Genomic DNA, 115,343 nt, shown 5'->3' on the forward strand with positions numbered 1-115,343 from the left:
GTTGTTATGATTTATCCTTCCATCATACAGCAGCAAGTCTCCTTTCTCACTTTCAATCGTAATCTTTGCCAAATCATCCTGAGGATTGAGTACAAACTTTTTCCCCTCGGCAAAAGGAGCAGAGACGATATCATCGGCAATCATCGGGTTATAAGTCTTTCTATCCAACAGCAACTGGTCCAAATCAGCTTTCCCGCCAGGGTTGAAATCTCCGATATGCTCCATGTTGGAAGACTGTTTCATGGTGGGCCCCATCGCCTGGTGGGGAAAGACTCCCGTCCGGTTGTCCATAATCCACGGCTTGCCCAGCAAAGTGGAAGGTACCAATTCCAGATTAAAGCCCAACTTGCCGGCAAACCGCTCGGGCACCGGTTGGTCCAAATCAACGGTCAATACCAGATAATCCTTCTCGCCTTTGACCTTAATGGTATAGCCAAAAACAAAATCCGGATAAAGCATCGGATTAAAGCCTGCCATATGTTTGGCCGAATCCGGATAACTCAATGTGACACGGATTTCATTGTCAGCCTCATCCACCACCCGGCTTCTCATCTTGGGCAATCCCTGCCACTGCCCTTGCGAGATTTCAAAGCGCACATCTCCATTGGCAGCCCTGCGGTCTCCATTCAAAACAAGGGTCAGTCCTCCCTGGTGTCCTTCAGGGTAGACGTCACTGAACACCATCACATTGGCCCCGCCATTCTCAAAATATCCCGATGGATTGATTTTGAAATCCTGGGCGTGTAGCCCCATACAAAGCATCAGTGATGCTGCACCTGCTATAAATTTCTTCATAAATACTATTTTAAACGATTATGTATTTCCACTCCCAAGCGTACCGTATGATACGGGCAACGCCACATACTCACTTTGGGAGTATCCTTCTTGGGTTCTCCATCAAAACAATCACTGTACCATTCACCATATTCCCGGTCTATCATACAGTCCTTTACGAAAGTCCAAACCGTATCGGCCGATTGCAGATAAACGTCATTCCCGCTGATTTGCCAGGCATTGACACAAGCTATCATCGTTTCAATCTGGCCCCACCATGAGGCATGGCCGGTTGTTCTTCCGCCCTTCTTTTCATACATCATATACCCTTTGTCACTCAGTCCTTCCGCCAAGCAAGCATCCGTCACATCCAGCGCAAGCCGATTCGCCCTATCCATCAGTTGCCGGTCTTCTAATACACGGGCAGCCTCACAAAGCAGCCATCCCGCCTCCACATCATGTCCATAAGAGTCCATCTCAACCAGACTGTTCCATGCATTATCAAAGAACAAATTAAAATGCCTCCTTGAAGAGTCATAAATACGGTCCATAAACAACCCGGTGCAGAACTTGAGTCGTTTCCTCAGTCCGTCGTCTTTCCAGCATTGATATAAAAGGGTATAAGCCTCCAGCACGTGCAAATGCGCATTCATAGTCTTAGGGGCATTGTTATCATAATTATCCAGTTGTTTCCAATCTTCAGTAAAAGATTCCACATAACCGTCATATTGCGGTTCGCGGCCTTTCTCCTCCAAGGTATGATATAAACCGACAGCCATATCCAGACTCTCGCTGTTACCTGTTGCCAGATAGTGTTCAGCCAGCCCATAGATGGCGTAGGTCATGGCATACGTATATTTGGAAGCATTCAGCACCTCACCGTCAGGATTGACCAGCCAATATACCCCACCATGTTCCTTGTCTATAAATGTATCAATGAAGTAGCGTTGCGATTTATCCGCAAGCTTCAGATAAGCCTCATCCTTAAACGTACGGTATGCGGCAGAAAAACTCCACAGAATCCGGGCATTCAGAACCCCTCCTCTCGGAGCATCCACTACCGGAGTACCATTCCGCAATACAGTTCCATAAAAACCGCCGTCGGGAGCCACTGCATAATCCATCCAAAACGGCAACACGCTGTCTCTGACATTCGTGACAATCTCTGTACGCATGCGTGTCTGCATATCTGTCTCCCCTGAATGCGACCGGCAGCCTGCCAGACAATATGCAACCAGCAGTGCTATCCAATAAAACATCTTCCTTTCCATAATTATTCTCTAAAACCATCAAACTTTTCCTTGTATAATTCCCCGTTTATCAGAGACTGGTGTTCGTCGTCTCAAGTACTGGTGTTTGTCATGTCAGACACCGGCTTTCATCACGACAGACGCTGACGTCTATCACAACAACTACTGGTGCCTGACATTTCACTCACAAATATTTTATTATTAAGTGTTTATCTATAATTTATCAATATCCCGGATTCTGGTCAGCCTGATTGATGAGCGGGTTGGTCAGAATCTCATTCGTCGGAATCGGGAAGATTTCCTGATAAGCCTCGTGCTCAAAGAAACGGAATGAGTCACCAGTCTGCAGACAAGCCTCTTGTGAAGAGTTGGCTGCTGTCTTCGGATATTCGGCGGCAAACCATTCTTTGCACATACCCATACGGCACAAATCATGGTAAAGCGAGAACTCGGCATTGAATTCATGGCGACGCTCTATAATCAGCGCCACCTTCCATACCGGAGAAGTATAGCCTTTGGCTGCTTTATAGCTTGTATAATAGGTCTCTGCATCCGGCACTTCCACCGTCTGGGTATTCAACATGTCGGCGGGTAGGTCAATCATCGTCGCTCCCATCTCCAAATTACCCCAAGCACGGTTACGTATCTGACGTATCATGTTCCATCCGGTAGCGTTGTCACCTGTCTCGAAACAACATTCTGCATAGTCGAGCATGATGCCTGCATAACGCTTCAGAGTCAATGAAATAGGATTGAATACTTTGTTGTTCTCACCTGGCTTGCATCTCCAGTATTTCAAGGAATAAACAGTAGGCATATTTTCGGAGCCTTGGAAAAGACCGTCAAAACCACTTGTCACCCCTACAGTCTGCCCGGTAATGGGATGCGTATCCCCTTTGGCAACAGCAGAGTACTGGCGGCGTTTGTCACCCGGTTCAAAGGAACGTACAAACTCCCAAGAAAGACAGAGAGAACCCCAGCCTCCCCATTCGGGTGCCGCGCACATATATCCGTACCACATCATGGCATCTGAAGACGAATCGGCTCCCCAACCCATATATCCTTGTTCATGATACATCACCTCAAATACGGACTCTTTGGTCCAATGTGTATCCCAGGCATGAAGATTACCGAAGCAGGGCTCCAATGAATAGGTTCCACTGTCCACTATATCCTTCAGTTCCGTCTTGGCTTTCGTAAAGTCTTTCTTCAACATATACAGCTCGGCCAAATAAGCTTTGCAGAACCCCTTGGTTATACGTCCGTATTCACCATTCATGGGTAACCAGTCCAGATGGTCGCGTCCAAAAGACAAATCTTCCTCGATAGCCGCATAAGTCTCATCCACGGATTCCGGACGTGCCTTTCCTACCGAAGTAGTATAGGTTTCACCGGTAAGCAACATCGGTACCCTTCCGAAAAGTTTCGTCAAGTAAAGGTAGTTATAACCGCGGATGGCACGTGCTTGCGCTTCATAAACGGTCTTGGAATTGCTGTCCGCAAATATAGAGGCATCCGCCGTCTCCAGGCCAGCTAGGAAACGGTTTGCACGGTCCACTGCACGATAACTCATCCGCCATGCAGTCTCCAGGGAACCCTTATCGGGTTTCCAGGCATGACGCTGCCATTCCGCATCCCAACCGGAAGCCTGACAGTCCATCGTAGAATGGTTGGCAGCAAATACCTGAGGCTTGAATCCCCATGTTTCGTCATCACCGGAACCGTGCTGGTCCGTATAAAAGGTATCATAAAGTCCGTTCAATCCGGAAAGGACATTCTCCTCCGTTTTAAACATGAAATCTGCCGGAAGAATATCGTAATGATCCACTTCCAAATAATCGTCACAAGACGTTACGGTGCTTAAGGCCAGCACACCGATCAACAGTTTATATAAGTTTTTCATAATCATATTTTTTATCCGTTAGTATTAGAACTGTACACTCAGACCGAAAGTAACCGACATCGGGAACGGATAACGTCCTCCGTCAAATCCCGAATACAATACATTGGAGTCACCGACTTCCGGATCGCCGAACTTATTGTACGAAGAGATGGTACATACATTGTCGACACTGGCAAATACGCGTGCATTTTCCATTTTCACCGGTTTCAGCACATTCTTCGGGAATGTATATCCTATCTGAATATTTGAAATCTTCAGATAATCCCCCTTCTGGATGTAGGCGTCGGACACACGCATGTTCTTATTATAGTCTGTCTTGGTGATACGCGGATATTTGGCGCCGGTATTCGAAGATGACCATGCATTATTGATATATTCCTTCAGTACATTCTGATAACCGCCGTCGGGTGCATAGACTGAGGTCAAGCGGGCCGAAGAATAAGAAAGGATATCCATACCGGCTACACCGTACAAGTTCATCGAGAAATCAAAGTTTTTCCAGGAAGCGGTAAGGTTCATTCCGTAAGTGAACTTGGGATATCCATTGCCTATAACAGTACGGTCGGCATCGGTAATCTGCCCGTCACCATTCAAATCAACAAACTTATAGTCGCCGGGCTGGGTAGTCTTGTCCTGATATACACCACTTTCAACTCCCTTTTCAACCGCCAGCCTATTCATTTCATCAATTTCGGCCTGGGTTCTGAAAATGCCTTCTACCTTCCAGCCATAGTAGGAACCTACAGGATAGCCGTTCTGTGTAATGGAGTGGTTGTCCCAGTTGTCGCCATCTTGTGCTGACCCTGACTTGCTGAATATCGGATCGCCGACTTCAATAGCCTCGTTCTTCAGGGTAGACCCATTCAGTCTTATGCCGATATTCCAATCGCTGAAGCTCTTGTTCCACGCAGCAGTAAACTCGAAACCTGAGTTACGGATATGTCCCGCATTAGTATAGACATTGGAGAAACCGGTGGAAGGACGAATCTGGCGATACAGAAGCAGATCCTTTGCGTCACGGATAAAGTAATCGGCAGAGAAAGAAAGCTCATTGTTCATAAAGGCAAAGTCAATACCGATATTTGTCTGCTCATTGGTTTCCCATTTCAGGTTGGTATCAATTTCTTTCTGCTGGGCAATACCGGCACCGTTAATCACACTCGAACCATTAAAGAACCAGTACATTGCATTTGCCGAAGACAACTGTGCTATGGACAAGTTGGTACCATTGCCCGCATTACCGGTCTGTCCCCATCCGGCACGCAACTTCAAGTTACTGAACAGTTCTAAATCCTTAATGAACTTTTCCTCGGAAAGACGCCAAGCTACAGAAGCGGAAGGGAATGTACCATAACGATTGCCGGCACCAAAGTTCGAAGAACCGTCGCGGCGTACCGTTGCAGTCACAATATAGCGGTCGTTCAAAGTATAAGTCAGACGGCCGAAGTAAGAAAGGAATCTTGTCTTCAAATCCAGCCCACCATCCGTTTGCTTAGACGATGGGTCATTGGTCAATGAAATTTTGCGGATGTTGTCTGCCGGAAAATCGTTGGCACTGGAATTCAGCCAGGCACCGTTCGTATCGCTGGTAGAGAAACCGGCCATTGCACTTACGCGGTGATGCTCATTGGACCAGTCATAGTTCAAGAACGCTTCCAGACCGAGTGAAGTGGACTGGCTCTGGTTCAGCGAGAACGAGTCCTTACGGTCTTGAGTTCCAAAGGTTCTATCATTATAGGCTGTATAGCCATTATAACCTTTTGTATAATAATTATAACTGGCAATAGTCTTGAAAGTCAACCCTTTGTACAAATCGAGTTGTAGGAAAGCACTAGCAAGCATACGGTCCCATTTATTAATACTGTCGGCAGTCTTGGCAGCAGCAACCAGATTGTCAGCTCCCTTGTTCACGTCTCCATTGCCTTCTTTCTTGTAATGTCCCCAAGTACCGTCGGGCAACACAATAGGCATGGAATAGAAAACACCGTCCTCTACATAATCCATGGTTGGAATGGCTTGTGCATAGTTTCTCAGGTTGCCTCCTCCCATCTTTTCCGAATGTGCATAGTTCAAGTTCAAGCCTACATGCAGGAAGTCTTTCACTTTGTGAGTGATATTAGCGCGTGCCGTCAAGCGTTTAAAATTCGACTCAATCACGATACCCTGGTTGTTCAAATAACCCAGAGATAAATTGGCTTGGGTATTTTCGCTGCCTCCCGAAGCAGAAAGATTATAGTTCTGCTGTAATGCCGTGCGTGACATTTCGTCCTGCCAGTCAATGCTATTCAGTCTGCCTATGTAATCCTCGCCATACGCCAGATTGGTCATGGCAATACCGTCATTCTTGACAGCGGAACGTACAGCACTTGCAAACAAGTCCGCATCAGCCACATCAATCTTATTCGAATTGAACTGAAGGGCATAGTTGGCCGAGAAGTTTACCTTTGCCTTACCCTTACCGCCGTTCTTGGTAGTAATCATAATGACGCCATTGGCACCGCGAGTACCATAGATTGCCGTAGCCGAAGCATCCTTCAGAATTTCGATGGACTCTACATCATTAGGATTCAAGAAATCGATAGAAGTTCCTACCTGCACACCGTCCACTACATAGAGTGGGTCGGCAGAACCATTCACGGTTGCCACACCGCGGATACGGATGGAGAAACCTCCTTCCGGGTCACCGGAAGAACGGATGACAGATACACCTGCCGCAGCTCCCTGCAAACCTTGTCCCAAGTTCACCGGATTCCGCTTCATCATTTCCTCCGCATTCACGGAAGCCACAGAACCGGTGAGGTCGGATTTCTTCATCGTACCGTAGCCCACAACAACTACCTCATCCAAGGTTTCGGTATCCTCCTTTAAAATAATTTTCAGAGCATTCATATTCCCGGTTACTTTGACCGTTCGCGCCAGATAACCGATGTAACTGGTCTTCAGCGTAGAACCCACGGGACACTGCAAGGAGAAGTTACCGTCCAAATCGGTAATCATACCGTTTGTCGTACCTTCCACAATGACATTAGCACCGATGATGGGCTCGCCTTTCTCATCCACCACTTGGCCCTTCACAGTAACTACACTCTGCTGTACGACAGTGACACCTGCAAACGGCTGTACGCTTGTTGCAAAGAGAGGTCCGGCACATGCCAGCGATACTGACATGATACCCAAATACTTCATCACATTTCTCATAAATACTAAATACTTAGGTTTAACAAATACCCCGGTCATAAGCACATCGGGAAAAAGATATGCGACACAATTTTGTGCTACTATAGAGGCACTGCCGTGCCATTGGGAAGGCACATCTGTGCCACCATAGTGGCACAGATTTCGGTAACTATATCCCTTTCTCTTCCATACCGGCAGGGGTGAATTCAATATAGATTTTCAAAGATTAAGTTCAGAAACTCAGGGAAGTGCCTTCAACCTGGTTCAACAGTTGCGGTTTGGCCTTTCCACAATCCACTTTCACAACCTGAATACGGTTGTCGGCAGGTAGACAAACCAATCCTTCCGCCTGCTTCTTGTCAGCACTGTATACCTTCAGGTTCATTTTGCTCCAATCCATCTCAACAGTGGACTGCGCCAACTTCAGATGAGGAAGTACCGAACCGTCACGTACCAGCATGATTATCGGCAGACTGCCTGCTTCAATTTGGTGCCATCCACCTTCGTAGACTTTCTCTGTCTGGTAGTCTATCCATTTTCCTTCGGGAAGGTAAACTGTGCGGCCCGTCATACCGGATTCAAGCAAGGGGGCAACCAGAATCTGCGAACCGAAGAGATACTCGTCATCCACTTTCCATGCTCCCGGATCATCGGAAAATTCTACAAACAAGGCTCTTAGCATCGGTAAGCCCTTTTCTGTACATTCCTTAGCCTGAGCATACACATAAGGCATCAGACGGTACTTCATCTCTGCACTCTTGCGGAAGACATCCTGCACACGCTTGCTGTCGTACAACCACGGCTCTGTCGGAGGTGCCCCATGCGCGCGGGTATGGGAAGTAAGAAAACCGAACGGTATCCAGCGGCAATACAAGTCCTCCGGAGTGGCTTTTACAAAGCCACCCATATCATGGCTCCAAAAGGAGAAACCGGACAAGCCGAAGGACAAGCCTGCACGAAGCGTACCTAGCAGTCCCGTGTTCGTAGTTGCAGCATCACCGCCCCAATGCAATGGATAACGCTGGGAACCGGCCCATGCGGCACGTGCCCACATTATATTCTCGTTGTGCAACTTCTTGGTTATCTCGGACACTGCCATATCATAACGCACCGGATAGAGGTTATGCTCATACCATCCGCTCTTGCCGGAAGCGTAAATACCGTTCAGTGGAGCAGCCTCGCCGAAGTCTACTTTAATGGCACTGACACCGATATTCAGCAATCCCGCCAGTTTGTTCTGATACCACTTTACGGTTTCCGGATTGGAAAAATCGAGCACCACATCTTCGTAGGGAAGTTCACCATTTCCATTTTTCACATACATGTCTTTCTCTATCAGTTCAGAGAAATAACGATTTTTAGGAGTGAAATAAGGCAACTGCCACAAACATACATGGAAACCTTGTGACCTCAAATCCTTCAACATCTGCTGTGGATTCTGGAAACGGTTCTCGGAGAATTTATAGTCACACTGCCAGTCCACATCAAACCAGCCGGTATCGAAATGGATAACATCGCACGGATACTTGTTCTTACGGATATTGGCCGCTACATCATAACCTTCCTTTTCACTGAAATAGGTAATACGGCTCATCCACGTACCGAAAGACCACAAGGGGGGCATGCCCGGCTTTCCTACCAAATCGGTGTACTCGTCCAGAATATCTTTCGGCTCGCCGAAGAAAACGAACAAATCCAGGTTCTCGTCACCCATGAACATTTTGTTCAGCCCAATATAGGTAGCACCAAAATCACAAGTCACGGGAGCGGATGTATGCATAAACATGCCATATCCCCGGTTACTCATAAAGAAAGGAATCGGTTTGTACATCTGGTCCGTCTCAGGCCCTTGTGGGTCTGTAACAAACAAGTTCACCTTCTGTCCGGCCTTGTTCAGCCCAGTGGCAGACTCTCCGCAACCAAAAATCATTTCATCCGCAGTCAAGGTAAATACCGGATTGATGCGGCGGGCATTGTCACTTCCCCGCTTCACAAAACAGAACGGTGTATATTTTACCTGCGTAGAGTCCGCATCACTCAAAGCGGCAGTCTGGCTCAAGATACGTCCGGCTTTATCCTTCAAGACGATTCTCCAGGGATTCTTGTTAATCTGAATGGTTCCATAGTCACTGGAATAGACAATCTTGTCATTCGTCTCGGTAACTTTCCAGCTTCCATCCCTGCCCGGTTCCTTTGCCAACATAATGGAAGCGGCAGGTTTAGGTTCCACCGGGGTCGTTAGCATACGGATACGTACCGTACGCGGAGTTACAAAGTCAATCTTGAATTTGAGGTTAGGGTCATTTTCATAGGCAGTGAAAGGAAAATCGAGCATTCTCATTTTCCGGGGCTGTGCACCGTTGGTATTGAAGGCTTGACGGGGCATCAGATGCCCGCGTTTCCAGTTCACCAGCCCTTCACCCGACTTGGCATCGAATGACTCCAGGTGATCTGCAAAAAACAAAGTATTACTCAAGTCACGGAAATCGGTACTCATGTCCAGAGGTTGGTTCATCAGATACGAGGTACCGTCATTGACATGTGGCTGTGCCAACAGATTGCCGCCGGCAAACAACAGCATCGCCACTGCTAAAAGTTCTTTCTTCATACTATTAGGATTTAAATGATCTTGCCTGCAAATGTATTTTTCTTAAAGGAAACACAGATGCCTTAAAAATGTCTTTTAATATCCGGTTTTGTTTCATAGAACCCATATAGGATCATTGGAAACAAAATGCATACTATTTTTCACCAAACGGAGGATATCATCCCACGCGAATACGCAAATCTTCCCTTGCTCGTTCGGAGGATTATATTTAAGTTTGCAGTTACAATATTGTTAATCCTTCTAATAAAGAAAATACATGAAACAACTGCTCCTATTCCTTATATGCAACCTGACCTTTCTCCTTACTGTTCAAGGTAACTCAACGGAAATCCCGCCGGCTGTCATGTTCAAGCAGCTCTCTACAACAGAAGGACTCTCCAACAACAGTATCCGAAGCATCTACAGAGACAATAGGGGATTCCTCTGGGTGGGGACAGAATCAGGACTCAACAAATACGACGGCTACTCCTTCCAGCAGTATTACCAGAACAACTCCAACCTGCCGGACGATGCCATCAGCGAAATTTTCGAAGGACCGGACGACAATGTATGGATAAGGACTTCCAGCGGCTACAGTATCTATAATTATAAGACCGGTAAATTCGACAATGACTATAAACCCATACTCGATGGGCTGCAAATCCCCAGTAAAAACATTCTGAGGATGGGAAAAACCTCCAAGAATGAATTTTGGGCCTACGACTATTCCAAACTTTACATACGAAGCATGGACAACAGCTCCATCAAAGCCTATCCACTGGCAGTTGAAAAGATTTCAAGCCTCTATATAGGTGTCCAGTTCATTTATATAATGTACTCCAACGGTATCCTATACAGTATCAGCAAGCAGACTTCCGAAGTCAAGGAAATAGCCATTCCCGCCATCTATAGACCTTTGCTGGAGAATCATGAGCCACACATTTACATAGACCAAAACGAAAACCTATGGGTATACACCTTCCAAAACAGCCTGCTTTTGCACAAGAACAGTTTTACACAGCAATGGGAGAACATCAGCCTAAACAATAACACCCACATACAGTACAATCGCGTGCAACGCATCCTCGACCTGGGAGACGGCAACGTATGGATACTTACCAGCCATATGGGGTTGTTCGTTTACAACGCCCTGACCAAATCTCTTACCAACTTGGTGCACAATCCATTGAAACCGCACACCATTGCCAGCAACAATCTGAATACCATTTACCGGGACAAAGACGGAACCATATACATAGGGAATTTCAAACACGGTATTTCCTATTATAGCCCCATGTCTCAAATCATACTATGCAACAAATCCCTGGAATATGATGATATCCTAACCTTCTGCGAAGACACAAGCCAGGAATCCATTTACTACGGAACAGACGGTACGGGACTAATCCGACGTTCACTGGTGACCGATTCATACGAAAAGATAGCAACTCCCGCCAATATTGTAGTCGACTTATCCATCGACTCCAAAAACCGCCTATGGATAGGCACCTTCCAGAAAGGACTGCTATGCTACTCGAAAGGGCAAATCAAACAATACACGGTAAACAACAGCCAGCTTCTCGAAAACAATGTGTATACAGTAGAGGTGGACAAACACGGATACATCTGGATAGGTACCATGAAAGGATATATACAGAGGTTAAATCCGGAAACCGGGCAGTTTGACACCATCTTGTACCGTCCGGGAGAATTCTTTGTCCGTGATATGTACTATGACAAAGACAGCACCCTTTACGTAGCAACCAGAGGAGGACTCATTATTATCGATACGGAAACCCAAGCCTATAATATATACGCCGAAGCCAGCCGTTTCAAGGAGAACAATATGCTCACTGTCTATAAGGACAGCCGGGACCTTCTTTGGATAGGACATCCACACGGACTGAGCATATGGAACCAGAAGAACGACTCCATCTACTTCCTTGACCAGAAAAACGGGCTTGCCGCCAATCTCGTCAGAGCCATCACGGAAGACAACAACAACCAAATGTGGATTGGCACCGGCAACGGCATCTCACGAATCAAAATAACAAACGATACATACACCATCGTGAACTACTCCGTAAGCGACGGACTGATATGCAACGATACCAATGTCCACGCCATCCTCAAACTGCAGAACGGCAATATACTGATAGGTACTCCTCAAGGTTACCAGACTATCATTCCACAAGACATCCTGACCACAAGTTATGATGCCAACATTTACCTTACCGGTATTGAGTTCAAATCCGGAATGCCCCATCCGGACATCCTGAACGGCAGCTCACTTGAATGTGCACAACACCTTTCCTTCACTGAAAAGGAAAATTCATTCACTCTGTCCTTCTCCGCTCTCGACCTGGTGGAAACGGATAAGATAAAATATGCCTATAAGATTCATTCCAACTGGATTTATGCCGAAAACAACAAAGTAAACCTATCCATGCTGACTGCCGGAAACTATACTTTATCCGTCAAGGCATGCAACTCACAAGGCATATGGAGCCCCAACATCAAGGAACTGAAAATAAAGATACTCCCTCCTTGGTGGCGCACCTGGTGGGCCTATACCATATATACCGGTATCATTTTGTGTATCCTTCTGTCCATTATCCGCAATCTGCGCTTACGCCAAAAGCAGAAACAAATCATGCAGGCCATCGAGGTGGAAAATGAAAGGCAGCAGAAAATCAACAATATGAAACTGCAGTTCTTTGCCAACATAAGCCACGAACTGCGGACTCCCTTGTCACTTATCATCAATCCGCTTGAAGAGTTTTTCGTAGACCATCCCGAATATCGTAAAGGCATTCTGGATATAGTCAAACAAAATGCCGACTATCTGCTGGAATTGATTAACCAACTGCTGGATTTCAGAAAGCTGGATGCCAAGGCTGAAACCCTGAAATGCAAACATGACAACATCCTTATCATTCTGAGTGAAATATTCCACTCTTTCGATCCGATAGCACAGAAACGGAACATCAGCTATAGCCTTACCGCTCCACAACATTCTGTATTCATGGATTTTGACTATGGCAAGATACGCAAGATATGCACAAATATCCTGTCAAATGCATTCAAGTTCACTCCCAATAAAGGAAGCATCTCACTGGATATTGCCGTAAGAGACACAAATCTGGAACTGACCTTTACCGACACCGGTTGCGGCATAGAGGATGAAGCCAAGGAGAAAATATTCCAAAGATTCTATCAGTCGAGCAAAAACCAGTCGAGCAACGGAGGCAGCGGCATTGGACTGCACATTGTTTCCGAATACGTAAAGATGCATCAGGGTACTGTCTGTGTCAGGGATAACCAGCCTTGTGGTTCTGTATTCCTGATTACCCTACCCCTGCACCAGAACAGTAATGAAACCAAAAACGGAGAACCGGTCGAAGAACCGGAAATAAAGGAAGAATCCCATCCATTCACCATACTACTCGTAGATGACAACTACGACTTCTTGAAATTTCTCTCTGAAAGTCTTGCCAGGCAGTATCATGTATTAAAAGCCACAAACGGAAAACATGCACTAAATGTACTGGAAAAGGAAGATATTGATTTAGTGGTCAGTGACATCATGATGCCCGAGATGGATGGTCTGGAACTATGTTCAACCATCAAGAATGACATACGCTACTCCCATATCCCCATTATCCTCCTGACAGCTAAGGCAAGTGAAGAACACCAATTGGAAGGGCTTAGCGTTGGTGCAGACGACTATATCACCAAGCCTTTCAATATGGAAGTCCTCAAGCTGCGCATCAACAAGATTATCGAGATGAACGTCAAACGTCAGGAAATATTCAATCAGGACATTAAAATCGAGCCAAGCCGTATCACCATCACTCCCCTTGACCGGCAGCTGGTGGAAAAAGCCATCCAGATTGTAGAGGACAATATCAGCGAAACCGAGTTTTCCGTCGAGGAGCTGGCCAGCAGCCTGAATATATCACGCAGCTATTTCTACAAGAAAATGATTAAGATAACGGGAAAGAAACCCATCGAATTCATCAGGACCATCCGTATGAAACGTGCACAACAACTCTTGACAGAAAGCCAGATGCAAGTTTCGGAAATTGCATATACCTTGGGGTATAACTCCCCCAAGGTATTCTCCAAACATTTTAAAGAAGAGTTCAACATCAGCCCATCCGAATTTATAAGGCAGCAGGCTGAATAGCAACATTATTTTGACATCAAAGCATCCAACGAAGACACCAACGCCACCAAAGCGGCACTCCAATTAATGGCTATCTCATTGGAAGCATACGAACCCTCCACATCTGCATAAGACTCATCCGGCAGGTTGGAAGCATAAGCAATGCCATCCTGCTGCCCAGGATTGGGACCGCCAACCAGGAAACCGGGAAGAGGTGCCTCTATATCATCCGATGTAGAAAGACGATGGTGCGGATACAGAGGACTCTTCATCCCGAAACCGGTAACATAACAATATCCCGTAGCATTCTTTCCTAAAATGTAGTCCATATTGCGGTAGGCGTTCGTCAGGTACGACTTCTCGCCCGTAAGCAAATAGGCGCAAACCAGTGAAGTGGCTTGGTTAGCACACCCTTCGGCAAGGCATCCCCAGAAGAAATCTTTGGCATCGTTGCCGTAAGGAGCATGGAAAGGAGAGCGGTCAGCACCCCGCACAGCCTCGACAGCATAGTCCAGTAACAGGTCTTTCATGGCATTTGCCAATTCCACGTCTTCACCCTGATATTCCCTGCCCGGTTGCAGCCAGGCAAACACGCCCAACGCAGTGGTATTGCCCCAAGAAGGAGTCTTATATGCAGTCGGCAGATGCTTCTTCACTTGTTCCCGGTAAACGGGCTTTCCCGTAGCAAGATAGAGCTCGGAAGCCGCCCAGAAGAATTCGTCATCGGCACTACGATCACCGTAAGCTCCCGTAACCACGGCAGGTTGATATTGCTTGTTGAGGAGGTCCTGATGATAGAGCGCTTGCGGATGCGCTTCTGCCCAGGCGTAAGCACGTTCGGCAGCCTGTAAAGCCACTGTCGAAAAGCCCGGATAATCCTCTTCGTAAGGAGTAAACAAGGCAGAAGCCTGCGCCAAAGCCGCAGCATAGTCCAATGCCGCCGTTACTGATTTCTGAACCACATAACGAGGCTGCTTACACTCCGTAGGCTTGATGAATCCCTCGAACGAAGGGGTAGTCAGCTTGTGGTAGACTCCTCCGTCGGCAGGGTCTTGCATAGTCAGCATCCATCTCAGGTTATAGTACATCTCGTCCAGCAAATCGGGCGTGTGGTTTCCGCTTTCCGGGATGTTCACCTGTTGACGGATAAAATAATCAGGAAAGCGGGCATAAATCGCCTGCATCAGTCCAATGGAATAGGCGGAGTTCACAATATACTTGTTATAGTCTCCGGCATCATACCATCCTCCCGGAGAAGAAATCACCGTTCCCGCCTTACGTTCCGGCCCGGCAGCATTGGGATGTATCAGTACCTTGTCATCGGGATGGCCTGCCGGACGGCTCCACCGACCCGCATAAGTCGCTTCGATGGGCATGCCCGTACGTTGGTAATAGAAAGATTTCAAAGCTGCATCGGCCAAAGGGGACAGTACTCTTTCTTTTATTTCGAATGCCACTGAATCTCCGTTAACCATCAGAAAATAGTTTCCCGGTGCCGTGATGTCACTGAAATCCAATATCGTCCTGCTCTTATCCGACCAAGCAGATGAAGCAATATATCCGGGCTTACCGGAAAATACCCGATTACCCGTGGCTGCATCTACTATGGTAAATTCACGGACCTCACCGGTATTCACCACAGCTACTTTTTCCTGCTGGGGATAGTACCCTAACTGATTCAAACGTATAGTTTCTGAAGGATGCCCTAAAGTGGCCATCCCTCCCAGAACTGTAAACAGACATGTAGTTATATTCATATCACTATTCTTTAGTAATCATTTATATTATTCTATTTCAAAACTATTTATCAGACAATAAGGTAATGAAACTGATGGCCGGCAAGTGTACCCGTACCTGCCCATTCTCCACTTTCACTGCAGTTTCCTTCATGCAGTCTTTTGTATTGGTCACATAGACTTTCAGTTCCTTCACTTCTGCAGGGATACCGGAGATGACCGCCTCGCAATCCGCCCCATTATTGACCATATGGACGGCATATTCCCCACGCACCATATTTCCGAAAGCCGCACAGTTTACGTTTTTCTTGCTGCTACTGACCGGAATGGCCAAGGCATCGGCCGGAGTGGAGGCCAGCTGCTTAATGTTCCAGAAACGTTGTGTAGGACGCAAAGGACCTTTGGAGCCATAAATGCCGTCTCCCCACAACAACGAATAGTCTGAAGTGAGCTGCCACTGCAAGATGGACAGTGGTTGGCAAATAGCACAAATACGCGTATACAGATTGATTTCATAAAGTGCAAACGTCGACTCATTGAATATCTCGGCATAACCATGAGCAGCGGCATCCGTACTACCCTCACCAACCAAGAGTGGTACATTAATCGCTTTGGCAGCATCCGCCCACTTCCTTAACGTAACATCATCACAACCACGCCATGAATGGAAAGAAACTGCACCAATATACTTATGAGTCTCAGGATTGTTCAAAGCAGGAAGGATGAAATCAAAAGTCGTAGCATCCGAATTGTCGCCAAGCAGCATACGGGTAGGAAGATTCAACCCTGCCAGATAAGCACCGAATTCCTGAATGAAATCTGCATGCTCCTGCGGCGTGTGAAGGACATCAATACCCAAATCCGATTCGTTGAACGAGAACATGGAGAACTCAATACCATAATGCTGTTTAGCATACAACAGATAATCTGCCATGGATTTATAAATCTTCTCCTTTTTCCGGCTATCCAGACGATAAGCAATGACACCACCTTGACGGGCATAACTTGCAGGACCTCCGTCAATGGCCCATGCAGGCGGAAACCAACAGCTTAGTATTACCGGCATTCCCATTGCCTTCAAGCGCTTTGCCATGAGGAGACTTTCCTCCACCCGCTTGTTCAGTCCCCCATTCTGTGCCACGGCAATAGGATCGGATTCTTCTTCGGGTTGCCACAATCTCCACGGAAATTCCACACGGCCATAAGCTACGCGCAAATTTTCCAGACAGTAATCTATCACTTTAGGGTCGGCAGCAGGATTCTGCAGGCGGAAATTCCCTCCAAAGCCTGCAAACAAACTTCCCGGATTCTGCATATCCAATGTAATTTCCGCGTCACTGTGATCTATCACTCCGGAAGCACGCAGTTCCATAGACAATGCTGTTCTCCCAGCCTTTTTCAGAATCGACATCAGCGAGATATACACAACAGTACCGGTAGACTCTTTTTCAACCGTGGCCTTTACAGACTTATTGAACTTGAATTCCAACTTCCTATTGGCCGAAGTAACGGTCAGCTTCCTGCCACTTGTCCTTACTTTGGCATCAACGTAGTTTTCCGGACTTAAAGCAATACAGTAATAGGCTGTCTGGTTCAAAGTAGTGTCCGACAGCGCATCAATAGAAATCTCCACCAAGCCTTTTCCCTTATCAGTCACTTTCTGATGGAACTTTACACCTCGTAGAGTAGTCGTCACTTCCTGCATATCCCCCTCACGATGGAAAACGGGACGGACCTGCTTCTCCTTTCCAGTAATCTCCATATCTCCTTTCAAGGTTCCGACACGCAGGGATGACTCAAAGTCTATCAATTCACCGTCTACACGGACACCCGTGATATTGCTCCATGCCATCACTTCCGTCTGGGCAGAAAGCGGCAGAGATAATATACCACACAGCAATACAACTATTCCAAACTGGAAAATTCGTAAATTCTTCATAATATCAAATCTATAAAAGGTTGTCATTTCAGTCTGGTATCAATCTCAAACCCCATACGGCTGTTATGATAGGGACAATTCCACATACTTGCTTTAGGCTCCTTGTAGCGGGGAGTTCCATCTTCCAGCACCGTTCTGAACCATTCACCATACTCCTTGTCTATCATCCGTGATTTGATGAAGTTCCAAGTGCGGACGGCACTGTCCAAATAAGATTGTTCACCAGTCAGTTGCCAGGCATTGATACAACCGACCACAGTTTCCGCCTGGCACCACCAGGAAGCATCCTTCCTGATTTTGTCCTTATGCCGTTCGTACATCATGGCGCCCATCGGGTTGATGCCCTCTTTCAAGGAGGCGTCTGCAAGTTCCAATGCTACCTTCCTGCACCTCCCGATAACCTCCGGGTCACCCAGAGCCTCTGCAGCTTCCGTCAGCAACCAGGAAGTTTCGATGTCATGCCCGTAAGAGTCGATGTCATCCAGATTGTTCCAATTCGAATCACAGTACAATATCAGGTGATGTGTTTGTGGATTGTAGAGCTTGGTTATTATCAAATCTATTACTTTTGTAAGACGTTCGCGTAGGCCATTATCCTTCCATACTTTATATAAAGCTGTGTATGCCTCCAATACGTGGATATGGGTATTCATTGTTTTGGTGGCAACGCCATCTCCATCATATCCCAGCTTTTGGGGAACTCCCCATTCGCGGGTGAAAGATTCTATATAACCATCGTTTACGGGGTCTTTGATTCTGCTCTCCATGGTCCGGTAAAGTTCTATGGCTTTTTGCAGGCTTTCATTGTTGCCCGTTGCTCTAAAATGTTCGGACAAACCGTAGATAGCATAAGAGCAGCCGTAAGTCTGCTTGTTCGTATCCAATGGGGTACCGTCCGCTTTTATCAGCCAATATACGCCTCCATACTGCGAATCAATGAAGTGGTCTATGAAATACCGTTGCGCCCTGTCAGCCAATTTACGGTAGGCAGTATCGCCATACATCCGGTAGGCGGTTGAAAAAGTCCAAAGGATGCGGGCATTCAGTACACCACCTTTGGGAGCATCCGCTATCGGGGCACCGTCACGTCCCAATGAACCATAAAAGCCTCCGGAAGAATCTACGCTGTATCTTTCCCAAAAAGAGAGGATATTCTCTTTCAAGTCCGAGGTTATTTCATCTTTTAAAACCTTGTCTACGTGTGACTGTGCTTGCAGGAAAGGTGTAACCAGCAACCATACTGTAATCAGCAAAAAAACGGAAAACATACGTTTCATAATATAGCGATTTAAGGAATTAATCATAGTTACATTGCAAATGTACAAAAAAACAAGTTGCCACTACTCACTACCATCCTTTTTCAATGGATACAATTGGTTCCGATAAAGGCTGTTTTTGGGTACTGAGTCCTTGTTTTACCAGACATCAGCTTTTATTAGCTCAAACGTTGGTATCTGGCAGTTCAAACACCATTGTATGACAAATATAACAATGAATATCATAAAAATAGAGGAAAAAGACACATTTCATAACGTTATTGGCTACAAACAAAAGCCATCCGTTTCCTTTTTAGTCCGTATATTAGTAGAAAATTTCGTAACTCAAAAATAGATACTATGAGAAAGAAACATTTCCTATTTGCATCAGTCTTGGCACTGCTTTGCGGCAGCAGTACGCTGCATGCGCAAGACTTCAAGCTGACATCCTCCGGTTATTTCAAGAACCAGGGAGTCGACGTCATGGCTTTTGATGATATCTATCCCGAAGGACACCAAGGAGGGGTATGTATCATCATGAACGGACACCGTGTGGCGACGAATGGAGATATCCGTCTGGAAGCCACACCCGGACAATGGCAACCCGTACCGAAACAGCTCGACCGGAAGCTCGGTGACAACAGCATCACCGCCACGCTGTGCTATCCCGACTCCTCACGCCATCTCACCGGATTCAACCCGATGATTTACCCGGACCTCCACCTTATATATACGGTAAACGTGGAAAGCAAAGGTAAAAACATAGAGGTGACCGTAGATCTTGACCGCCCCATTCCCCAGGAATTCATCGGAAAAGTGGGCTTCAACCTTGAATTCTTCCCGGGTTCCCTCTTCGGCAAGCCCTGGATTATGGACGGTCAGAGCGGCATCTTCCCGCAACAGCCCAACTCCCCCCTGATGACAACCCAGCCCAACTATCTGCATACAGGAAACTACCATGACGGCAAAAAATCGCTGGCAGACATGGACAAACTGATAGGAAAAGGTTACAGCCCGATTGTGGCAGACGACATCATCAGCGAACCTTATGCCAAAGGAACCAAGTTCACCTCCCGGCCCGATGACCCTTACAACAAAGTTACCATCGAATCATTGAGCGGTGACCTGCAACTGTTTGACGGGCGTATGAACCACAACAACGGCTGGTTCGTACTGCGCAGCAACATAAAACCGGGTGTCACCAAAGGTGCCGTCAAATGGATTATCACTCCGAACGTAGTGGCCGACTGGATGTATCAGCCGGTTATCCAGACTTCACAGATAGGTTATCATCCCACTCAGGACAAGGAAGCCGTCATCGAAATGGATATACGTGACAACAGAAAGGAAACGGCACAAATCATCCGCATTGATGCCGACGGCGAAAAGGTTGTCAAGAACGTCACTCCTGCCAACTGGGGTAAATTCTTGAGGTATAACTATCTGAAAGTAAACTTCACAGATGTAAAGGAACCGGGGCTTTATAAGATTAAATACAATACCTCCGTGTCTCCCATCTTCCGCATCGACAATGACGTATATGCCCGTGGCGTATGGCAACCCGTACTGGAATACTTCCTTCCCGTACAGATGTGCCACATGCGCGTCAACGAGAAATATCGCGTATGGCACGACTGCTGCCACATGGACGATGCCCAGATGGCACCGGCACACAATCATATCGACGGCTACGACCAGAAAGAGGGCCTTTCCAAGTTCAAACCGGGTGAAGTGGTTCCCGGAGTGAACATAGGCGGCTGGCACGATGCCGGAGACTTTGACCTCCGCATCGAATCCCAAGCCGGAGAATCCTATATCCTGGCACTGGCCTACGAAGCTTTCCGTCCGAATCTCGACGTGACTTCCATCGACCAAATCAACCGCGTGACGGAAATTCACCAGCCCGACGGCAAGAATGACCTGCTGCAACAAGTAGAGAACGGCGCCCTTACGGTAGTCAATGGCTACTTGGCACTGGGACGTCTCTACCGAGGAATCATCTGCAACGACCTGCGCCAGTACGTACTTCTGGGTGATGCCGCCGCCATGACCGACGGGAAAATCGGTAATGAAGACGACCGCTGGATATTTACGGAGGATAACCCCGGACGGGAACTGTCGACAGCTGCCCAGCTGGCTGCCGTATCACGTGTATTGAAAGGTTTCAATGATACATTGAGTGTGCATTGCCTCGACATTGCCCGCAAAGTATATGCTTCTACCGGAAGCGGCAACAACAGAGCCTTGTTCCCCAAAGTGCAGGCAGCCGTAGAGCTGTACCTCACCACCGGCGAACAACCCTATATGGACTTCATTCTGGACAACCAGGAGCTCATCATCAAGCAGATAGGCGGCATCGGCTGGTACACGGCACGTGTGGAAAAACTGTTCGCACAGATGAAGAACAAGAAAGCCAAAGCCTTTTCAGCAGCTTTCCGCAAAGCTTTGACCGGATATGAACAAGAACTGAACAAACAAGTGCAGGAGACTCCCTATGGCGTTCCCTACCGTCCGAACATCTGGGGTGCAGGCTGGGATATACAGCGTTTCGGCTTCCAGCACTACTTCCTGACAACCGCCTATCCGGAAATATTCCCGAAAGCACCGGTATTCAATGCCCTCAACTTCATCCTCGGATGCCACCCGGGCTCCAACCAGGCTTCCTTCGCCTCGGGTGTCGGCGCACAATCGGCCACTGTGGGCTACGGACTGAACCGCGCAGACTGGTCGTACATTCCCGGTGGGGTCATTTCCGGCACGGCGCTTATCCGTCCCGACTTCCCGGAACTCCTCACGTTCCCGTTCCTCTGGCAGCAAACTGAGTATGTGCTGGGAGGAGGTTCATCCCACTATATGTTCCTGGTACTTGCAGCAGAACAGTTGCTGAAACAATAAGAAAGACAGAGGGGGGAACAAAACCCTCTGGATGTTTTCTTTTAGGCGCGGATTACACGGATTTCACGGATTTAGTTTACTGCATCCGTGTGATTCCGCGTAACCCGCGCCTAATATTATAGTATAATGAAAGTGTTTATACACTTTTCGTTCTTTCACCAATTATCCGTACGGAACGGAATAGTGGGTAGTTCGTTCCCGCCAATCATTGTACCGACCTGGAAATCACGGAAACAATAGCGCACGGCAACGGGATTGGGCACCTTTTCCGAAGAAATCACGACCTCATTCGTCTGCCAGTGCAGCCATACTTTGTCGGCAGGATGGAACACACGGTCCTCACCCGCCACTTCGAAACCGCGAAGGTCATAGTTGCGACAGATACCCATTTCCAAATGGTCGAAGGAAACCCATGCTTCACTGCCTTTAACAGTCCATGACTTATATTGTGGGCCGAAACAGTGTATCTGCTTCAATCCATAGGTAAGGTTCAATGCCAGATAGCTCAAGCGTTGACCTACCTTTGTCTTGTTGCGGGGATGGATATTGTATATCTCATAAGGCTCTACAAGGTCGTTTGTCGAAATCATACCACTGTTCGGAATCAGGCTTTGGGCACGGAATTGTGCTTCACGTAGGTAAGCAGCTTTCTCTTGCTGGGTACCTCCATAGGCGTACGGCGCTATTTCGGCAAAGTAGAAAGGCAATTCGCCCAGCCCCCATTCCTTGCGCCACAGCTGCACCATGTCGGCCAAGCGTTCGGCATATGTTTCATGGCGACCTACGTTCGACTCTCCCTGATACCAGATGAACCCTTTGATGGTATAGTTCTGAAGCGGCTTCAGCATGGCATTGTACATCAGCATGGGGCGGAGCATGGGATGCAGGCGTTCGATGGAATCGGGGTTGAGAGATATGTCTGGATAGTTTTCCAGCAGTTCACGGCTTATCCAACCTTCTACAGTGGATCCACCGTAAGCGCTACAGATGATGCCGACCGGAATCCGGAGGGCACGGCTCAACGAAGTGGCAAAATAGTAGGCCGTCGCACTGAAATCGGGTGCGGTTTCTATGGAAGATATGTTCCAGCTACCTTTGCAGTCGGTTTGCGGTTCATAAGTCTGGTGCTTGGGAACGGTGAACATACGCACCCCCTTATTCTCGGCAGAAGCTATGATGTCATCCGCTCCGTTCATGATGCAACAGCCAGCAAAACCTTTCAGGGGCATTTCCATATTGCTCTGGCCGGAAGCAAGCCATACTTCACCGATTAGGATATTCTTCAACGTAGTTTTTTCTCCGTCATCAAAAGTTATCTCATAAGGCGTGTATCCTGCTGCCGGAGTCTCCACGGCAAGCGTCCAACCGCCATCCTTATCGGCACGGCAAGTCATTGTCTGTCCGTTCCACGAAGGCGTAACGCGTACTTCGGCTTCCGGAGCAGCCGTTCCCCACAGTTTCACTTCAGTCTGCTGCTGGAGTATCATGTTGTCGCCCACCAGTGCAGGCAGTTTTACTTTGGCGCCCAACGAGGCGGCACCGCATAATAGAATCAATGCAAGAACCTTACTTTTCATAGTATATTTGTATTTAACATTATATTCGGAATCAATAACGCGAGCAAAAATAAGGCTTTTTTGCTCACGTTCTCCGTTTCATGTGCAAAAAGTGGGTGTTTTTGCACATGTGCTCAAACAAAATTATACATTGATGTATTATACATTGATGTATAATTTGTATATTTGTCATTAAATCAAGAACAGAAAGCTTATGAAATCACCTTTTCAATACGGCACACTGGTTGATAAAGAAAGTTTCGTCAATCGGGTAGAAGAACGAAAGCAACTGAAAGAATTACTTGGATCGGGCATCAACGTAATGCTTATTTCACCGCGCCGATGGGGAAAATCGTCGCTTGTAAAAGTAGCTATGGACGAACTGACACAAGAAGACAAGCATATCCGTGTCTGCTTCATTGATGCATTCAGCATCAAGACGGAAGCTGAATTCTACCGCATCTTTGCGCGAGAAGTCATTTCTTGCGCCGCCTCCACCCTTGAAAAGAGGCTTGAAGATGTGAAACAGTTTCTTAAAGCCGTTTCTCCCAGTATCACATTGAAGAGCGACCCAACCGATACCCTCTCCTTTGACCTGAAATTGGAACTGGAAGAAAAAAGTGTCATGGAGATACTGGAACTACCCGAAAAGATAGCAGCTGCCAAAGGCATACACCTGATTGTCTGCATCGACGAGTTCCAACAACTGGCACTACTACCCGGCTACAAAAGTATGGAGGGAAAAATGCGCTCTGCCTGGCAGAAGCAGCAACAAGTCTCCTATTGCTTTTACGGAAGCAAGCGGCATATGATGATGGACATCTTCAACAATTCTTCTAACCCCTTCTACCGCTTCGGACAAGTACTGTTCCTGCAAAAGATAAAGAAAGAGGAATGGGTGCCCTTCATCGTCAATGCCTTCCACCGGACGAACAAAGAAATCAGCGAACAGCAAGCAGAACAACTGTGCGACATCGTGAAATGCCATTCGTGGTATTTGCAACAGTTGTGCTATTTCATCTGGAGCGGTACGTCTGAAAAAGTGACAGATGAGATTATCGAAATCCGTACCCGCCAACTGATAGACACCAACATGCCTATGTTCATGAACGACACCGAGAACCTGACTGCTGCCCAAACTGCCATGCTTCGTGCTGTAGCCGACGGTGAATACCGCTTCAACTCCATCCCCGTAGTGCGGAAATATGAATTGGGCAGTGCACAGACCATCACACGCAACAAGCGTATGCTGACAGAACGTGATTTCATTGAGAAAGAGGGGAACAAGTATGTTTTCTCCGATCCGATATTCGAGCTTTGGTTCAGGAGGGAGTATTGCTGAATATAAAAAAAGAACGTGGAACTGCGTGCTATCCATCGTCTTTGAAGGCCCTGAGAAAACCCCACTATACAAATGAACAGACAGCAGACCCACGCCGAAACCAGCGCAGGAGCAGTCCATGCCATTCTTGTATAGTTTCGAAAATTTCTCAGGTTCTCAAAGACAAGAATGAAGCACAACGCTTCTTACAATATCATTTCACAAAACATTGAAGCTAAGGACACTTCCTTGCTTCGATGGCAAATTTAACGATAAAGAATGAAAACAAGAAAAAGATTGGAAAGTATTTTTAAGGCTGATACCTACAGAAGATAAATATGATTTTGTCATTCTGACACTTTGTATTTTCTATCGCACGAGAATCCCGTATTTCGGACCGATTATCCACACAGAAAGAAATACGAGAGCGAAAATCCATAAGTGTCAGGTTATAAGCATTATACCAAAACGAACGTCCTTCTAATAAATCGAAATCACACCTCCGAAAGCCCTGATACACCGAAAATGCAAAAGCAAAAGAACGTTTTACTAAAACAGAGTAACCGTTTTACTAAAACGCAACTCCCATTTTAGTAAAACGGTATACTCTTTTTAGCTTAAAAGTGTAGCCAATTTCTGTATAAAAGTCCCACAAAAGCGGAAGAATATGCAAAAAGAACGCATCTTTATGAGCTGAATATCCACAATATATCCTAAATCCGTTCTTCTATAAAACCAAGTGCGGCAGGAAAACCGGAAAAAACATTACTTTTTGTCAAGGTTATAGGGATATTTCCGTCTTTCAGCACCTTTTACAACAACCCATGCAGTTCCCACGCCCGCACATGCCTTATTCCTTCATGAGACGGCAGGCAGAAGTCGTCAAGCGAGACAACCAGCTTCTCATAATTATCTTGTATCGACTCCAGCGAAGCATACTCACGGCGCACCGCCTGTTCATATACCAGCATGTAGGTGGATTGCAGATATATCGTACGGTCGCCTTTCCGGGCGATGAAGTCCACCTCTTTTTCTTTGGCACATCCGGTATAGACATCATAGCCTGCCCTGAGCAACTCCAGATAGACAAGATTCTCCAGTTTATAACCCACCCCATAGGCCGTTCCGGGATAGAGAAAATTCTTAAAGACAAGGTCGTTGATGTAATATTTCGCCGTACCGGACAGTATTTCCTTTCCGCGCAAGTCGAAGCGTTCACAACGATACGCCAAGAACGAGTCTTCGATATAGCCTATGTAAGCAGCCACGGCATCATAGCCCGTCTTCCGGCCTTGGCTCTTGAAATAGTTCACGATGTTGCCGATGGACACTAAATTAGAGGCATTGCCTACAAGAAACGCAAAAAGGTCTTCAAGCAGTCGGGGGTCACGTATGCTGTAGCGTTGGCTGATGTCCTTCAGCAAGATGGTGTCCTTCAAGGCAGACAAGTAATTGCGCTACACCTCCTGCTTTTCGGGCAAGACAAAAAGTTCCGGGATTCCGCCCGTATTCATATAGCTCTCGCGGTTCTGTTCCAGATGCCTTATCTCTGTATACTCCTGATAGCTGAAGGGATATACCGGAAATTGGACGTATCGCCCCGAAAGCAGCGTGGCAAGCTCACCGGACAGCATCCGTGAGTTGGAGCCGCTGATAAAGAGCTCGTACTCCTCGGTATAGTCCTGCGAATAAGAATTGACCGACTTTTCCCATTCTTCGATGAGCTGCACTTCGTCGATGAAAATATAAATCTCCTCTTGTCCAGAGATTGTACTTCCTAAGTATATCCATTCTTTCGTTCATAACCTAAAAAGTTTGCGAAAAAGGCTAGATTTTCGGTTATAAACGAAAGATTCATTTAGACAAGCAAGGAGGATACTTCCTTTCCGCATCCCCTTTATCGGCCGGATATTCCCTCTATAGAATCATCATTGTTGCATCTATATATCCACCGCGTTGCATCTATACTTCCACCGTGCTGCATCTATAGATGCAGCAAATCCCTTAACCTATCCTAATAATGCTGCTTATTGTCACCTATTTAGAAGCGAAATCATTATATTTGCGCCCATATATGCCAATACGTTAACTAAGCGGATGGCAAAACAACTTGTAAAAAACAAAACTGAATTATAACGAATTTCATCTGAATGAAACAGTACAAAACCGTAAACAACCTTGTAGGCTGGATTACCTTCCTCATTGCAGCGACGGTCTACTGCATGACCATCGAACCTACTGCAAGCTTTTGGGACTGCCCGGAGTTCATCACCACCGGCTATAAGCTGGAAGTAGGACACCCGCCCGGCGCACCGTTCTTCATGCTGGTAGCCAACCTGTTCTCACAATTTGCTTCCGATGCCTCCACCGTGGCCAAGATGGTGAACTACATGAGCGCACTGATGAGCGGCGCATGTATCCTGTTCCTTTTCTGGAGCATCACGCACCTGGTACGCAAACTTGTGGTGACAGACGAAAACAATATCACACGCGGCCAGATGGTTACCATCATGGGTAGCGGTCTGGTGGGCGCACTTGCCTACACGTTCAGCGATACCTTTTGGTTCAGCGCTGTGGAAGGCGAGGTGTATGCCTTCTCCTCACTGTTCACTGCCGTCGTATTCTGGCTCATACTGAAATGGGAGGACGTTGCCAACGAGCCTCACAGTGACCGCTGGCTGATTCTCATTGCCTACCTGACCGGTCTGAGTATCGGCGTGCACTTGCTGAACCTGCTCTGCCTGCCCGCCATCGTACTGGTATACTACTACAAGAAAGTACCCAACGCCAATGCCCGAGGTTCCCTGCTGGCATTGCTCGCTTCGGGCATACTGGTAGCAGCCGTACTCTACGGCATCGTGCCGGGTATCGTGAAAGTGGGCGGCTGGTTCGAACTGCTCTTCGTCAACACGCTGGGCATGTCCTTCAACACGGGTGTCATCGTATATATCATCCTGTTGGCAGCCTGCCTCATCTGGGGTATCTACGAAAGCTATACCGAACGCAACAAGGCACGTATGGCACTCTCGTTCATACTCACTATCGCCATGCTGGGTATCCCGTTCTACGGACACGGTACCAGCTCGGTAGTTATCGGTGTCATTGTCATTGCCGCATTGTGGCTCTACCTCCGTCCGAAGACGCAGGCAGCCGTCAAAGAGAAATTCCGCGTATCGGCACGCACGCTGAACACCTCGCTGCTCTGCACCATGATGATTGTCATCGGATATTCCTCGTATGCACTTATCGTCATCCGCTCCACCGCCAACACGCCGATGGACCAGAACTCTCCGGAAGACATCTTCACACTGGGCGAATACCTGGGACGCGAGCAGTATGGCACACGCCCGTTGTTCTATGGCCCTGCCTTCTCCTCGCAAGTGGCGCTGGACGTGAAAGACGGTTACTGCGAACCGCGCATCAAGTACAACGGCACGAAGTTCATCCGCAAGGAGAAAGCTACACCCGATGAAAAGGATTCGTACATCGAAATCCCCGGACGCATTGAGTACGAATACGCCCAGAACATGCTGTTTCCGCGTATGTACAGCAGTGCCCACACACAACAATACCATGCCTGGCAGGACATCAAGGGTTACGATGTGCCCTATGACAAATGCGGCAACATGATTATGGTAAACATGCCCACACAGTGGGAAAACATCAAGTTCTTCTTCTCCTACCAGCTCAACTGGATGTACTGGCGCTACTTCATGTGGAACTTCGCCGGACGCCAGAACGACATACAAGGCAGCGGAGAAATTGAACACGGCAACTGGATTACCGGTATCCCGTTCATCGACAACTGGCTGGTGGGCGACCAGAGCCTCTTGCCTCAGGAACTGAAAGACAACAAGGGACACAACGTATTCTACTGCCTGCCCCTGCTGCTGGGTATCATCGGCCTGCTATGGCAAGCCTACCGTGGACAGAAAGGCATCCAGCAATTCTGGGTGGTCTTCTTCCTCTTCTTCATGACCGGTATTGCCATCGTGCTCTACCTGAACCAGACTCCGAGCCAACCGCGCGAACGTGACTATGCCTACGCCGGTTCGTTCTACGCCTTCGCCATCTGGATTGGTATGGGTGTGGCAGGACTCGTCCGTCTGCTTCAAGACTACGCCAAGATGAAGGAACTGCCTGCTGCCGCCATCGTTTCCGTAGCCTGCCTCTTTGTCCCCGTGCAGATGGCAAGCCAGACTTGGGACGACCACGACCGCAGCGACCGCTACATGGCACGCGACTTCGGCCAGAACTACCTGATGTCCCTGCAAGAAAGCGGCAACCCGATTATCTATACCAACGGTGACAACGATACCTTCCCCCTCTGGTACAACCAGGAGACCGAAGGTTTCCGTACCGACGCCCGTACCTGCAACCTCTCGTACCTGCAGACCGATTGGTACATCGACCAGATGAAGCGCCCCGCCTACGACAGTCCTTCTCTCCCCATCACGTGGGACCGAATGGAGTACGTAGAAGGCACCAACGAATACGTCCCCATCCAGCCTGAGTACAAGAAAAGCATCGACCAGCTCTATGCCGAAGCCGAGAAGCAGGCACTGGACGGTAATCCCGAAGCACTGGTCAATGTAAAGAAAGAATTCGGTGACAACCCGTATGAGCTAAAGAATATCCTCAAGAACTGGGTGCGCAACAAGAATCAGGACTTGAAGGTGATTCCTACCGACAGCATTGTCATCAAGGTAGACAAGGAAGCCGTGCGCCGCAGCGGCATGATGATACCGGGCGACTCAATCCCCGACTACATGCACATTTCGCTGAAAGGCAAACGCGCCCTCTACAAGAGCGAGTTGATGATGCTCGAAATGCTGAGCGAGGCCAACTGGGAACGCCCCATCTATATCGCTGTCAGCGTAGGCAGGGAGAACCAGCTGAACATGGAGAACCACTTCGTTCAGGAAGGTCTTGCCTATCGTTTCACTCCGTTCGACACCAGTAAGACGGGCGTGACAATAGACTCCGAAAAGATGTACGACAACCTGATGAACAAGTTCAAGTTCGGTGGCATCGACAAGCCGGGCATCTATATCGACGAGAACGCCATGCGCATGTGTCACTCTCACCGTCGCATCTTCTCCCAACTCGTGCAGCAGCTGATGCGTGAGGGCAAGAAAGACAAGGCAAAAGCCGCCCTGGACTATGCCGAAAAGATGATTCCCGCCTACAACGTGCCTTACGACTGGCAGAACGGTGCCGTACAGATGGCGGAAGCCTACTACCAACTGGGCGAAACCGCCAAGGCGGACGAGATGATGAAAGCCCTTGCTGACAAGGCTGTAGAGTACCTGACCTGGTATCTGAGCCTGGACGACAACCGCTTCATGATTTCTACCCGTGAATTTGAATACCACTGGGCTGTACTCGATGCCGAGGTGAAGGCCATGAAGAAGTACAACTCCAAGCTCGCCGAAATCTACGAGCCGAAGGTGGAAGAACTGTATAATATGTATGTGGACAGAATGAAGGAGTGAGAATAAGGATTAGGGATTAAAGGATTAGGGATTAGCCTGTGCAGTTCATCACTAATCATTAACCCCTAATCCTTAACCCCTAATCCTTAAAATCCCTAATCCTTAAAATCCCTAATCCCTTAATCCTTAATCACGTGTTTATAGAACAACCTCCTGAGTTTTTTCGCAAACTATATCCCGGTGCAGTCTGGAGGATGGACCCCAATGAAAAAGCCGTTTATCTGACTTTCGACGATGGCCCTATCCCCGAAGTAACTCCCTGGGTGCTCGACCTGCTGGATAAGCACAACATCAAAGCCACCTTCTTCATGGTAGGTGACAACATACGGAAGCATCCGGACGAATTCCGGATGGTCGTTGAGCGTGGGCACCGCATCGGTAACCACACCTTCAACCATATCCGTGGATTTGAATACACGGCCAAGAATTATCTGGGAAATACCGAACAGGCGAAGATTTTCATGGAAATGGGTGGGGACATCAATTGCAATGTGGAGAAGGTTCTCTACCCTCTCTTGTTCCGCCCTCCCCACGGCCATATGTTCGCCAACCAGTATCTCACGCTGAAACGAACCTACAAGATTGTGATGTGGGACCTCGTGACCCGCGACTACAGCAAGAAGCTGCGCGGTCCGCAAGTGCTAGCCAACGTGATGCGCTACGCCCGCAACGGCTCCATCATCACCTTCCACGATTCCTTGAAATCCTGGTGCAACGGAAACCTGCAGTACGCATTGCCGCGCGCCATTGACTTCCTGAAGGAAGAGGGATATGAATTCAAAGTATTATAAACTTGAAACAGCAGAAAGTTACCAACATCTGCTGTCACAATAAATTCCACATAAAATAAGAAGGGGTTGTCTCGGCAAAAGGCAACCCCTTACATTTTATAGGCTCATGTCCTGTTCCACAAGAATAAACAGATGTTTTATAATTACCAAGTAAATGTACATCTGTATTCATCCCACTGGTCTTTTACAACCAGTTCCGTAGGATAACTGTCGGAATTCAATGTCCATGTAAAATACATATCGGACACAGAGTCCTCGCCATTGTATGTATAATGCCCTACAAGCGGCAGATGTTTCGTAGCCTTACCAAGCATGCCTCCATAATAGGCATATATCATCTCGTCCATATCCACATCCAGTATTTCATCAAACAACATCAGGCAGCCCTTATTCTCGATAGGAGCTGTTATATTATCCGTCGTATAGTCTATGGCAGCACTATACTCCCACTCGTCATTGCTGTCGATAATTCCGTCACCATTGAGATCCCCACTAGCTACATAACGTGTGGAAGTCTTCACCACATCTCCATCCTTATAGGTGATGTTCGTTATTTCACCATCGCTTTCAGAGCGTTTCATTACAACCAGATGGCCTTCAGTGTCGTATTCCATCTCCCAAGTAAACTCATCGGCATCGGGAGTACCAGCGTGGTCTATTGAGTTGCAAAATTCCACATAACCATCGCTGTTGAGCTGCAAGTTCAGTTCTGTAACATCGCCCTCTTCATCCGTCACGGTGATTCTTGCTCGGTCCTTTGCAACATCTGCCTTTGTAGTAGCGGGAAAGTACTCAAAGACGGCTTTATCCCCATCCTCAGTTGTAATGTTCGTCACCAGCCCTTCTTCATTGTGAGAAATCGCCATGCCCGAAACCGACTTCGGAAGCCCTCCCGTAAACACTTGCGAAGGATTGACCACAGTGGCGGTGTTTTCGCCACCCTCACCATTCTCATTTTCGTCATCGTCACTGCAAGCAGTGAATCCCAAGCACAACGCCACACCCAACATGGAGGCAGCCATCATTTTAAACATTTTCATAAGTTACAAATCTTGTTTTATCCCCATCCCTCTAAGGAAAATCCATAATAACAAAAGTATAAGGAATGCCGTCCGTATCTCACGACAACAAGACTCTGCCATTCAAACCCGGACAGATACTTTTGGCCATTTATCATTCCCAGACAAAGCTTAATATTTTTTGCAAAGTAATAAACTTTTCCTTTCACTCCTTGTCACTGAAAAAGGTGATTTTTCAGCCACATACAGAAAAAATTCAGCATCTCCAATAAAAAGCAAAATGAATAAGACGTATATTTGCAACAACTAAGCACAGATTGAATTCCACTAAAATATACCGATATGAGGGTACGCCATACTAAGCTATTATCACTCCTCTTTTCTTTAACCACTATCCTGCTTCACGCCGGAGAAATACCAACAGACACTCTGTTGGCACACTTCTACAACCGGGCAGCCAATCTCATGGAAGAAGGACACTACGATGAAGCGCAACGTAGCTTCGACAGCGCCTTTGCCACCCGGAACGTAAAGCACTCCTTCATGTATCCCATCTTGCTGAACGAACAAGCCACACTGCTGGTCTATGTGGGAAAGACAGAAGAAGCCTTTGCCATGAAAAAAAATGTGCTCCCCTACCTGCCGCAGATAAATGATTTGGAAAAGCACATCAGCGTATACAACGATTTGGGACTCCTCTACCGTCAGCACCAAATGAATGACTCTACACTCTACTATTACAATAAAGCACTGGACAGTGCCTTGCAATATGGGGACGAAAGCTGGATAGCCCACATCTGCAACAATGTGTCCATCCTATACTTCAATATCAGGCAGCTGGACGAAGCTGAAAAGTATACCGACATGGCCACCGAACATGCCGCCAGAACCGAAGACCCATTCGTAGCTTTCACCACCTGGCAAATCAGGGCAACCATAAAGGCTGAGCTGAACAAGCTGGATGATGCTGAAAAATCCAACCGCAAAGCCTGGAACATTGCCTGCCACGGAGAGGGAAACGAAGACTTATGGAAGATACGCTGCCTGCCCGGCATGCTGAGACTCTTTGAACGAAAAGAACAACCCGATTCCATAGACCACTACTTGAAATTGGGGAACAAACTACTACAACGGGTACCATCCAACTCCATCGCTGCCATAGGATTCATACAATCGAGGGCAGCCACCGAAACAAACCGCAAAAACTATGCCCGCGCCTTGAAGGACTTCCACTGGCTGCGTAACCGGAAAACCGGTACCGAGCCCAAAACATTATTTACACAAATGGCACGATGCTACGATGCCTTGGGAAACCCCAAACTGGCCTACACCTATATGGATAGTGCCCGCATGTGGACTGATACGCTGGCACAGCACAATCTGACGCAACAAATGGCAGAATTCAACGTGAAATATCACACACAAGAAAAGGAATTGGAGATAGCCCACCTGCAACAAGAACAACTGGAACACCAAGCCTTCCTGCTAAAAGCCTCCATTGCTGTAGCCCTTCTGTCCGGTCTTGCTCTCATTACTTTGTTGACGCTCCGCCACAAGAAACGAATAGCCGAAAAGAAGATTGAACTGCTAAAGCAAGAAAACGAACTGAACTCGGCACGCCGTTACATTGAAGGGTTGGAAGAGGAATGCAAATATTTTGCCAAGGAACTGCATGACGGCATAGCCAACGACCTGCTGGGGCTGCAAATGAAGATAGAAACTTCTGCCGGCAAAGGGAATGAGCAGGAACTGGCCTCACTCGTCAGCAAACTGAGAAACAACGTGCGGAATATCTCACACGAACTGATGCCTCCCGAATTCGAGCATCTCAGTCTAGACCAGATACTCGACCGTTATGCTGCCAAACTGACCGAGAACACCGGCATAGAGGTCAGCTATCATCCAACGGAGAACAACGCATCACGCCATCTTCCCAATGAAACCGCTTATGAGCTGTACCGCATCGTACAAGAGCTCACCATGAACATCGTGAAACATGCCTCAGCCAGTCATATAGTCATCAGTCTCCGTGCCGACAATGAAAATAAATATACCCTGCAAATTACAGACAACGGTAAGAATGCAAACAAGCAACAAACAGCAACAAACAACAATGACGGCATAGGATTGCGCACCGTAAACGACCGTATCAGAGCCATCAACGCTACCGCCAATGTATGCTCGTCAACAGAAAACAACGTTTTCACCCTACTGCTTAACATAAACGAATGAAACCAAACAAAGAAACATACAGAATACTGGTAATAGATGACCACCCGATTGTTGCTGAAGGCATCATCGCATTGGCCTCGCAACTCGAAGGAGTGACGTGCAAAGGAGCCACTTGTGCAAAAGACGTGGAACAACTGACCCTCAAAGAGAGATTCGACCTTTGCATCATTGACCTTGAACTACCGGATATGAATGGATTCCAACTCATATCCCACCTTCACAGCCAGATACCCAAATGCGGCATTTTAATCTATACCATGCATGAAGAACCTTGGATCATAGCCAAATTATCCACCCTAAACATCAACGGAGCTGTTTCAAAAAATGCCAGCACCAGCGAATTGAGAGACGCCATCAGTACACTGAAAAACGGAACCAGATACTTCAGCAATGTTTTCAGCGAACTGGACAAGGAAAAACAAAACACCCTACCACATGCACTTCCCGAATTGTCGAGACGTGAAAAAGAAGTGCTCGCCTATCTCTCGCAAGGACTGAGCACTTCTGAAATATCCCAATTACTATTTCTCAGCATCAATACAATACAGACTTACCGGAAGCGCCTGATGGAAAAACTGGAGGCCAAAAACGTTGCAGAACTTGTCTACAAGGGGAAGAGCTTATTCTGAGAACACTTGTCATTCGCCCGGACAGTTACAAGCCTCCAGCTTCTCAAGCTTCTCCGTCTGAAAAGGAAGAAAATCAACTTAGCGGATACTCACCGTCATCGGATTGCGCACCTTCTGTGCAAAATCAGCCATGTATCGGTTCCAGGCTTCAGCAGTCTTGATGTCTGCGCGGTCCCAGGCAAAGCCCCAGTAATACACGTAGTCAGCGCCCGGCTCATAGTCGCTGACAACCAGTACATGACCGTCCGCATTGTTACGCATCTTCTTCTCCTCTATGGGGAAAAGCACGGTTTTGGCTTCCTTCACAACGGCAGGGAAAGCGGCCCCCATAAATATCTTGCCATTATCCGGTCCGGTAGTGGGGTCTACATACGTCATATAACCACCGGCGGCATCAGCCACCACAGCACCGTCCGGTTCGTGCAGCACAATACCGGTAACAATGGGCAAAGATTCCTTTAGATTGCTATACGAAACGGCAGTACGGTTCAGATGAGAACCGGCATCCAGCGTAATCAGACGCGTTTCCACCACCGCAGTATCCCCTTTCACAGCCAACGGATTGAACTCCAGCTTCACGGTGAAGCGCAACGGACCGTTGTCCAGCACCTCCTGCGTCTTGTAGCACCACGGATAGATAATGGTATCATTCACCATCAATGCAGACACTCCGGCTCCCAATGTTGGGCCTACTGCATAGCAGTCCATGCCATAACCGTGGTCTATATGATAGGAGAATGTGCGTACCAGCTCATCGGCTGCCTTCGGGTCTGTCTTGCGCAATTCATTAACCTGCTTCCAGGAGTCTGCATCCAGTTCCTTGGCATACATGTCTTCCAGTACCGGTGCAGCAGTGCCTCGCTTCGTGAACAAGTCGTAGCCGAAACCGCGTTCACCCCTTGCCTGCAATGCAGGACCGTAGGCACGGAAGCCTACCAAGTCGTTCTCCCAGGCCATGTCGTCCAGACGTTCGGGATACTGCCGCCCACAAGCCCTTACCTCCACATCGACGGGAGTACCGGCCTGGACGGTATATGCAGCCGATGCATTGGCGGCTACCGTAGCAGGGAAGATTAATTTGTCATCGTAGGTCACTTGGTAAGGCACCTGCTCCCCTTCGACATTCAGAACCACAATCTGTGCGGTGTCTGCCAGATTCAGAAGGTTTGAGATTTCGGTCATGGACACCTCTACCATCTCATCGGAACGGTCCATCGCTAACGGATTGGTTACCGTAACAGTCACTATCTTGCTATCGTTGCAAGCAAGACAGCAGAGGGCCGCCATACATAATAAAAGAAAGTTTCTCATATAATCATTGCTTTTTCCTAATCAGTTGTATAACTTTCTTTTAGGCGCGGATTTCGCGGATTATACGGATTTTCCTTATCCTTTCCGCGAAATCCGCGTAATCCGCGCCCAAAAGAAAAAGGTGACAAGTGACATTATCCTGCCACTTTATCACCTTCTCAATTATCCTTAAATTTATTTCGGTTGCTTTCCGATATAAGCCAAGATACCTCCGTCTACATAGAGGATGTGACCGTTTACCGCATTAGAGGCTTCCGATGCCAGGAACACTGCCGGACCGGTAAGTTCTTCCGGAGCCAGCCAGCGGCCTGCCGGAGTCTTGGCGCAGATGAACGAGTCGAACGGGTGACGGCTACCGTCGGCCTGCTTTTCACGCAGCGGAGCAGTCTGCGGGGTAGCGATGTAACCCGGACCGATACCGTTACATTGGATGTTATATTCACCATATTCAGAGCAGATGTTGCGAGTCAGCATCTTCAAGCCACCCTTGGCAGCGGCATAGGCCGACACAGTCTCACGACCCAGTTCGGACATCATAGAGCAGATATTGATAATTTTACCGTGGCCCTTCTTCATCATGGCAGGCAGAACAGCCTTTGATACGATGAACGGAGCATTGAGGTCGATATCGATTACACGACGGAAGTCAGCAGCCTCCATCTCGTGCATAGGAACACGGCGGATGATGCCGGCATTGTTTACGAGGATATCAACAGAGCCTACTTCCTTTTCAATCTGGGCTACCATGGCCTGAACAGCAGGTTCGTCTGTCACATCACATACATAACCGCGTGCCTTGATACCCTTTTCAGTATAGGCAGCCAAGCCTTTGTCTACCAACTCCTGGTTGATATCGTTGAAACAGATAGTTGCTCCTTGCTCTGCAAAAGCTGAAGCGATAGCAAAACCGATACCATAAGAAGCACCTGTAACAAGGGCTACTTTACCTTCCAAAGAAAAATTCAAATACGGATTCATAACGTTAAATTATTAAGTTTAAATAAGTGATATTCTATTTATGTACGATTTGCAAGTAGTTTATACTCAATGGAAACTTTATTTTGGGAGAATGCCTTCCCTATAAGGAAATCGCAGCGAATGCTTTTCGTATCGTAGCTTTTCACATCATCGGGATGCTCAGCATAGCGAATTTCATAGTTCGTTTTCATGATTGCACTACATTTAATAGGTTATAACTTCAGCCATCAAATACACATCGTTTGCGTACACGATGCAAATGTAACAAAAGAAAATGGAGAAACCGTATAAATTTGTGTCAATTATATAGCAATATCGTTCAAAGATTCGTAAAAAGAAAAAATCTATACCTATAGTGCCAACAAGAGGGGGAAAGAATAACAAAAAAACCCACTAAAACTTGCGATTTTAGTGGGTTTTTAGCTGCAATTAGCTGTATCGTAGTTGGACTACCAGAAAACAAACTTCTTTAATAATCCAATATGATATTCAATATCTTAGCAAACATGTTTATCATACATGGCACCGATTTTGGCACCTAATAGTACGCAAACATACCCATCCGCAATCTGGAAAGAACTCTAATTATAAGGACAAAGGTATGAGTTATTTCGGAATTAATAGACAAAAACGGATAAAAATCGTATTTAATAATAGTATATTTGCAAAGCCAATTGATACTAATTATTCAAAAACAATATGGAAAATGACCCCTATACACAAGGAATAATACGAAATGTAAAGCACAATCTCATCGCAGGTATCATACTCGCCGTCATAGCTACACTCGTAAGTCTCATTGCATGCTCTCCGGGAATGACTATCGAAGAGAACGAAAAGCCGCCGCATATCGTTGACGATTGGCCGGAAGCTACTGATACAATCAATATCATACCTGACAGTGTTCGTGACATGACTCATGCAGACAGTATCCGCTTTGGATTGCTTCCTCCGGATGATTGATAGCAAACCGAAGTCCTACAGCAACAGATGGACTCCGGAACCTGCCGATAGGTGATAGCAATCAATAGCAGCTCAAGAAGATTGGCCAATGAAAATTGATAGCAGATTTCCCTTCAGGAATGGCAGCCGGTTAAAAGATTTGCCACCAGTCCTATTGTGCGTTGTGCACGGAGCATCCGGCTCTTCGTCCGCCCCTGCCCCCAATGCACGCCGCCAGCCCGCAGGCGGGCACCCAGGCAGCACGCAAAGGGTGCAGCGGCTACGGCGGTACTCCGTCGCGGGCATAGGCAGGGGAGATGGTGTTGCCGCGCGGGCTTCCGGCTTCTGTGGCCGTGCCGCCTCCCCCTTTGGGATTGCTTGTACACGGCGGGGCAGGCCGCCCTGGGACAGTGTTGCCGCGCTCCCGGTATCGTCGGGTCCGTCGCCCGCCGATGTTGCGGTGGCCGTATGCTCCAGCGGTATTGCCTTTTTTCTCTGCCGAGGCAGAAAAAAGAGAGAGGTTCTTAGTATTCAACATAATAATCCATATCGAGGGGGCGTCGCAAGCGCCGGCTATTCCCCTCGATAAATATTATTATATTTAATACCGGTACCTACGTCAGCGCTCCCTCCGGTCGTCAGAGCTGCCGTAATATCGCAGTTCCTCGCCCCCACGCCTGGGGTGGAGGCATCTCCCTCCGGCTTCGCCGGGCTGTATGCTCCCTGCGGTGCGTGTCTCTGTGCGCCGCCTGCCGTCCGGCCAAGCCTTGGGGTGTGTCCGCGAAGCGGCCAATACCTTTCCCACCGGCTTCACCGGACGATGCCGGGAAGCCTCCCATACCCCTGCATATCCATCGGGCAGTTACTCCGTATATTTTCCTTTTTTTCTTCACAAAGATAGGCTCCGGCCGCCATGCAATCAAGAACCGGCTGCGCCTATCCGGAAGAAAAAAATCCTGAGCGCCGGGACGGCGTGCGGTTTTTTCCTCCCGGATTTCTTGCTTGCATGTCGTCCTCCACCTGGGTGGAAGTTTAGAAAAAAGGGAAAAAATGTGGTGGGCGTGCGCGGTGGAAAAGCTGTCAATCCGTCATTCGCGGCACAAGAGACGGGAAGTTTTCACACTAATTATTAGGAATTTACAAGAAAAAAGCCTATCTTTGTGTTACTGAAATAGGGAGACACCCTGCCATCAATAACTGTAATACGGAAACAAAAGCATGAAAAAGGAATTGGGAAAATGGCTGATGGATATAGCCAAGTACATCACCACCGCCGTGGTGCTGACCTCGATTTTCGGAGAAGTGGAACAACAGTGGATAATCTACGCGGGAGGTACGCTTGCCGTAGCCTTGTCACTGGGCTGGGGCTTGTACCTCGTACGCGACAAAAAGGAAGGAGTATAATATGGGAGCACTGATAATGTTTGCATTTATAATCGTGGTTGCCAACGCAGCCGGATTGTATTACTGGTACCAGGAACATAAGAGCAAGCCCAAGAACACGAGCTGCTAAACCTCTAAACGCTGCGCTATCGGCATGACGGGCTTCTTCATCCATGACCAACCCCAACAGTACCCGAATTCTGAAAACGTCCACCTACGGGCTGGAGACTTCGCCCGACGGGCAGGAACTCTTCTTGTGCCGTTACAAGAAACCGGGCTGGAGGCTTCGCCTCGATGATGCCGCCACCGACAAGACCAAGCTGGCCGCAACGTTGCGCAAAGCCGCCGAATGGCTCACCAAACGGCAGGGATAACCGCACACCGGCACCATCACAGCGCACGCCCACCACATTTTTTCCTTTTTTTTCTAAACCCCATTCAGGTGGAGGACGGCATGCAAGCAAGAAATCCGGGAGGAAAAAACCGCACGCCGCCCCGGCGCTCAGGATTTTTTTCTTCCGGATAGGCGCAGCCGGTTCTTGATTGCATGGCGGCCGGAGCCTACCTTTGTGAAGAAAAAGAAGGAAAATCCACAGAGTAACTCTCTTTGAACGCTATCTACATTTACATCGCATTAGCTTATGTTTTTCAACCCTACATCATCCTGCGGCAAGTACGGAAAAATGTCCGGAATGTCTCCATGGCAGCACATATCCATACGCCCGGCACCGCCCGGCCGTTTTTTGCTTTCGTTTTTTCAAATCCTGCCGGGACAAAAAAAAATCGCCCCGACGTTTTTTCATTTCGTCGGGACGATTTCAAGTGTTTCTTGCGTGGAAAACGAAGGATTAGCCCAACGGATTCTCGCCCTGGTCGCCATCACTTCCACCGCCTCCGGGATTCTCACTTCCACCGTCCTCGGAGCCGCCTTGGCCTTTGGTTGCAACAGTAGAGGTTTTCTTGTAGGACAATGTCTTGCAAATGTCCTTCAGTTCCTTGCAGGGAACAAACACGATACGCGCCTTCTTGATGTTGGCAGCGGTGAATTTATCGGCAGACTCTACGCCTTCGGTACTAATGGCCAGACGGAAGGAGCCGAGGTCGTTGATACGGACAATCTGACCGCTGGCCAGCTTTTCCTTGGCAATGTTCATCACGTTGTCCATCACGGCCTTGGCATCGGCACTGGTCACGGTGGAACGGTCGGCAGCGGCACGGGTAAGCACGTCAAAGGTACATTCGTCAGTAGCTTGCACCTGGGCGTAGAACTTGGGGGCTTCCTGCGGTTTCGCAGGATTCTTGCGGGCTGATACGGAATAGGATACAGACATGGTAAAATAGGGGTTAAAGGGTTGATGTATATGTTACGCCTCCCCATCGTGGAGAAGCAGAACAAATGTACGCATGTACGCGCGTAAAGTCGGGCGGTTCATGAGGATGCGTGCTGATTTGTGCAGATATATGCCGGATTGTTACCGGTTGTTACCCCGACTGTTACGGACTGTTACCATTGTTACCGGTTGTTACCTACTGTCCGGGCACGAAAAAGCCGCTCCGTGATGGGGCGGCTTCCTCCGGAACTCACGTCGGGCGGCTACTTGTTCCCAGCTTTTTTATCACCCGGTTTTCCCAGCAGGGAGGCGATGAAGTTGCGGAAACTCTCGTTTGTAAATACGAATTTCAGGACACTGAGTGTCCATTTCAAAGCGGTTTTCATAGCGGTATCACGTTTTAAATGTTCGCTGGCGAAGGTACGGAGCAGTGGAATAGCCACGGCCGCTATGTGTGGTTGTGTACGGATGAGTGTGTTTTTCGTGCGGTTCTGTCACCCGTTGCGGTGGAAGGCCTCGGCGCAAAGCGGAGCATATTCCGTGGAGGCGTCGAAGCAGGGACACTGCTTGAGCCACTCTTGCGGCTCAATGACGCCGTTACCGTTCAGGTCGGGACTGAGGTCGCGATGGCCGCAGACGGTGCTTTTGGGGTACAAAACGAGCAACTGCCGGATGAGGAAGCGCAGCGCTTCGCGTTGCTGCGGTGTACGTGTATCGGCGGCGGCCCCGTCGGGCTGCAGACCGCCTTCGTAGGCAATGCCGATGCTGTGGGCATTGAAGCCCCGCACATGGGCGCCGACAGTATCGAGAGGGCGCATCGGGAATACGGTGCCTTCCCGGGTGATGTAGAAGTGATAGCCGCAGGCGGTGAAACCCCGCTGCCGGTGGAGGCGGTCGAGGCTTTCCGGGGTAAGCTGGCGGTCGCACCGGGAAGCGGTGCAGTGCACTACGATAAGGTTGACGTTTCGGTTACAGTCCAGACGGAGCGTCGGCAGATTGGCGGTAGACATTGCGGCAGTGGCGGCTGCAATGGGTTGGGAAACGATAGCGGGTTGTGTCATGAGCGTGCTGAAGGTTGGGGTTACTGTATAAAGGTATAGGTGGCAAACGCAGTGGCAGAACGTCAGAATGGGGAGCCGAAGGCAACCGCTATCAGGTCTTTCTGCCGGGGTGTCAGTACGCGGGCCGTCAGGTGGTAGTGGGTTTCGTCGAGGGCTTGCAGCAGTTCGGGACTGTCTTTTATCCAGGCTTTCAGGCGGATGCTGGCGCTTGCCGGCGCGATGTTGGGGAAGTAGAGCACGGCCAGCTCCTTGAAACCGTAGGAACGGTTCTCCAGCTGGCGGGCGGCAGGGTGACGGGCAATGCCGGATGCAGGACGGCAGGTGTCGGTGTTGCGTAGGGATGTGCGGAAAACGTCGGAGGTCATAAGCATAAAGGTTTGATTTACATCAGTAAAGGTACGTCTTTTTGTACGGAATGCCACGGATTGCAGGCCAAGACTATATATAAGTATAGTTAGGGGTACCCGATAACTACCCGATGTGTGTGCAAAGATGTGTGCAGACTGCCCGGCATCGTCCGGCGAAGCCGGTGGGAAAGGTATTGGCCGCTTCGCGGACACACCCCAAGGCTTGGCCGGACGGCAGGCGGCGCACAGAGACACGCTCCGCAGGGAGCATGCAGCCCGGCGAAGCCGGAGGGAGATGCCTCCACCCCAGGCGTGGGGGCGAGGAACTGCGATATTACGGCAGCTCTGACGACCGGAGGGAGCGCTGACGTAGAAGCAAGGGCGTATTGTTAACATAATAGCGAATATTTTTAGCGTAGCGCAGCCGGGAATCAAGCGAAGCGCCCGGCTGAAAAATATTCTTATTATGTTATAAAAACTCGCCCTCCTCTCTCTTTTTTCTGCCCCGGCAGAGAAAAAAGGCAATACCACTGGAGCATACGGTCGCCGTAACATCGGCGGGCGACGGGCCCGACGATACCGAGAGCGCGGCAACACTGCCCCAGGGCGGCCTGCCCCGCCGTGTACAAGCAATCCCAAAGGGGGAGGCGGCACGGCCACAGAAGCCGGAAGCCCGCGCGGCAACACCATCTCCCCTGCCTATGCCCGCGACGGAGTACCGCCGTAGCCGCTGCACCCTTTGCGTGCTGCCTGGGTGCCCGCCTGCGGGCTGGCGGCGTGCATTGGGGGCAGGGGCGGACGAAGAGCCGGATGCTCCGTGCACGACGGGTGGCAGCACTACTCCCTCAACGCCACCGCCTGCAACCGTTGCAGTGCCTCGACATAACCGCACAACGCGCGGCGCATCTCGGTAAACTCCTGCTCCCTCTCCCGCCGCAGCTTCGCTTCCTCCCGATAATGGGCACAGAAACGGGGATACTCCTTCATCACGTATTTCAGCGCTTCGCTGCCGGTAGATTTACCCACCAGCGCCTTCAGCCGCTCCAACTGCTCCGCTTCCTCCGCTGTCAGCCGCAGGGTGAGTGTCGATACCTTCTCCGTGCTCATGGCCGTATCTCCTTCCCGTTTCCGGACGCTGCCCGAAGCGCTGCCGCCGCTTCCTCACGGTTCATCCACCCGGCACGCTCGAAAGCTTCCCGATAGGTCCGGTACTTCACGCCGAAGCGCTCAATCGTTACTCCGCATGCCGTGATGCGGTGTGCCACACACCACCCGTGCGCCATCTTGCGAGGGTAGTACTTGCCGCTAATCGGAGCGGCTGCCGTCTGTTGTCCATTCGTCATTTTCGATGTTTTTTTGCTCATGAGGCGTACCACATGAGCGTTTTTCCACTGTTTTCGCTCACGACACACACGCCGGGAGCGCACTTTGTCTCCGGCTTCCCCCCTCACGAAGCCTTGGCAGGCACCGCCTTCCGCAGCTTCGAGAGGATGTACCTTGCCGGCATGTTTATCTTGCCCTTCGACCTCCGCACTTCGTCGATTGCCTCGCGCAACGCCCTCTCCTGCCCTTGCGCCGCCTCGAGCACCCGTTCGAGGTCGTAGCTCGGCACCTTGACCTGCCGCAGCATCTGCCGCAATTCTTCGGACGTGTCGGCCGCCTGCCGCCTTACCGTGAGCCGCCCCGCCGCCACCAGCGAGCGAAGCGAAGGCAGCAGGTAGCTGCACACCGTGAGCCTGCCCCGGCTCTGCCGCACCTCGTCGGCCAGCGCCCACAGCGGCGAGCCGTCGGTATCGATGCCCTCTATCGTGCCTATCCAGCGGACATCATCCGGGGCAATGCTCATCGACCTGAACAGTAGCTGCAGTCTCTCCTTCCCCGAAGAATGCGAAGCTCTCTCCTCCTCCTCCCTTGAGGGGGAGTTTGAGGAGGAGTTTTTATTAGCATAACTCTTAATAGATTTGTCGCATTCTTCTGAGAAGTTTCCAGAAGTTTCCGGAAATTTCTGGAAATCTTCCGGAAACGCTTCCTCCTCCTTTGCTTCCAGCTCCAACAGAACCCGCTTCCCAACGCCCTCTGCCCCCGTTTCCGTCTGTGCGGTTACAGCCGGAACGGCAGGCACCGGCGCAGCGGTTCCCGGCACATCGGTAACGGCTTTCGGCACTGCACCTCCCTCGGCTTTCGGGATAATCCGCATCGGCGGCAACTCTTCCCTCGGGAAAAGCTGCGGCAACGGTTCCGGCGCCTGGGCGGCTTTCTCCGTTTCAACCAGCCGTAGGTCTTCCTCGATGGCGGGTGTCTTCTTGCACACCTTGCAGATGTCGATGTAGCGCGTCTGTATGCTCCTGGCCGTCAGCACCCCCTTCTCCTGCCACAGCCGGTTGTCGAAAAGCCCTATCTCGGCGCAGTAGCCGATGATGGCCGTCACCTCTTCCTCCTCAATGTCCCAGTATTCGGACACGTCGAAAAGATGGTCTTCGGTGAACGTCAGGCAGTAGCCCCTCACCCGGTAAATCTCGTTGAGCACGTACTGATAGACGGCATACCCTGCACAACGGTACTTCTTCTTCAGGCGCTTTATCTTGATGTCCTGAAAGCGGTCCGTCTCCGCCTTGTAGTAACTGAAACCCTGCTTAGCCATACTCACTCCTTTCCTGCTATGATTTTCACCAGACACGCCTCTATCTCCTCGCGCTTGTACAGATAGGTTTTCCCGAAGCGGTAACAAGGCAGCTCGCCCTTCGTCCGCAGCAGCTTCAGCGTGGAGTTGCTGATAGAGAATATACGTGTCACGTCCGCACTGCGCAGATACTCCTTATCTGTCATTTCCGTCAGGCATTCTGCCGCCTGCAGGGCATTCTGTTCAAAAAGTCTCTTCTTCATATTGATAATGTATGTTTATTGATTACTTGCATGATTGTCGCCCTCCTTGCCCTTGTTGGCATAAAGCTCTTTGAGTTGTGCCATGTCGTCCATCACCTTTTTGTCCACAATCTTGGCATACAGCTGCGTGATGGTGAGCGAGGCATGCCCCAGCATCTTGCTGACCGTCTCGATGGGGATGCCGTGCGATAGCGTGATAGTGGTGGCGAACGTGTGCCGGGCCATGTGGTAGGTGATGTCTTTCCGGATGCCTGCCGCTTTGGCGATGGTTTTCAGATAACGGTTGATTGCCTGGTTGCAAGGCACGGGGAAAATGGGCTGCTTCGCCTTCTCTCCGTGATAAGTGGCATACCTCGCTATCAGCTCCTCGGCAGGCTCCAGCAGCGGCACCGCCACACGCTGCGAAGTCTTCTGGCGGTGGTAGTTGAGCCAATGCGAGCCGTCTATCCCCAACGTGATGTTCTTATTCGTCAGCATCAGAATATCCACGTAAGCCATGCCCGTATAGACGGAGAACATGAATATGTCCCTCGCAATGCCCAAGTGGGGCGGCAGCGTGACTGCCTTGAGCCGCCTGATTTCTTCCTCCGTAAGATACCCTTTTTCCACATACTCCTTGTGCACCTTCAGCAGGCATACCGGATTGTTCGTTATCCACTCATTCTGTATGGCCAGATTCATAATCCGCTTGAACCGTGCGATATGCTTCAGCGCCCCGTTGACGGCACAGCGAACCGTACCTTCACGGCGGTAGCCCTGCAGGTAGGCGAAGAACTCATAGACAAAAGCCTTGTCTATGGCCTCTATGGAATAGTCTGAGAGATGGAACTTGATACGAACGAAATCGAGCAGGTGTTTTCTTGTGACGATATATCCGCGGTAGCTTCCCGGGCGCAGGTTCTTGCGCTCTACGGCCTCGTGATAGTCGAAAAGTTTGGTGATGGTGGAGTATTCGTTCTCCTTGGCCTTGAACTGCAGCTTGAAGTTTTCGATGCTCAGTTCATAATGTTTCTGCTGAATCCGTTCGACGGTTTCAGTGACGAGCAGCCCGGTTTCCTCGATAACCCGGTTTGCTTCCCGGTCAGCTTCCGTCTTTCCGGCAGCCCTCTGCGCCTTGGCAATCCACGATGCCGGACGTATTGATACATTCAGGGGAAAGTCGTATCTTTGTCCCCCGACAGTGACTCGGCAATACAGCGGGACTGTATTCGCCTCTTTTTTGGTTCTGCTCTTTCTTGCCCAGAACAGAACTGAGATTTTCTTCGTTACACTCATTTTTTAGTAGTTCATGAGTTCCTTCGAAGATTGCGGTAAAGGGAGGTTGCTGTGTCACCTAATTTGGCACCGAAATCGTGTCTGTTTTTTTCGATGCCTATTTAGAATAACAAAAAAACCCACTAAAACTTGCGATTTTAGTGGGTTTTTAGCTGCAATTAGCTGTATCGTAGTTGGACTACCAGGATTCGAACCTGGACAAACAGAACCAAAACCTGTTGTGCTACCATTACACCATAGTCCAAACATAGGGCTTTCTGTTAAAAAGCGGTGCAAAGATAAAAGGAAGCCCCGAAATATCCAAATATTTCGGGGCTATTTTTACTGCCGAAGCATTATTTCCTTAATTACTTCTCTTTAGGATACCGCTATTTGGCGATAATCAGATAGTAATTCTTCTTGCCGCGCTGTACCAGCAGGTATTTTTCGTCCAGCAGGTCGGCTGTCGTAATCACCTGGTCGAAAGCAGCCAGTTTCTCCTTATTCAGAGAAACGCCACCGCCTTGCACCAGCTTACGCATCTCGCCCTTGGAAGCGAATACAGCAGCATTATCCACGAACAAATCCACCGCCTTCACACCGGCAGCCAGTGCATCACGGGATATTTCGAACTGGGGAACACCCTCGAACACAGCCAGCAGCGTATCTTCGTCCAACTTCTTCAGTGCATCGGAAGTTGCATTGCCAAACAAGATGTTGGATGCATCCACAGCAGCGTTATAGTCCTCTTCGGAATGAACCATGATAGTCACTTCCTTGGCCAGGCACTTCTGAAGGACGCGCAAATGGGGAGCAGCCTCGTGCTCGGCCGTCAGAGCGTCAATCTCCTCCTTGGACAGTGCAGTGAATATCTTTATGTAGCGTTTGGCATCCTCGTCGCTCACGTTCAGCCAGAACTGGTAGAACTTATATGGAGAAGTGTAGCGCGGGTCGAGCCAGATGTTTCCGGACTCTGTCTTGCCGAACTTGCCACCGTCGGCCTTCGTAATCAGCGGGCTGGTCAGTGCAAATACCTCCCCACCGTTCGTACGGCGAATCAGTTCGGCACCGGTGGTGATGTTACCCCACTGGTCGCTGCCACCCATCTGGAGCTTGCAGCCTTTGGTTTCATACAGATGAAGGAAGTCGTACCCCTGCAACAGCTGGTAGGTGAATTCCGTGAAGGAAAGACCGTCACGTGCCTCACCGTTCAGACGCTTCTTTACAGAATCTTTCGCCATCATATAGTTCACGGTGATGTGCTTACCCACTTCACGGGCAAAATCGAGGAAAGTGAAGTTCTTCATCCAATCGTAGTTGTTCACCAACTCGGCACGGTTGGGGACATCCGAATCAAAATCCAGGAACTTGGAGAGCTGGGCCTTCATACCGGCCAGGTTGCGCTGCAACGTCTCTTCCGTAAGCAGATTGCGTTCGGCAGACTTTCCGGAAGGGTCACCAATCATACCCGTAGCACCGCCAATCAGTGCCAACGGCTTGTGTCCGCAACGCTGGAAGTGACGCAAAATCATCACACTGCAAAGGTGCCCGATGTGCAAAGAGTCCGCAGTAGGGTCGAAACCAATGTATGCAGTCACTTGTTCCTTAGCCAGAAGTTCTTCCGTACCCGGCATCATATCGTGGAGCATGCCACGCCATCTTAATTCTTCTACAAAATTCATCGAATGATTAAGTTATCTGATTAATTATTTAAGTGATTATCTATGAATTGTTTGATTCCTATTTTAATCTGCGCAAAAATACGACTCTTTATTCGAAGAAACAACTCTTAGGGTTTAAAAAAGACTTTGCAGACATTTCTCCGGAGTGTTTCTCCAAGCTCCTCGGGAGAGATGCCGCGCACTTCGGCAGCGCGTGCATACAATTCCCCGATGGAAACTTCGCTTTCATCCGTTTCGATGAACAGCCGGTCGGCAGGTACCCGGCACAAGGCTGCTTCCTGGTATTTCTCCCCGAATGAAAGGTAAAAGCCATGTTTCAGATATTCCTCCACCAGCGCCGCCTTGCCACGGAAACCATGTATTATCCACGGATTCGACGGGCGCAAGTCCCGCTTCACCTTCAGCAGTTCATCAACCGCCTTCACCAGATGAATCACCAGCGGCTTTCCCACTTCCTCTGCCAAACATGCCTGGCACCTGAACACTTCCACCTGCAAATCCATCGGAGCATCTGCCAGCTTGTCCAGCCCGGCTTCGCCCACGGCAAGTACTTGGGGATGGCGCACTAACTCCTCCAGGCCGCACACCCTGCTAGCCACAGCACCTTCGGCTCCGGAGTGTTCACCTCCACTCCGACCTATATGCCAGGGATGTATCCCCACCGAATACCATCCGCCGCTCTGTGGAGAGAACGTTTCGGGATAGCAATTTGCAATGGCAGTTCCGGGTACTTGCGGAAGCCGGTGTGTATGTATGTCTACTGGAATATTCATGGAACGGGATCATATCCGGAACCTCCCCAGGGATGGCAGCGCAGAATGCGCCTGACTGCCAGACAAAACCCCTTGAAAGGTCCGTGTTTCTTGATGGCCTCCACCGCATATTGCGAACAAGTGGGGGTAAAACGACATGAAGGCCCTATCATGGGCGATATGCACTTCTGATAGAAATAGATGGGAAGCAGCAGCAGATATGAAAGCAGACGCTTCATGACACCTGCGGAGTTTGCTCGGCTTCAGCATTTGCCGCTACCTTCTCGGCAATGCGTGCCAAAGCTGTCTTCATACGGTCCTCAATGACAGAAGAGTCTACCAACTGGTCCGAAAGATAGATGAAGGCCACGGCCAGACGGCACTTTTTTTCCGTCAGCACGGCCAGCAGTCCGTGTTTGTTCATGCGGTAGGCTTCACGTATCTGGCGTTTCACGCGGTTGCGCTTCACCGCCCGCTTGAAACGGCGTTTCGAAACACTTACAAGAATGGAAACGGGTGCCTCCAGCTCCTCCACCGGCAGATACACCACACGCAAAGGGAAAACCGAAAACGAGCGTGAGCCGCCCGCAAACATCTTCTCTATCACTTTCTTCTTGTCCAACCGTTCGGACTTACGCAAGGTATTTGGCATGAGAAACAAGGATTAGGGATTAGGGATTAGGGATTAGGGATAAAGGATTAGGGATAAAGAATAAAGGAGGTGGAGGTGAATAGGTTCTTTCATCCTTTATCCTTAATCCCTAATCCTTATTTCTCTCTTTATTTCTCTCTTTTTACTTTCCTTTATTATTCTCCTTGATAAACATGTCAAGCGCCGCCGTCATTGAGGGTGCCTGCACGCTGGGAGCTTCCAGGTCAAGACGAAGTCCGGCATCACGGACTGCCTGGGCAGTGGTAGAGCCGAATGTTCCGATCTTGATTTCCTTCTGGTCAAAATCAGGGAAATTCTTCTTCAAGGCACTGATGCCTGCCGGACTGAAGAACACCAGCATGTCATAATCAAAAGCCTCATCTGCAGCAAAGTCATTGCTGACAGTACGGTACATGACAGCTTCCGTGTGCTGAATCTTATTCTTATCCAGCAGATTCTTCACGTCATCATTGTGTACATCCGACATTGGTACCAAGTACTTTTCAGTCTTATGCTTAACAATGGAAGGTATCAAATCGTCAATCTTCCCGGTGTTTCCGAAGAAAATCTTACGCTTACGATACTGCACATACTTTTGGATATACAGAGCAACGGCCTCCGTCACGCAGAAATACTTCATTGTTTCGGGAATTGTCACACGCAATTCTGTACACAAGTGGAAGAAATGATCAATAGCATGACGCGAAGTAAAAATAACGGCAGTATGATCCAAGACCGAAATTTTCTGTTGTCTGAACTCTTTCGCTGAAAGGCTCTCCACTTTGATAAATGGGCGAAAATCTATTTTCACACCATACTTCTCGGCGATGTCGTAGTAAGGAGATTTCTCTGATGCCGGTTTCGGCTGCGACACAAGTACTTTCTTAATTTTCAACGTCCTAAAATTTTATTATCAAATAACTGTTTAGCTGCATCACACCTTGATATAACACAAAACAAGGCATGATTTCAAGGGCACAAAAGTACAAAATTAAAAGTAAACCGCCATATAAATTGTTACAAAAAAGCTTTAACCACTTGTATAACATCAATATTTTAGCAAAAAAGGCTAAAATCAATCCGATTATTATCGTCAGCTGCAAACTCAAATCAAAATAGACTATGAACAGAGCAAACGGGAAAAGGGCGAATCCCAAGTAATAAAGTAGCGTAGAATAGGACTCAAGCCATAGCGTTGTAACACTTTCGTCAAAAAAAATCCAACCCAGAAAAGAGTAAAGCATCCACTTCAAGCACAAATAGAGAAGACACATACCGATGTAAATCCCCAATAGAAGTCCCGGCGGCACATGGTGTACCAGTTCCGGCTGTATATCATTGAAGTAGTTGAAGATACAGACGCCTGCTAGGATGCAGGTCTGCAGGATGAGCAGCAGCAGATAGCGCATATCGGCGGCTGTGGAAGTGGCAAATATGCTGGTACGTTCGCGATGAAGCAGGAAATCCTTCACCAGTTGCAGCAGGAACTTGCGGCTGCGTGACAAGACATAGGCCGACAGAAAGAAACAGCACAAAAGGACCACGGTGATGCCATCGTCCATTCTCGGAGAATATGGAATAGGAATCCCCTCCGTCCCCACTACTGCCCAAGCCATCAACAGCCCTATCATATTGCAGCGAATTTACGGATGGAGGCGTCCCACAAGGGAGTGGTATATATCAGTTCCACGGCTTCCTGCGGTGTCTGCGCCACATGCCAGATGGCACCGTGCTGCACGCGCATGAAGTTTTCGTCCACCGCCTGCCGGAGCATATCGAGCAGAGGGTCGAAATAGTTCTTGACATTCAGTATCACAATCGGGTTCAGATACAGTCCGAGTTGCTTCCAAGTGATGATTTCCAGCAGTTCTTCCAGGGTGCCGCAACCACCGGGCAGGGCGATGACGGCATCGCTCAAGTCGGCCATTGTCTTTTTCCGTTCGTGCATGCTTTCCACTTCCACGAGTTGGGTAAGTCCGGTGTGATGCCATCCCTGCTCCACCATGAAGCGGGGAATGACGCCCGTCACCTCTCCCCCTGCCCGGAGTGCCGCATCGGACACAGCGGACATCAGTCCCATATTTCCCGCACCATTAATCAAGCGAATTTGCCGCTGCCCCAGCAGAGTGCCCAACTCACGGGCTGCATCGAAATAAACGGAATCTATCTTTGTGCTCGAAGCACAATATACGCATACGGAATTTATCTTGTTCATCATCTTGCCACACCCTTTTTTAGGTATCGCCACAAAGGTACATGATTTCGGGGAGATTTGAAACAAGAGAGTCTTATTTCCAAAGTTCTTCCGGATTTGTGGTGCGGACGCTGTTCTCGAACAGCCATTGGGTGCCACCGCTCCGAACGGTAAATCCGACGGGAATAGGTGCAAGTCTCCGGTCACCCGGCAAGGGGTCGCCTGTTTCATCGTCCATGCGGCTCAGTTCATGCATGCTGTACCAATAGTTATTTTTGGCCATATACGTGTCATAGTATTGCCCTTCATTTGCTTTTCTGTTTATAGCCTTACACAGACCGTTCGATAGGAAAAAATACGAAAAAGCTCTTCCTTCTCACTCATATCTGTCAATTTTCCATAAATTTGCAATGGACCTAAAACATCATGATGTGAAATACAAACGTTGGATTTACTTAACCGTCACTTTCGTCATCATATTGGCAGGACTTGCTTCCCGGAAATATGGCAATGCATTGCCTAAATTTATTGCAGAGTATATTGGCGATACACTTTGGGCAGCTATGGTCTATTGGGGATTACGCTTTCTCTTCCCTTCGGCATCCATACTCAAAGTGGCCGCAATCTCCTTACTGTTTTCTTATTGCATAGAAATCAGCCAATTATACCAGGTCGATTGGGCGAATGCCATACGAAACACCACGCTCGGAGCATTGGTCTTCGGGCATGGATTTTTATGGTCGGATATGATATGTTATACTGTCGGGGTAATGTTATCTGCCACCGTAGATTCTTGCGCTTCCTTTTCTTCTTCGGATGAAGCAGTATAAAAACAAGACGCGGACAAAGGAACACAGATTCTATGCAAGCCGCTATTATCCCCGCCAAAAGCATTCGTAGGACACATTTCACGAGGCTACACCTTTTACTCCGGATGGCTACACCCTTTCTATGCGATGGTATAGCCATCTGCAAAAAAGGGTGTAGCCCGGCACGGAGGATAGTTACAACATTAGAAATGGTATGACTGTTATATGACAAAAAAATATCCTAACATGCAAGATATGGGATATCTGATGTTAGGATAACGATAAAAATAGTCAATTCATATCAAGGCAAGACGGCCTAATTATCAATACAAAAGAGACTGCGTTTGTTTATGATAAACTGCATTTTTCTTTTGAAGATTTACGGCTATTGACAAGAGAAGCTACTAAATAAAAGATATTAATGATTACATAGCATAGAAAAAACTTCCACACTTTAATCGTTTCTTTTAGCCACTCCTCAACCCATAAGATATCAATCTTATCCCCACATCGATTTTCAATCTCATATTTATAACTAATTTCACAATTAATAATTGCGTATATAATTAATAATGAAAGAATTATTAATGTGGCAACAAACACAATTCTAAGCCATTTCATAATCTATCTTGTTTTATAAACTACACCTCCTGGTTTGGATATTCTCACTAAATGATTCTGCATTGATATTGGAAGAACAAATCTGTTGACAATAGGAATAGTAGTCCATGTTCCCAAATTACTTGTTTGTTGTAGCCTTGTCCCTTTCAGAGCATTTGACCCACTTTTATTCAACACGTCAGATACCATTGTTGTACAATTATTACTTGTCAGCTTATATTCATCAATAATACGAGCAGAAGAACTGTTATAATAATCACTTTTAGGATTATCTGGCATTGTAGTTGACATATTAATTAAACTTTTCGTCTAAAATATTAGCAACTTTTTCATCTGCCACATCTGTTACTACAAATACAGACATTCCACCAGCTGCTTTTTTTGTCATTGTAAGCTTTTGCTTCATCCCCCATTAACTTTAAAAGAACACCGGAACCATTTCCTAAAGAATTAGAGCTTCTATCTGGCCCTTTATTAGTTCCATTGTATCGTCCGTAGCTATAAACAGTCATATTAGATCCTTCACCAACACTAATCCATGTGTGACCAAAGGACTGAGTTTCAGTGCAAATTCTAATACTATCTCCATTCACATCAATATTAACAACCGGACTATTCGCCCCGTACTGATACGGAGACATCGAATAATACTTCTCGGCAAATCTGTCATTAGTCGTAAACCTTCCTAACGCCGTATCATAATGTCTCGCCCCATAATCATACCAATTCAAACCCTTCTTCGTATCAAACTCCTTACCGTTATACTTGTAAGGCTGGGTATTGCCTGCAGTGGCAAATACACCACCGAAAGGGTAGTAATGGTTAGTTTCCTCCACAGTGCCAGACTGGTTGATCACTACACGGTTGTTACCCTAATAGTCCTTCAGATAGTAATGATACTGCTGGGTACCGGCCAGGTTGATGTAACCCTCTTCTGTGAGTAACAACTTCTGAGTACCGTTTTCATAGATCACATTACCGCAATAGTCAGTCGTTGTGGTTGTACTGCCTATCTTATGGACTGTTCTCAGTTTCGTGCCGTCAGCACCATAAGTATAGGTAATCGTGCTACCATCACTGAACGATACCGTACTGGGCAAATTTAATACATTATATTGAATATCGGCAATTCCCTTATTCAAATCTTTCGTTAAATTACCATTGACATCGTAGGCATACTCCCCTGCGGCGCTTGCACCGTTCACAAAGGCAGTGTTTGTACCGTATGCAGCGGTACTCACCGCATCCTCCACACAGCTCAACTGATTACCGGTCAATGTGTAAGTCAGGTTATCAAGCAGGCCGTAGGCACTGGCACCAGTCTGGCCATAACGTTGCAAACTCTTGATGTTACCGTTCTTGTCATAACCCGTAACGTTCTCCGAGAAGCGGTTCGCATTCGTGCTGATACTTGCTGTCTCGCCATAGGTAGCGTTCAGCATCCGGTCAAGACCGTCATAAGTGAATTTGTAACCACGGACTGTACTTTCGTTCCCGGACTTCCAGGTCATGCTGCTGATGCTGCCGTTGTACTTCGCAGTACCCACACCCGTGTTGTAGTACAGGTTCTGCGTGAAGCGTGTGCCGCTGATTCCCGTCAGCCAGCTACGCAGGTTGTAGGTATAAGTCAGCTTGTTGGTGCTCGTACCGTGATACTGCTTGGTCAGTAAACGACCGAAGTTGTCATAAGTCGCATCGTACAGAGTAATCGCAGTGCTGCCAAGACTATGCTGCACTTTGCTTATTCTGTCCGCATGGTCGTAGGTATAGGTATATACTTCCGTGCGCGTGGTCTTTCCGCTGGCAGTATGTGTATGTGTCACACCAGACGGCTTGTTGGAGAAAGTATAAACCGTACTTGTGATGTCGTAGCCACTGAGCAAGTTGTTCTGCACAAGCACGGTAGGACTGGAAGAAGGATTCCCCCCTGCAGGGTCAGCCGTCCCAGACTGTCGTACAAATAATACATATAGGAAATGTTATCCAGATAGGAAGTGCCCGTGCTGTTAAGCATCCGGAGAGTACGGATGTAGTCCTGCATGACCTACATCATTTGATAGACCTAAAAAACTATCCTAACATACAAGATATAGCATATCTGATGTTAGGATAGTAATTAAATAAATCTCATTGAAAAAAGGCAACTTATATTAGAGTAATATTTTTTATTTAGTATGCAAAAGCTTTATAATCTCACCATTACTTTTTCTTATTTCCACATAAGATTGTCCACAGAAAGTCAGCGCACTATCATTTCCATTAGGAATATGCCCTTCTATTACCCATATTCCATTTACCAAGTTAACAGAAAAAGGTTTTTCTTTCTCTATACTTTCCTTTCCATAAATTTCCAATAGTACGCATTCCGCTATCTTTACTGCAATATCCGCTGTAGGTATAAATCCCTCTGCAGGAACATAGCTTTTCATATCAGTATAAAAATCTGTTGAGAGACTATCATTCATTACATACTCAATCTGTTGAGATGATTGTTGATCTTCTCCGACCTTCGATGTACTGTTTGTACATGACATCGCAAATAGCATTAAAGCAAAAAAATAAGTCCTATACATATTGCTATCTTTTTAAAATACCCAATGAATATGTTCTCTCTGGCTAACAGGAATGTTTAAATCTGGCTTTTGTAGCAATTCTTTCATTCTTTGTTTACCCTTTTCAGCAGGAATATCTTTCGGATTAATATTATTCTTTCGTTTAGGATCTTTGGGATCACTAGGAAGATCACTAGTCACTATTGATGTTTTCTTACTATAAGGATTATATTCTAACAAATCGCCACTCGGCGTAGCCAAATAACCATTTTCTTTTGTTTTCTCAATATATTTTATATCAGCTTTTGAGAATTTATTATTTATATGCTCTGCGTCCGCGTCTCCATGCGAATGAATCGATCCTACAAATCTCTCACCGTTAGGAGGTAAGCTTATAGATACGCTGTGCTCTCCTTCATTGGCTGCACTATAAGAATATCCCTTTAGCTTTCCCTTTTGCTTAACTTCATAAATAGAAGAGCCCATTTCACGTTTACGTATAATAGATGCACCATTATAATACATACCCCAATCTTTAGCTGCTGCTCTTTTAGTCTTAAACAGATCACCAGGAGCATATTCCATACCATTTGGGTCTATGAACTTTACCGGATTATCGGCACAATAAGTATACGGACTCATCGAATAATATTTCTCCGCCAACGGGTCATTCGTCGTAAACCTTCCCAACGCAGCATCATAATGTCTCGCCCCATAATCATACCAGTTCAAACCCTTCTTCGTATCAAGCTCCTTACCGTTATACTTGTAAGGCTGGGTATTGCCTGCAGTGCCAAACACACCACCGAAAGGGTAGTAATGGTTCGTTTCCTCCACAGTACCTGACTGGTTGATTACTACACGGTTGTTACCTTGATGGTCCTTCAGATAGTAATGATACTGCTGGGTACCGGTCAGGTTGATGTAACCCTCTTCGGTGAGCAACAACTTCTGAGTACCGTTTTCATAGATCACATTACCGCAGTAGTCAGTCGTTGTGGTTGTACTACCTATCTTATGGACTGTTCTCAGTTTCGTGCCGTCAGCACCATAAGTATAGGTGATTGTGCTACCATCACTGAACGATACCGTACTGGGCAAATTTAATACATTATATTGAATATCGGTAATTCCCTTATTCAAATCTTTTGTTAAATTACCATTGGCATCGTAGGCATACTCCCCTGCGACGCTTGCACCGTTCACAAAGGCAGTGTTTGTACCGTATGCAGCGGTACTCACCGCATCCTCCACACAGCTCAACTGATTGCCGTTCAGGGTGAGAGTCAGGTTGTCTATCAGGCCGTAGGAGGTTGAAGAGAGTTGCCCGTAACGCTGCAATCCCTTGATATTGCCGTTCTTGTCATACCCCGTAACGTTCTCCGAGAAGCGGTTCGCATTCGTGCTGATACTTGCTGTCTCGCCATAGGTAGCGTTCAGTACTCTGTCAAGACCGTCATAAGTGAATTTGTAACCGCGGACTGTACTTTCGTTCCCGGACTTCCAGGTCATGCTGCTGATGCTGCCGTTGTACTTCGCAGTACCCACACCCGTGTTGTAGTATAAGTTCTGTGTGAAGCGTGTGCCGCTGATTCCCGTCAGCCAGCTACAAACATTGTAAGTGTACGACTGCTTGTTGGTGGCGGAACCGTGCAGCAACTTGGTGTACAATCGCCTGAATTTGTCGTAATCGCAGTCGTAGAGGGTTATCTTGCTGCCTCCCAATGTATGCTCCACCTTGCTCACCCTGTCAGCATAGTCGTAGCTGTAAGTGTATACTTCCTCTCTTGTAGTCTTTCCGGAAGCGGGAAGTAAATAAAAAACTATCCTAACATGCAAGATATAGTAATATCTGATGTTAGGATAGCAATTAAATAGATTATTTCAAGAATATAAAATACTTATTTATTTAAGATATACAAAACTCCAGTTTCGCAATCTGTATTAAGATAAACTCCATGATGAAATAACAAATAAATCAAATATTTTTCTTCTGGATATGACAAACCAACAGAAAGTACACCTTTCTCATTAAAAAGCAAAGAAATAAGATTTTCTACTTTTCCTTTATAAATTGAATCTATGTATGGCTGTGGAGTTACCATACAGTCCATTTCCTTTAGTGAACAAAATGTAATGCTGTCTATACCCAATGTCTGTTCTAATAAAATTGGAAAAAGTTCATATCGATATTTCTTATTAGCTACCCCATCATTCAGAAATAGGTACATATCTCCTTCTCTTGGAACTATCGAATATACACTATCTTTGTATTCTATATTCATTGCAACAAAAGGACTTTGCCAAGTAGAATCAACAAACATATCTTCATACCTCTCACTTGTTTTATGTACACACATTACAAATAAGAGATTAATACCCAACATAAGGATAATCTTATTCCAACAGTTTTTGGGGTATTTTCCTTCCACGATATTCCGTTCTTTTTGCATCTCCTGTTCTTTTTCTAATTTTATTCTCAGTATTAATAGCACGAATTTCTCTCATGGGTATTCCATTTCCTATATTTTCATAAGACATAATACCTTTATCTACATCCGACGAATGCTGTAACTCATGGCTTAAACCAATTCTTGGTGTCCGATGATTTCCATTAATATCCGTTTTAACATCAGGGTCATAATTTATAATGCTTCCTTGCGGAATGTCTTTTTTAGCTTTTTCTCTATCAAATCCTGAAGAATTAGACTTTCCTCGTTTAGTCCTTGTTATTGAATGAACATTCTTACTTTTCTCCAGTTCAATAATCATCTCACCAATTTCCTTATCATCCTTCTTAAGTTGCTGCAAATCTGCTTTCACGTCCTTTTGATACTTGGTATCAAATCCAAAAAACATTCTCACATTATCTATCAAGCCATTAGGATTAGGATTTACAACAATTGTATCTCCATTCACATCTATGTTATTTACCGGATTATTCGCCCCATACTGATACGGTGACATCGAATAATACTTCTCTGCAAACCTGTCATTCGTCGTAAACCTTCCCAACGCAGCATCATAATGTCTCGCCCCATAATCATACCAATTCAAACCCTTCTTATTGTCAAACTCCTTGCCGTTGTACTTATAAGGCTGAATACTGCCTGCACTTGCAAACACTCCTCCAAAAGGATAGTAATGGTTCGTTTCCTCTACCGTGCCGCTCTGGTTGATGACTACCCGGTTATTACCCTGATGGTCTTTCAAGTAATAGTGATACTTGCTGTCGCTCAAAGTAACATAGCCTTCTTCCGTCAGCAAAAGCTTCTGCACTCCGTTTTCATAGATCACATTTCCGCAGTAATCCGTCGTGGTGGTAGCGCTGCCTATCTTATGGACTGTTCTTAGCTTTGTGCCGTCAGCTCCATAGGTATAGGTAATTGTACTTCCGTCACTGAAGGTTACTGCATTCGGCAAATTTAAACAATTATACGATATTCCGGTGATTCCCTTGTTTAAATCTTTAGTTAAATTGCCGTTCGCATCGTAGGCGTACTCGTTCGCCTGCTTCACGCCGTCCTTGAACTCGAAGCCTCCACCGTAAGTGGAAGCCGTCACCGCATCATCCACACGGTTCAACCGATTACCGTTCAGGGTAAAGGTCAAGTTGTCTATCAAGCCGTAGGCAGAAGCTCCGGTCTGCCCATAACGTTGCAATCCCTTGATGTTGCCGTTCTTGTCATAGTTTGTAACGTTCTCGCTGAAACGGTTGGCATTCGTGCTGATGCCTGCCGTTTCCCCATAAATAGCATTCAGCAGACGGTCCAGACCGTCGTAGGTGAACTTATAGCCGCGGACGGTGCTTTCATTGCCTGCCTTCCAAGTCATGCTGCTGATGCTGCCGTTGTACTTCACTACTCCGTTTCCGGTGTTATAATACAGATTCTGCGTGAACTTGCTTCCGCTGACCCCCGTCAGCCAGCCGCGGATGTTGTAAGTATAGGTCTGCTTGTTTACGGCACTGCCATGCAGCGACTTCGACTGTAGACGGCCCAGGTCGTCATAGACATTGTTCACGAGCGTAACCTCTCCCAAAGCATCCAACTTGTGCTTCACCGTCAACAACCTGCCTGCATGGTCATAGGAGTATGTACGGACTTCCGTACGGGCAGCCTTGCCTTGGGCAGTATGAACATGGCGCAACCTGGTAGGCTGGCCGGTAAAGTTATAGGCCGTGTATTCCGTTTCCTTGCCTCCCAGGGAATTGGAACTTTGCCGTTGGACGGGCCGTGAACGGCGGTCATAATACACCACACTGTAAAGCTGTCCGGCGCCGTCCCCGGCCAAGCCCGTCACGCTGCCCGTAAGCATTCCCCGGGCATCGGATTTGGTGCCGTATCCGGAGGACTCCATGGAACTGTCGTAGGCATAGGCGGGGAAACCGTTCTTGCCAAGAAAGTCATAGTTGTCGTAGTAGTTCACTGTGAGCAGCCTGCTTCCCGAAAGTGCACGGACGGTTCCACCCACTTTCACGGCATATCCCTTATAGCTTCCGCTGCCCGTGAATTCCGCTTCCACCGCACTTCCGTCCACCGGCAGGGGCTCGGAGCAGAGGCCGGAAAGCACTGTACGGCCCAAAGCGTCGGGAATGGTGAAGCGCCATCTGCCTTGTCCCTTCAAGTTGCCGTCCTGCACGAAAATCAGACGGTCGGCCTTGTCGTAGACATAGCGCACGGCATCACATCCGGGCAGCTTCCTCCACACGCAGCGGTCGCGGCTGTCGTACTGATAGCAATAGGCCAGTGCATCCTTTCCTGTGAGATTCCCTCGTCCCGCAGGCGCGAGGGAAGGACGAAACGGAGATTGTCCCGGTTGTCGTAGACATAGTAGGTGTCGTGGTTGTCGCTTCCGATGACCCGGCGCTGCAATACCATACGTCCCAGCTTGTCGGTGAATAGGCAGGAAACGTTCCTGTCCTCGTCCGTGGTGCGCACAATGTAAAGATTGCCCGAAGAGCAGTTCCCTGATTTGGAAAGCGTGGCGTTCCTACCTGTCCCGTTCACTTTATAGGCTATGCGGTTCAATAAAGCTCCGCCCGGAACGTTCGTCAGGTATGAAATAAAATTCCCTGCTTATAGAGATGGGGCAATATAAGCAGGGAATCATTTGGCTTATCGAAGCAGGAGATTCTAATATTCAGAAGCAGCGGATGAAGAACATCCGCTGCGACAAAAAATCAGTACAAAGATAGCTCAATTGGTATTTGGTATTTTAATCTCATATCCAAATACTCTTGCCAACTCAAAGGTCCCAATACAACATCGTTTGTTTTTAAAATTATCCAATAGAATAAACTATCGTTTGTTCCATATTCATATTTTCTTTTGTATAAAGGTTCTTGAGGATATTTAGGCTTCTGTTTTGCAATAATATATTCATCGTTATAGATATAGTCAAGTACAGTTGCCGGTATTTCTCCACCATTGGAATTTTGACAAAGAATATCTTTTATATTCTCTCCTTCATCTCTATAAAAATATCCATTTCCTAAGTTCTTAATAGAATCAGAAATGCAACTTTGAATAAATAAACTACAAAGCAAATGTAGAACAATACATCCCTTTTTCATATCTCTTCATATTATTTTATCCAAGGTAAAAATGGTGTCAGTTTAGCACTTCCATAAATATTTATTTCATATGGTTGTCCCCTTCCTGCAACCCTATTTCCTATAATAGTTTCTATATTTCTTCCCCAATTCAATGGATTCCGACCATTGTGCATTTCAAAATCATATTTATCAGAAAAAGCTCTTACTGAATGATTCGGATATCGTTTTAAAGTAACGTTTCCGTATACTAATCCATCATTTAAGGAGCCACTATGCAACAATAAATTAAAACTTTTTATTTCTCTCACATATTTTTCTCCTAAAGAGTATATCCCTGATAAATCTATTTTTGCTAAAGATGTGAATAGAGGTTGTCCTTTCCCTTCCCTATACCATTTATTAGCTTCCTCCAAGGTCAAATATCCATCATAATCCGGTCTGTCTTTAAGACTTGTATAACTCTCCAAGTAGTTAGAGCGCGCTTCTTCATCTGCCAATCCATTATACCCTAAACTATGGCTTAGTGCCTCTTCATGAGACATGCCTTGTTTAAAGTTTGACTTGTTCATAATAATGGCCTCTCCTTGCAGACCTTCATCATCTGTACCAATCAACTTACCTTCTTCGTCATAAATCGGACTTATGGACATACCTGTCGGATCAATATAGCGTACGGAATTATTACTACAATATGCATACATCCCTATCGAATAATACTTCTCCGCCAGAGGGTCAACAGTCGTAAACCGTCCCAGTACCGCATCATAATGCCTTGCTCCATAGTCATACCAATTCAGTCCTTTCTTCGTGTCATATTCCTTGCCGTTATACTTATAAGGCTGGACATTCGTAGTACTTGCAAATACCCCTCCGAAGGGATAGTAATGGTTCGTTTCCTCTACAGTGCCTGACTGGTTGACAACTACCCGGTTGTTCCCCTGATGGTCTTTCAGATAGTAGTGATACTGCTGAGTTCCGGTCAGGTTGACATAGCCCTCTTCGGTAAGAAGCATCTTCTGCACTCCGTTTTCATAGACCACATTTCCGCAGTAATCGGTAGTGGTGGTAGCGCTGCCTATCTTATGGACTGTTCTTAGCTTTGTGCCGTCAGCTCCATAGGTATAGGTAATTGTACTTCCGTCACTGAAGGTTACTGCATTCGGCAAATTTAAACAATTATACGATATGTTGGTAATTCCCTTGTTTAAATCTTTAGTTAAATTCCCGTTAGCGTCGTAAGTGTATTCATTCGCCTGCTTCACGCCGTCCTTAAAACCAAAGCCGCCGTTGTAAGTGGAAACCGCTACCGCATCGTCCACGCGGTTCAACCGATTGCCCTTCAGCGTAAAAGTCAGGTTGTCTATCAGGCCGTAGGCAGAAGCTCCGGTCTGCCCGTAACGTTGCAATCCCTTGATGTTACCGTTCTTGTCATAGCCCGTCACATTCTCGCTGAAACGGTTGGCATTCGTATTGATGCCTGCCGTTTCCCCATAAATAGCATTCAGCATCCTATCCAGACCGTCGTAGGTGAACTTATAGCCGCGGACGGTGCTTTCATTGCCTGCCTTCCAAGTCATGCTGCTGATGCTGCCGTTGTACTTCGCTACTCCGTTTCCGGTGTTATAATACAGATTCTGCGTGAACTTGCTTCCGCTGACCCCCGTCAGCCAGTTGCGGATGTTGTAAGCATAGGTCTGCTTGTTGACGGCACTGCCATGCAGCGACTTCGACTGTAGACGCCCCAGGTCGTCATAGACATTGTTCACGAGCGTAACCTCTCCCAAAGCATCCAGCTTGTGCTTCACCGTCAATAACCGGCCTGCATGGTCATAGGAGTATGTACGGACCTCCGTACGGGCAGCCTTGCCTTGGGCAGTATGAACATGGCACAACCTGGTAGGCTGGCCAGTAAAGTTATAGGCCGTGTATTCCGTTTCCTTGCCTCCCAGGGAATTGGAACTTTGCCGTTGGACGGGCCGTGAACGGCGGTCATAATACACCACACTGTAAAGCTGTCCGGCGCCGTCCCCGGCCAAGACCGTCACGCTGCCCGTAAGCATTCCCCGGGCATCGGATTTGGTGCCGTATCCGGAGGACTCCATGGAACTGTCGTAGGCATAGGCAGGAAAACCGTTCTTGCCAAGAAAGTCATAGTGGTCGTAGTAGTTCACTGTGAGCAACCTGCTTCCGGAAAGTTCACGGACGGTTCCACCCACTTTCACGGCATATCCCTTATAACTTCCGCTGCCCGTGAACTCTGCTTCTACCGGACTTCCGACCACCGGCAGGGTGTCCGAGCAGAGACCGGACAGCACAGTACGGCCCAGAGCGTCGGGAATGGTGAAGCGCCATCTGCCTTGTCCCTTCAGGTTACCGTCCTGCACGAAAATCAGACGGTCGGCCTTGTCGTAGACATAGCGCACGGCATCACAGCCGGGCAGCTTCCTCCACACGCACCGGTCACGGCTGTCGTACCGATAGCAATAGGCCAGTGCATCCAGCTTGTCTTGTGAGATTCCCTCATCCCGGATGCGCGGGGGAAGGACGAAACAGAGGTTGTCCCGGTTGTCGTGCCACAGCTGGCCGGCACCATACTCCTCACAGACACGCCGGTGTATGGGTTCCTCATAGGAAGACATGCCATAAGGAGCGGTATCGCCGTAATTCGCCCGTGCCTGTGCCGTGACAGAGGAGGGGGCGGTATATGCCCCGCCCGCACTGAAAGCCACCGGCAGCCAGTGCTTTTCCGGCACATCAAGGGAAGCGTACTCCTGCATGCTTATCAGGTCCTTTCCCGCAGGCTAAGTGCGGTATTCCACCTGCTGCGCCGGACGTCCCAATCCATCCATGTAACGGATGGAAACCTGCACGTTGCCGCTTTCGTAATTGCTGATTGTCCCGTTGTTGCAAGCCACGGAGGAAACCCCGTTGCGGGGAGTGAGCGTAGCCACATAATTCTTGTCCTTGCTGAACGAGACCGTTGCCGGACCGGAGCTTTGAGACTGCATTTCCAAAGAGATGCCCAAAGCGAATATCAATAGTATATATCTTAAAATCTTACTCATAGCCATGTTGTTTTAGGGATTGACATAATTATATTCATAGGATTGAAGCACTTTTCTGGACGGTCCTTCCAGCATCCAGACTTCTGACAGGCGGCCGAAGTTGTCGTATCCGTAGTAAGTGGTTGTTCCTGCCGGAGAAGTTTCTGTCAGCAACCCCACCTGGGGTTTATAGGTATAGGTGGTGACATGCGCCTTGCCCAATTTCGTCCTCAGTCCGTCTATCAGTGCCGTATCGGGACTGGAAGAGGAGGACAGTGATTCGGGAGCGGTGCCCAGGGCTGCCTTTACCTCTTCATACGTGGCATTCACGATTTTTGCCACCGGGTACATGCCTTGGTAGCTCCATAGGAAAACCATGTTTCCGGTTCCATCGGCAGAGACATACAGAGGATTGCCGTAGCTGTCGTATTTGTGGCGCTGGCTGGCAGACAATACCACCTCTTGTACGCGGTACATCAAATCTTTTTTATAGGGGTCTTGTTCAAAATCATTTGTCTTGTATACATTCGATTCATAGGTGAATTCCGCCGTTCCCCCCGTCGGATATGTCACCCGCCTCAACTGGAATGCTTGTGCGAATGCCGGAGTGGGTTCGCGATCGGCACTGCCTCCATATTCCAAAATGACCGAATCAGACTTTTGATTGCTGTTACAGCAATAGGCAGGAATCAGACTTTTGTTGGCCGCACCATTATAATATCCCCAATGATCACGAGCTTCCGACAACTTGGTGGGTAGAGCGGCTTCGTTGTAGGAAAAGGAATAGACTTCCGGTGAAGCCACATTGCTTGCCGTATGTTTGAGTCCGGTCAGTTTCAGTCTTTTGGTATTCCAATCTTTCGTAAACATCTTGTTGTTCCATGTGGAGTTGTAATAAGCGCTGTTAGGCAGCCTGCGATTCAGTTCGTCAAGGGTAGGCACATCGAAGCCAATGTTGGCATTGGAAACAAAATATCCCTGAATCAACTCCCACTTGCTCAGATTGTTGCCTGCAGCGTCGTTGATGCGAACAGCCGACAAGCGCACTTCCGGACTGTAGTCCAACCGGTCTGTGGCATACTCAAAACTAATGCTGCCACCGGGATAACTGATTCTATCCAGATAGGGCACCTTGTAATAAGCCATATCCGCGGTGATATATTGTTCCATCCGACTGTCCTGAATATTGGCAAAAGAAGCCAAATGGAAATTCCTGGTTTTATAGCCGAATGTAACCACTGCTCCGGCCGTTGTCTTTATCCGCGTCAGGTAGAAAGCACTGGAATAGCTTTCTGCACGCGGACGGTCTGTGAAAAACGTCTGTTCAGTCTGTTCAAAACGGTATTCAGTGCCATCGGGGGTGGTCATGACCCAGCCGGCCAGTTTGGGATGGCCCATAGCATCGTTTTCCGTAAGAGGCGTAATCCGCACATTGTCTTCTCTTTCCTTCACTATGTGGCCCGAGTGAGAAAATATGAACTTTCCCGAATATCCCAAGAAGTGATAGTGGAAGACATCAGGAGCCAGTTCCGTACCGACACAACTGGCATAAGTATCGCTCGTCAAAGCTCTGTACAGCATTTCATGGGTCATACCTTGGGGTAGAGCGAACGGCAAGGAAGTGCCGGCTCCCTGCGTAAGATAAGTGTCGATATGATAGATGCCCGCAATGTCCTGGAGCTGGTTATCCGGGGAGTCATTGAAATAGCCCCACTCGCAGAAGTCCTGATAACGTCCTCTCACGGTATGGGTCACAACTCCGCCGGCATTCAATGTCCAGCCCAGCCCTACCCGAGTGGCCTCCTCATTTACCTTGATGCCCGAGGCATTGTAGGAAAGAGAGACGGGAAAGGAAAAATCTTTCAACTGGACGGTATAGAGGGGGATGGTAATATCCGGTACCCCTGTATAGCCGGACACCGGAAAATGTCCTGCCTTCAACATGCTTTGTGCATGAGGGGAAGGTGGAGTCACATTAGAGATAAGAATATTGTCTGACTGCGCAAACGTGGCAATTGCACACCATAGGCAGCAAAATAGGATATAAATTGTTCGCTTCATGTTTTTTTGTATTTCCTGATGAGTAAAAGTCTTAAGTTTCGTAAGTCCAATAATTGACTTTCAACAGAGGACTTGCGAAACTTGAACGAATGCTTTCTGTTTTTTTTCATAAAACTGCCCCGCTTGGTAGCTTTGTATACCAAGCTGTAAGCGGGGTAGTTGTCATCCGGAAAATCAGAGCGGCATCGCCTGCACCCCCAGCACACTGGCTATGGTAGCGATGATAGTACCCACAATTTTCAAGATGTCTTTCCAAGTTTCTTTACTTATTTTCATGATGTTCTGTGTTTTTAGACCCCTCGTTCCCCTAAAGGGGAAGGAGAATACTCCCGCCAATCCTGCGCGCGCTCAATCTTCAGGAGTATCCCCCTCCCCCTTCAGGGAGTCCTAGGGGGGGATTAAAGTTCTTTACTAACCTCGAAGCACGGGCACTGCTTCACCCACTCCCGTGGCTGCACCGTTCCGTCCCCGTCCAAATCCGGACTCAGGTCGCGGTGGCCGCAGACACGGGCATTCCGGAACTGCTTCAGCAGCTGGTGTACCAGCAGCCGGAGTGCCGAACGCTGCTCCGGGGTGCGGGTATCTTTCGGATTCCCCATGGCATCCAGTCCACCCTCGTAGCAGATGCCGACGGAATGCTTGTTGTGGCCGCAGTTCCAGAGAGCGGGCCCCGAGCACAGTGCCGTCGCGCCGGATATAGTAGTGATAGCCCGTCGTGCGGAAGCCGCGACGGCGGTGCTCTGCCTCCAAAGCTTCGGGAGTGAGCGCATGGCCCTCCCGCGTGGCGCTGCAATGCACCACGATGTTGTTGATTTTTCGCATGAATGATGAATAGGGATTAAGAGTTAATGATTAAGAGATTTACGATTTGACGATGTACGATTGGGATTACTCCTCGTATCATAAATGCCTACACAGGCGCGGCTATTTAGCAGTACTAACTCCAATCGTACATCGTCAAATCGTAAATAATTTTATCCCAAAGGATTTTCGCCCTGGTCGCCGTCGTTGCCGCCCGAACCTGCCGTGTCCTGAAGGTCGAAGCGATGGCCATCGTGAAGTTCTCAATAAGGAAGAATATGATGATGTAGAGGGCGGCATTATCACCGGAAATTTCGTAAGAACACTCCTGACAAGAACTATTTAACAAGTAAATAGAGAAATTATGCAAATAAAAAACTTGTAATTTATTCTTTTATCTTATTTTTGCGATGCCATAGGCATAATAATAAGTATCCGGAAAAAACATGCTTATTCCATCCAATAGAACAAAGAGGGAGTGCATTCTTTCAAGGTTATGTTTTCTAGTGCTTTCAGTATGGGTGTCCCTACCTTCCGCAGCACAGAACAATCCCTACAAGATAGACGATGCACTCTACCCCATCTACCAGCGGGCTTCCAAGCAGGCACGCCAGCAGGAGGGGCTGCTGGTGGCCGACACTTTGTATCAACAGGCTCTGAAGCTCGGTGACAAAAAAGCACAATGCCTGGCATACATCATCCCCCTGCAGTTCTATATATCCCAAAAAGATGATAGCAAAATAGAAAAGGCATCCACTGACCTGAAAGAGATTTCACGTGCCAATAACTATCTGCAATATTATTATCACGCTTGGAGCAGCGAAATCATCTACTTCCTGAACCAACAACGCTCATTGCTCGCCTTGCAGAAAGCGGAAAAAATGAAAAAGCAAGCTTTTGCCGACAGATACCCTTACGGTATCTTCAGCTGTATCCGAACCATGGGCCATATCTACAAATCACGCGGAAACTTCGACCTCTCCGCCCAATACTATCAGGAAGCCTTGGACTATATGCTGAAGAATATGCCCGACCAGGATCCCAGCCAACTATACTCAAACCTTGCCGAATATTACCGTAACACCCAAAAAGATTACGCCACCGCACTGGACTATTGCGAAAAAGCCTTGAAGAGCGCTAAAACAGAACGGAACATAGCCCAAGCCATGATAGAGAAATGCTTGATACTGTTCAAGCAGAAACGTATAGATGAATTCAACGACTGTTATAAAGAAGCCGTACAAATGGCAGACCGCTGCAAGCTCTCTGCCAACGTTTCCCTACTGATAGCCCACATCAGCAAGAACATACTGGACAAACAGTATGAGCAGGCCCATACCCACGCTGACCAATTGTCCGAGAAAGGCTTGCAACAACATGCCTACATTTACGAATGCGCCAAAGACTATCCCAATGCCATCAAATATCTGAAAAAATATTACCAGCAGTTGGATTCGACAAACAATCTGCTGCAACTGTCGGACATCGCCGAACTGAACACCCAGATAGGCGCCGAACGCCTGAAAATAGAAAACATACAGGCCACCTCGCGCTACCGCATCACTCTTTTCAGCATTGTCACCGGCTTTTTACTGTTATCTCTGCTTTTCCTAATGCTCTACCTCCACCGCAAACGTAAAGTCAACCTCGAACTATGCCACAAGAACGAGGAACTTTCCGAAGCGCGCGACCAAGCCGAAGCAGCCAACAAGGCAAAGAGCATCTTCCTGCAGAACATGAGTCACGAAATACGGACACCGCTCAACTCTATCGTGGGCTTCTCACAACTCATCACTTCCCCCGACACGAACCTTTCCCAAGAGGAAAGGCAGGATTTCTGCCATCTCATACAGCACAATTCCGACCTCCTCCTCACACTGGTGGAGGACATCCTCAGCGCAGCCGAGTTGGAAAGCAACAGATACACCATGAAGATAGCGCCGCACAGTTGCAACAAACTCTGCCGGGAAGCCATAACCACCGTTGAACACCGCACGCCCGAAGGCGTGAAGCTCTACTACACCTCCGAAGTGGACGACTGCTACGAACTGAGCACCGACGGGCAACGTGTGTGCCAGATACTCATCAACTTCCTTACCAATGCCGAGAAACACACCACACAAGGCGAAATCCGCCTGCACTGCTCCCTCACAGAGCATCCCGGATACGTCACCTTCTCCGTCACCGATACCGGTACCGGCATTCCCCCGGAATACTCGGAAACCATCTTCGAACGCTTTGAAAAGGCCGACAACTTCGAGCAAGGCACCGGCCTGGGACTCAATATCTGCCGCCTCATCGCCGAACGACTGAAAGGGAAAGTGCTGCTGGACAAGGAGTACAAGGAGGGGGCAAGGTTCGTGTTTGTACTGCCGGTGGAGGAAAAAAATAAGAGTTATCTCAAAACTTGAAAGAATAGGTCAGCGAAGGGACGATGCCATAAAGATACAGTTTATAGATACGCCCGTTTCCTACAGAAAAGTGCCCCTGCCTCCCTGCATAAATAGAGAACACATTTTTCCGGCTATAAGCATTGATGATGGAAAGGCTCAAGCTACGGTCTTGCCTGATACGCCACGTTGCCGAAAAGTCCAACTGGTGGAAAGCCGAGGCACGATAACCATTCCGGTCAGAATAAATATAGACCAGTACATGTTCCGATTCATACTTTCCAACGGGAAGCGTAAGATTCATCCCCGATGCATAGGAGAAAGTGGAAGACAGAGACCAATGTCTGTTCATTTCCCAGTTTACGAACAATTTCAGGTTATGGGGACGGTCGTACACCGGTCGGTACTCCTCTCCTCCTATACGGTTACGCGCACGCGAGAGAGTATAACTAATCCATCCGGTCACGGCTCCTTTATTCTTTGACAAATAGAATTCCAATCCACACCCTCTGGCAGAACCGGTTTCGACTTCATCCTCTATCCGGTCGTTCTGAAAAATATCGGCATTTTTCCTATAATCTACCACATGGTTTGTTCGGCGCATATATGCCTCCAGTGACAATGTATATTCCTTATCAGGGAAATTGTATTCATATCCCAATGCCAGTTGGCGCATGACGGAGGGCTTCAACAGTGCATTGGCAGGCATCCACATGTCCGAGGGGATACCTACTGAAGAGGTGGTAAGCATGTGTATGCTCTGTGCCGCCTGTGTATACGATGCGGAAAACCGGTGCGAGGCATTCGGAATAAAAGAGAGTTCGGCACGGGGTTCGGGCATCACAAATGTCTTGGCTGCATAATAGGTAGAGGCCGGTGCATGCAATACGGACAGCCTAACCCCGGCATTCAGAAGAAAACGGGGCAGGAATTTATAATTTGCCTCGGCATACAATGCCGCATCCCACAAACTCTTGCGCGACATTTCCGAAGGAGTGATGTTAGAATCCTTACCGGACTTGCCCACCTCACCGGGCATCGTAGTGAAATAATGCAGGTTCACCCCTCCCTTCAAGGTCAGCAGATTGTTCTGATACCTCTCCCAATCCGACTTCAACTGATACGACTGCATGTTCGACTTCCACACATATCTCAATCCGTCCGACAACGATTTGTACTTATAATAATAGTTGCTGAAGACAGCGCTTGTATTCACATTTGTCTTATCATTCAGTATATGATTCCAACGTATCGTAGCCGTAGCATTTCCCCAATCCATCCCATAGCCTTTCACCAGCTTGTTGAACACGGTATGGTCGCCTCCGCTATACAAGGAAAAGAACATACGATTTCGAGCATCCAGCGTTCTGTTCACTTTGGCATTGACATCATAAAACCACATCTGCGGTTTCGACGTCAGGTTACTTCCCAACAGTCCGGCTACTACACCCGGATATCCAAACCGGCCGGAAACCAGATAAGACCCCTCTTTCTTCTTCAAAGGTCCCTCCAACAACACTTTCGAGGCTATCAGCCCCAAGCTGGCACTCCGTTCACGTTCCTTGCTGTTACCTTCGCGCATACGCACGTCTATGACGGATGAAGAACGACCGCCATACTTCAGCGGGAAGAACGATTTGTACAAGTTCACCTCACGGATGGCATCGTTGTTGAACACCGAAAAGAAGGACAATACATGACTGGGGTTATAAACTACAGCCTCATCCAGCAAGACCAGATTTCCCCATTGGTTACTACCCCGTACAGAAATATTGTTTGTCCCTTCATTGCCACTCTGCACTCCGGGCAGAAACTGCAATGACTTCATCAAATCCGGTTCCCCTCCCACAGATGGCAATGCTTGTATTTCCTTTGCTTCCAAAGCAAATTGTCCGCTATGCTTGCGGCTTCCCACTATCTCGATACCTTTCAGCCAATAATCATCGGGAGTCAATGCGATATTCACCACCGTATTTCCTGATAAAGTCAAGGTATCTCTCCAAGTAACATACCCCAACATGGAACATTGCAATATACATTCCCTTTTGGGAAGTGATATGGAATAAAGTCCGTAAGCATTGGTTGCCATCCCCGTTCCCGACCTTCGTTCCAGCACATTGGCATCCGAAAGAATCTCACCCGTTTTGGCATCCGTCACACATCCTCGTACAACGGCCTTTTGAGCAACCACTGCCTGACAACTCAAAAACAAAATACAGAAATAAATCAGCAACAGTTTCATTAATTTTATCTTCTTACGATTACAAAAAAGAACGCATCATCTTTCCCCCGTTGCAATACCTTTTTCGGAAACCGCACTCACACGGAAGCAGCCATACGCCCCGCCGCTTATATTGCTGCCCACCGATGACGGTGCAGGTGTATAAGCGCCACCATCCGACCGGAACTGGCGTATCATCTGGTCGAAAACGTCATAACAACTCTTGGATATGGTCTGAGCCCATACATATACAGAATCTCCCATGGGATAATCCCAACCCGGAGGATAACCCAGAGGATTTTCTCCGTCGTCAATCAGAAAATCAACCACATTCTCTTCAAGATACTCATCGCTCAAGATAGAATACTCCCAAAAGGTATTGGAGCCCAACAAAGAGTGAGGGCGCGAAAAAGAAAAATGCTTGTAAGTACGCGAATATAACCGGAACAAATAATAGTTATCTACCTCAGACGGATTAGTGAAACTTATACATGGCGCCCACCTGCCTCCTTTTTCATTAAAGTCGAAATATTTCAGCTTCAAATCAGTAATGACAAGTGCAGGCTCCATCTTCTGGACATCGGACTGATAATGCTTACCATCGTGATAAATATCCAATTGATAAGAATGACCTTCTATGCCATAAATTTTGGTAGTGACATACATACCCCTGCCAGAACCATTATCATACATGAGGTTCACTCTTTCGCGAGTATTCTTCTTTAAATGATAATCATAAAAATCATAAAACACTCCACCGTAATCACCATACGGATAAAGCACCTGCATAGTATCTCTGATACCTTCAGTAAGGTCCGTAACAATCATCACAGCATCTTCTATACCCTCATAGGCATAATCTTCAGCCGACATCAATGCCGGTTCCCTCAAAAGAAAGAAATAAGGGGGATTTTCGTTTGTAATTACTCCATTAAATACAATTCCCTCAAGCATAGAATCGGGGATATTGACATCAAACACTTCCTCACAACTTGCAAGCAGGAGAGAAAGGCCGGCCAGAAATGTAATTATAAGGTATCTTACCATCGGCATCAGAGTTTATCTGTTTTGTAATTCTTGGTCTAAGAGTCTAGTCAGTTCCTCATACGAATTTGTGATGTATACTAGTCTGTCATTAATGATAATGGTAGGAGTGGCAAAAAGCCCCCGTTCCATCAACTTATTGATAGCATGGTTTACCTTATCATAATTTGGAGCAGACAACAACTCTTGTTTATATGCTTCTAAGTCTAAACCCAAATTTGTGGCTATATTAAAAATAAAAGATGAATCTACCAAAGCTTCGTGTTCAAAAATAGCATCGTGGAACTCCCAGAATTTACCATACCTGGAAGCAGCCTCGCACGATAAGGATGCAAGGGTAGGCTCATCAGCAAAATTGATGAATCCAAACTTTACCCGCTCCTTGTATTTATCATAAATCCGCCTCAATGTCTTTTCAAAATCAACACAACGTTTGCAGTCAAAGTCGGAAGCAACAATGAAAGTTGTAGCAGCATTCAGATTGCCCCTATAGCGCACGTTCAAATCACCAACAACACATTTGGGCTGTTTAGGAGGATAAAGGTATCTTTTAACTTGCGCCTTATTATACAATGAATCTGCCAAATGCTGAATGATAGCTGCACGAATATCATTCTTCACAGAAATAGTTCCTTCAATACTTTCTGAAGAAATCTTGTTTAATCTCTCCCTTGAATGGAGAATTCGCTCATTTACAGAACCATACACCGCAAGCAGGCTGTCTTCTTTAATGCTCATCACCTTTTCTATATAGTCATTCAAAAAAGTCTCGAAAGTTTTTCCTGCAACGGTGGCTTCTTGCTCTATCAACTTTTGTTTAATCAAGTCTTCCAAAGCCTTCATCTTTATCTCATAAGCCGTATTAAGCAAATCAAAAGTCTCTTGGGTAGTTAATTGAGACAGCTCGGAAGAATAAACTTTATGTCCATTCACTTCTGCCACAATGCTCTTGTCCCAGTTGGAACAAGAGCATAAAAGAAGTAAACAGCAAAATATTTGATATTTCATATTATTACGGTCTTGGTATAGGGGTTCCAAAATTAGGATGGAATATATTATTCAATGCAAAACCTTTGTTTGTGTTTAATAAAACATAATATCTTGTGTTGTCTGTAGCATTAATTCCATACATGCCTTGGTCACCAGACAATTTATCTTTGTATGTATATCCCTTATAGGATTTAAGCCAGTTTTTATTGCTGGAATCTTCGTCATCAACATAAATCATGCCTAAGTCCTCAATAGTATAGGCATAAGCTAAAACTCCATACTTAATAGAATTTCGAGGACCAACTCCAGGAATATAGCCCCATTGATTGCGAGGATAAGGAGGGTAAGCCCAGGCTAATGCTGCATTAGAATTCACGACAGTATACCCTCCAAGCTGATCAATTCTTTGGTATTCAGGATGTGTGCTATCAATTATTTTATTATCAGTATGCTTATCATCACAATCATGATAACGAACAAGTATATCCATTGTACCACCAAACTGACTGTAATTTATATGGTCAACAAGAAAAACTCCTCCAGGATAATATTGAGTTGCTTCCGTCAAGCAGAATTTGAAACGGACATTGCCATTATTATCTACAAACGTATCTCCTACATAACCTTCAATCTTAGAATTCTGTCTTGTATCTTCTGCATCAAGATAAAGTGTCAGTTCTTTATAAGTCCCACATGACTCTACTTTGAACACCCCTACTACATCAGTAGTTCCAGTGTAAGCAGTTCTCATTACTCTTTCTTTAGCAACAGACTGTCTATTCATTAATTCCTGCTCGTACTCATCCATCAAAGCCTGAATAACTTGTTCATCGGCTACAGTCTCAATTTTTGCCGTATCCCCTCCTCATTAATTGCTCTGGTTGATAGCTCATAATCTTCAGCAGCTTTAGCAAGCTCCGCATCATTTTCCAACAAATCGTAGCTGTTACTGCATGAGTAACAAGCCAGCGCACCTAAAAAGGCGAACAGCAAATGTTTCTTCATTTTTTCTTAAATATAATGTTAGTAAATAAAATCCCCGTATAAAACGGTATCTCCGATAGTAATTTCTAAGCGATACTCTTCTCCTTCATTTAATAAGCCTGCTAAATTTAGTATTATCTCAAAAGTAGAGTATGAATCAGAAAAGATGGTTTCATTAGTAAAAAGGTTGGTAACTGAAACCTTGACATCAGCAAAGCCATTCTGAGAAGTTATCATAATTGATTCTGAATTAGAATCGAATAATGCAGAAGCCTCTAAGATAGCAGAACGTGTTCCTTTACTATTTGTAGTAGAAGAAGCTACAATTTTTTCAAGATCTATCTTTTTCGGTCGTTTCTGAGACATTGCATTTATATTCATACAAGTAAATGCAAATAGACACAATAGTAGTTTTCTTGTTCTCATTATTAATTAAGTTATTAAAAGTTTAATACTGCAAATAACTTAATCTTTTATAAGAAAGCCTACAAAAAAGAGGTAACAGTGGTAACAGAGCAATGTAACAGAAGTAACAAATCCATCATAATACGCTATTTATCAATAGTCAAACATACGATTGAACAGTTCTTCATCAATTTTATTCTTGATACGGCTCTTTCTCGTTTTTATAGCGTCCGAAGAGACATCCAGTATACATAAAACAATAAATTTGGAACAACGGAGCAAAGACAATATACAATAAAGCAAATCATCATTAGTCAAACCGGGATAGTGTTCCTTCAAATCTTTCATGACATCGGCAAAAGTCTTTCTTATATCACTCACCATCACTTGCCTATAAGCATCTGCAATCGAAACCTGCATTTTAGCAGTTGCTTTCTTCAATTCATCAAGTTTTCTACTTCCCTCGGTGGTTCTAAATATAGAAACACAGATACTGAATCGTTCCTCCTCCAATTTGTGTAATTCTGCTACTTTCGTATTAGAAGCTGATTCAGGAATTTCATTCAAAAGCATCACCTCCGCACGGTTTTCCATCAAGCGCTGCTGCAAAGCCATATACTCCTTTTTCCTACGGGCATCACGCCACAGATAAACAATGACCAATACAAACATGAATAACAAAAAAAGAACCGCCAAGCCTGCAACTATCCGTTGATTTCTGACAGACAATTCACGTTTATGAAGTTCTATTAAATGATTATCCATCAGTTCATCAAGTTCTGCACGATAATTCATCATTTGAATGGAGTCATAGAAAAGAATGAAAGAGTCAACATATACAGTAGCATTTTCCCAATCCTTCATTTTTTTATATCCTTCAAACAAATGATTATAAGACGATGTCTTTACATATATATTAGAAGACCTTGCTCCAATTTTCCAATAATAAACAGCAGAATCATTCCGATTTAAGGAATTTAGAATATCCCCCTTTATAGAACAAGCCGATGTATAATCTTCCTCAACGGTCAAATAGGGTAAAGCTTTTGAAAGAGCCGATTCTGCCTCCATATACCGCCCCAACTCATTATAAAGCCCCGCTATGTTTTTATAAATAAGGGATAAACACTCATTGTCTTGCAGCGAGGATGCAATTTTTAAAGCTTGTTGATAGTAACAAAGCGCACTATCCAATTGATATTCCAACAAAAAGGTATTTCCAATATCTCTTAATGCATAAAAAGAACGTGCAGAATCCTTCACTGCACATAAATTATATCCCTTCCGATACATTTCCCTTGCCGTAGAATGTAAATCTTGCTCATTATAACAGTTCCCCAAATGGCTGTACAGCATCGCCACGAATATAGAGTCTTTCTTTGGCATCAGTTCCAGCGACTTCAGATAGAGGCTTATCGCCTTCGGAAACTCTTTATTTTCCATATAGACACATCCCCAATAGAAATATGCTTGCGCCAGCCGTTCCTGCTTTCCGCCTCCTTCGTAATAGTCTACCGCTATCTGTATCAGCGAATCGTTCTCCAGCAGCACACAACTCTTGTATCGGGCTTGCGTCAGCAGCAACGCATACAAGGCGCGTTCTTCTCCCCGCAACTCGCGGGAATCCGGTATCTGTTCCAACACCAGCAAAGCACTGTCGGGATTGCTCCACATCATGGAATCTGCTGCCACGAGCATGGAACGTGCAGAAGTGACTTCCTCCTTGCACGACTGGCACAGCACAGAAGTTACTAAAAAGAAGGAAAAAGCAAATAAAAGGTATCTCATAGGCAGCCCTATATTCGTTGTTGTTCACAAAGGTACACTATTTAGAGGAGATTACTGTACACATTCCATGCACATTTTGCAGGTAAGCTACGAATGCAATGGCAAAATTGTTCGTAAAATAAGGAAAAGAGAGAAGAAGAATCGTTTGTTGATAAACCACCATGCCCCCGTGACGAGCAAAAACACGAAAGCCACCTCTTCTGCATATACCGATATTCCGGAGATGCAGAAGGGCAGCCTTCTATATAAATAGCCGTAAAGCTATGCTGATTATAAACCGAATGCGGCTTTCACCTTGTCCACATAGTCCAACTTCTCCCAGGTGAAGAGTTCCACTTCAATGTCCTTGTTGCCTTCGTAGCGGCTCTTGAAATGCTTGACGATGGTCTGCGGCTCGCGGCCCATGTGTCCGTAGGCGGCAGTCTCCTGATAGATGGGGTTGCGCAGTTTCAGGCGGTCTTCTATTGCCTTGGGGCGAAGGTCGAACAGCTCGTCAATCTTACGGGCAATCTCACCGTCGCTCATATTGACGTGGCTGCGGCCATAAGTATCTACGAAAATATTGATGGGGCGTGCCACACCGATGGCGTAACTTACCTGCACCAGCATTTCGTCGGCAACGCCGGCAGCTACCAGATTCTTGGCAATGTGGCGGGCTGCATAAGCTGCGCTGCGGTCTACCTTAGAGGGGTCCTTTCCGGAGAAAGCGCCGCCGCCATGGGCACCCTTGCCGCCGTAGGTATCTACGATAATCTTGCGTCCCGTCAGCCCGGTGTCACCGTGAGGACCACCGATTACGAACTTGCCCGTGGGGTTGACGTGGTATGTGATATGGTCGTTGAACAGTGCCAGCACCTTTTCATGATGGATGGAAGCAATGACACGCGGCATCAGAATCTCGATTACATCCCGGCGGATTTGGGCGAGCATTTCCTCGTCGGCCTTCAGCTGGGCGGCATCACTGTCGTCGGCAGGCTGGACGAAGTCGTCGTGCTGGGTGGAGACTACGATGGTGTCGATGCGTACCGGCGTGCCGTTGTCATCATATTCGATGGTAACCTGGCTCTTGGCGTCGGGACGGAGGTAGGTCATCACCTTGCCTTCGCGACGGACATCTGCCAGCACTTGCAGGATGCGGTGTGCAAGGTCCAGTGAAAGCGGCATGTAATTCTCCGTTTCGTTGGTGGCGTAGCCGAACATCATTCCCTGGTCTCCGGCACCTTGTTCCATGGGGTCCTGTCGCTCCACGCCGCGGTTGATGTCGGGGCTCTGCTCGTGGATGGCGCTCAGCACGCCGCACGAATTGCTCTCGAACATATACTCGCCTTTGGTATAGCCGATTTTCTTGATTACTTCGCGTGCGATGAGAGGCATGTCAACGTACGCTTTGGTTTTCACTTCTCCAGCCAGCACTACCTGACCGGTAGTAACCAGAGTTTCGCAAGCTACTTTCGAACTGGGGTCGTAGGCCAACAGTTTGTCAAGCACAGCGTCCGATATTTGGTCGGCCACTTTGTCGGGGTGTCCTTCAGACACCGATTCGGATGTGAATAAATATCCCATTTCAGTTGAGAATTGATAGTTGATAATTGATAATTCAACGAATGGCGGAAGGAGGTGTGTGGAGTAGATGCATCCGGCACACAAACGTGCCGTCAGAAAAGGATGTGTTTTAGCATTTTTTTCTGTGGTTGCAAGCTACTCAAATCTCTCCACATATCGTTTTCGGGCGCAAAGATAGTGCAAACCGAACGCAGAACAAAATGAACTTGTTCATTTTTTATGCTGAGGTGCAGCCTATCTTCGCCTTTCGGGGGCAAAGATAAAAAAGAAATCTTGTATCTGCGCTACAGATAGCAGAGATTAACACTGATTTTGCAACAATTCCCCGATTGTCTTTCCCAATACCGGGTGCACCACGCCTGAAGCAATCTCCACCAACGGCTCCATCACGAAACGGCGTTCCTGCATCAGCGGATGAGGAAGTTTCAGTTCGGGAGTATCCAGCAAAACGGGAGTACCGTCATCGGCAAAACAAAGCAGCAGGTCGATGTCTATCACACGGTCGCTATACACTGCATTGACAGACTTATGCGTACGCCCCATCTCCCGCTCGATTTCCTGCGTCGTTTGCAACACCTCCAAAGGTGCCAAAGCAGTGTCTACGCAGAGTGCGGCATTCAGAAAAGTATTATCGGAAGAAAAGCCCCACGGGGCAGTAGCATAAAAAGCAGATAGGGAAATCACTTCCCCTATCTGCTTTCTTATCTTTTGGACGGCCATGCGGAGGTTCTGCTCCTTATCGCCGAGATTGGTACCAAGACTGAAATAAACAACCATAATTACCGGTCTGTAATCAGCATCGCATCTCCATACGTACCAAAGCGGTACTCTTCCTTCAATGCCACATTGTATGCCTCCATCACCTGCTCGTAACCGCCGAAAGCGGCAACAATCATCAGCAGGGTACTGAGCGGCATGTGGAAGTTGGATATCATGGCATTGGCCACGGTAAAGTCGTACGGCGGGAAGATGAACTTGTTGGTCCAACCCGCGTATTCCTTCAAATGTCCGTCGGTGCTGACGGTGCTCTCGATGGCACGCATCACGGTGGTACCTACGGCACAGACTTGGCGGTTCAGGTCTTTGGCATGGTTCACAATCCGCACGGCTTCCTCGTTCACAATCATCTGCTCGGAGTCTGTCTTGTGCTTGGTGAGGTCTTCCACATCAATGTCGCGGAAGTTACCCAAGCCAGCATGCAGGGTGATGTAGGCAAAGTCAATACCCTTGATTTCCATACGCTTCATCAGCTCGCGGCTGAAGTGCAGGCTGGCGGTAGGCGCCGTAACAGCTCCTTCGTTGCGTGCAAAAATAGACTGGAAACGTTCGGCATCGTCCGGCTCTACGGGACGGTTGATGATGCTGTGGGGCAGCGGCGTTTCGCCCAGCGCATAGAGCGCCTTCTTGAACTCATCGTGCGGACCGTCGTAAAGGAAACGAAGCGTACGCCCGCGCGAAGTGGTGTTGTCGATAACCTCGGCCACCATGGAGTCGTCGTCACCGAAGTAGAGCTTATTGCCGATACGTATTTTACGGGCAGGATCCACCAGTACATCCCACAACCGGAGCTCTTCGTTCAACTCACGCAACAAGAACACTTCAATACGCGCACCGGTCTTTTCCTTGTTACCGTACAAGCGGGCAGGGAAAACCTTGGTGTCGTTGAAGATAAACACATCTTTGTCATCAAAATAGTCCAGAACATCCTTGAACATCTTGTGCTCAATCTCACCCGTCTTACGGTGCAACACCAACAGACGTGACTCGTCTCTGTACTTCGTGGGGTGCAAAGCTATCTTCTCTTCGGGAAGCTTGAATTTGAATTGCGACAGTTTCATAATTAGTTATAAGTTATGAGTTATTTATTATTTATATCAGTCTGTTTTAGTCATAAGAGGGTATGAGTTATCCGGCAGTATGCTACACTTCATAGCAAATAACTTATAACCCATAACTTATAACTAAATATCTATCTCCTGCGCCTCTATCCACTCTTTGAAATCGAGGGGATTGAGGCAGTCTGCCAGCCGGACGTCGCCTACACGGGTACGCTCCAAGGCGGTGAGGTGGGCGCCGCTCTGCAGGGCTTCGCCGATGTCACGTGCCAGGGCGCGGATATAAGTTCCTTTGCTGCATACTACGCGTACCTTTATCCACGGTTCGGCAATACCCAGCCCGTCGTCCAGCAGCTCTATCTCGTCGATGACGAGCAACTTGGGTTTCAGCTCTACCTCCTCTCCCTTGCGGGCAAGGTCGTAGGCACGTTTCCCGTTCACCATACATGCCGAGAAGGCGGGAGGCACTTGCTGTATCTCGCCGATGAACTTCTTCAGCGTCTCATCCACCAGTCCGCGGGTGATGTGCTCCGTGGGATAGGTGGCATCTATCTCATGTTCCAGGTCGTAAGAGGGAGTGGTGGCGCCCAACCGGATGGTGGCGACGTACTCCTTCGTGTGATACTGGAATTCCTCAATCCGTTTCGTGGCCTTGCCCGTACAGACAATCATCACCCCCGTAGCAAGCGGGTCGAGGGTACCGGCATGGCCTACTTTCAACTTCTTCTCCTTTATCCGCCGGCAGATGTGGTAACGCGCATGTCCCACAACCTTGAACGATGTCCATCCCAGCGGTTTATTGAAATAGAGGACTTCTCCTTCTTTAAAATTCATTGGCCTCTCCCCTAACCCCTCCCCCGTAGGGAGGGGGATAAAATGGTACAACTTAATATTTTTCTCTTATTGATTTCCGGAGTAATCAGTCTTTCCCCCACACAAGGAGGGGACTTTAGCTTAATATGAGCGTTATGACACCGACTATCGCGCAATAGATGGCAAAATAAATCAGCTTACCCTTCTTCACGATATTTATCATCCACTTGCAGGCCAGGCAGCCCGAAACAAAAGCAGCCAGAAAACCTACCACCAGCGAAAGTGTCGGAATATCCCCTGCAACCGCCTCACCTTTCATCATCTTCATTCCATCCAGCAGTGCCTCGCCCAGGATGGGAGGCATCACCATCAGGAAAGAGAACTGTGCCAGCTTCGCCTTGTTGTCGCCCAGCAACAGACCGGTTGCAATGGTACTGCCCGAACGGGAAAGCCCCGGAAGCACCGCGCATGCTTGTGCAAGACCGATGATAAAGGCATCCTTCATGCTGATGTTCTCCTTCTGCTTCGGCTTATAATAATAGGAGAAAGACAGCAGCAGAGCTGTCAGCAGCAGGCAGCAGCCCACAACGACCAGTCCCGAACCGAAAATGGCCTCTACTTCGTCCTTGAAAAATACCCCCACAATGCCGATAGGTATCATGGATACCAGTATATTGATGACGTAACGTGTCTCCTCGTTCATCTGCCACTTGAACAGTCCCTTGAAAATCCAGTCAATCTCTTTCCAGAGTATCACCAGCGTACTGAACACCGTAGCCACATGTACCACTATCGTAAAAGCAAGATTCTCCTCTCCCTCAATACCGAACAATGCCGAACCGATGGCGAGGTGTCCGCTACTGCTCACCGGCAGATATTCGGTCAGTCCTTGAATAAGCCCAAGGATAAGCGCTTCAAACCATTCCACTGTTATGAATTATAAGTTATAAGTTATTAGGGTGTAAGGGGTTGGGTTACTGCTCCCCCACGCCGCTGCCTTTAGGCTTGCGCAGCACGGCATATATCATGAACACAAACCCCAGCAGGCAAACTACCGGAGCCACCTTGATGCGTCTCACACTAAAAATGTCCGGCTCAAAGGTCATCGGGGTAGACGCGGGACCGGTCATCAGAAGAAAACCAATGATAACCACCGCCATTCCGATGCCAAGCAGGATAAAATTGGTCTTATCAAAAGCGAATTTCTCTTTACTCATCTATACATTTACAATTTAACTATTTACAATTTACAATCTAACGTACCGTGCCAACAGTACTTTCTCTCTATGCACTTTAAGGCGTCAAATATAATACAGCGTGCTTGCCTTCATCCTCAGATATTTGTTGATGGAGAGTAAAGCGCACAGCCACGTAATAAGTATGCCGAACACCAGCACGGCACCCGACACCAGCACCATCACCTCGGGCGTAATCACCTTGACCAGCTCCGGTTCGTAGGACACCAGCCAATAGGCGGTTCCCCACAGAATACTGTCGGCTATGAAAGCGGCCAGCACACCTATCCAGAAATTGCGCCGCAGAAACGGACGGCGGATGAATGCCCAGCTTGCCCCCACCAGCTTCATGGTGTGGATAAGGAAACGCTTGGAATATATAGCCAGACGGATGGTGTTGTTTATCAGCGCAAAGGAGATAAACGTCAGTATCACAGCCAGCCCCAGAAGCATCAGGCTGATGTTCCTTATATTATCGTTCACGGCATCTATCAAGTCTTTCTGGTAGAGCACTTCCTGGATGTTGGTATTCTTTTTAATCAGTTTCTCTATTTTGGCGATGCTGTCCGAATTGGCATAGTCGGAATGCAGCTTGATTTCGATGGAGGCAGTGAAAGGATTGTAGCCAAGGAACTCTTGCGGGTCCGTACCCATCGCCTCAGTCTGCTCGCGGAGTGCCTGCTTCTTGGAAATGTACTCCGTCTGCTTCACAAAAGCCTCCTTGTCCAGCCTCTTCTGCAGCTTCAGGATGTCGCTCTCCTTCATGTCGTCACTGACAAGCACGGAGAAACTGATGTTCTCCTTGACGTACACGGAAAGATTATGAGCCGCGAGCACAAAGAATACGACCAGCCCCAACAGCAGCAACACCAGCGTCGTACTGATGCTGGACGTAATGAACTGCATGTCAAAATAGGATACCGAGTTATTCTTTCCTTTCATTATATCAATTATAAGTTACGAGTTACAAGCTACAAGTTATGTAAATCAGTCGCTATTAATCATTAATCCCTAATCCCTTTTCTCACCCTTTCTTCCTAAACACGTAAATCATGGAACTGCTGCGTTCCTTCTTCACCAACGCGCTGAACCAGGCCAGTGTACCGGTCACCATTCCCCGCAGGAAAGTACACGAGTGCCTCATGTGCTTTTCCGTCAGCATGGACACGTAGAAAGCATCGAACGGCATGGGATGCCGCTCTGCCATGATGAAGCCATGCTTGGAACCGAATTGCTGGATGGTGCCCGGTGTGAAGTGCCACAAATGGCGGGGCACATCGTAGGCAGCCCAGTAAGCCCCGTATTTCTTTGCATCGAAGGAAGAGCAGTTGGGCACAGCTACAATCAGCACCCCCTTTTCAGTCAGCAGGGAGTGCAGGGTTTCCCACGTTTCGTTAAGGGGTTCCAGATGTTCCATGACATGCCATAGGGTGATGACGTCGAAACTGCCCGGTGCAAAATCTTTCAATGCCGTATGGGGTTTCACATCCAGATTGAAGTGTTCTTTGGCAAAGGCACGCGCCTGCGCACTCTTTTCCACAGCTTCCACCTGCCAGCCGCGACGCTGCATGGCATCGGCAAAGTAACCGGTCCCCGTACCCAAATCCAGCAGACGGCCCTCCTTGCGGTGTGCTTCACGGACCACAAGACGTGCCTTGCGTCCCAGCATATAGTTGCGCACCCAGTGGTACACGGAGTTTATCGCCCCCTTGCGGGTATCGGTATGTGAAATGTAATCAGGAGTTTCGTAGTAACGACCGATTTCAGCCTCCACGGGAAAGTCTTGCGTGAAAAGGAAACCGCAATCCCGGCAGCGGCACAAGTGGAACATTTCGCCCGAGGCATAATGGTCTACACATGTCAGGGCACGCTCCAAATGCGTTCCACCACATAACGGACAAGCTTTTATAGTGAGTTTATTCATCGAACGTTCTGCCAATAAGGAAGTGCAGCCCAAATGAAACAGACCACACTATACCTAAATTTGGTGCAAAATAACAAATAAAAAGTGATTTATAGGGCTTCCATTAAGGAGATTTAAGAAAACAAACGCTTACTCCGGCCAGCCGGCGGAACGAATGACCGACTGTTCGATATTAAGCGGACAACTGTCCGATAATGAACAGTTTTCGAAAGCATTTATTCATTGATTATCAACAACTTAAATATTTGGCATGGGAATTGACTATAATTAGGCGAAGGCGTTTGAGAAAAAGATTAGTTGGAATGCAACCTTTTAATCGGGAACAACGTCTAAAAGAAACAGAGTAAGTAACAACAATTAAAAATAAAGATTATGAAAACTACAAATTTATTCAAGGCAGTCGCATTCGTAGCAATGACTATCGTAAGCGTTATGAATACAGAAGTGAAAGCTCAGGAAAACAACTTCATCACCAATGAAGAAGTGAAAAACGAATTAGTAGTTGCCAAGACCATCTTTAAGCAAGACGGCGCACAACTTTACCGGCACATCCGTTATGAATACTCTTATGACGACCAGAAACGCCTGACCTGCAAGGAAGCCTCCAAGTGGGACGGTGCAAAAGATGAATGGATACCTTACTTTAAAATGACATACCAATATGGCAATGATGAAATCACCATGTCCTACGCACGTTGGAACGAGTCTCACAAGGCTTATGACAAAGACATGAAGAAAAGTGTGTATGAATTGAACGATGAAAACATGCCGGTAGCTTACAAACTCTACAACCAGGACGTTCCAAAGTCCGAATTGACCTTGGTAAGCTACAACAAGACCGACTACGTAGCGAATATTCTGGCCATGACAGAATAAAATTTAAAGTTTATAATATGGAAAAGCACGGACCGTGAGGTTCGTGCTTTTATTTTTATACCGATAGTGTCATCGAGACTGTACTCTGTCATATCCCGTCAGCCGGCTACCTCTTCTCCTTTCAGCGTAGCCGAACTGGATTCGGTAACCTTCACCATCACAAAATCGCCCACACGGTGCGTGCCACGGTCAAACACCACCACACGGTTCTGTTCCGTACGGCCGAACAACTGGTCGCGGCTGCGTTTGGAAACACCTTCCACCAGCACCTCGTACGTCTTGCCCACGCAACGGGCATTCGCCTCGGCAGAGAGACGGTTTTGCAAGGCGATGATTTCATTCAAACGGCGAATCTTCACCTCCTCGGGCACATCGTCCGGCAGGTGCTTGGAAGCATGCGTACCGGGGCGTTCGCTGTACTTGAACATGAAGGCGGAATCGTATCCGCACTCCTCCATCAGCGAGAGGGAAAGCTGGTGGTCCTCCTCCGTCTCACTATGGAAACCGGAGAATATATCCGTAGACAAGCCACAATCGGGGATGATGCGGCGGATGGCTGCCACGCGGTCCATATACCACTCGCGGTCGTACTTGCGGTTCATCAGCTTCAGGATGCGGCTGCTCCCACTCTGCACCGGCAGGTGGATGTGCTTGCATACGTTGGGCATGTCGGCGATGACCTGGAGAGTTTCGTCGCTCATGTCTTTAGGGTGCGAGGTGGTGAAACGGATACGTACGCCCGGCGCTGCCTCTGCCACGGTGCGCAGCAGCATTGGGAAGGTAACCGTCTCTCCGTCCGGCTTCTCGAAGCGGTAGGAATTGACGTTCTGTCCCAGCAGGGTAACTTCCTTGTAACCCTTTGCCACGAGGTCGGCCACTTCATTGAGGATGCTTTCCACATCACGGCTGCGCTCGCGGCCACGGGTGTAGGGAACGATGCAGTAGGTACAGAAATTGTTGCAACCACGCATAATGGACACGAAGCCGGAGATGTGGTTTCCGCAGATGCGCGAGGGAATGACATCCCGATAGGTCTCTGTAGTGGAAAGCTCCACGTTGATGGCTCTCTCACCGGCCTCTACCGAGGCAATCAGTTCGGGCAGAGTAAGATAGGCATCCGGTCCCACCACCAAGTCCACATGATGGTTGGTGATTAAGTCGTCCTTCACACGCTCTGCCATACAGCCCAGCACACCCACTATCAAGCCGCGTTTCTTCTTCTTAAGCGAATGGAAGAATTCCAGACGGTTCAGAATCTTCTGCTCCGCATTGTCGCGGATAGAGCAGGTATTCATAAACACCGCATCGGCTTCCTCCAGGGTGTCGGCCACCGAATATCCCGCCATCTGCATGACGGATGCAATCACTTCACTGTCGGCCACATTCATCTGGCAGCCGTAAGTCTCGATAAACAACTTCTTGTTGTCATCAGCAGTTGCAGATTTAAAGTCTGCTCCCGTTACTTTTTCCATAATCAATTCGTTTAAAATCAGTTTATATCATAAGTTGGTATCTGTCATTCGGAGCGCAAAGATACTTCTTCCCTCCCAATAAACGGATGAAATGAAAGAAAAATGCCATTACAAGTTGTCAATCTGCGCCTTATCAGCTAATTAATGTTAAGAGAATAAACATTTTCCGAGTGTTAATTTGGCATAGAGCAAATTAATTCACAAATTTGTGGAATGAAAGAAACATTAGATTTTTTCATAGTTAAGGTTTAGGTTAAAAAAATTAAGGGGAGCTGTGAAGCTGCCCTTTTTTATTACCAATTCCTTGGCTGTAATCAGATTAAATAATAACTTTGCCCAAAAGCAAAGATAAGAGATAATTGCACTATCTTTGGGTGGAAAATCAAAAAGAATATGGAAGATGTCTTCAAGTTTCTGTTAGTTGCGGCTGTCATAGTAATCGGACTCGTCAGGCAGTTTAAGAAAGAAGCAGATAAAAACGCTGACAAGAGTCCCGACATACCTATGCCCGACGTCGACAACCCATTGCCCGAATACTGGGGCGGAGACACTTACGGAGGCTTTATTCCCGAAGGCCCCAAACCGACAGAAAAGCCCAAGCCGGTATCCAAACCGTCTGCCAAATCCAAGCACACTTCCATAAAGGCTTCCCCTCCCTCCCCGGCATCCCGTCCGCAGGAATCTGATGAAGCAATGTCCGAATACGGCATCCACTCGGCAGAAGAAGCGAGGAAAGCCATTATCTGGTCAGAAATACTTCAACGAAAATATTAAAGAACGGATAGTTTACAGTCGATAATTGCAGAACCAATTACGAGCCCCTTCAGAATCTTTACACGAAAAAATAACTATTTATATTATGGCACTCAATTACATTTCGGCAGCAGAAGCTGCGAGCCTCATCAAACATGGCTACAACATCGGCTTGAGCGGATTTACCCCCGCAGGAACAGCCAAAGCCGTTACGGCTGAATTAGCAAAAATCGCGGAAGCAGAACATGCAAAAGGAAACCCGTTCCAGATAGGTATCTTCACCGGTGCTTCTACCGGAGATTCCTGCGACGGTATCCTTTCACGCGCTAAAGCTATCCGCTACCGTGCTCCTTACACCACCAACGCCGATTTCCGCAAAGCCGTGAACAACGGTGAAATAGCCTACAACGACATCCACCTTTCACAGATGGCTCAGGAAGTCCGTTACGGTTTCATGGGAAAAGTGAATGTTGCCATCATCGAGGCATGCGAGGTTACTCCCGACGGTAAAATCTACCTGACGGCAGCCGGCGGTATCGCTCCGACTGTCTGCCGCCTGGCCGACCAGATTATCGTGGAACTGAATGCCGCCCACAGCAAGAGTGCCATGGGTCTGCACGACGTCTACGAACCCCTAGACCCTCCTTACCGCCGCGAAATCCCCATTTACAAGCCGAGCGACCGTATCGGCCTGCCCTACATCCAGGTAGACCCGAAAAAGATTGTCGGCGTAGTGGAGACCAACTGGCCGGACGAGGCACGTTCGTTTGCCGCCGCCGACCCGCTGACCGACAAAATCGGGCAGAACGTGGCCGACTTCCTTGCCGCCGACATGAAACGCGGAATCATTCCGCCTACCTTCCTGCCGTTGCAATCCGGTGTGGGCAACATTGCCAATGCCGTACTGGGCGCTTTGGGACGTGACAAGACCATCCCTGCTTTTGAAATGTACACAGAAGTTATCCAGAACTCCGTTATCGGACTTATCCGCGAAGGCCGCGTGAAATTCGGCAGCGCCTGCTCACTGACCGTAACGAACGACTGTCTGGAAGGTATCTACCAGGATATGGACTTCTTCCGCGACAAACTGGTGCTCCGTCCGTCGGAAATCTCTAACAGCCCGGAAGTGGTGCGCCGACTCGGTATCATCTCCATCAACACTGCCATCGAAGCCGACATCTACGGCAACGTGAACTCCACGCACATCGGCGGAACCAAGATGATGAACGGCATCGGCGGAAGCGGTGACTTCACCCGCAATGCCTATATCTCCATCTTCACTTGTCCGTCCGTTGCCAAGGAAGGTAAAATCTCGGCTATCGTGCCGATGGTTTCGCACATAGACCACACGGAACACGATGTCAATATCATCATCACCGAACAAGGTGTGGCCGACCTCCGCGGCAAGAGTCCGAAAGAGCGTGCACAAGCCATCATCGAAAACTGTGTCCATCCGGACTACAAGAACATACTGTGGGATTACCTGAAGCTGACCGACGGCAAATCACAAACTCCCCACGCTCTGCGCGCCGCACTGGCTATGCACGCTGAGCTGGCCAAAAGTGGAGACATGAAGAATGTAGACTGGGCACAGTATAAATAAACCGCTCCCTCAAAGGCGGAGAGAAACCGCCCGAAAGATATGCCGCGTTGCATGTATATTTCCGGTTTGCTGGATCTATATATGCAACGCGTTGCATATATAGATGGAACACGCTGCATCTATAGTTCCAACAACAAGCTATTTCAGTACCTACTACATCCCTGTATCAATTCCTGGCAAAACCTCCTTCTTACCGGTAAACTCACTATCTTTTGCTTCAGTTTCCTTTTCAGTTTCTTCAATCGATCTCTCACCGAGCCAACGCTTATCGTTCGCATTGAGTGAAAAACTGCAATAATTTGTCCAGAGAAATACTTGCCTCCATTTGATCCCTCCTATTCATTGAAAACGGGCTGCCTGGAATCACTTCCCGGACAGCCCTTCCTTCACATTTAAAGTGAAGATGCAGAGAGAGTAGTATGATGACACTCTATTCCTGACCTCCCCCTAACGCCTTGTAGAGGTTAATCAGGCTTTGTATTTCAGAAAATCGATTTGCCGTCTGTGCCAGTTGTGCGTTGAGCAATGTCTGCCGGGCGGTAAGCACCTCCAGATAGGTGGTGTTGCCATGCTCCATCAGCAGGGAAGTGCTGCGGGCAGCTGTCTGCAAGGAAGCTACCTGCTTGTCCAGCAGTTCGCTTTTGGATAGGCTTGTCTGCCAAGCAGTCAAGGCATCGTTCACCTCGCTGCCTGCATTCAGCAATGTCTGCTGGAAGGCAAGGGAAGCCTCCTCCTGCTGGGCACGGGCTATGCGGTACTGTGCAATGACCTGCCCGCGGGCAAAGAGCGGCTGCGTCAGCGAACCCACTGCCGAAGCCAGGAACTTGCCGGGATTCACAATCATTGAACCGGCGGAATTGGTCCAGCCCGCACTCCCACCCAGCGTAATGGAGGGATAGAAGGCGGAACGCGCCGCATTGGTACCGTAGAACGCCGCTTCCAGTGTCCGCTCGGCTGAGCGGACATCAGGACGGCAGGAAAGCAGCCGGACAGGAATCCCTATGGAAAAGTCCGCGGGGAACTGCTGCTCTGCCAGTACACCACGCTCGTAATGACGGGGCGTCTCTGCCAGCAACAGCGCAAGGCTGTTCTCCACCTGGTTTATCTGTTCTTCCAAATCAAGCACGGAAGTCTGCACCTGATAGTATGTGGCCTCCATCTGCGACACGCCAGACTCATTAGCCATGCCCGCATTCATCAGGGCACGGGTGGAAGCAACGGTTTCCCGCCACGTCTCTTCGGTCTGCCTGGAGATGGCAAGCTGCTCGTCCAACATCAGTAAGGTATAGTAAGTATTGGCTATCCCGGCAATGAGTTGGGTGCGCACGGCCTGACGGTAGTCCCGGCTCTGCGCATAGAGTGCCTTCGACTGTTTCTTGGCATTACGCATACGACCGAAAATATCCAGTTCCCAACTGGCAGTGACGGGCAACGAATAGGTCTGCGTAGCCTTGTGAGTGTCAAAGCTGCTCACCGTGCCCTGCGGTGCAAGGGCAAAGGAGGGCAGAAAAGCAAGCTTTGCGGACAGCAAGGTGGCTTCGGCTTCCTCCATACGGAGTTGTGCCAACTGGTAGTCGGTATTGTTCTGTAGCCCTTGCCCGATGAGTGCCTGCAGATGCGGGTCGGTGAAAAGCTCGTGCCAGTCCATGCCGCCCAGGCCAAGGTCCAGGCTGTCTTCGGGAGCCACCGGAGAACCGTCGGTGCTCTCCGTAAAAGTGGCTATTTCTTCCCCGTAGAGGCCGTCGGGGACCTCGGTAGCGGGTTTGTATTTGGTGTACACGCCGCAACTGCTGAACAGCAAACCGGCGGCGGACAATAGGATGATATGTTTCTTCATTGTTCCAATCTGTTTTTATTTTATTTTCCTCAATCTTTCGCCCGTTCTGCCTCACTCTTCTGCTTTTCAAGCAATACCTGCATATCGGCTTCTTCCTCCATTGGCGGACGAACCTTCTCCTGCAAGTACTCAAAGATGATATAGAATACGGGAACCACAAATAGCAATGCCAATGTTCCTACAAGCATACCGCCTACTACACCCGTACCCAGCGAAGAGTTGCCGTTGGCACCCGCACCTCTCGAGAACATCAACGGAAGCATACCGAATATCATCGTCAGCACCGTCATCAGGATAGGACGCAGGCGGACCTGGGCGGCCGAGTAGGCCGATTCCACAATGCCCATTCCCTTGCGGCGCCGCTCGATGGCATACTCCGTAATCAGAATAGCTGTCTTGGCAAGCAGACCAATCAACATAATTACACCCGTCTGCAAATAGATGTTGTTCTCCAAGCCAAGGACTTTGGCAAAGAGGAACGAACCCATCAGCCCGAACGGTACGGAGAAGATGACCGCAAACGGTATCAGGAAACTCTCATAAAGACATGCCAGGATGAGATAGATAAGGAAGATACAGATGGCATAAATAAAGACAGTCTGCGCACCACCAGTATTGGCTTCCTCACGTGCCATACCTCCGTACTCGTAACCGTAGCCCAGCGGCAATGTCTGTTCTGCCACTTCCGCAATCACTTTCTGCACTTCACCGGACGAATATCCTTCCGCCGGATTCACGTTGGCAGAGATGGCGCTATACAGATTGAAGCGGTTGGCCGTCTCCGGACCAAGCACCCGATTCAATGTCACAAACTGGCTGACCGGAGCCATCTCCGTACCGTTGCGCACAAACATATTACCCAGTGCCTGTTCGTCCAGACGATATTCGGGCGATGCCTGCATCATGACGCGGTATACCTTACCGAACTGGTTGTAATTGGAGATATAAGCTCCACCGCAATAACTGCCCAACGCGTCGAGCACCACACTCGGCGAAATGCCCGCACGCTTACACTTGGCCGCATCTACATCTACCGATACCTGCGGGAAGTTCATAGCATAAGAGGTATACGCCATAGCCACCTCAGGACGCTGGTTCAGCGCACCCAGGAACTGTATCACTGCCTCGTAGAACGTTGCCATGTCACCGCCCGTTCTGTCCTGGAGGTTCAGCTCTAAGGAGTTACCCATACCGTAGCCCGGAATCATACCCGGCTGGAAGCTGAATATCTGCGCCTCCTTCACACCGTAGAACTGGGCATTGAGGCGTGCCACCACAGCATCGGACGTGTGTTCGCTCCCCTTTCGCTCACCCCAGTCCTTCAGACGGATGATGATGGTGCCGTAGGAAGTTCCCTGACCGGACATCAGCCCGTAGCCTGCCACCTTGGCATAGTGCTCTATCTCTGGTGTGCTCTTCAGAATATCCTCCAACTTGTTCATCACCTTCGTAGTTTCTTCCAGCGTGCTTCCCGGTGAGGTGCTGACGTTCACCATGATGACACCCTGGTCCTCCTGCGGCACAAGCCCTGTCTTGGTGGTGCTCATCAAGTAAACCAGCAATACGACGGTAGCCGCCAATGAAGTCCACACCATCCAGCGGCGGTGGATAAAGAACATCACACCTTTCTTATATTTTCCCAGCACGGCGTTGAACGAAGCATTGTATGCCGCGCGCACCCGTCCGTTGATGCTCTTCGCACTCTTCGTGCCGTCCGACGGACGCATCATGATGGCGCACAAGGCGGGGCAAAGCGTCAATGCCGAAATCATGGAGATGCCCACTGCCGTTGCCATCGTAATGCCGAACTGCGTATAGAACACACCCGAAGTACCACCCATAAACGTCACGGGGATAAATACCGCCATGAACACGCAGGTACAAGAGATGATGGCCATCGTCACATCGCCCATCGCATCCTTCGTGGCAAGGTAAGGGGACTTGTATCCGGCATCAAACTTGGACTGCACTGCCTCCACCACCACGATGGCATCGTCCACCACCGTACCGATGGCAAGCACCAACGCAAACAGCGTCAGGATATTGAGACTGAACCCCGCAGCCACCAGGCAGGCAAACGTGCCGACCAGCGACACGATAATGGAAATGGAGGGTATAAGCGTACTCTTGAAGTCCTGCAGGAAGAAATACACCACCAGAATTACCAGTATAATGGCAATGACCAGTGTCTCCACCACATTGTGTATGGAAGCGAAGAGGAAGTCGTTGGAACTCATCATCGTCACAAATTCCGTCCCTTCGGGCAGGCTCTTCCTCATCTCGTCTATCTGTGCGGTAATCTGCTTGTTGACGGCGGTTGCGTTGGAGCCTGCCGTCTGGAACATCATGAAAAGTACCGCCGGCTTGCTGTCCATCTCACTGCGGAAACTATAGGTCAGCGTACCCAGCTCCACATCCGCCACGTCTTTCAGACGGAGCACGGAACCGTCACTCTGCGAGCGTACCACCGTGTTCTGGAATTCCTCCACACTCTTCAGGCGTCCGCGATACTTCATCGTAAACTGGAACACGTTCTTTGAATTCTCGCCCAGCGAACCGGTAGGCGCTTCGATGTTCTGCTCGCCCAATACGGCGGTCACATCCGAAGGGACCAGTCCATACTGCGCCATCCGTTCCGGTTTCAGCCAGATGCGCATACTGTAGGTATCACCCAGCTCCATTACGTCACCCACACCTTCGATACGTTTGATTTGCGGAATCACGTTGATGTCGAGGTAATTGGCAAGGAACGTCTGGTCGTAGCGCCCGTCGGTGCTCACCAAAGCGCCGATTTGCAGGAAGCTGGTCTGCCGCTTCTGGGTAGTCACACCGATTTTCGTCACTTCGGCGGGCAGCAGTCCCTGCGCCTTGGATACGCGGTTCTGTACGTTCACCGCAGCCATGTCGGGGTCCGTGCCCTGCTTGAAATAGACTTGTATGGTGGCAGAACCGGCATTGGTGGCGGTAGAACTGATGTACATCATGTTCTCCACACCGTTGATGCTCTCTTCCAACGGCATGATGACACTGTTCAATACGGCTTCGGCATCGGCACCGGTGTAGTTGGCGCTGACGTACACCGTGGGAGGTGCAATATCAGGATACTGTTCCACCGGCAGCGTAAAGAGCGAGATAAGCCCTATCACCAGAATCAGTACGGAGATGGAGATAGCCATCACCGGCCGTTTTATAAATATATTTCCTTTCATCTTAATGGGTCATTGATAGTTGATAAAATAGCAATCATCATTTCACTTGCGTTCCTTCGCGCAGCAGTCCGGCACCTGTGGAAACAATCTCGTCACCCACTTTCAGTCCGTCCAGCACCACGTATTCGCGTCCGTCATTTATTCCTGCCACGGTAATCAGGGTAGAGACGGCCTTGCCATCCACTACCTTGTATACCAATGTCTTGTCCTGCAACTGTACGGTGGCTTCTTGCGGAATCACAATGCAGTTCTTATACGTGGCAGGCACCACCACCGTGCCCGATGCCCCGCTATGGAGCAGGCGCGATTCGTTGGGGAAGACCACGCGTGCCACTACCGTACCCGTCTGGCGGTCGATGACACCACTGATGGACTCGATGGTACCTTTCTTGTCGTAGACGGAATTGTCGTTCAGACGCAGCTCTGCCGCCGGCATGTTCTTCAGCGCCTCGTCCATGCTGCCGTACTGGCGTGTCAGGGCGAGCAACTGGTTCTCGGTCATGGAAAAGTAAACGTACATGTCGCTGTTGTCACTGACCGTTGTCAGCGGTTGCGGCAAGCTGGGGCTGACCAATGCCCCTGCACGGTAGGGCAATGCCCCCACCACCCCGTCGCTGGGACTCTTCACTTCCGTATAGGAGAGGTTGTTGCGTGCGCTTATCTCCTGGGCCTCGGCCTGCGAGAGTTGCGCCTTGGCGGTAAGGTAGCTGTTTTCGGCAGTCTTCAGGCTGAATTCCGAAACCACTTTCTGCGCATACAATTCCTTGTTGCTGTTATAAGTCAGTTCGGCAGTAGCCAGTGCGGCACGTGCCGCTTCCACATTGGCAACGGCCGTTTTGAGTGCAGCCTTGTAGGGAACCTGGTCGATGATGAAAAGCAGTTGTCCCCGGCGCACCTTCTGCCCCTCGGTCACACACAACTTCTCGATGGTACCCGACACTTGCGGATAAATATCTATGTCCTGCCGTCCGCGTATCGTTGCTGAGTACGAAGTGGAAAGCTCTTTGTCCGTCGCCTCCACTTTCATGGTAGCATAAGAAGGTTTCATTCCGGAAGCATCCGATGCCTGCTTGCAAGATGCCAAACACATTGTACAACCGACAATCCCTATCAGCCGTATCCATTTCCTGTTTAATGTAATCATACTCTTTCTCATTGTATTTTTGTTAAAACTGGTGGCAAAAGTAGGAGAAAGGAACAACGCCATAATGACCAATTACACTCCAAAGATGTTCCTTTTTCGACATTCATCTTTTTTAAGGCTAATGAATTGTCTATAAATGACATATAGAACAAGAAAGCCGCATAATGGAACATCCCATATTTCCCATTATTCACCAACTTTGCAAAACGAAAAAGGAAGAATATGGAGAAAGGGAACATAAAAATCGTAGAAATCGCGGACTTTAAAAACAGCGAACATGTCCTTGACTATGTAGACAATGACTTTGTCATAATCAACAGTCTGGAGGGAAGCCCCTACAATGAAGATACAATAAGATTGGGATGCTTCCTTATCGCTATCTGTCTAGAAGGCTGCATCCAGTTGGACGTCAACTACAAAACCTACCAACTGGAAGCAGGCGACTTACTGCTCGGCCTTCCCAATACCATTATCAGCCACGCGATGGTAAGCCCGAAGCACAAGATAAGGCTTGCCGCATTCTCCACACAGTTCCTACAACGCGTGGTCAAGATGGAGAAGGATACATGGAATACCGTTATGCATATCCACAACAATCCCATAAAGTCTGTCGGGGAGGAAGGGGACAAGGAAATCTTCAAATTCTACCGAGAACTGCTTATGGCAAAGATAAACGACGAGCCTCATCACTATCACAGGGAAGTGATGCAATACTTGTTTTCTGCCATTTTCTGTGAGATGTTGGGACACCTCAACAAAGAAGTGAACCCTTCAGAAATGACAGTCGATACAAAAGAAAGCATCAAACAGTCCGACTATATCCTGCGTAAGTTTATAGAGATGTTGTCCAAAGACAACGGCATACACCGTTCTGTAGGATATTATGCCGATGCACTCTGCTATAGCCCCAAACACTTTTCGAAGGTCATCAAGCAGGCATGCGGACGTACACCGCTGGACTTGATAAACGAGAATGCCATTGAACACATCAAGTACCGGCTGAAGCATTCGGACAAGTCCATCAAGGAGATTGCAGAAGAATTTAATTTCCCCAACCAGTCTTTCTTCGGGAAGTATGTGAAGTCTTATCTGGGTATGTCTCCGGCACGCTACCGCAATACGAAAGAGGAATGATTTCCCCTACTCTTGGGGCTCACTCCGTAAAGGTCTGCATTAGGAAGCTAAACCTTAACTTTACGACGCTAAAGGTCAACTTTACGATGGCTAAACCTCAACGTATCACTTCATCACACACCGCATCCTGGAAAGCGCGTGCTTCCCTGCCCGACAGTGCATTCTGGTTCATGATGGCAAAGGCTATCTCGTGTCCGTTGCGGGCTTTAAGGTAGCCGGCCAGGCAGTTGATGGCGGTAAAGGAACCCGTCTTGGCATGTACATTTCTGTGGGAAAGGGTGCCTTTCTTCATGCGGAACTCCAGTGTACCGTCCACGCCGCCAATGGGCAAAGCCTTATACAGTTTCTGGAAAACATCCGTACGCGAGTAGGCATATCGCAGGAAAGAAACCAAGAGTTCCGGTGAAATGTAGTTGTAATTGGAAAGGCCGCAACCATCTGCCAGATTATACCTATCGGGGTTATATCCCATCTCTTTTATCAGCATGCGGATGGCGGAAAGCCCGTCCTCGGCAGAGACACGCTTCTTTCCGCTGCTCTGCACACCCAACCGGCAGAGCATGGCTTCGGCATTGAGATTATCGCTCTCCTTCATTATCTGTTTCACCACATCCTGCACGGAAGTTTCATAGGAAGCCATCCGCACGGAAAGGCTGTCTTGCCGGAACTCACCGAAAAGGTAAGAGACTTCCGCTTCTGCCGCCGGAATGCACCGGATGCCTCGTGCCTGCAACCGTTCCATAAAGGTATGCATGAAGAAGTCCTGCGAAGAAAAGATATTGACCGTACCTGCACGGCGGGCATCGACGTTGCCCGTCACGGTGATGTTGTTCCCGTTCACCAGCCAGTCGCGCGACACACGGAAACGTCCGGCAGAAGGGGTACGGCTTCGGGTCTTGTTCGTCAGTGTATAATAGGAAGAGGCGGGAGTGCATTCAAGGCGTGCGCTGTCGCCCCGTTCGCCGGGTGTAGCGGTAACCTTTACCACTCCTTTATTCAGCATCAGCGGTGAGAGGTAGGGCTGGAAAGAATAAGGGGTGTCATCCCACAACCAACCGCTGCCCCAGTACAAGGAGTCTTTCATGGAGACATCTCCATACACCTTGCCTTTGATGACGGAGAAGGGGAAACGGGCCACGGCAGCCACCAGGGAATCCAACGCCTCTTCATCAAACTCCGGGTCGTAACCGCCTATCACGTACATATCTCCCTGCAAGGTATCGCGCTCAATGGTTCCCTGATACCACACTTCCGTACGGAACGGCTCGTCGGCTTCGGGACGAGAAAGGGCGGTAATGGTAGTCAGCAGCTTCATGGTAGAAGCGGGACGGGAAAGCTTATCCGCCTGATAGCCGTACAAGGGCTTTCCGGCAGTCAGGTCATAGACCGAAATGGCCACATTAGAGCCTGCGGGAAGTTTGTGTTCTATCAACGCATCAATCCGCGCAGAGAGCGGCTTCACCGGAGTTACCGTCTCTTGGGGCCATAATGGGAGCAGGCAGACGGATAAAATTAACAGCAACAATATCCTTTTCATAAATATATTTATCTTTAAAGGCAAAAGTACGACAATCTTACAAATGAACAACAACGAGGTAGTCTTTTCATAAATTATATCCAGCCATCCATCTTAATATTCCTTTAAAAATACTACTTTTGCATAGATTGCATAGGCAAAATCTCCCAGTTACTATCACTCTAAAATTGATGTACCATGAAACTACAACTTACAATTGCCAGCTTTACAATATGCCTCCTTTTCTCCCCCATGCTTCGGGCACAAGAATCTCCGCGCATTGTCAGTTATGACTTAACCGTACAGATTGATGTACCGAACCGACAAGTCGAAGTTGGCGGTTCGTTTGAAGTCGATTTCCATGACAGTGACTCAATCTCGTTGGTACTATGGCGCCATGCCCGTATCGACACACTACGCCACAGCAGCCGGGAGATAACCTACCGTTTCGATACGCTTGCCCCAGCACCTGCCCAATTCATTCCCGACGGACGGACCTTGACCCTCTACCGGCCGGCAGGAGCCGATGACCGCTGCCGCATAAATACCCGTTACACACTCTACATGCAGGAAGTGCAGGGCCCTGCAAAATCATTCAATGACCATTGGATTGAACTTGGTTACTATACGGGATGGTATCCTGTCTGCAACGGTAACCGGGCAGATTATTCGCACTTACGAATCGGCATCACTGACGGTTATACGGTGAGCGGCTCAGGTATTATTTCCCATACAGAAGAAGGGATGTGGGAAATGGAGCAACCTTGGGAGAATTTCGACAATGTTATCCTGGCTTCACCCATGCTGAAAAGCCGCCGCATCAATGATAACGGAACTACCATTGAACTTATCTATACAGACTTCCCGGATGCCGGTGCAGACTCGGCACTTCAATGTTGCCACAATGCCTTGAAATTCTTCCGACGCCTTTATAAAATTGCGGGAGATGAGGATATTTACATGAAATTCCTGCTTTCAGCTTCCGGCACCTCAGGAGGGTACAGCCGTAAAAATTTCATTATGCTCAGTTCCCGAACATTCAATGAATATGTACTCAAGAACACCGCCCACGAAATCGGCCACTTCTGGTGGAACAAGGCTCCGGTGGAATCTTGGCACGACTGGCTGAACGAATCTTTTGCCGAATTCAGTGCTTTGCAATACATACGCCACGCCCGCGGCGAAAAAGCCTATGCCGCTTACATCGACGCCTACCGTAAGGAAACACGCCATATCCGTCCTATCTGGGGTATTGACCGCAACGACCGCGAAGCGCATCTTGCCCTCTATAGGAAAGGGTCAGTACTACTCGCCGACCTACTTGTCCGGGTGAGTGAAGAACCTTTCTTCAACTTTCTGGCAGGTGTCATCCAAGCCCATATAACAGACACATCGGCTTTCCTGGATTTTGCGGAAAGCCGATTGGGACGTAAAAACCGGGACTGGATTGAAAAGCGGTTAAAAGAATAAACACCTGATTATTCTTCAATTGTTCCTTTCGCCACCGGCTTCTCAAAATGAATGCCGCACTTCCTGCATACATACTCCCAATGCTCAGTGCCCGGAGGTGCGGCCGACAATGCCGCAATAACAGCAGCCACCACAGCACGCACCCGATGGCTCTTCTTCAGCACAAACTTAATCTCATCCGAACCGCAATGGGGGCAGTACCTCAACTGTTCCGGAATCATCTGGTTCCGTTCAAGCAGACGGAGGGCATTGTCATATTCGTCCTCATAGACAAATATATCCACTCCCGTGACATCACGGACATATCCGCGCATCACGGAAGACATGTTTTCATTATGCAAAACAGACGCAATGCCCTCATTCTTCAAGGCACCCTGAATAACATGTGCCTGGAAGGCATCGTCGCAGGTGATTAGCTTTACGGTTTTCATCTTTTATGTTTATATGAAACAATAGTCATGGGTTCTACAATGCCTCCTTGAATATCTCTCCCACCGTGGGGTGCGGAAAGACAATCTTCTTCCATTCATCGGCAGCAAGTTTCAGCTCGATGGCCATGCCTGCCAGCGTGATGATTTCCGAAGCGGGATTACCCAAGACATGTGCCCCCAATACGGTATCGTCACTGCCCAACAGTAACTTGCAGACGCCATTCACTCCTTCATTCTCTGCTACAAAGCGACCACTGTACGCCATCGGCAGCTTCACGACACGGTAGGCAACGCCTTTCTTCTGAAGGGATTCTTCTGTCTCGCCCACACCGGCTATTTCGGGATTGGTATACACCACGCCGGGGATGGCACGATAACTCATAGTGTCCTTCCGGCCAATGATGGAATGTATGGCTACTTCCGCCTCGCGGACGGCTGTATGCGCCAGCAAGGAATATCCCGTCAAGTCGCCGCAAGCATATACTCCGGGAACTGAAGTCTGCATCTGTCCGTTGACAAAGACATTTCCGCGCTCCGTTCTTTCCAAGCCCAGATTCTCCAATCCGAAGCCTTTCATTACCGGACGGCGCCCGACACTCATCAGAAGCCGTTCGGCAACGACGGAACCGGGACCGTCGGCTGTTTCATAATTCACCTGGATAAGGGAAGAAGCTTCGGCAGTATCCGGCATGACAGACACTACTTTTGCACTCAGCATGAACTTGATTCCCCGCTTGGCGTACTCTGCACGGAGCATACCCGCCAGCTCTCGGTCCATACCGCCTCCCAGTATCTCGTCCAGCATCTCGACGACAGTTACCTGCACTCCCAGGCTGTTGAAGAAAGAAGCGAACTCCATACCGATGACACCGCCGCCGATGATGGCAAGCGAAGCGGGCAGTTCCTTGTTATCCAGCGCATCACGATGAGTCCAATAGGACACTTTGTCTATGCCGGGAATGGCAGGGACAAAGGTTTCGGAACCGGTGCAGAGCAGCAGGTTCTCGCATTCGTAGGTTTCTCCGCCGCACTCCACATGATTCTTGTCCGTCACTGTGGCCTCTCCACTGACAATCGTCACACCATGGGCAGTCAGCTTTCCTTTGACTCCCAATACCAGCTTGCGCACTACCTTCTGCTTGCGAGCAATAATCTTGGGCAAATCAAACGATACTTCGGGCACACTGACCGCATACTTCGAAGCATGGCGGGCTCCGTCATAGGTCTTGGCCGAATACAACAAGGTCTTGGTAGGGATACACCCTTCATTCAGGCACACTCCACCGAGACTCTGCTTCTCAAATAGTACGACACTCAATCCTGCTTTTCCGGCAGCTTCGGCAGCAGTATATCCCGCAGGACCTCCACCGATAATGGCAACTTGGTATTTCATGGAATCAATGATTAATGGTTAGTGATTAGTGGTTAATTTGTGCGCAAGTTAATAAAACCCGTATTATCCGGCAAAAAAGAGTACTTCTTTCTTTCGGAGAATACACCGTAAAGAGGAAATAATTATCTTTGTCGTGCAGCATTTACAAAGAATGCCACGTCCAATGGACATAAATCAAATAATAACCAACATGAAAACGACTGACTTATTCCAACCCATCCTTCTGTTCGCTCTTTTTCTTTGCGGCTTGACGGCTTGCAATGATAGCGATGAAATCCGCCTCTCGCCCTTTCAGGAAACTACCGTGAAGGGCGAAGCCTCTACCCTGCAGATAGACCTAACACGCGGCGACTGGCGCATAACCTCCATCACCACCCCATGGGGAGACCTCATGATGGATGGCAACAAGCTCCCACAACTGGAAGGTACGGGAAGCCTGCATTATAAATGGTGGGACTTGGAACGGGACACCGACAGCCATCTCATCCTGCACTTTAAAGACAACTTTGACTTAGGTGAATCCCGTAGCCTCATCATCAACCTTGAGATGAAAACGGGACTCTACAAGGAACAAATCATCATACACCAAGAACCGTGCACTAACTTCTATCAGATAGAGTCCATCGAATACAGCGTGGAAGAAGGTGACGGAGTGAAAGAAGCCGGAACAGGACCTGATAAGAGTACCTATAAAAATGAAAATCTGGGAAACACAACCGACAAGCATGACTACTATCCATTCATCAATAAATGGACAGAATACGCATTCATACCCGATGGGCACTCTGACGAAACCTTCAAAAGCATAGACCCGGAGAAACGTAGCATCTATCTGCCCAACCACATAGAAGACGGAAAAATAATCATGGGACAACAACTGTTATTCTTCATCAACCAAGGCAAGTATTACAAAGAAGACGAACTGAGATATAAACATTTTGAAGTAGACATAGTAGGTATGAAATGGAACATATACACTTCAACCATCTACTACAAACGGCTTCAAGTGACATTCACCGCCACTCTTTCACGTCCCGGTAGCGATACAAAGAAGGTACTCAAGGGTAAATTCATGCAGAGATACCCTTATGACTGCTCGGAAATACATCACGAAGTAAAGGATTCTTTAGAAGATTAGAGTCCGGTGTCTGTCAGACAAGACTCCACCTCCTCCCTGCTCAATGCCGGAGCTTGCCCATCGGCAAGCTTACGGCATACCAGCCGACCGGCCGCCAGCGCTTCCACCTTTGTTGCAAATGGCAGGCGACCGCTCAAAGCAGGTATAAAAGGTTGATATATCAGGGTATCGGCTCCATGCAGCACCACGTAGCCGTAACCGCCTTCCACCTCCATCACCCGGCATTTCAACTCATTGCCACCGCCGGCAGTATGACCCGAACAGCAAGAAAGGCATACCGCCATCACAGCCGGTACACCTATCTTTATCATAATAAACATCAGCTTCATAAGTTCCGTTCAGTTATGGGGCGAATCAGACTTCCTCTTCCTCATCGGGTAGAAGTTCGTACACATCATCAAAGTAGCTGGTACCACTTGTTCCCGTCAGCACAAAACCACGTTCGCCGGTAGAGAAACCAACGGCAGCCCTGCGCGAAGAAGCACCGGAAGGATAATTATGTACATCTGTAATGGGGGTAAAGTCGTCATCGGAATCGCCGTACCATAAGTCCTTGTCAGGGTCGTACAGCCAGTAGTCGCTGCTCAAGGAAGTGCTGTTACGTATTCCCGTAGCCACAAATCCCCTTCCACCGATGACGAAGGATACGGCTTCGGACCGTGTGATGGCGTAGTCATCGTCATAGTCATTGTCGGAGTCCGTATCGGCAATGTCACGCAACTGGGTCCAGTTGCTTCCGTCGAACTTCCAGAAATCCACCAGATCGGTACTGTTGTTTCGCCCGCAACAGATGTAGGCCACCTCATCGATGACGAATGCCGTACCGAAGTAGCGCTTCTCGCCTCCATACCCGCTCACCGCTTCCCATTGCGAACCTTCGGCTTCATTGGGATTGAAACGGTAAAAGTCCATCTTGTAGGCACTCTCGCTGCCGGTAGCGTCGCTGTTGCAGCCCGTACCGACATAGCCATATCCGCCTATACTGAAAGCCAGGGCACCGTCGCGCACCCCGCCTTTGAAGTCGTCTTTCCGTGTCCAGGCATCCGTGGCAGGGTCATACTCCCAGGTATCTGCCACACAGTAGGACGAGGAGCCGTCCTTCACGGAACCGGTCGTAATGTATCCCTTGCCATTCACGGCAAAGCCCACGGCAGCCTTGCGCCCGGCAACGGGCATGTCGGCACACTGCGTCCAGCTGTTCCGGCTCATGTCATACTCCCAAAGGTCGTTCAGGTAATCCTTGTTCGCTCCGTAGAAGCCACCACACAAATACCCATAATTGCCGATGGTGAAGCCGGAGGCATAAGCGCGGTACACACCGTTATAGCTGGCTTTCTTCATCCACTGCCCCTGAGTGTATTCATCCTCGTCCGTACAACTGCCGGCAATGCACACGATGGCCAGCAATATTATTCCTACCAATAGTCTGTTCATTGTTTATTGTTTTAAAGATTAATTTTTCATACCCCTCGTTCCCCTGAAGAGGAAGGAGAATAGTTTTAGTATCGGGATGCCGAAACTATTCCCCTCCTCTTTCAGAAGGGCGGAAGTTCTGCCCGCAAAAGTAAACCGCCGCAACCACACCGGCAAAAATAACCGACGAACAGTCCGAAATTCCCGTTAAACGCCTTTACCGATAAAAACCGTCCGAACGCCGATTTTTGTAGAAAGATATAAAAGTTTTGCCTTTCCTTTGCCGCCAACTAAAAGAACAGAAATGAAGAAATCATTGTACAGCTTATTCGCAGTCCTCGCTATCTTCTGCGCCTGCCAGGACGAAAACTCGCAGCTTGGAAAGAGCCTCGTGGAAAGCTCCTTCTATAATGTATACGCAGACACCTGCTCGGTAGACATCAGCACCATCCTGCTAGACTCCATAGAGACCCGGGGCGACAGCATCTGCCAGCTAGGACATTACCGGAGCAGCGCCTGGGGAGAAGTATCCGCCACCTACTATGCCGAATACTCCACGTCCGACTTCACCCCCAACACAGACTATACCTATACCCTCGACTCCCTCGTACTGCGAATGATACCTTCGGGCCATTTCTGGGGAGATACCCTGACGCAACAGCGCATCTCCATCTACCGGCTGAAAAAACCTATCGTGCTGGACAACGACGAGGACCTTTACAACAGCACCGTACTCCCGACGGAAGATGCCCCGCTCTTCAGCTTTACCTTCACCCCCTGCCCGGGGCGGAAGAAGGAAGTAAGCGTCCGCCTGCCCGACTCATGGGGACAACAACTGCTGAATGACCTCGTGGCCCAGGACGACTACTTCGATACCCAAGACAAGTTCAAGAAGAAATTCCCCGGACTGGTCTTTGTTCCCGAAAACGACGGGCAGTGTATCACCGGATTCATGGTGAACGACTCTGCCATGAGCATCAACCTCCACTATCAGGAAGTCTCCAACCAGCGGACCGGACAAGTGCTGACTTTCAACGTAAACACCGACTATGCCTATACCGGTATCCGGCACGACCCCACCGGCACCCACCTTGCTTCCCTGAAAAGCGGAATAGAGAACCTCGTCCACTCCAGCGACATGGGTTGCCTGGCCTATATGCAGGGATTGACGGGTTACTACAACCAACTGGAATTCCCCTACCTCAACAGCCTCGGAAGTGCCGGACAGATAGTCTCCATAGAGAGCGCCACACTCTACCTCTATCCTCTGGCCCGGAGCTACAACGAAGTGAGCCAGCTTCCCAATGACATCCGCCTTTATATCACGGACGAGAACAATGTGCTGGAGGACTACGTATACGGCAGTGACGGCGTAACCGTACAGACCGGCGACCTGACCATCGACGAGATGTACGGGAAAGAGACCTACTACTCCTTCGACCTCACCGAATTCATCCGCAACAACTACGGCACTTCGGGCATCAAGCGGCAGAAACTGCTGATGAGTCTGACAGACGAAGAAAGCACCACCACCTTCAACCAGGTCATCTTCACCAACGACCCCGAACAAGAGAGACAATGCAGATTAGACGTAAGATTCAAAATATACAACGAGCAATGAAACGCCATTACCGGATTCCCCTTCTGCTGTGCAGTCTGTGTACGGCAAGCCTCACCGCCGTGGCCCAGAACACCACCAACCTGCCCACCTCCATGTACGGAGTGGGCGAACTGAGTGCCGGTGACGGCGGACGTTATGCCGGCATGGGCAACACGGGCATCGCCCTGAACCGTACCGGATTTCTGAACACGCTGAACCCCGCAGCCATCACCCGCATGGACACCGCCTGCTTCACGTTCGATGTGGGTGTATCTGCCTCATATGCCCGCTACTCCTTTCTGAGCGAACACAGCTCCAACTTCACCGGCAACCCCAACCGCATCAGCATGGGCTTCCGTGTCCTGCCGCGCTGGTATGCCCTTGTAGGTGCAGCACCATACAGCAGTGTGGGCTATGTCATCCAGACCGAAGAAGAGATAGAGGGAATGCCCGGCAACTACACCTACTCGCTCTTTGAGGGTACGGGCGGACTATACCGGTGCTACGTCACCAATGCCTTTGCACTGAGCAGGCAACTGTCGGTCGGCATCAACCTGGGGATGATAGCGGGCACAGTGACGCAAAGCGAAACGCAGGAAAGCGCCGTCGTAAAGTACGAATCTTCTAAACAGGCCTTTTATGCGGACTTCGGCATACATTACGAATGGGGTGCGACCGGACAACGGAAGTGGGCGGCAGGGCTGGTATTTGCTCCCTCCCTTCCCATCAGCCACGACAATACACTGACTTACAGCAACTCATCTACCAGCGAGAACCTCGATAAAGGATACCACAGCCGTACACAATATCTGCCCATGCACCTCGGCACCGGCCTCAGCATAACCACCGAACGCTGGGTGCTGACCGCCGACTACAACTACCTGGACTGGAGCCGCAACTCCTCCTCCTACACTTCCATGAAATACGAGAACCAGCACAAAGTGAACCTGGGAGGCAGCTACATTATCAAGCCACGTCTGGCACGTTCCACCGAGCTGATGGGCGGAATAGGTTTCGGCAACTCCTATATCAATCTGAAAGGCGGGAAGATGCAGTATCTGGAAGCCAGCGTAGGGGCGAGCTTCCCCATCCGGTACTCCTATCTCTCGCTGGGCGCCACGTGGCGGAAACAACTGAACTCACGCAGCAATCTGATGCAGGAAAGCCGGTTCAGTCTGAATCTGAACTTGACGTTCGGGGAAAGAATTTCGAGAGCAAAACTAAAGTAATACAAGGTTCCGGTTCACCACAGATTACACGGATTTTACACCGAATGATTATCATTTGTTGGATCTATATATGCAACGCGTTGCATATATAGATGCAGCACGCTGGAACTATAGATCCAACAAACAAAGTATATAGTATCTGAAAACGGGGTATTACAACACTGCCAGCCTGGACACATACCCTTTTACCCTTTCGCGGTAAGCATCGCCAATGGGGACATCCTTCTGCTCGATGAGCAGTGTGCTGCGCCCGATGGCGCTGATGCAGTCCATGCGGACAATAAAAGAACGGTGCACGCGGATAAATTCGTCCGCCGGAAGTTTTTCCTCCATGTACTTCATACTGCATAGGCTCAAGACAGGTTTGGAGGCACCCTTGCAGAAAATCTTGACGTAATCCCCCAAACCCTCTATGTAGTTTATCCGCTCCAGGTCGAGCCGCATGATGCGGTTGTCACACCGCATGTAAATCACCTTCGGAGCCTCTTCCAGACCTTGCCTGTGCTTGGAGTCGGACGTACCTGCATCTTGCAAAGAAAACCAGCGTGCCGCCTTGCTGACAGACTGGAAAAACGTGGAGAAATTGAGCCCGTCCATCAGATAGTCCAACGCATCCAGGCGGAAACACTCGGCAGCATACTTGTCGGTATCTGTAATGAAAATGACACGAGTGGACGAGGACAAGAGCCTGCAAAAATCCATTCCGTTGATTTCACCTTCTTCCACCGGATAGATGCCGACAAAATAAACTTCCACTTTTGTCTCATAATAATCCTTCAGCGCTTCAAGAGGATTGCCGTACTTTCCGTGCAAAGAGAGAAAAGGAACCTTGTCGATATACTCTTCCAACCTTCCGGCAATCTCCGGGTCTGCATGTAAAATGGCACAATTCAAATTCATGTTCGTTTCTTTTTTACATAATGGACGCTGCCATATCCGAAAAACTGCAAACAGAAGAGCTAAAATTAAGCTTTATTTATGATTCAAAGATTACCTGCATTTACAGAAAGACTAAATTATCAGGAAAATAAAGTGCTCACTATGAATAGTTTCAAAAAAATAAACTTATCTTTGTACGTACATCCTCACAAAAAAGTAAAGGCTATGAAACAACAGAAACTATTCCACCTCGTATTGTCCGCCATATTGATTGTCTGCACGACCGGCTGTTATGATAAAGACGAAATTAAAGATGCTGAAAAATATCTGTTCAAAGATATTCAATACTCTTTTGAAGAAGAAGGGGATGGATTCAGTACCTATGATGTAGAACTCCTGCCTTTCATCATGGAAAACAATTTGAACAGCAGTATTACCACCACAAACTCCCCCTTTGAAGACACATGGCAGGAAACCACCTTCCAAAGCAACGACCCCGGAGCATTTGCATGGATGGGGGAAGAAGACATATTCGTCAATGCCCCTTACATGTTTGGAGATGAACTATCGTTAAGCGGGACAACAATAAAATATGGCAGCGAAACAACAAAAGCCAAAGGTCCAAACAGCAGTACTTCCACCATCAGCATACCACCTCACTGTCGGCTCATCATAAAAGGAACACTACACTACAGCAAGCTTGTAGCTACCTATACGCTGACATTCGTAGGTGAATATACAAAAACGGAAAAACAGATAAAGGGAAAGTTCATACAAACAACTCCGGAAAGCTACACAGGAGACATTACCATGAAACCGATAACGGCAGATTAAAACGGAATCACATACGTGGGCACACCATATTGCTCATCCTCTCCGTTCCTCCATCAACCGGATGAATTCCTCCTCTTTGACCGGAAACAATACCTCGCACTTACCCGCTCCATACTTCACCAGTACGTAGCGCATTACTGCAAACCGTCCTATCTGCATGGAAGAGGCACGCTCCACGGAAATGACATCCTTCAGCAGAATCTCCTTGCTGCGCGAGAAGCGGCCGAAATACAATTTCAGCTTCCCGTCCGGAGTCACCGTATAGGTAGTATGAATCAGCTTCTCGATGACAACTATCAGCCAAAGCATGAAAAGCGCCGCAGGCAGCACGTATTTATCCCACAACATATAAATGGCAAGACCACTTATCAGAGCCAGAAACAAAAACTGCCCTACAGCAATACGGGCATGAAAGATTCTATTCATTCTATCGGATTTTTGCCGCTAAGGTAGGTCTTTTTACGAATAAATCCCTACGGAATGAACAAGGAATGTACTTATTTTGTAGTTTTGCAGCGATAAACACTAAATCCTATGGTAAGAAAGTTCGATTTCCTCGTTATCGGCTCCGGGCTTGCCGGTATGAGTTTTGCGCTGAAAGTGGCGCACAAGGGGACAGTAGCCCTTATCTGCAAGGCAGGTCTGGAAGAAGCAAATACCTATTTTGCACAAGGAGGTATCGCTTCCGTCACCAATCTGGCTGTGGACAACTTCGAGAAGCACATCGAGGACACCATGATTGCAGGTGACTGGATAAGCGACCGCGAAGCCGTAGAGAAGGTGGTGCGCAATGCTCCCGAACAAATCAAGGAGCTCATTAAATGGGGAGTGAACTTCGACAAAAAGGAGGACGGAGAGTTTGACCTGCACAAAGAAGGCGGCCACTCCGAATTCCGCATCCTCCACCATAAGGACAATACGGGTGCAGAGATACAGACCAGCCTCATCGAAGCTGTGAAGCAACACCCCAACATCACCGTACTGACCGACCACTATGCTGTGGAAATCATTACCCAGCATCACCAGGGAATCATCGTTACCCGCCATACCCCCGGCATCAAGTGCTACGGTGCCTACGTGCTGAACGAAGCGACGGGCGAGGTGGATACCTTCCTTTCCAAAGTCACCATCATGGCAACGGGCGGTTGCGAAGCCGTTTACCGCCATACCACCAACCCGCTGGTAGCCACGGGAGACGGCATTGCCATGGTCTACCGTGCCAAGGGAGCAGTGAAAGACATGGAATTCATCCAGTTCCATCCCACAGCCCTTTTCCATCCGGGAGACCGCCCCTCGTTCCTCATCACCGAAGCCATGCGTGGTTATGGCGGCGTGCTGCGCACCAAAGACGGAAAAGAATTCATGCAGAAGTACGACCCGCGACTCTCACTGGCCCCGCGTGACATCGTGGCGCGTGCCATCGACAACGAAATGAAACAGCGCGGTGAAGACCATGTGTATCTGGACGTCACACACAAAGACCCCGAAGAAACCAAGAAGCATTTCCCGAACATATACAAGAAATGCCTCAGCATCGGTATAGACATTACAAAGGAATACATACCGGTAGCCCCCGCCGCCCATTATCTCTGCGGTGGTATCAAGGTGGACTTGGACGGACAGAGCAGCATCCGCCGTCTGTACGCCATCGGCGAATGTTCGTGCACTGGACTGCATGGCGGCAACCGTCTGGCAAGCAACTCACTGATTGAAGCCGTGGTTTATGCCGACGCGGCAGCCAAACACGCACTGAGCGTACTGGAACGTTATGACTTCAACGAAGACATCCCCGAATGGAACGACGAAGGTACCATCTCCACCGAAGAACGTGTCCTCATCACACAAAGCATGAAGGAAGTAAACCAGATTATGGAGGCATACGTAGGTATTGTCCGCAGCAATACCCGGTTGACACGTGCCTGGAACCGACTGGACATACTTTACGAGGAGACAGAAGCACTCTTCAAGCGTAGCAAGGCTACCCGGGAGCTGTGCGAACTGCGCAACATGATAAACGTAGGATACCTGATAACCAAGCAAGCCATGGAACGCAAGGAAAGCCGCGGACTGCACTATACGATAGACTATCCGCACGTCGGGAAGTAACTAAAGTAAAACTCGCGCCACTATACTGGCACGGAAAACGAACATGGTCATTTAAACAAAGCGCCCGGATGCTCTGAAGAAAGCATCCGGGCGTTTCCCGTTATCCATACCTGCACAAGCAGGAGACATTATCAATAGTTTGACTTCTTTACTTCGAAGTAAGCCTGCGGATGCAAGCAAGCCGGACATACCTGAGGAGCTTCCTTACCGGTGTAGATGAAACCACAGTTGCGGCACTGCCATACCACTTCACCTTCCTTGGCAAATACGCTGGCGGTCTCTATATTCTGGATAAAAGCGCGATAACGTTCTTCGTGTCCCTTTTCGGCAATGGCGATGTTACGGTACATAAGAGCAATTTCGGGGAAACCTTCTTCGTCTGCAATATCAGCAAACTTAGGATAATCCAATGACCATTCTTCGTGTTCGCCGGCAGCAGCTTCCTGAAGATTTTCCAGGGTAGTGCCGATAACACCTGCAGGATAAGAAGCGGTGATTTCCACCATACCGCCTTCCAGCCACTTGAACATACGTTTAGCGTGTTCCTTTTCCTGGTCAGCCGTTTCTGTGAAAATAGCGGCGATTTGTTCGTAACCTTCTTTCTTGGCTACACTTGCAAAATAAGTGTAACGCATTCTTGCTTGTGATTCACCAGCGAATGAAGTCAGCAGATTCTTCTCAGTCTGAGTTCCTTTAACACTTTTAGCCATAGTCTCTTTTTTTATTAGTTAATATAATTACGTATAAATGTCGTTCGTACTGTTTATAAACAACACAAAATTACGAATTTAGTTTGGAATAATCACACCTCTGCCCCATCGGATTTATTTATCGTCTTATAGAAAGAATCTATCTTCACCGATAACCCGAAGAGGTATTTCAGACATAATTAATAGCACATATCTGATAAGGAAAACAAAATACATCACAGTTGTGTTCACTAATATCCATTATTTTATCTACTTTTGCAGGCAATTTGCAATATATACATTACATTCTGTATAAAAAAACGTATAAAAAAGTAGATTATAATGAAAGCGTTCGGATTCAGACCAAAGCTATACACGGCTTTAAAAAATTACTCTAAAGAACTGTTCATGGCAGACCTGATGGCAGGTATCATTGTAGGTATCGTTGCCCTCCCGCTTGCCATTGCATTCGGTATCGCCTCCGGCGTATCACCGGAGAAAGGTATCATTACGGCTATCATAGCCGGTTTCATCATCTCCCTGATGGGTGGGAGCAAGGTACAGATTGGAGGACCGACCGGTGCGTTCATCGTCATTATCTATGGCATCATCCAGCAATACGGTGAATCGGGGCTTATTGTCGCCACACTGATGGCAGGCGTACTGCTCATCCTGCTGGGAGTGTTCAAGCTGGGAGCTGTCATTAAGTTTATCCCCTATCCCATCATCGTAGGTTTTACAAGCGGTATTGCCGTCACCATCTTCACTACGCAGATTGCCGATATTTTCGGGTTGACGTTCGGAGGAGAGAAAGTTCCGGGAGACTTTGTAGGAAAATGGATGATTTATTTCCGACATTTCGATACCGTAAACTGGTGGAACACGATTGTAAGTATTGTCAGCATCTTCATCATTGCCATTACACCGCGGTTCTCGAAGAAGATTCCGGGGTCACTTATTGCCATCATCGTGGTGACAGTGGCAGTCTGGCTGATGAAAGTATATGGAGGCATTGATTGTATCGATACCATCGGCGACCGTTTCAGCATCCGTGCCGAACTGCCGGATGCCGTGATGCCTGCCCTGGATTGGGAAGCGATAAAGAACTTGTTCCCCGTAGCCATTACAATCGCTGTACTGGGTGCCATCGAATCTTTGCTGTCTGCCACCGTGGCCGATGGTGTGATAGGCGACAAACACGATTCCAACACGGAACTGATAGCACAAGGTATTGCCAACATGGCTACCCCGCTGTTTGGCGGTATCCCTGCCACCGGAGCCATCGCGCGTACCATGGCAAACATCAACAACGGAGGAAAAACTCCCGTAGCAGGCATGGTGCATGCAGTGGTATTGCTGCTTATCCTACTGTTCCTCATGCCGCTGGCACAGTATATCCCAATGGCTTGCCTGGCGGGTGTACTGGTCATAGTATCCTATAACATGAGTGGTTGGCGTACGTTCAAGGCATTATTGAAGAATCCTAAATCGGATGTCACGGTACTGCTGATTACTTTCTTCCTGACCGTCATCTTCGACCTGACTATTGCCATTGAAGTAGGTCTGGTGATTGCCTGCGTGCTGTTTATGCGCCGCGTCATGGAGACTACCGAAATATCCGTCATCAAAGATGAAATAGACCCGAATGCAGAATCGGACATTGCAAGCAATGACGAGCACCTGATAATCCCCGAGGATGTGGAAGTATATGAAATAAACGGTCCTTACTTCTTCGGCATCGCCACCAAATTCGAAGAAATCATGGCGCGGCTGGGCGACCGCCCCAAAGTGCGCATCATCCGCATGCGTAAAGTTCCGTTCATCGATTCTACCGGTATCCACAACTTGACAAGCCTTTGTGAGATGTCCCAAAAGGAAAAAATAACCATTGTGCTCTCCGGTGTCAATGAAAAGGTACATAAGGTACTGGAAAAATCGGGCTTCTATGAGCTGTTGGGCGAAGAAAATATCTGTCCGAACATAAATGTGGCACTGGAAAGGGCCAAAATGATTATCCAACACTAATCCCGGCATGGCACGAAAAAAAAAGAAACAATCGCAAGGCGTCTATTATCTTATATTGTTTATATGTGCGGTCTGCCTTGCCTATGAACCCGTTGCAAAGATACTTTCGGATACCAGGCAAAAGACTTCTACGCCTGCCAAGATAGAACTCACGGCAGGCACACGCCTTGAAATACCGGCAAAGCTGAAGAACGTCCCCGAACAGATTCTCCAGAGGAAAGGCTACACAGTATCCTACAACAAGGATTTAAAGATACCCAACTGGGTAGCCTGGGAACTCACTCCCGAAAAACTGGTGGAGCGTGAAAGCCGTACAGACAAGTTCCTGCCCGACCCCGACCTGCCTGAGCACGAGGCAGTAACCACCGATGACTACAAAGGAGCCGGCATGGACCGCGGACATATGTGTCCTGCCAGTGACAACCGCTGGCACTGGAAAGCCATGCAAGAGAGTTTCTACATGACAAACATTTGCCCGCAGAACCACAATCTGAACCGTGGCGACTGGAAAGAACTGGAAGAGTCATGCCGCCGTTGGGCACAAGAAGAAGGTAAGATATACATTGTATGCGGTCCTATTCTCTATGACCAACGTCACCGCACCATCGGCAAGAAGCACAAGATTACAGTGCCCGAAGCATTCTTCAAGGTCGTTCTGTGTGCAGACAGCAATCCCCCCAAAGCCATCGGCTTCATTTATAAGAATGCATCAGGCAATCATCCGTTGGACAGCTACGTCAATACAGTGGACGAAGTGGAACGGATTACAGGTATCGACTTCTTCCCCGCCCTTCCGGATGAAATAGAAGAGAAGGTGGAAGCCGAATATGACTTGAAACTGTGGTAAAGGAGCTATTCCTTTACCCAGGCATCTACAATCTCGGCTACATAAACCCGGTGCAATCCACCGTGGTCACCGCCATACCAACGCTCGTAGACGGAATGGTCGAGAAAGAGTTCTTCTTTCATATCGGTAATGAAAAGCTTGCGGCACTCCAATCCCAGGCGGTCCTGCTCAAAGAGAATGTTTCCCCGCTCGGTAACGATAGGATTCAGACCAGTTTCCTTTACCTTATCCACTTCCCTACCCGATTTACTGCCACAAAGGTTGTAAATGCTCCGGTTTTCCTTTCCTAAAAAAGAAAGGGTGAAATATTCGTTCTCCTCCATAAACTCATACGTATAGCGCTCGGAACGAATAAAGACAAACACCACCGGCTTGTTCCAAAGCCAGCCAATACCTCCCCAACTGGCAGTCATGGTGTTGAAATGTTCTTTACTGCCTGCCGTAACCAGCATCCACTCTTTGCCTATCACTTCGAAGAAGTTCTCGCTTAAATCTTTAATTGCTATTGATTTCATAAGTATATTATTAATAAGAAACACTTACCGGTATACCCGTTTCCCGTATCCGTTCCGCAATGCGATCCAGTTCCTCGCGGGTGGCCTTCTGCAAATCATGGTCGGGCGTTTCACGGTCGATGGTATAAATCATCACTTGGCGGGGAGCAATCTCCTTGACAGCTTCCAGCCAGGGAAGAACAAATTTATCGGATGTATTATCCATATCTTGTCCTTTATAACTTCCTTTGAGAAACATGGTCTGGATAATGCAGTTCCCTTTGAACGCTTTCATCCCTTCTATAATCTCCCGGATGGAGTAATGTCCGGTAGGACGGTCAAGTACACGGACATACTCTTCATCCACCGTATCCAGTTTAAGGATGTTGTTGTCAATCTTGTTCAAAGCCTCGAATACGGCAGGACGATGAATAAAGGTAGAATTGCTCAGTACGCTCACCTTTGCATTCGGAAAATACTTGTCGCGCAAGGCAAGTGTATCTTCTATGATTTCGGGGAAACGGGGATGTGCCGTCGGTTCTCCATTACCGGCAAAAGTCAGTACATCCGGTGTAGGTCCGTTTTGCTGCATGTCCCGCAGACGGGCTTCAAGGGCCGAACGGACTTTTTCGCGTGTGGGCAGCGGCTGTTTGGGACGATGGTCGGCATTGAAACCACATTCACAGTAAATGCAGTCGAAAGTGCATACTTTGCCGTCTGCCGGCAATAAATTTATTCCCAAAGATACTCCCAGACGGCGAGAATGAACGGGACCGAATATGGGAGATGGATAAATGACAGTCATACTATTTACGATTTGACGATTTACGGTTTGATTAATGCTTAAACAATCTTACCGCTCCAAAGTTAAGTGAAAACTATGGTATCTGGCAATGTTCGGCTTGCAAAAGTTTACCCATAAAAGAAAATATTCCCTTTATAAAGCATACATCTCATGTTAAAAAAGTAAATCATACATTACATTTTATCTATTTTACTTGTTTATATGTAAAGTATACATTACATTTGCAGATAGCATCTAAATGCATAGTATTATGAGAAAGAACTATTTATTTCCAACCACTTTCAGAAAGATAGGTTGGTGTTTATTTGTCC

96 protein-coding genes, 1 tRNA gene and 4 pseudogenes (2 of these 101 only partly in view) are annotated in these 115,343 nt (G+C 48.2%); 25 read left to right on the forward strand and 76 right to left on the reverse strand.

Annotation, left to right across the window (positions count from 1 at the left end):
• The 5 genes from ITJ87_RS03450 to ITJ87_RS03470 form a co-directional block, all read right to left on the reverse strand.
• Window positions 1–795, reverse strand: the 5' portion of a protein-coding gene (locus tag ITJ87_RS03450) for a glycoside hydrolase family 9 protein (RefSeq protein WP_117964997.1). The gene continues 1,734 nt to the left of window position 1, outside the view; only the first 795 of its 2,529 coding nucleotides appear in the window; it begins with the start codon at window positions 793–795; its stop codon lies off the left edge, out of view.
• A gap of 5 nt (window positions 796–800) precedes the next feature.
• On the reverse strand, window positions 801–2,045 hold the full coding sequence (locus ITJ87_RS03455) for an AGE family epimerase/isomerase (protein WP_117964999.1): 1,245 nt from the start codon (window positions 2,043–2,045) through the stop codon (window positions 801–803).
• Between the two features lie 202 nt (window positions 2,046–2,247).
• The gene (locus ITJ87_RS03460; protein WP_008662437.1) at window positions 2,248–3,927 is read right to left on the reverse strand and encodes a RagB/SusD family nutrient uptake outer membrane protein; all 1,680 of its coding nucleotides are present in this window, start codon (window positions 3,925–3,927) and stop codon (window positions 2,248–2,250) included.
• Between the two features lie 24 nt (window positions 3,928–3,951).
• Complete coding sequence (locus ITJ87_RS03465) at window positions 3,952–7,125, reverse strand: TonB-dependent receptor (RefSeq protein ID WP_229135119.1); 3,174 nt, start codon at window positions 7,123–7,125, stop codon at window positions 3,952–3,954.
• A 211-nt stretch (window positions 7,126–7,336) separates the two neighbouring features.
• Window positions 7,337–9,712 (reverse strand): TIM-barrel domain-containing protein, encoded by a 2,376-nt coding sequence (locus ITJ87_RS03470; RefSeq protein ID WP_117965003.1) that lies wholly within the window; start codon window positions 9,710–9,712, stop codon window positions 7,337–7,339.
• Window positions 9,713–9,968: 256 nt separating this feature from the next.
• Between ITJ87_RS03470 and ITJ87_RS03475 the strand changes: the two genes are divergently transcribed.
• Entirely contained in the window at window positions 9,969–13,880 is a 3,912-nt protein-coding gene (locus ITJ87_RS03475) for a two-component regulator propeller domain-containing protein (protein WP_117974396.1), read from the forward strand.
• A 5-nt stretch (window positions 13,881–13,885) separates the two neighbouring features.
• On the opposite strand, the gene ITJ87_RS03480 is transcribed toward ITJ87_RS03475, so the two are convergent.
• From ITJ87_RS03480 to ITJ87_RS03490, 3 genes are read right to left on the reverse strand one after another with little or no spacing between them, the layout of a single operon-like run.
• Window positions 13,886–15,616, reverse strand: coding sequence for a glycoside hydrolase family 9 protein (locus tag ITJ87_RS03480; RefSeq protein WP_117965007.1), 1,731 nt, complete (start codon window positions 15,614–15,616; stop codon window positions 13,886–13,888).
• Between the two features lie 43 nt (window positions 15,617–15,659).
• Complete coding sequence (locus ITJ87_RS03485; RefSeq protein WP_227204112.1) at window positions 15,660–17,534, reverse strand: hypothetical protein; 1,875 nt, start codon at window positions 17,532–17,534, stop codon at window positions 15,660–15,662.
• A 23-nt stretch (window positions 17,535–17,557) separates the two neighbouring features.
• Window positions 17,558–18,811, reverse strand: coding sequence for an AGE family epimerase/isomerase (locus tag ITJ87_RS03490; RefSeq protein ID WP_044469000.1), 1,254 nt, complete (start codon window positions 18,809–18,811; stop codon window positions 17,558–17,560).
• Window positions 18,812–19,150: 339 nt separating this feature from the next.
• Here ITJ87_RS03490 and ITJ87_RS03495 point away from each other — a divergent pair, with 339 nt between their 5' ends.
• Window positions 19,151–21,685: a glycoside hydrolase family 9 protein gene (locus ITJ87_RS03495; RefSeq protein ID WP_117965011.1), complete on the forward strand. Its 2,535-nt coding sequence runs from the start codon at window positions 19,151–19,153 to the stop codon at window positions 21,683–21,685.
• A 155-nt stretch (window positions 21,686–21,840) separates the two neighbouring features.
• On the opposite strand, the gene ITJ87_RS03500 is transcribed toward ITJ87_RS03495, so the two are convergent.
• Window positions 21,841–23,262 (reverse strand): sialate O-acetylesterase, encoded by a 1,422-nt coding sequence (locus ITJ87_RS03500; protein ID WP_117965012.1) that lies wholly within the window; start codon window positions 23,260–23,262, stop codon window positions 21,841–21,843.
• Window positions 23,263–23,455: 193 nt separating this feature from the next.
• Here ITJ87_RS03500 and ITJ87_RS03505 point away from each other — a divergent pair, with 193 nt between their 5' ends.
• On the forward strand, window positions 23,456–24,583 hold the full coding sequence (locus ITJ87_RS03505; protein WP_022400582.1) for an ATP-binding protein: 1,128 nt from the start codon (window positions 23,456–23,458) through the stop codon (window positions 24,581–24,583).
• Between the two features lie 791 nt (window positions 24,584–25,374).
• Here ITJ87_RS03505 and ITJ87_RS03510 read toward each other — a convergent pair.
• Window positions 25,375–26,322 (reverse strand): annotated as a pseudogene (locus ITJ87_RS03510) (ATP-binding protein); the annotation flags it as partial.
• Window positions 26,323–26,712: 390 nt separating this feature from the next.
• Between ITJ87_RS03510 and ITJ87_RS03515 the strand changes: the two are divergent.
• Complete coding sequence (locus tag ITJ87_RS03515; RefSeq protein ID WP_005831023.1) at window positions 26,713–30,057, forward strand: DUF2723 domain-containing protein; 3,345 nt, start codon at window positions 26,713–26,715, stop codon at window positions 30,055–30,057.
• Window positions 30,058–30,191: 134 nt separating this feature from the next.
• Window positions 30,192–30,848, forward strand: coding sequence for a polysaccharide deacetylase family protein (locus ITJ87_RS03520; RefSeq protein ID WP_005831030.1), 657 nt, complete (start codon window positions 30,192–30,194; stop codon window positions 30,846–30,848).
• 143 nt (window positions 30,849–30,991) lie between these two features.
• On the opposite strand, the gene ITJ87_RS03525 is transcribed toward ITJ87_RS03520, so the two are convergent.
• A complete protein-coding gene (locus ITJ87_RS03525) occupies window positions 30,992–31,888 on the reverse strand; it encodes a DUF4595 domain-containing protein (protein WP_005831035.1) in 897 nt (298 codons plus the stop codon).
• 321 nt (window positions 31,889–32,209) lie between these two features.
• Between ITJ87_RS03525 and ITJ87_RS03530 the strand changes: the two genes are divergently transcribed.
• Together ITJ87_RS03530 and ITJ87_RS03535 are read left to right on the forward strand one after the other, a co-directional pair.
• Complete coding sequence (locus ITJ87_RS03530) at window positions 32,210–34,099, forward strand: ATP-binding protein (protein ID WP_057259206.1); 1,890 nt, start codon at window positions 32,210–32,212, stop codon at window positions 34,097–34,099.
• Window positions 34,096–34,728 (forward strand): response regulator transcription factor, encoded by a 633-nt coding sequence (locus tag ITJ87_RS03535; protein WP_009037552.1) that lies wholly within the window; start codon window positions 34,096–34,098, stop codon window positions 34,726–34,728. Before ITJ87_RS03530 ends, ITJ87_RS03535 begins: the two co-directional genes overlap by 4 nt.
• A 78-nt stretch (window positions 34,729–34,806) precedes the next feature.
• Here ITJ87_RS03535 and ITJ87_RS03540 read toward each other — a convergent pair whose 3' ends face one another.
• The 3 genes and pseudogenes from ITJ87_RS03540 to ITJ87_RS03550 all read right to left on the reverse strand — a co-directional run.
• On the reverse strand, window positions 34,807–36,039 hold the full coding sequence (locus ITJ87_RS03540) for a DUF4861 domain-containing protein (RefSeq protein WP_005838041.1): 1,233 nt from the start codon (window positions 36,037–36,039) through the stop codon (window positions 34,807–34,809).
• Between the two features lie 174 nt (window positions 36,040–36,213).
• Complete coding sequence (locus ITJ87_RS03545) at window positions 36,214–37,017, reverse strand: gluconate 5-dehydrogenase (protein ID WP_005831048.1); 804 nt, start codon at window positions 37,015–37,017, stop codon at window positions 36,214–36,216.
• A gap of 56 nt (window positions 37,018–37,073) precedes the next feature.
• Window positions 37,074–37,208, reverse strand: a pseudogene (locus tag ITJ87_RS03550) (5-keto-4-deoxyuronate isomerase); the annotation flags it as partial.
• 508 nt (window positions 37,209–37,716) lie between these two features.
• Here ITJ87_RS03550 and ITJ87_RS03555 point away from each other — a divergent pair.
• Window positions 37,717–37,980, forward strand: coding sequence for a hypothetical protein (locus ITJ87_RS03555; protein ID WP_057098000.1), 264 nt, complete (start codon window positions 37,717–37,719; stop codon window positions 37,978–37,980).
• 617 nt (window positions 37,981–38,597) lie between these two features.
• Here ITJ87_RS03555 and ITJ87_RS03560 read toward each other — a convergent pair.
• On the reverse strand, window positions 38,598–38,852 hold the full coding sequence (locus tag ITJ87_RS03560) for a hypothetical protein (RefSeq protein WP_147341690.1): 255 nt from the start codon (window positions 38,850–38,852) through the stop codon (window positions 38,598–38,600).
• Window positions 38,853–39,177: 325 nt separating this feature from the next.
• Between ITJ87_RS03560 and ITJ87_RS03565 the strand changes: the two genes are divergently transcribed.
• Together ITJ87_RS03565 and ITJ87_RS03570 are read left to right on the forward strand one after the other, a co-directional pair.
• On the forward strand, window positions 39,178–39,363 hold the full coding sequence (locus ITJ87_RS03565) for a DUF6722 family protein (protein ID WP_057097998.1): 186 nt from the start codon (window positions 39,178–39,180) through the stop codon (window positions 39,361–39,363).
• Between the two features lie 152 nt (window positions 39,364–39,515).
• A complete protein-coding gene (locus ITJ87_RS03570; RefSeq protein ID WP_229095783.1) occupies window positions 39,516–39,716 on the forward strand; it encodes a transcriptional regulator in 201 nt (66 codons plus the stop codon).
• A 474-nt stretch (window positions 39,717–40,190) separates the two neighbouring features.
• On the opposite strand, the gene ITJ87_RS03575 is transcribed toward ITJ87_RS03570, so the two are convergent.
• From ITJ87_RS03575 to ITJ87_RS03655, 18 genes are all read right to left on the reverse strand, one after another.
• On the reverse strand, window positions 40,191–40,673 hold the full coding sequence (locus ITJ87_RS03575) for an HU family DNA-binding protein (protein WP_057097996.1): 483 nt from the start codon (window positions 40,671–40,673) through the stop codon (window positions 40,191–40,193).
• Window positions 40,674–40,936: 263 nt separating this feature from the next.
• The gene (locus ITJ87_RS18885; protein ID WP_255425204.1) at window positions 40,937–41,059 is read right to left on the reverse strand and encodes a hypothetical protein; all 123 of its coding nucleotides are present in this window, start codon (window positions 41,057–41,059) and stop codon (window positions 40,937–40,939) included.
• Window positions 41,060–41,167: 108 nt separating this feature from the next.
• Window positions 41,168–41,683 carry an N-acetylmuramoyl-L-alanine amidase gene (locus ITJ87_RS03580; protein ID WP_117962981.1) on the reverse strand — a complete coding sequence of 172 codons (516 nt, stop codon included), beginning with the start codon at window positions 41,681–41,683 and terminating at the stop codon, window positions 41,168–41,170.
• A 113-nt stretch (window positions 41,684–41,796) separates the two neighbouring features.
• Complete coding sequence (locus tag ITJ87_RS18560) at window positions 41,797–42,477, reverse strand: DUF4248 domain-containing protein (RefSeq protein ID WP_229094248.1); 681 nt, start codon at window positions 42,475–42,477, stop codon at window positions 41,797–41,799.
• Window positions 42,478–42,918: 441 nt separating this feature from the next.
• A complete protein-coding gene (locus tag ITJ87_RS03590; RefSeq protein ID WP_230391789.1) occupies window positions 42,919–43,107 on the reverse strand; it encodes a hypothetical protein in 189 nt (62 codons plus the stop codon).
• A 77-nt stretch (window positions 43,108–43,184) separates the two neighbouring features.
• Window positions 43,185–43,424 (reverse strand): hypothetical protein, encoded by a 240-nt coding sequence (locus ITJ87_RS03595; protein WP_117965082.1) that lies wholly within the window; start codon window positions 43,422–43,424, stop codon window positions 43,185–43,187.
• A 104-nt stretch (window positions 43,425–43,528) separates the two neighbouring features.
• Window positions 43,529–44,722: a DUF4373 domain-containing protein gene (locus ITJ87_RS18565; protein ID WP_220389777.1), complete on the reverse strand. Its 1,194-nt coding sequence runs from the start codon at window positions 44,720–44,722 to the stop codon at window positions 43,529–43,531.
• A 2-nt stretch (window positions 44,723–44,724) separates the two neighbouring features.
• The gene (locus ITJ87_RS03605; RefSeq protein WP_057097992.1) at window positions 44,725–44,964 is read right to left on the reverse strand and encodes a helix-turn-helix domain-containing protein; all 240 of its coding nucleotides are present in this window, start codon (window positions 44,962–44,964) and stop codon (window positions 44,725–44,727) included.
• A 15-nt stretch (window positions 44,965–44,979) separates the two neighbouring features.
• Window positions 44,980–46,239 (reverse strand): site-specific integrase, encoded by a 1,260-nt coding sequence (locus ITJ87_RS03610; protein WP_117962904.1) that lies wholly within the window; start codon window positions 46,237–46,239, stop codon window positions 44,980–44,982.
• 173 nt (window positions 46,240–46,412) lie between these two features.
• Window positions 46,413–46,483: transfer RNA gene (locus tag ITJ87_RS03615), tRNA-Gln, on the reverse strand.
• 124 nt (window positions 46,484–46,607) lie between these two features.
• A complete protein-coding gene (gene tyrS, locus ITJ87_RS03620) occupies window positions 46,608–47,900 on the reverse strand; it encodes a tyrosine--tRNA ligase (RefSeq protein ID WP_117965021.1) in 1,293 nt (430 codons plus the stop codon).
• Window positions 47,901–48,007: 107 nt separating this feature from the next.
• Window positions 48,008–48,673 carry a TatD family hydrolase gene (locus ITJ87_RS03625; protein ID WP_005834071.1) on the reverse strand — a complete coding sequence of 222 codons (666 nt, stop codon included), beginning with the start codon at window positions 48,671–48,673 and terminating at the stop codon, window positions 48,008–48,010.
• Window positions 48,670–48,891 carry a membrane protein insertion efficiency factor YidD gene (gene yidD, locus ITJ87_RS03630; protein WP_005831056.1) on the reverse strand — a complete coding sequence of 74 codons (222 nt, stop codon included), beginning with the start codon at window positions 48,889–48,891 and terminating at the stop codon, window positions 48,670–48,672. Before yidD ends, ITJ87_RS03625 begins: the two co-directional genes overlap by 4 nt.
• The gene (gene rnpA, locus ITJ87_RS03635) at window positions 48,888–49,304 is read right to left on the reverse strand and encodes a ribonuclease P protein component (protein WP_022400586.1); all 417 of its coding nucleotides are present in this window, start codon (window positions 49,302–49,304) and stop codon (window positions 48,888–48,890) included. Before rnpA ends, yidD begins: the two co-directional genes overlap by 4 nt.
• 142 nt (window positions 49,305–49,446) lie before the next feature.
• Complete coding sequence (locus tag ITJ87_RS03640; protein ID WP_005834069.1) at window positions 49,447–50,199, reverse strand: uroporphyrinogen-III synthase; 753 nt, start codon at window positions 50,197–50,199, stop codon at window positions 49,447–49,449.
• 4 nt (window positions 50,200–50,203) lie between these two features.
• Entirely contained in the window at window positions 50,204–50,935 is a 732-nt protein-coding gene (locus tag ITJ87_RS03645) for a DUF4271 domain-containing protein (RefSeq protein ID WP_117601042.1), read from the reverse strand.
• Window positions 50,932–51,519: a TIGR00730 family Rossman fold protein gene (locus ITJ87_RS03650; RefSeq protein ID WP_117601092.1), complete on the reverse strand. Its 588-nt coding sequence runs from the start codon at window positions 51,517–51,519 to the stop codon at window positions 50,932–50,934. The genes ITJ87_RS03645 and ITJ87_RS03650 overlap by 4 nt, the downstream gene beginning before the upstream one ends.
• A 73-nt stretch (window positions 51,520–51,592) precedes the next feature.
• Entirely contained in the window at window positions 51,593–51,781 is a 189-nt protein-coding gene (locus ITJ87_RS03655; RefSeq protein WP_009037546.1) for a hypothetical protein, read from the reverse strand.
• Window positions 51,782–51,929: 148 nt separating this feature from the next.
• On the opposite strand from ITJ87_RS03655, the gene ITJ87_RS03660 reads away from it, so the two are divergent.
• Window positions 51,930–52,328, forward strand: coding sequence for a DUF2809 domain-containing protein (locus tag ITJ87_RS03660; RefSeq protein ID WP_117601091.1), 399 nt, complete (start codon window positions 51,930–51,932; stop codon window positions 52,326–52,328).
• Window positions 52,329–52,655: 327 nt separating this feature from the next.
• Here the strand turns inward: ITJ87_RS03660 and ITJ87_RS03665 are convergent, their stop codons facing one another.
• From ITJ87_RS03665 to ITJ87_RS03730, 14 genes and pseudogenes are all read right to left on the reverse strand, one after another.
• Entirely contained in the window at window positions 52,656–52,928 is a 273-nt protein-coding gene (locus ITJ87_RS03665; RefSeq protein WP_117965023.1) for a hypothetical protein, read from the reverse strand.
• 569 nt (window positions 52,929–53,497) lie between these two features.
• Window positions 53,498–54,823: pseudogene (locus tag ITJ87_RS18570) on the reverse strand (RHS repeat-associated core domain-containing protein); the annotation flags it as partial.
• Window positions 54,824–55,093: 270 nt separating this feature from the next.
• Window positions 55,094–55,501 carry an NTF2 fold immunity protein gene (locus ITJ87_RS03675; protein ID WP_051642902.1) on the reverse strand — a complete coding sequence of 136 codons (408 nt, stop codon included), beginning with the start codon at window positions 55,499–55,501 and terminating at the stop codon, window positions 55,094–55,096.
• Between the two features lie 12 nt (window positions 55,502–55,513).
• A complete protein-coding gene (locus ITJ87_RS18945) occupies window positions 55,514–57,319 on the reverse strand; it encodes an RHS repeat-associated core domain-containing protein (RefSeq protein WP_117976560.1) in 1,806 nt (601 codons plus the stop codon).
• A gap of 62 nt (window positions 57,320–57,381) precedes the next feature.
• Window positions 57,382–57,912 (reverse strand): hypothetical protein, encoded by a 531-nt coding sequence (locus ITJ87_RS03685; protein ID WP_118931273.1) that lies wholly within the window; start codon window positions 57,910–57,912, stop codon window positions 57,382–57,384.
• A complete protein-coding gene (locus ITJ87_RS03690; RefSeq protein ID WP_227201799.1) occupies window positions 57,878–60,190 on the reverse strand; it encodes an RHS repeat-associated core domain-containing protein in 2,313 nt (770 codons plus the stop codon). The genes ITJ87_RS03685 and ITJ87_RS03690 overlap by 35 nt, the downstream gene beginning before the upstream one ends.
• Window positions 60,127–60,489 carry a hypothetical protein gene (locus tag ITJ87_RS03695; RefSeq protein ID WP_131225637.1) on the reverse strand — a complete coding sequence of 121 codons (363 nt, stop codon included), beginning with the start codon at window positions 60,487–60,489 and terminating at the stop codon, window positions 60,127–60,129. Before ITJ87_RS03695 ends, ITJ87_RS03690 begins: the two co-directional genes overlap by 64 nt.
• A gap of 173 nt (window positions 60,490–60,662) precedes the next feature.
• On the reverse strand, window positions 60,663–61,055 hold the full coding sequence (locus ITJ87_RS03700; RefSeq protein WP_117965026.1) for a DUF3997 domain-containing protein: 393 nt from the start codon (window positions 61,053–61,055) through the stop codon (window positions 60,663–60,665).
• Window positions 61,056–61,066: 11 nt separating this feature from the next.
• Entirely contained in the window at window positions 61,067–63,814 is a 2,748-nt protein-coding gene (locus tag ITJ87_RS03705; RefSeq protein ID WP_117974392.1) for an RHS repeat domain-containing protein, read from the reverse strand.
• Window positions 63,815–63,838: 24 nt separating this feature from the next.
• Entirely contained in the window at window positions 63,839–64,102 is a 264-nt protein-coding gene (locus ITJ87_RS03710) for a hypothetical protein (protein ID WP_117965030.1), read from the reverse strand.
• 12 nt (window positions 64,103–64,114) lie between these two features.
• Window positions 64,115–66,142: a hypothetical protein gene (locus ITJ87_RS03715; RefSeq protein ID WP_117965032.1), complete on the reverse strand. Its 2,028-nt coding sequence runs from the start codon at window positions 66,140–66,142 to the stop codon at window positions 64,115–64,117.
• 174 nt (window positions 66,143–66,316) lie between these two features.
• A complete protein-coding gene (locus ITJ87_RS03720; protein WP_005825315.1) occupies window positions 66,317–66,418 on the reverse strand; it encodes a smalltalk protein in 102 nt (33 codons plus the stop codon).
• A 122-nt stretch (window positions 66,419–66,540) separates the two neighbouring features.
• Window positions 66,541–66,964: pseudogene (locus ITJ87_RS03725) on the reverse strand (N-acetylmuramoyl-L-alanine amidase).
• Window positions 66,965–67,079: 115 nt separating this feature from the next.
• On the reverse strand, window positions 67,080–67,292 hold the full coding sequence (locus tag ITJ87_RS03730) for a hypothetical protein (protein WP_171030469.1): 213 nt from the start codon (window positions 67,290–67,292) through the stop codon (window positions 67,080–67,082).
• 97 nt (window positions 67,293–67,389) lie between these two features.
• Between ITJ87_RS03730 and ITJ87_RS03735 the strand changes: the two genes are divergently transcribed.
• Window positions 67,390–69,354 carry an ATP-binding protein gene (locus ITJ87_RS03735; RefSeq protein WP_117974391.1) on the forward strand — a complete coding sequence of 655 codons (1,965 nt, stop codon included), beginning with the start codon at window positions 67,390–67,392 and terminating at the stop codon, window positions 69,352–69,354.
• Here the strand turns inward: ITJ87_RS03735 and ITJ87_RS03740 are convergent.
• The 15 genes from ITJ87_RS03740 to ITJ87_RS03805 all read right to left on the reverse strand — a co-directional run bounded on the left by ITJ87_RS03740 (window position 69,344) and on the right by ITJ87_RS03805 (window position 84,135).
• Window positions 69,344–71,575 carry a TonB-dependent receptor domain-containing protein gene (locus tag ITJ87_RS03740; protein WP_196096312.1) on the reverse strand — a complete coding sequence of 744 codons (2,232 nt, stop codon included), beginning with the start codon at window positions 71,573–71,575 and terminating at the stop codon, window positions 69,344–69,346. The two genes, ITJ87_RS03735 and ITJ87_RS03740, sit on opposite strands and share 11 nt — an antisense overlap.
• 36 nt (window positions 71,576–71,611) lie before the next feature.
• The gene (locus ITJ87_RS03745; protein ID WP_117599956.1) at window positions 71,612–72,601 is read right to left on the reverse strand and encodes a DUF4249 family protein; all 990 of its coding nucleotides are present in this window, start codon (window positions 72,599–72,601) and stop codon (window positions 71,612–71,614) included.
• Window positions 72,602–72,613: 12 nt separating this feature from the next.
• Window positions 72,614–73,606, reverse strand: coding sequence for a thioredoxin domain-containing protein (locus ITJ87_RS03750; protein ID WP_117599973.1), 993 nt, complete (start codon window positions 73,604–73,606; stop codon window positions 72,614–72,616).
• A 4-nt stretch (window positions 73,607–73,610) separates the two neighbouring features.
• Window positions 73,611–74,396 carry a hypothetical protein gene (locus tag ITJ87_RS03755; RefSeq protein ID WP_227187013.1) on the reverse strand — a complete coding sequence of 262 codons (786 nt, stop codon included), beginning with the start codon at window positions 74,394–74,396 and terminating at the stop codon, window positions 73,611–73,613.
• A 26-nt stretch (window positions 74,397–74,422) separates the two neighbouring features.
• Entirely contained in the window at window positions 74,423–74,593 is a 171-nt protein-coding gene (locus ITJ87_RS18580; RefSeq protein WP_227204127.1) for a hypothetical protein, read from the reverse strand.
• 18 nt (window positions 74,594–74,611) lie between these two features.
• Window positions 74,612–74,998, reverse strand: a complete 387-nt coding sequence (locus ITJ87_RS03760; RefSeq protein ID WP_117599955.1) for a DUF3244 domain-containing protein — start codon at window positions 74,996–74,998, stop codon at window positions 74,612–74,614.
• A gap of 132 nt (window positions 74,999–75,130) precedes the next feature.
• Window positions 75,131–76,765: a tetratricopeptide repeat protein gene (locus ITJ87_RS03765; protein ID WP_117965037.1), complete on the reverse strand. Its 1,635-nt coding sequence runs from the start codon at window positions 76,763–76,765 to the stop codon at window positions 75,131–75,133.
• A 270-nt stretch (window positions 76,766–77,035) separates the two neighbouring features.
• Window positions 77,036–78,328, reverse strand: coding sequence for a methionine adenosyltransferase (gene metK, locus ITJ87_RS03770; protein ID WP_025834620.1), 1,293 nt, complete (start codon window positions 78,326–78,328; stop codon window positions 77,036–77,038).
• A gap of 300 nt (window positions 78,329–78,628) precedes the next feature.
• Window positions 78,629–79,105, reverse strand: coding sequence for a 2-amino-4-hydroxy-6-hydroxymethyldihydropteridine diphosphokinase (gene folK / locus ITJ87_RS03775; RefSeq protein ID WP_117599952.1), 477 nt, complete (start codon window positions 79,103–79,105; stop codon window positions 78,629–78,631).
• A 2-nt stretch (window positions 79,106–79,107) separates the two neighbouring features.
• Window positions 79,108–80,166 (reverse strand): tRNA preQ1(34) S-adenosylmethionine ribosyltransferase-isomerase QueA, encoded by a 1,059-nt coding sequence (gene queA / locus ITJ87_RS03780; RefSeq protein WP_057089643.1) that lies wholly within the window; start codon window positions 80,164–80,166, stop codon window positions 79,108–79,110.
• Between the two features lie 123 nt (window positions 80,167–80,289).
• Window positions 80,290–80,997 carry a tRNA pseudouridine(55) synthase TruB gene (gene truB, locus ITJ87_RS03785; RefSeq protein WP_057089642.1) on the reverse strand — a complete coding sequence of 236 codons (708 nt, stop codon included), beginning with the start codon at window positions 80,995–80,997 and terminating at the stop codon, window positions 80,290–80,292.
• A 115-nt stretch (window positions 80,998–81,112) separates the two neighbouring features.
• Window positions 81,113–81,904: an undecaprenyl-diphosphate phosphatase gene (locus ITJ87_RS03790; RefSeq protein WP_117965041.1), complete on the reverse strand. Its 792-nt coding sequence runs from the start codon at window positions 81,902–81,904 to the stop codon at window positions 81,113–81,115.
• A 46-nt stretch (window positions 81,905–81,950) separates the two neighbouring features.
• Window positions 81,951–82,193 (reverse strand): DUF3098 domain-containing protein, encoded by a 243-nt coding sequence (locus tag ITJ87_RS03795; RefSeq protein ID WP_117965043.1) that lies wholly within the window; start codon window positions 82,191–82,193, stop codon window positions 81,951–81,953.
• 84 nt (window positions 82,194–82,277) lie between these two features.
• Window positions 82,278–83,153, reverse strand: coding sequence for an ABC transporter permease (locus tag ITJ87_RS03800; RefSeq protein ID WP_117965045.1), 876 nt, complete (start codon window positions 83,151–83,153; stop codon window positions 82,278–82,280).
• An 82-nt stretch (window positions 83,154–83,235) separates the two neighbouring features.
• Window positions 83,236–84,135, reverse strand: coding sequence for a bifunctional 2-polyprenyl-6-hydroxyphenol methylase/3-demethylubiquinol 3-O-methyltransferase UbiG (locus ITJ87_RS03805; RefSeq protein WP_117965047.1), 900 nt, complete (start codon window positions 84,133–84,135; stop codon window positions 83,236–83,238).
• Between the two features lie 372 nt (window positions 84,136–84,507).
• Here ITJ87_RS03805 and ITJ87_RS03810 point away from each other — a divergent pair, with 372 nt between their 5' ends.
• Entirely contained in the window at window positions 84,508–85,011 is a 504-nt protein-coding gene (locus ITJ87_RS03810) for a DUF3836 domain-containing protein (RefSeq protein WP_005833994.1), read from the forward strand.
• A 98-nt stretch (window positions 85,012–85,109) separates the two neighbouring features.
• Here the strand turns inward: ITJ87_RS03810 and miaB are convergent, their stop codons facing one another.
• Entirely contained in the window at window positions 85,110–86,483 is a 1,374-nt protein-coding gene (gene miaB / locus ITJ87_RS03815; protein ID WP_117965049.1) for a tRNA (N6-isopentenyl adenosine(37)-C2)-methylthiotransferase MiaB, read from the reverse strand.
• A gap of 393 nt (window positions 86,484–86,876) precedes the next feature.
• Between miaB and ITJ87_RS03820 the strand changes: the two genes are divergently transcribed.
• Together ITJ87_RS03820 and ITJ87_RS03825 are read left to right on the forward strand one after the other, a co-directional pair.
• Window positions 86,877–87,257 carry a hypothetical protein gene (locus ITJ87_RS03820; protein ID WP_117965051.1) on the forward strand — a complete coding sequence of 127 codons (381 nt, stop codon included), beginning with the start codon at window positions 86,877–86,879 and terminating at the stop codon, window positions 87,255–87,257.
• Window positions 87,258–87,342: 85 nt separating this feature from the next.
• Window positions 87,343–88,839: an acetyl-CoA hydrolase/transferase family protein gene (locus ITJ87_RS03825; RefSeq protein WP_117599946.1), complete on the forward strand. Its 1,497-nt coding sequence runs from the start codon at window positions 87,343–87,345 to the stop codon at window positions 88,837–88,839.
• 430 nt (window positions 88,840–89,269) lie between these two features.
• Here ITJ87_RS03825 and ITJ87_RS03830 read toward each other — a convergent pair whose 3' ends face one another.
• From ITJ87_RS03830 to ITJ87_RS03840, 3 genes are read right to left on the reverse strand one after another with little or no spacing between them, the layout of a single operon-like run.
• Window positions 89,270–90,676: an efflux transporter outer membrane subunit gene (locus ITJ87_RS03830; RefSeq protein ID WP_117965053.1), complete on the reverse strand. Its 1,407-nt coding sequence runs from the start codon at window positions 90,674–90,676 to the stop codon at window positions 89,270–89,272.
• Between the two features lie 29 nt (window positions 90,677–90,705).
• On the reverse strand, window positions 90,706–93,885 hold the full coding sequence (locus tag ITJ87_RS03835) for an efflux RND transporter permease subunit (RefSeq protein WP_117965055.1): 3,180 nt from the start codon (window positions 93,883–93,885) through the stop codon (window positions 90,706–90,708).
• Window positions 93,886–93,922: 37 nt separating this feature from the next.
• Window positions 93,923–95,029 (reverse strand): efflux RND transporter periplasmic adaptor subunit, encoded by a 1,107-nt coding sequence (locus tag ITJ87_RS03840; RefSeq protein WP_034523281.1) that lies wholly within the window; start codon window positions 95,027–95,029, stop codon window positions 93,923–93,925.
• A gap of 222 nt (window positions 95,030–95,251) precedes the next feature.
• On the opposite strand from ITJ87_RS03840, the gene ITJ87_RS03845 reads away from it, so the two are divergent.
• Entirely contained in the window at window positions 95,252–96,163 is a 912-nt protein-coding gene (locus ITJ87_RS03845) for an AraC family transcriptional regulator (RefSeq protein WP_022400615.1), read from the forward strand.
• Window positions 96,164–96,260: 97 nt separating this feature from the next.
• Here ITJ87_RS03845 and dacB read toward each other — a convergent pair whose 3' ends face one another.
• On the reverse strand, window positions 96,261–97,700 hold the full coding sequence (dacB, locus tag ITJ87_RS03850; RefSeq protein WP_117965088.1) for a D-alanyl-D-alanine carboxypeptidase/D-alanyl-D-alanine-endopeptidase: 1,440 nt from the start codon (window positions 97,698–97,700) through the stop codon (window positions 96,261–96,263).
• Between the two features lie 177 nt (window positions 97,701–97,877).
• Between dacB and ITJ87_RS03855 the strand changes: the two genes are divergently transcribed.
• A complete protein-coding gene (locus ITJ87_RS03855; protein ID WP_117965057.1) occupies window positions 97,878–99,149 on the forward strand; it encodes a M1 family aminopeptidase in 1,272 nt (423 codons plus the stop codon).
• Window positions 99,150–99,157: 8 nt separating this feature from the next.
• On the opposite strand, the gene ITJ87_RS03860 is transcribed toward ITJ87_RS03855, so the two are convergent.
• Both ITJ87_RS03860 and lpdA read right to left on the reverse strand, forming a co-directional pair.
• Window positions 99,158–99,580, reverse strand: a complete 423-nt coding sequence (locus tag ITJ87_RS03860) for a DUF2007 domain-containing protein (RefSeq protein ID WP_016272219.1) — start codon at window positions 99,578–99,580, stop codon at window positions 99,158–99,160.
• A gap of 34 nt (window positions 99,581–99,614) precedes the next feature.
• Window positions 99,615–100,973, reverse strand: a complete 1,359-nt coding sequence (gene lpdA / locus ITJ87_RS03865) for a dihydrolipoyl dehydrogenase (protein ID WP_117965059.1) — start codon at window positions 100,971–100,973, stop codon at window positions 99,615–99,617.
• A gap of 190 nt (window positions 100,974–101,163) precedes the next feature.
• On the opposite strand from lpdA, the gene ITJ87_RS03870 reads away from it, so the two are divergent.
• Window positions 101,164–102,111, forward strand: a complete 948-nt coding sequence (locus ITJ87_RS03870) for a hypothetical protein (RefSeq protein WP_035457628.1) — start codon at window positions 101,164–101,166, stop codon at window positions 102,109–102,111.
• Here ITJ87_RS03870 and ITJ87_RS03875 read toward each other — a convergent pair.
• A complete protein-coding gene (locus ITJ87_RS03875) occupies window positions 102,108–102,440 on the reverse strand; it encodes a DUF4907 domain-containing protein (RefSeq protein WP_005825250.1) in 333 nt (110 codons plus the stop codon). The two genes, ITJ87_RS03870 and ITJ87_RS03875, sit on opposite strands and share 4 nt — an antisense overlap.
• A gap of 25 nt (window positions 102,441–102,465) precedes the next feature.
• Window positions 102,466–103,545, reverse strand: coding sequence for a kelch repeat-containing protein (locus ITJ87_RS03880; RefSeq protein WP_117965061.1), 1,080 nt, complete (start codon window positions 103,543–103,545; stop codon window positions 102,466–102,468).
• A 283-nt stretch (window positions 103,546–103,828) separates the two neighbouring features.
• Between ITJ87_RS03880 and ITJ87_RS03885 the strand changes: the two genes are divergently transcribed.
• Together ITJ87_RS03885 and ITJ87_RS03890 are read left to right on the forward strand one after the other, a co-directional pair.
• Entirely contained in the window at window positions 103,829–105,145 is a 1,317-nt protein-coding gene (locus tag ITJ87_RS03885) for a DUF4270 family protein (RefSeq protein WP_005825247.1), read from the forward strand.
• Complete coding sequence (locus tag ITJ87_RS03890; protein ID WP_117965063.1) at window positions 105,142–106,353, forward strand: hypothetical protein; 1,212 nt, start codon at window positions 105,142–105,144, stop codon at window positions 106,351–106,353. The genes ITJ87_RS03885 and ITJ87_RS03890 overlap by 4 nt, the downstream gene beginning before the upstream one ends.
• Window positions 106,354–106,506: 153 nt before the next feature.
• Here ITJ87_RS03890 and ITJ87_RS03895 read toward each other — a convergent pair whose 3' ends face one another.
• Window positions 106,507–107,253, reverse strand: coding sequence for a LytTR family DNA-binding domain-containing protein (locus ITJ87_RS03895; protein ID WP_117965065.1), 747 nt, complete (start codon window positions 107,251–107,253; stop codon window positions 106,507–106,509).
• Window positions 107,254–107,457: 204 nt separating this feature from the next.
• Between ITJ87_RS03895 and ITJ87_RS03900 the strand changes: the two genes are divergently transcribed.
• On the forward strand, window positions 107,458–108,066 hold the full coding sequence (locus ITJ87_RS03900) for a hypothetical protein (protein ID WP_117599935.1): 609 nt from the start codon (window positions 107,458–107,460) through the stop codon (window positions 108,064–108,066).
• 33 nt (window positions 108,067–108,099) lie between these two features.
• On the opposite strand, the gene ITJ87_RS03905 is transcribed toward ITJ87_RS03900, so the two are convergent.
• Window positions 108,100–108,492, reverse strand: coding sequence for a PH domain-containing protein (locus ITJ87_RS03905; RefSeq protein ID WP_117599934.1), 393 nt, complete (start codon window positions 108,490–108,492; stop codon window positions 108,100–108,102).
• 108 nt (window positions 108,493–108,600) lie between these two features.
• Here ITJ87_RS03905 and nadB point away from each other — a divergent pair, with 108 nt between their 5' ends.
• The gene (gene nadB, locus ITJ87_RS03910; RefSeq protein WP_016272212.1) at window positions 108,601–110,172 is read left to right on the forward strand and encodes an L-aspartate oxidase; all 1,572 of its coding nucleotides are present in this window, start codon (window positions 108,601–108,603) and stop codon (window positions 110,170–110,172) included.
• 131 nt (window positions 110,173–110,303) lie between these two features.
• Here nadB and rbr read toward each other — a convergent pair whose 3' ends face one another.
• The gene (gene rbr, locus ITJ87_RS03915) at window positions 110,304–110,882 is read right to left on the reverse strand and encodes a rubrerythrin (protein WP_005825226.1); all 579 of its coding nucleotides are present in this window, start codon (window positions 110,880–110,882) and stop codon (window positions 110,304–110,306) included.
• A gap of 321 nt (window positions 110,883–111,203) precedes the next feature.
• Between rbr and ITJ87_RS03920 the strand changes: the two genes are divergently transcribed.
• Both ITJ87_RS03920 and ITJ87_RS03925 read left to right on the forward strand, forming a co-directional pair.
• Entirely contained in the window at window positions 111,204–112,886 is a 1,683-nt protein-coding gene (locus ITJ87_RS03920) for a SulP family inorganic anion transporter (protein ID WP_117965067.1), read from the forward strand.
• Window positions 112,887–112,893: 7 nt separating this feature from the next.
• Window positions 112,894–113,733 (forward strand): DNA/RNA non-specific endonuclease, encoded by an 840-nt coding sequence (locus tag ITJ87_RS03925; protein WP_117880904.1) that lies wholly within the window; start codon window positions 112,894–112,896, stop codon window positions 113,731–113,733.
• Between the two features lie 5 nt (window positions 113,734–113,738).
• On the opposite strand, the gene ITJ87_RS03930 is transcribed toward ITJ87_RS03925, so the two are convergent.
• Window positions 113,739–114,248: a flavin reductase family protein gene (locus ITJ87_RS03930; protein WP_009037517.1), complete on the reverse strand. Its 510-nt coding sequence runs from the start codon at window positions 114,246–114,248 to the stop codon at window positions 113,739–113,741.
• 10 nt (window positions 114,249–114,258) lie between these two features.
• Window positions 114,259–115,032, reverse strand: coding sequence for a radical SAM protein (locus ITJ87_RS03935; protein ID WP_117880901.1), 774 nt, complete (start codon window positions 115,030–115,032; stop codon window positions 114,259–114,261).
• Window positions 115,033–115,282: 250 nt separating this feature from the next.
• Between ITJ87_RS03935 and ITJ87_RS03940 the strand changes: the two genes are divergently transcribed.
• On the forward strand, window positions 115,283–115,343 hold the beginning of the coding sequence (locus tag ITJ87_RS03940; RefSeq protein ID WP_117588639.1) for a hypothetical protein. Its footprint extends 383 nt past the window's final position; only the first 61 of its 444 coding nucleotides appear in the window; its start codon is at window positions 115,283–115,285; its stop codon lies beyond the right edge, outside the window.

It is taken from the genome of Bacteroides sp. HF-162, from assembly GCF_015679285.1.
GTDB classification, from domain to species: Bacteria; Bacteroidota; Bacteroidia; order Bacteroidales; family Bacteroidaceae; genus Bacteroides; species Bacteroides uniformis.

Bases quoted from the DNA above. Each gene is read 5' to 3' on its own strand.
- ITJ87_RS03805 (WP_117965047.1), bottom strand. From the start codon at position 84,135: ATGAATAAACTCACTATAAAAGCTTGTCCGTTATGTGGTGGAACGCAT.
- ITJ87_RS03530 (WP_057259206.1), top strand. From the start codon at position 32,210: ATGAGGGTACGCCATACTAAGCTATTATCACTCCTCTTTTCTTTAACC.
- ITJ87_RS03835 (WP_117965055.1), bottom strand. From the start codon at position 93,885: ATGAAAGGAAATATATTTATAAAACGGCCGGTGATGGCTATCTCCATC.
- ITJ87_RS03795 (WP_117965043.1), bottom strand. From the start codon at position 82,193: ATGAGTAAAGAGAAATTCGCTTTTGATAAGACCAATTTTATCCTGCTT.
- folK (WP_117599952.1), bottom strand. From the start codon at position 79,105: ATGGTTGTTTATTTCAGTCTTGGTACCAATCTCGGCGATAAGGAGCAG.
- ITJ87_RS03570 (WP_229095783.1), top strand. From the start codon at position 39,516: ATGACCAACCCCAACAGTACCCGAATTCTGAAAACGTCCACCTACGGG.
- ITJ87_RS03610 (WP_117962904.1), bottom strand. From the start codon at position 46,239: ATGAGTGTAACGAAGAAAATCTCAGTTCTGTTCTGGGCAAGAAAGAGC.
- ITJ87_RS03820 (WP_117965051.1), top strand. From the start codon at position 86,877: ATGGAAGATGTCTTCAAGTTTCTGTTAGTTGCGGCTGTCATAGTAATC.
- ITJ87_RS03540 (WP_005838041.1), bottom strand. From the start codon at position 36,039: ATGAGAAACTTTCTTTTATTATGTATGGCGGCCCTCTGCTGTCTTGCT.
- ITJ87_RS03545 (WP_005831048.1), bottom strand. From the start codon at position 37,017: ATGAATCCGTATTTGAATTTTTCTTTGGAAGGTAAAGTAGCCCTTGTT.
- ITJ87_RS03555 (WP_057098000.1), top strand. From the start codon at position 37,717: ATGGAAAATGACCCCTATACACAAGGAATAATACGAAATGTAAAGCAC.
- ITJ87_RS03465 (WP_229135119.1), bottom strand. From the start codon at position 7,125: ATGAGAAATGTGATGAAGTATTTGGGTATCATGTCAGTATCGCTGGCA.
- ITJ87_RS03810 (WP_005833994.1), top strand. From the start codon at position 84,508: ATGAAAACTACAAATTTATTCAAGGCAGTCGCATTCGTAGCAATGACT.
- ITJ87_RS03500 (WP_117965012.1), bottom strand. From the start codon at position 23,262: ATGAAAAGTAAGGTTCTTGCATTGATTCTATTATGCGGTGCCGCCTCG.
- ITJ87_RS03825 (WP_117599946.1), top strand. From the start codon at position 87,343: ATGGCACTCAATTACATTTCGGCAGCAGAAGCTGCGAGCCTCATCAAA.
- ITJ87_RS03710 (WP_117965030.1), bottom strand. From the start codon at position 64,102: ATGAGTAAGATTTTAAGATATATACTATTGATATTCGCTTTGGGCATC.
- ITJ87_RS03505 (WP_022400582.1), top strand. From the start codon at position 23,456: ATGAAATCACCTTTTCAATACGGCACACTGGTTGATAAAGAAAGTTTC.
- ITJ87_RS03885 (WP_005825247.1), top strand. From the start codon at position 103,829: ATGAAGAAATCATTGTACAGCTTATTCGCAGTCCTCGCTATCTTCTGC.
- ITJ87_RS03565 (WP_057097998.1), top strand. From the start codon at position 39,178: ATGAAAAAGGAATTGGGAAAATGGCTGATGGATATAGCCAAGTACATC.
- ITJ87_RS03485 (WP_227204112.1), bottom strand. From the start codon at position 17,534: ATGAAGAATTTACGAATTTTCCAGTTTGGAATAGTTGTATTGCTGTGT.
- queA (WP_057089643.1), bottom strand. From the start codon at position 80,166: ATGAAACTGTCGCAATTCAAATTCAAGCTTCCCGAAGAGAAGATAGCT.
- lpdA (WP_117965059.1), bottom strand. From the start codon at position 100,973: ATGAAATACCAAGTTGCCATTATCGGTGGAGGTCCTGCGGGATATACT.
- ITJ87_RS03655 (WP_009037546.1), bottom strand. From the start codon at position 51,781: ATGGCCAAAAATAACTATTGGTACAGCATGCATGAACTGAGCCGCATG.
- dacB (WP_117965088.1), bottom strand. From the start codon at position 97,700: ATGAAAAGGATATTGTTGCTGTTAATTTTATCCGTCTGCCTGCTCCCA.
- ITJ87_RS03900 (WP_117599935.1), top strand. From the start codon at position 107,458: ATGAAACAACAGAAACTATTCCACCTCGTATTGTCCGCCATATTGATT.
- ITJ87_RS03480 (WP_117965007.1), bottom strand. From the start codon at position 15,616: ATGAATATAACTACATGTCTGTTTACAGTTCTGGGAGGGATGGCCACT.
- ITJ87_RS03895 (WP_117965065.1), bottom strand. From the start codon at position 107,253: ATGAATTTGAATTGTGCCATTTTACATGCAGACCCGGAGATTGCCGGA.
- tyrS (WP_117965021.1), bottom strand. From the start codon at position 47,900: ATGAATTTTGTAGAAGAATTAAGATGGCGTGGCATGCTCCACGATATG.
- ITJ87_RS03735 (WP_117974391.1), top strand. From the start codon at position 67,390: ATGCTTATTCCATCCAATAGAACAAAGAGGGAGTGCATTCTTTCAAGG.
- ITJ87_RS03515 (WP_005831023.1), top strand. From the start codon at position 26,713: ATGAAACAGTACAAAACCGTAAACAACCTTGTAGGCTGGATTACCTTC.
- ITJ87_RS18565 (WP_220389777.1), bottom strand. From the start codon at position 44,722: ATGGCTAAGCAGGGTTTCAGTTACTACAAGGCGGAGACGGACCGCTTT.
- ITJ87_RS18885 (WP_255425204.1), bottom strand. From the start codon at position 41,059: ATGAAAACCGCTTTGAAATGGACACTCAGTGTCCTGAAATTCGTATTT.
- ITJ87_RS03455 (WP_117964999.1), bottom strand. From the start codon at position 2,045: ATGGAAAGGAAGATGTTTTATTGGATAGCACTGCTGGTTGCATATTGT.
- ITJ87_RS03525 (WP_005831035.1), bottom strand. From the start codon at position 31,888: ATGAAAATGTTTAAAATGATGGCTGCCTCCATGTTGGGTGTGGCGTTG.
- ITJ87_RS03745 (WP_117599956.1), bottom strand. From the start codon at position 72,601: ATGGTAAGATACCTTATAATTACATTTCTGGCCGGCCTTTCTCTCCTG.
- ITJ87_RS03935 (WP_117880901.1), bottom strand. From the start codon at position 115,032: ATGACTGTCATTTATCCATCTCCCATATTCGGTCCCGTTCATTCTCGC.
- nadB (WP_016272212.1), top strand. From the start codon at position 108,601: ATGGTAAGAAAGTTCGATTTCCTCGTTATCGGCTCCGGGCTTGCCGGT.
- ITJ87_RS03665 (WP_117965023.1), bottom strand. From the start codon at position 52,928: ATGAAATGGCTTAGAATTGTGTTTGTTGCCACATTAATAATTCTTTCA.
- ITJ87_RS03845 (WP_022400615.1), top strand. From the start codon at position 95,252: ATGGAGAAAGGGAACATAAAAATCGTAGAAATCGCGGACTTTAAAAAC.
- ITJ87_RS03755 (WP_227187013.1), bottom strand. From the start codon at position 74,396: ATGGATGAGTACGAGCAGGAATTAATGAATAGACAGTCTGTTGCTAAA.
- ITJ87_RS03605 (WP_057097992.1), bottom strand. From the start codon at position 44,964: ATGAAGAAGAGACTTTTTGAACAGAATGCCCTGCAGGCGGCAGAATGC.
- ITJ87_RS03905 (WP_117599934.1), bottom strand. From the start codon at position 108,492: ATGAATAGAATCTTTCATGCCCGTATTGCTGTAGGGCAGTTTTTGTTT.
- ITJ87_RS03645 (WP_117601042.1), bottom strand. From the start codon at position 50,935: ATGATAGGGCTGTTGATGGCTTGGGCAGTAGTGGGGACGGAGGGGATT.
- ITJ87_RS03625 (WP_005834071.1), bottom strand. From the start codon at position 48,673: ATGAATATTCCAGTAGACATACATACACACCGGCTTCCGCAAGTACCC.
- ITJ87_RS18560 (WP_229094248.1), bottom strand. From the start codon at position 42,477: ATGTTAACAATACGCCCTTGCTTCTACGTCAGCGCTCCCTCCGGTCGT.
- yidD (WP_005831056.1), bottom strand. From the start codon at position 48,891: ATGAAGCGTCTGCTTTCATATCTGCTGCTGCTTCCCATCTATTTCTAT.
- ITJ87_RS03870 (WP_035457628.1), top strand. From the start codon at position 101,164: ATGAAAACGACTGACTTATTCCAACCCATCCTTCTGTTCGCTCTTTTT.
- ITJ87_RS03800 (WP_117965045.1), bottom strand. From the start codon at position 83,153: ATGAAAGGAAAGAATAACTCGGTATCCTATTTTGACATGCAGTTCATT.
- ITJ87_RS03920 (WP_117965067.1), top strand. From the start codon at position 111,204: ATGAAAGCGTTCGGATTCAGACCAAAGCTATACACGGCTTTAAAAAAT.
- ITJ87_RS03700 (WP_117965026.1), bottom strand. From the start codon at position 61,055: ATGAAAAAGGGATGTATTGTTCTACATTTGCTTTGTAGTTTATTTATT.
- ITJ87_RS03855 (WP_117965057.1), top strand. From the start codon at position 97,878: ATGAAACTACAACTTACAATTGCCAGCTTTACAATATGCCTCCTTTTC.
- ITJ87_RS03875 (WP_005825250.1), bottom strand. From the start codon at position 102,440: ATGAAGCTGATGTTTATTATGATAAAGATAGGTGTACCGGCTGTGATG.
- ITJ87_RS03925 (WP_117880904.1), top strand. From the start codon at position 112,894: ATGGCACGAAAAAAAAAGAAACAATCGCAAGGCGTCTATTATCTTATA.
- ITJ87_RS03830 (WP_117965053.1), bottom strand. From the start codon at position 90,676: ATGAAGAAACATATCATCCTATTGTCCGCCGCCGGTTTGCTGTTCAGC.
- ITJ87_RS03890 (WP_117965063.1), top strand. From the start codon at position 105,142: ATGAAACGCCATTACCGGATTCCCCTTCTGCTGTGCAGTCTGTGTACG.
- ITJ87_RS03490 (WP_044469000.1), bottom strand. From the start codon at position 18,811: ATGAAACGTATGTTTTCCGTTTTTTTGCTGATTACAGTATGGTTGCTG.
- ITJ87_RS03580 (WP_117962981.1), bottom strand. From the start codon at position 41,683: ATGTCTACCGCCAATCTGCCGACGCTCCGTCTGGACTGTAACCGAAAC.
- ITJ87_RS03495 (WP_117965011.1), top strand. From the start codon at position 19,151: ATGAGAAAGAAACATTTCCTATTTGCATCAGTCTTGGCACTGCTTTGC.
- ITJ87_RS03720 (WP_005825315.1), bottom strand. From the start codon at position 66,418: ATGAAAATAAGTAAAGAAACTTGGAAAGACATCTTGAAAATTGTGGGT.
- ITJ87_RS03715 (WP_117965032.1), bottom strand. From the start codon at position 66,142: ATGAAGCGAACAATTTATATCCTATTTTGCTGCCTATGGTGTGCAATT.
- ITJ87_RS03650 (WP_117601092.1), bottom strand. From the start codon at position 51,519: ATGAACAAGATAAATTCCGTATGCGTATATTGTGCTTCGAGCACAAAG.
- ITJ87_RS03675 (WP_051642902.1), bottom strand. From the start codon at position 55,501: ATGTATAGGACTTATTTTTTTGCTTTAATGCTATTTGCGATGTCATGT.
- ITJ87_RS03460 (WP_008662437.1), bottom strand. From the start codon at position 3,927: ATGAAAAACTTATATAAACTGTTGATCGGTGTGCTGGCCTTAAGCACC.
- rnpA (WP_022400586.1), bottom strand. From the start codon at position 49,304: ATGCCAAATACCTTGCGTAAGTCCGAACGGTTGGACAAGAAGAAAGTG.
- ITJ87_RS03860 (WP_016272219.1), bottom strand. From the start codon at position 99,580: ATGAAAACCGTAAAGCTAATCACCTGCGACGATGCCTTCCAGGCACAT.
- ITJ87_RS03930 (WP_009037517.1), bottom strand. From the start codon at position 114,248: ATGAAATCAATAGCAATTAAAGATTTAAGCGAGAACTTCTTCGAAGTG.
- ITJ87_RS03760 (WP_117599955.1), bottom strand. From the start codon at position 74,998: ATGAGAACAAGAAAACTACTATTGTGTCTATTTGCATTTACTTGTATG.
- ITJ87_RS03840 (WP_034523281.1), bottom strand. From the start codon at position 95,029: ATGATTACATTAAACAGGAAATGGATACGGCTGATAGGGATTGTCGGT.
- ITJ87_RS18580 (WP_227204127.1), bottom strand. From the start codon at position 74,593: ATGAAGAAACATTTGCTGTTCGCCTTTTTAGGTGCGCTGGCTTGTTAC.
- ITJ87_RS03740 (WP_196096312.1), bottom strand. From the start codon at position 71,575: ATGAAACTGTTGCTGATTTATTTCTGTATTTTGTTTTTGAGTTGTCAG.
- ITJ87_RS03750 (WP_117599973.1), bottom strand. From the start codon at position 73,606: ATGAAATATCAAATATTTTGCTGTTTACTTCTTTTATGCTCTTGTTCC.
- ITJ87_RS03765 (WP_117965037.1), bottom strand. From the start codon at position 76,765: ATGAGATACCTTTTATTTGCTTTTTCCTTCTTTTTAGTAACTTCTGTG.
- ITJ87_RS03575 (WP_057097996.1), bottom strand. From the start codon at position 40,673: ATGTCTGTATCCTATTCCGTATCAGCCCGCAAGAATCCTGCGAAACCG.
- ITJ87_RS03470 (WP_117965003.1), bottom strand. From the start codon at position 9,712: ATGAAGAAAGAACTTTTAGCAGTGGCGATGCTGTTGTTTGCCGGCGGC.
- ITJ87_RS03475 (WP_117974396.1), top strand. From the start codon at position 9,969: ATGAAACAACTGCTCCTATTCCTTATATGCAACCTGACCTTTCTCCTT.
- truB (WP_057089642.1), bottom strand. From the start codon at position 80,997: ATGAATTTTAAAGAAGGAGAAGTCCTCTATTTCAATAAACCGCTGGGA.
- ITJ87_RS03880 (WP_117965061.1), bottom strand. From the start codon at position 103,545: ATGAACAGACTATTGGTAGGAATAATATTGCTGGCCATCGTGTGCATT.
- ITJ87_RS03535 (WP_009037552.1), top strand. From the start codon at position 34,096: ATGAAACCAAACAAAGAAACATACAGAATACTGGTAATAGATGACCAC.
- miaB (WP_117965049.1), bottom strand. From the start codon at position 86,483: ATGGAAAAAGTAACGGGAGCAGACTTTAAATCTGCAACTGCTGATGAC.
- metK (WP_025834620.1), bottom strand. From the start codon at position 78,328: ATGGGATATTTATTCACATCCGAATCGGTGTCTGAAGGACACCCCGAC.
- ITJ87_RS03705 (WP_117974392.1), bottom strand. From the start codon at position 63,814: ATGCAGGAGTACGCTTCCCTTGATGTGCCGGAAAAGCACTGGCTGCCG.
- ITJ87_RS03595 (WP_117965082.1), bottom strand. From the start codon at position 43,424: ATGACGAATGGACAACAGACGGCAGCCGCTCCGATTAGCGGCAAGTAC.
- rbr (WP_005825226.1), bottom strand. From the start codon at position 110,882: ATGGCTAAAAGTGTTAAAGGAACTCAGACTGAGAAGAATCTGCTGACT.